This is a genomic window from Nonomuraea sp. NPDC049158 (genome assembly GCF_040648335.1).
Lineage (GTDB): Bacteria > Actinomycetota > Actinomycetes > Streptosporangiales > Streptosporangiaceae > Nonomuraea.
This window is the reverse complement of the sequence record NZ_JBEZDM010000016.1, coordinates 1-112,744: the sequence shown is the minus strand read 5'-3', so window position 1 is coordinate 112,744 and position 112,744 is coordinate 1. Positions and strand designations below refer to the sequence as shown.

106 protein-coding genes and 1 pseudogene (1 of these 107 cut by a window edge) are annotated in these 112,744 nt (G+C 69.6%); 48 read left to right on the top strand and 59 right to left on the bottom strand.

Going from position 1 to position 112,744, the window contains the following annotated elements; all coding sequences use genetic code 11:
* Positions 1-500 carry the 3' portion of a galactonate dehydratase gene (gene dgoD / locus AB0B61_RS31180; protein ID WP_358439280.1) on the top strand. 646 nt of this gene lie to the left of the window's left edge, so the window shows 500 of its 1,146 coding nt (coding positions 647-1,146); its start codon lies off the left edge, out of view; it ends in the stop codon at positions 498-500.
* Between the two features lie 35 nt (positions 501-535).
* Here the strand turns inward: dgoD and AB0B61_RS31175 are convergent, their stop codons facing one another.
* Positions 536-2,584: a SufS family cysteine desulfurase gene (locus AB0B61_RS31175; protein ID WP_358439277.1), complete on the bottom strand. Its 2,049-nt coding sequence runs from the start codon at positions 2,582-2,584 to the stop codon at positions 536-538.
* Positions 2,585-2,780: 196 nt separating this feature from the next.
* Between AB0B61_RS31175 and AB0B61_RS31170 the strand changes: the two genes are divergently transcribed.
* Together AB0B61_RS31170 and AB0B61_RS31165 are read left to right on the top strand one after the other, a co-directional pair.
* Positions 2,781-3,914 (top strand): helix-turn-helix transcriptional regulator, encoded by a 1,134-nt coding sequence (locus AB0B61_RS31170; RefSeq protein WP_358439274.1) that lies wholly within the window; start codon positions 2,781-2,783, stop codon positions 3,912-3,914.
* A 105-nt stretch (positions 3,915-4,019) separates the two neighbouring features.
* Positions 4,020-4,691: an alpha/beta hydrolase gene (locus AB0B61_RS31165; protein WP_358439271.1), complete on the top strand. Its 672-nt coding sequence runs from the start codon at positions 4,020-4,022 to the stop codon at positions 4,689-4,691.
* 16 nt (positions 4,692-4,707) lie between these two features.
* Here the strand turns inward: AB0B61_RS31165 and AB0B61_RS31160 are convergent, their stop codons facing one another.
* Positions 4,708-5,859, bottom strand: coding sequence for an AI-2E family transporter (locus AB0B61_RS31160; RefSeq protein WP_358439268.1), 1,152 nt, complete (start codon positions 5,857-5,859; stop codon positions 4,708-4,710).
* A 210-nt stretch (positions 5,860-6,069) separates the two neighbouring features.
* Here AB0B61_RS31160 and AB0B61_RS31155 point away from each other — a divergent pair, with 210 nt between their 5' ends.
* Both AB0B61_RS31155 and AB0B61_RS31150 read left to right on the top strand, forming a co-directional pair.
* Positions 6,070-6,900, top strand: coding sequence for a YihY/virulence factor BrkB family protein (locus AB0B61_RS31155; RefSeq protein ID WP_358439265.1), 831 nt, complete (start codon positions 6,070-6,072; stop codon positions 6,898-6,900).
* A 105-nt stretch (positions 6,901-7,005) separates the two neighbouring features.
* A complete protein-coding gene (locus AB0B61_RS31150; RefSeq protein WP_357652507.1) occupies positions 7,006-7,182 on the top strand; it encodes a hypothetical protein in 177 nt (58 codons plus the stop codon).
* An 8-nt stretch (positions 7,183-7,190) separates the two neighbouring features.
* Here AB0B61_RS31150 and AB0B61_RS31145 read toward each other — a convergent pair whose 3' ends face one another.
* The gene (locus AB0B61_RS31145) at positions 7,191-7,850 is read right to left on the bottom strand and encodes a response regulator transcription factor (protein ID WP_358439262.1); all 660 of its coding nucleotides are present in this window, start codon (positions 7,848-7,850) and stop codon (positions 7,191-7,193) included.
* Entirely contained in the window at positions 7,838-9,112 is a 1,275-nt protein-coding gene (locus AB0B61_RS31140) for a sensor domain-containing protein (RefSeq protein ID WP_358439259.1), read from the bottom strand. Before AB0B61_RS31140 ends, AB0B61_RS31145 begins: the two co-directional genes overlap by 13 nt.
* 199 nt (positions 9,113-9,311) lie before the next feature.
* On the opposite strand from AB0B61_RS31140, the gene AB0B61_RS31135 reads away from it, so the two are divergent.
* On the top strand, positions 9,312-9,542 hold the full coding sequence (locus AB0B61_RS31135) for a hypothetical protein (protein ID WP_358439256.1): 231 nt from the start codon (positions 9,312-9,314) through the stop codon (positions 9,540-9,542).
* Positions 9,543-9,558: 16 nt separating this feature from the next.
* Here AB0B61_RS31135 and AB0B61_RS31130 read toward each other — a convergent pair whose 3' ends face one another.
* Positions 9,559-10,662, bottom strand: coding sequence for a sigma-70 family RNA polymerase sigma factor (locus AB0B61_RS31130; protein WP_358439253.1), 1,104 nt, complete (start codon positions 10,660-10,662; stop codon positions 9,559-9,561).
* 73 nt (positions 10,663-10,735) lie between these two features.
* Between AB0B61_RS31130 and AB0B61_RS31125 the strand changes: the two genes are divergently transcribed.
* Positions 10,736-11,542, top strand: coding sequence for an alpha/beta hydrolase (locus AB0B61_RS31125; RefSeq protein ID WP_358439250.1), 807 nt, complete (start codon positions 10,736-10,738; stop codon positions 11,540-11,542).
* An 8-nt stretch (positions 11,543-11,550) separates the two neighbouring features.
* Here AB0B61_RS31125 and AB0B61_RS31120 read toward each other — a convergent pair whose 3' ends face one another.
* The 10 genes from AB0B61_RS31120 to AB0B61_RS31075 form a co-directional block, all read right to left on the bottom strand.
* Positions 11,551-12,171, bottom strand: a complete 621-nt coding sequence (locus AB0B61_RS31120) for a YoaK family protein (protein ID WP_358439247.1) — start codon at positions 12,169-12,171, stop codon at positions 11,551-11,553.
* Positions 12,172-12,225: 54 nt separating this feature from the next.
* Positions 12,226-13,743 carry a ricin-type beta-trefoil lectin domain protein gene (locus AB0B61_RS31115; RefSeq protein ID WP_358439245.1) on the bottom strand — a complete coding sequence of 506 codons (1,518 nt, stop codon included), beginning with the start codon at positions 13,741-13,743 and terminating at the stop codon, positions 12,226-12,228.
* Positions 13,744-13,875: 132 nt separating this feature from the next.
* The gene (locus AB0B61_RS31110) at positions 13,876-14,670 is read right to left on the bottom strand and encodes a maleylpyruvate isomerase family mycothiol-dependent enzyme (protein ID WP_358439242.1); all 795 of its coding nucleotides are present in this window, start codon (positions 14,668-14,670) and stop codon (positions 13,876-13,878) included.
* A gap of 163 nt (positions 14,671-14,833) precedes the next feature.
* Complete coding sequence (locus AB0B61_RS31105) at positions 14,834-15,400, bottom strand: carboxymuconolactone decarboxylase family protein (RefSeq protein WP_358439240.1); 567 nt, start codon at positions 15,398-15,400, stop codon at positions 14,834-14,836.
* A gap of 93 nt (positions 15,401-15,493) precedes the next feature.
* Positions 15,494-16,510: a dipeptide ABC transporter ATP-binding protein gene (locus tag AB0B61_RS31100; RefSeq protein ID WP_358439237.1), complete on the bottom strand. Its 1,017-nt coding sequence runs from the start codon at positions 16,508-16,510 to the stop codon at positions 15,494-15,496.
* A complete protein-coding gene (locus AB0B61_RS31095; protein ID WP_358439235.1) occupies positions 16,503-17,507 on the bottom strand; it encodes an ABC transporter ATP-binding protein in 1,005 nt (334 codons plus the stop codon). The genes AB0B61_RS31100 and AB0B61_RS31095 overlap by 8 nt, the downstream gene beginning before the upstream one ends.
* Positions 17,504-18,430, bottom strand: coding sequence for an ABC transporter permease (locus AB0B61_RS31090; RefSeq protein WP_358439232.1), 927 nt, complete (start codon positions 18,428-18,430; stop codon positions 17,504-17,506). The genes AB0B61_RS31095 and AB0B61_RS31090 overlap by 4 nt, the downstream gene beginning before the upstream one ends.
* Positions 18,427-19,353, bottom strand: coding sequence for an ABC transporter permease (locus AB0B61_RS31085; RefSeq protein WP_358439229.1), 927 nt, complete (start codon positions 19,351-19,353; stop codon positions 18,427-18,429). Before AB0B61_RS31085 ends, AB0B61_RS31090 begins: the two co-directional genes overlap by 4 nt.
* Positions 19,354-19,364: 11 nt before the next feature.
* Complete coding sequence (locus tag AB0B61_RS31080; protein ID WP_358439226.1) at positions 19,365-20,927, bottom strand: ABC transporter substrate-binding protein; 1,563 nt, start codon at positions 20,925-20,927, stop codon at positions 19,365-19,367.
* Positions 20,928-20,971: 44 nt separating this feature from the next.
* A complete protein-coding gene (locus AB0B61_RS31075; RefSeq protein WP_358439223.1) occupies positions 20,972-21,904 on the bottom strand; it encodes a 5-dehydro-4-deoxyglucarate dehydratase in 933 nt (310 codons plus the stop codon).
* Positions 21,905-21,997: 93 nt separating this feature from the next.
* Here AB0B61_RS31075 and AB0B61_RS31070 point away from each other — a divergent pair, with 93 nt between their 5' ends.
* On the top strand, positions 21,998-22,783 hold the full coding sequence (locus AB0B61_RS31070) for an IclR family transcriptional regulator (RefSeq protein ID WP_358439220.1): 786 nt from the start codon (positions 21,998-22,000) through the stop codon (positions 22,781-22,783).
* An 8-nt stretch (positions 22,784-22,791) separates the two neighbouring features.
* On the opposite strand, the gene AB0B61_RS31065 is transcribed toward AB0B61_RS31070, so the two are convergent.
* Both AB0B61_RS31065 and AB0B61_RS31060 read right to left on the bottom strand, forming a co-directional pair.
* On the bottom strand, positions 22,792-24,879 hold the full coding sequence (locus AB0B61_RS31065; RefSeq protein WP_358439217.1) for a beta-galactosidase: 2,088 nt from the start codon (positions 24,877-24,879) through the stop codon (positions 22,792-22,794).
* Positions 24,880-25,010: 131 nt separating this feature from the next.
* Complete coding sequence (locus AB0B61_RS31060; RefSeq protein WP_358439214.1) at positions 25,011-26,000, bottom strand: LacI family DNA-binding transcriptional regulator; 990 nt, start codon at positions 25,998-26,000, stop codon at positions 25,011-25,013.
* Positions 26,001-26,410: 410 nt separating this feature from the next.
* On the opposite strand from AB0B61_RS31060, the gene AB0B61_RS31055 reads away from it, so the two are divergent.
* The 3 genes from AB0B61_RS31055 to AB0B61_RS31045 are packed head-to-tail and all read left to right on the top strand — an operon-like array spanning position 26,411 to position 29,672.
* Positions 26,411-27,343 (top strand): sugar ABC transporter permease, encoded by a 933-nt coding sequence (locus AB0B61_RS31055; RefSeq protein WP_358439212.1) that lies wholly within the window; start codon positions 26,411-26,413, stop codon positions 27,341-27,343.
* A complete protein-coding gene (locus AB0B61_RS31050) occupies positions 27,340-28,260 on the top strand; it encodes a carbohydrate ABC transporter permease (RefSeq protein WP_358439209.1) in 921 nt (306 codons plus the stop codon). The genes AB0B61_RS31055 and AB0B61_RS31050 overlap by 4 nt, the downstream gene beginning before the upstream one ends.
* Before the next feature lie 35 nt (positions 28,261-28,295).
* The gene (locus tag AB0B61_RS31045; RefSeq protein WP_358439207.1) at positions 28,296-29,672 is read left to right on the top strand and encodes an extracellular solute-binding protein; all 1,377 of its coding nucleotides are present in this window, start codon (positions 28,296-28,298) and stop codon (positions 29,670-29,672) included.
* A gap of 88 nt (positions 29,673-29,760) precedes the next feature.
* Here the strand turns inward: AB0B61_RS31045 and AB0B61_RS31040 are convergent, their stop codons facing one another.
* From AB0B61_RS31040 to AB0B61_RS31030, 3 genes are all read right to left on the bottom strand, one after another.
* The gene (locus tag AB0B61_RS31040; RefSeq protein ID WP_358439204.1) at positions 29,761-31,383 is read right to left on the bottom strand and encodes a hypothetical protein; all 1,623 of its coding nucleotides are present in this window, start codon (positions 31,381-31,383) and stop codon (positions 29,761-29,763) included.
* Complete coding sequence (locus AB0B61_RS31035; RefSeq protein WP_358439201.1) at positions 31,380-32,273, bottom strand: ABC transporter ATP-binding protein; 894 nt, start codon at positions 32,271-32,273, stop codon at positions 31,380-31,382. The genes AB0B61_RS31040 and AB0B61_RS31035 overlap by 4 nt, the downstream gene beginning before the upstream one ends.
* 113 nt (positions 32,274-32,386) lie before the next feature.
* Entirely contained in the window at positions 32,387-33,211 is an 825-nt protein-coding gene (locus AB0B61_RS31030; protein ID WP_358439199.1) for an oxidoreductase, read from the bottom strand.
* Positions 33,212-33,425: 214 nt separating this feature from the next.
* Between AB0B61_RS31030 and AB0B61_RS31025 the strand changes: the two genes are divergently transcribed.
* Entirely contained in the window at positions 33,426-34,136 is a 711-nt protein-coding gene (locus AB0B61_RS31025; RefSeq protein WP_358439196.1) for a helix-turn-helix domain-containing protein, read from the top strand.
* Between the two features lie 11 nt (positions 34,137-34,147).
* On the opposite strand, the gene AB0B61_RS31020 is transcribed toward AB0B61_RS31025, so the two are convergent.
* Positions 34,148-34,462, bottom strand: coding sequence for a sensory rhodopsin transducer (locus AB0B61_RS31020; protein ID WP_358439193.1), 315 nt, complete (start codon positions 34,460-34,462; stop codon positions 34,148-34,150).
* A 141-nt stretch (positions 34,463-34,603) separates the two neighbouring features.
* Here AB0B61_RS31020 and AB0B61_RS31015 point away from each other — a divergent pair, with 141 nt between their 5' ends.
* Complete coding sequence (locus AB0B61_RS31015; protein WP_358439191.1) at positions 34,604-36,025, top strand: hypothetical protein; 1,422 nt, start codon at positions 34,604-34,606, stop codon at positions 36,023-36,025.
* On the opposite strand, the gene AB0B61_RS31010 is transcribed toward AB0B61_RS31015, so the two are convergent.
* On the bottom strand, positions 36,026-37,372 hold the full coding sequence (locus tag AB0B61_RS31010; RefSeq protein WP_358439189.1) for an NB-ARC domain-containing protein: 1,347 nt from the start codon (positions 37,370-37,372) through the stop codon (positions 36,026-36,028).
* A 251-nt stretch (positions 37,373-37,623) separates the two neighbouring features.
* Between AB0B61_RS31010 and AB0B61_RS31005 the strand changes: the two genes are divergently transcribed.
* The 4 genes from AB0B61_RS31005 to AB0B61_RS30990 all read left to right on the top strand — a co-directional run bounded on the left by AB0B61_RS31005 (position 37,624) and on the right by AB0B61_RS30990 (position 45,197).
* Positions 37,624-41,211, top strand: a complete 3,588-nt coding sequence (locus AB0B61_RS31005) for a WD40 repeat domain-containing protein (protein WP_358439186.1) — start codon at positions 37,624-37,626, stop codon at positions 41,209-41,211.
* Positions 41,212-41,267: 56 nt separating this feature from the next.
* Entirely contained in the window at positions 41,268-41,918 is a 651-nt protein-coding gene (locus AB0B61_RS31000) for a hypothetical protein (RefSeq protein ID WP_358439183.1), read from the top strand.
* On the top strand, positions 41,891-44,578 hold the full coding sequence (locus AB0B61_RS30995; protein ID WP_358439180.1) for an NACHT domain-containing protein: 2,688 nt from the start codon (positions 41,891-41,893) through the stop codon (positions 44,576-44,578). Before AB0B61_RS31000 ends, AB0B61_RS30995 begins: the two co-directional genes overlap by 28 nt.
* Before the next feature lie 151 nt (positions 44,579-44,729).
* Positions 44,730-45,197 carry a hypothetical protein gene (locus tag AB0B61_RS30990; protein WP_358439177.1) on the top strand — a complete coding sequence of 156 codons (468 nt, stop codon included), beginning with the start codon at positions 44,730-44,732 and terminating at the stop codon, positions 45,195-45,197.
* A 5-nt stretch (positions 45,198-45,202) separates the two neighbouring features.
* Here the strand turns inward: AB0B61_RS30990 and AB0B61_RS30985 are convergent, their stop codons facing one another.
* Together AB0B61_RS30985 and AB0B61_RS30980 are read right to left on the bottom strand one after the other, a co-directional pair.
* A complete protein-coding gene (locus AB0B61_RS30985; RefSeq protein WP_358439174.1) occupies positions 45,203-46,588 on the bottom strand; it encodes a serine hydrolase domain-containing protein in 1,386 nt (461 codons plus the stop codon).
* 6 nt (positions 46,589-46,594) lie between these two features.
* Entirely contained in the window at positions 46,595-46,843 is a 249-nt protein-coding gene (locus tag AB0B61_RS30980) for a hypothetical protein (protein ID WP_358439171.1), read from the bottom strand.
* A gap of 155 nt (positions 46,844-46,998) precedes the next feature.
* Here AB0B61_RS30980 and AB0B61_RS30975 point away from each other — a divergent pair.
* The 3 genes and pseudogenes from AB0B61_RS30975 to AB0B61_RS30965 form a co-directional block, all read left to right on the top strand.
* Positions 46,999-47,304, top strand: a pseudogene (locus tag AB0B61_RS30975) (helix-turn-helix domain-containing protein); the annotation flags it as partial.
* An 84-nt stretch (positions 47,305-47,388) separates the two neighbouring features.
* Entirely contained in the window at positions 47,389-48,006 is a 618-nt protein-coding gene (locus tag AB0B61_RS30970) for a MarR family transcriptional regulator (RefSeq protein WP_358439555.1), read from the top strand.
* Between the two features lie 190 nt (positions 48,007-48,196).
* Positions 48,197-48,607 (top strand): hypothetical protein, encoded by a 411-nt coding sequence (locus AB0B61_RS30965; RefSeq protein ID WP_358439168.1) that lies wholly within the window; start codon positions 48,197-48,199, stop codon positions 48,605-48,607.
* Positions 48,608-48,670: 63 nt separating this feature from the next.
* Here AB0B61_RS30965 and AB0B61_RS30960 read toward each other — a convergent pair whose 3' ends face one another.
* Entirely contained in the window at positions 48,671-49,567 is an 897-nt protein-coding gene (locus AB0B61_RS30960; RefSeq protein ID WP_358439165.1) for an RNA polymerase sigma-70 factor, read from the bottom strand.
* 261 nt (positions 49,568-49,828) lie between these two features.
* Between AB0B61_RS30960 and AB0B61_RS30955 the strand changes: the two genes are divergently transcribed.
* The gene (locus tag AB0B61_RS30955; protein ID WP_358439162.1) at positions 49,829-50,584 is read left to right on the top strand and encodes an SDR family oxidoreductase; all 756 of its coding nucleotides are present in this window, start codon (positions 49,829-49,831) and stop codon (positions 50,582-50,584) included.
* A gap of 172 nt (positions 50,585-50,756) precedes the next feature.
* On the opposite strand, the gene AB0B61_RS30950 is transcribed toward AB0B61_RS30955, so the two are convergent.
* From AB0B61_RS30950 to argH, 8 genes are read right to left on the bottom strand one after another with little or no spacing between them, the layout of a single operon-like run.
* Positions 50,757-52,085 carry an MmgE/PrpD family protein gene (locus AB0B61_RS30950; protein ID WP_358439159.1) on the bottom strand — a complete coding sequence of 443 codons (1,329 nt, stop codon included), beginning with the start codon at positions 52,083-52,085 and terminating at the stop codon, positions 50,757-50,759.
* Positions 52,082-52,921, bottom strand: coding sequence for a polysaccharide deacetylase (locus AB0B61_RS30945; protein ID WP_358439157.1), 840 nt, complete (start codon positions 52,919-52,921; stop codon positions 52,082-52,084). The genes AB0B61_RS30950 and AB0B61_RS30945 overlap by 4 nt, the downstream gene beginning before the upstream one ends.
* On the bottom strand, positions 52,905-53,726 hold the full coding sequence (locus AB0B61_RS30940) for a polysaccharide deacetylase (RefSeq protein ID WP_358439154.1): 822 nt from the start codon (positions 53,724-53,726) through the stop codon (positions 52,905-52,907). The genes AB0B61_RS30945 and AB0B61_RS30940 overlap by 17 nt, the downstream gene beginning before the upstream one ends.
* Positions 53,723-54,577, bottom strand: a complete 855-nt coding sequence (locus tag AB0B61_RS30935) for an ABC transporter substrate-binding protein (RefSeq protein WP_358439151.1) — start codon at positions 54,575-54,577, stop codon at positions 53,723-53,725. The genes AB0B61_RS30940 and AB0B61_RS30935 overlap by 4 nt, the downstream gene beginning before the upstream one ends.
* Before the next feature lie 9 nt (positions 54,578-54,586).
* Positions 54,587-55,339 carry an amino acid ABC transporter ATP-binding protein gene (locus AB0B61_RS30930; RefSeq protein WP_358439148.1) on the bottom strand — a complete coding sequence of 251 codons (753 nt, stop codon included), beginning with the start codon at positions 55,337-55,339 and terminating at the stop codon, positions 54,587-54,589.
* Positions 55,336-56,157: an amino acid ABC transporter permease gene (locus tag AB0B61_RS30925; RefSeq protein ID WP_358439145.1), complete on the bottom strand. Its 822-nt coding sequence runs from the start codon at positions 56,155-56,157 to the stop codon at positions 55,336-55,338. The genes AB0B61_RS30930 and AB0B61_RS30925 overlap by 4 nt, the downstream gene beginning before the upstream one ends.
* A gap of 10 nt (positions 56,158-56,167) precedes the next feature.
* A complete protein-coding gene (locus AB0B61_RS30920) occupies positions 56,168-56,734 on the bottom strand; it encodes an XRE family transcriptional regulator (RefSeq protein ID WP_358439142.1) in 567 nt (188 codons plus the stop codon).
* Positions 56,731-58,185, bottom strand: coding sequence for an argininosuccinate lyase (argH, locus tag AB0B61_RS30915; RefSeq protein ID WP_358439139.1), 1,455 nt, complete (start codon positions 58,183-58,185; stop codon positions 56,731-56,733). Before argH ends, AB0B61_RS30920 begins: the two co-directional genes overlap by 4 nt.
* A gap of 71 nt (positions 58,186-58,256) precedes the next feature.
* Between argH and speB the strand changes: the two genes are divergently transcribed.
* Both speB and AB0B61_RS30905 read left to right on the top strand, forming a co-directional pair.
* Positions 58,257-59,189, top strand: coding sequence for an agmatinase (speB, locus tag AB0B61_RS30910; protein ID WP_358439136.1), 933 nt, complete (start codon positions 58,257-58,259; stop codon positions 59,187-59,189).
* The gene (locus AB0B61_RS30905) at positions 59,186-60,760 is read left to right on the top strand and encodes a thiamine pyrophosphate-binding protein (protein WP_358439133.1); all 1,575 of its coding nucleotides are present in this window, start codon (positions 59,186-59,188) and stop codon (positions 60,758-60,760) included. The genes speB and AB0B61_RS30905 overlap by 4 nt, the downstream gene beginning before the upstream one ends.
* Here AB0B61_RS30905 and AB0B61_RS30900 read toward each other — a convergent pair whose 3' ends face one another.
* Positions 60,761-61,606 carry an AraC family transcriptional regulator gene (locus tag AB0B61_RS30900; protein ID WP_358439130.1) on the bottom strand — a complete coding sequence of 282 codons (846 nt, stop codon included), beginning with the start codon at positions 61,604-61,606 and terminating at the stop codon, positions 60,761-60,763. It lies immediately after the preceding gene.
* 138 nt (positions 61,607-61,744) lie between these two features.
* Here AB0B61_RS30900 and AB0B61_RS30895 point away from each other — a divergent pair, with 138 nt between their 5' ends.
* Together AB0B61_RS30895 and AB0B61_RS30890 are read left to right on the top strand one after the other, a co-directional pair.
* Positions 61,745-62,710 carry a DMT family transporter gene (locus AB0B61_RS30895; RefSeq protein WP_358439128.1) on the top strand — a complete coding sequence of 322 codons (966 nt, stop codon included), beginning with the start codon at positions 61,745-61,747 and terminating at the stop codon, positions 62,708-62,710.
* A gap of 225 nt (positions 62,711-62,935) precedes the next feature.
* Complete coding sequence (locus AB0B61_RS30890; RefSeq protein WP_358439125.1) at positions 62,936-63,856, top strand: M23 family metallopeptidase; 921 nt, start codon at positions 62,936-62,938, stop codon at positions 63,854-63,856.
* Positions 63,857-63,894: 38 nt separating this feature from the next.
* On the opposite strand, the gene AB0B61_RS30885 is transcribed toward AB0B61_RS30890, so the two are convergent.
* Positions 63,895-65,175, bottom strand: a complete 1,281-nt coding sequence (locus tag AB0B61_RS30885; protein WP_358439123.1) for a PLP-dependent aminotransferase family protein — start codon at positions 65,173-65,175, stop codon at positions 63,895-63,897.
* Positions 65,176-65,203: 28 nt separating this feature from the next.
* Positions 65,204-66,151, bottom strand: coding sequence for an EamA family transporter (locus AB0B61_RS30880; protein WP_358439120.1), 948 nt, complete (start codon positions 66,149-66,151; stop codon positions 65,204-65,206).
* 185 nt (positions 66,152-66,336) lie between these two features.
* On the opposite strand from AB0B61_RS30880, the gene AB0B61_RS30875 reads away from it, so the two are divergent.
* Positions 66,337-66,624, top strand: a complete 288-nt coding sequence (locus tag AB0B61_RS30875; RefSeq protein ID WP_358439118.1) for a hypothetical protein — start codon at positions 66,337-66,339, stop codon at positions 66,622-66,624.
* A gap of 50 nt (positions 66,625-66,674) precedes the next feature.
* Here AB0B61_RS30875 and AB0B61_RS30870 read toward each other — a convergent pair whose 3' ends face one another.
* The 7 genes from AB0B61_RS30870 to AB0B61_RS30840 form a co-directional block, all read right to left on the bottom strand.
* Positions 66,675-67,472 carry a GNAT family N-acetyltransferase gene (locus tag AB0B61_RS30870; protein ID WP_358439115.1) on the bottom strand — a complete coding sequence of 266 codons (798 nt, stop codon included), beginning with the start codon at positions 67,470-67,472 and terminating at the stop codon, positions 66,675-66,677.
* Positions 67,473-67,547: 75 nt separating this feature from the next.
* Positions 67,548-69,416 carry a hypothetical protein gene (locus AB0B61_RS30865; RefSeq protein ID WP_358439112.1) on the bottom strand — a complete coding sequence of 623 codons (1,869 nt, stop codon included), beginning with the start codon at positions 69,414-69,416 and terminating at the stop codon, positions 67,548-67,550.
* 2 nt (positions 69,417-69,418) lie between these two features.
* Complete coding sequence (locus AB0B61_RS30860) at positions 69,419-70,249, bottom strand: carbohydrate ABC transporter permease (protein WP_358439109.1); 831 nt, start codon at positions 70,247-70,249, stop codon at positions 69,419-69,421.
* Entirely contained in the window at positions 70,239-71,180 is a 942-nt protein-coding gene (locus AB0B61_RS30855) for a sugar ABC transporter permease (RefSeq protein ID WP_358439106.1), read from the bottom strand. The genes AB0B61_RS30860 and AB0B61_RS30855 overlap by 11 nt, the downstream gene beginning before the upstream one ends.
* Position 71,181: 1 nt before the next feature.
* The gene (locus AB0B61_RS30850) at positions 71,182-72,444 is read right to left on the bottom strand and encodes a sugar ABC transporter substrate-binding protein (protein WP_358439104.1); all 1,263 of its coding nucleotides are present in this window, start codon (positions 72,442-72,444) and stop codon (positions 71,182-71,184) included.
* Positions 72,445-72,463: 19 nt separating this feature from the next.
* Entirely contained in the window at positions 72,464-74,068 is a 1,605-nt protein-coding gene (locus AB0B61_RS30845) for an FAD-dependent oxidoreductase (RefSeq protein WP_358439101.1), read from the bottom strand.
* 65 nt (positions 74,069-74,133) lie between these two features.
* Positions 74,134-75,168 carry a LacI family DNA-binding transcriptional regulator gene (locus AB0B61_RS30840; protein WP_358439098.1) on the bottom strand — a complete coding sequence of 345 codons (1,035 nt, stop codon included), beginning with the start codon at positions 75,166-75,168 and terminating at the stop codon, positions 74,134-74,136.
* A gap of 442 nt (positions 75,169-75,610) precedes the next feature.
* On the opposite strand from AB0B61_RS30840, the gene AB0B61_RS30835 reads away from it, so the two are divergent.
* Positions 75,611-75,814, top strand: coding sequence for a hypothetical protein (locus AB0B61_RS30835; protein WP_358439096.1), 204 nt, complete (start codon positions 75,611-75,613; stop codon positions 75,812-75,814).
* A gap of 14 nt (positions 75,815-75,828) precedes the next feature.
* Here the strand turns inward: AB0B61_RS30835 and AB0B61_RS30830 are convergent, their stop codons facing one another.
* The 4 genes from AB0B61_RS30830 to AB0B61_RS30815 all read right to left on the bottom strand — a co-directional run bounded on the left by AB0B61_RS30830 (position 75,829) and on the right by AB0B61_RS30815 (position 77,426).
* Positions 75,829-76,206, bottom strand: coding sequence for a helix-turn-helix domain-containing protein (locus tag AB0B61_RS30830; protein WP_358439094.1), 378 nt, complete (start codon positions 76,204-76,206; stop codon positions 75,829-75,831).
* The gene (locus tag AB0B61_RS30825; RefSeq protein WP_358439091.1) at positions 76,203-76,610 is read right to left on the bottom strand and encodes a hypothetical protein; all 408 of its coding nucleotides are present in this window, start codon (positions 76,608-76,610) and stop codon (positions 76,203-76,205) included. Before AB0B61_RS30825 ends, AB0B61_RS30830 begins: the two co-directional genes overlap by 4 nt.
* Before the next feature lie 67 nt (positions 76,611-76,677).
* Positions 76,678-77,076 (bottom strand): pyridoxal-dependent decarboxylase, encoded by a 399-nt coding sequence (locus tag AB0B61_RS30820; RefSeq protein WP_358439088.1) that lies wholly within the window; start codon positions 77,074-77,076, stop codon positions 76,678-76,680.
* A complete protein-coding gene (locus tag AB0B61_RS30815; RefSeq protein ID WP_358439086.1) occupies positions 77,034-77,426 on the bottom strand; it encodes a helix-turn-helix domain-containing protein in 393 nt (130 codons plus the stop codon). The genes AB0B61_RS30820 and AB0B61_RS30815 overlap by 43 nt, the downstream gene beginning before the upstream one ends.
* Positions 77,427-77,532: 106 nt before the next feature.
* Here AB0B61_RS30815 and AB0B61_RS30810 point away from each other — a divergent pair, with 106 nt between their 5' ends.
* The 7 genes from AB0B61_RS30810 to AB0B61_RS30780 all read left to right on the top strand — a co-directional run bounded on the left by AB0B61_RS30810 (position 77,533) and on the right by AB0B61_RS30780 (position 84,076).
* The gene (locus AB0B61_RS30810) at positions 77,533-78,246 is read left to right on the top strand and encodes an ABC transporter ATP-binding protein (RefSeq protein WP_358439083.1); all 714 of its coding nucleotides are present in this window, start codon (positions 77,533-77,535) and stop codon (positions 78,244-78,246) included.
* Positions 78,243-78,932 (top strand): ABC transporter permease, encoded by a 690-nt coding sequence (locus tag AB0B61_RS30805; RefSeq protein WP_358439080.1) that lies wholly within the window; start codon positions 78,243-78,245, stop codon positions 78,930-78,932. Before AB0B61_RS30810 ends, AB0B61_RS30805 begins: the two co-directional genes overlap by 4 nt.
* 20 nt (positions 78,933-78,952) lie before the next feature.
* Positions 78,953-80,053 (top strand): sensor histidine kinase, encoded by a 1,101-nt coding sequence (locus AB0B61_RS30800; RefSeq protein ID WP_358439077.1) that lies wholly within the window; start codon positions 78,953-78,955, stop codon positions 80,051-80,053.
* Entirely contained in the window at positions 80,053-80,649 is a 597-nt protein-coding gene (locus tag AB0B61_RS30795; protein WP_358439074.1) for a response regulator transcription factor, read from the top strand. The genes AB0B61_RS30800 and AB0B61_RS30795 overlap by 1 nt, the downstream gene beginning before the upstream one ends.
* Before the next feature lie 343 nt (positions 80,650-80,992).
* Entirely contained in the window at positions 80,993-81,658 is a 666-nt protein-coding gene (locus AB0B61_RS30790; RefSeq protein ID WP_358439071.1) for a hypothetical protein, read from the top strand.
* The gene (locus tag AB0B61_RS30785) at positions 81,610-82,521 is read left to right on the top strand and encodes a hypothetical protein (RefSeq protein ID WP_358439068.1); all 912 of its coding nucleotides are present in this window, start codon (positions 81,610-81,612) and stop codon (positions 82,519-82,521) included. Before AB0B61_RS30790 ends, AB0B61_RS30785 begins: the two co-directional genes overlap by 49 nt.
* Positions 82,522-83,404: 883 nt before the next feature.
* Positions 83,405-84,076: an NBR1-Ig-like domain-containing protein gene (locus AB0B61_RS30780; RefSeq protein WP_358439066.1), complete on the top strand. Its 672-nt coding sequence runs from the start codon at positions 83,405-83,407 to the stop codon at positions 84,074-84,076.
* Positions 84,077-84,122: 46 nt separating this feature from the next.
* Here the strand turns inward: AB0B61_RS30780 and AB0B61_RS30775 are convergent, their stop codons facing one another.
* From AB0B61_RS30775 to AB0B61_RS30760, 4 genes are all read right to left on the bottom strand, one after another.
* Entirely contained in the window at positions 84,123-85,064 is a 942-nt protein-coding gene (locus AB0B61_RS30775; protein WP_358439063.1) for a SpoIID/LytB domain-containing protein, read from the bottom strand.
* 35 nt (positions 85,065-85,099) lie between these two features.
* Entirely contained in the window at positions 85,100-85,993 is an 894-nt protein-coding gene (locus tag AB0B61_RS30770) for a peptidase inhibitor family I36 protein (RefSeq protein ID WP_358439061.1), read from the bottom strand.
* A gap of 67 nt (positions 85,994-86,060) precedes the next feature.
* A complete protein-coding gene (locus AB0B61_RS30765) occupies positions 86,061-86,906 on the bottom strand; it encodes a peptidoglycan-binding protein (RefSeq protein ID WP_358439058.1) in 846 nt (281 codons plus the stop codon).
* Positions 86,907-87,194: 288 nt separating this feature from the next.
* Positions 87,195-87,377 carry a hypothetical protein gene (locus tag AB0B61_RS30760; protein ID WP_358439057.1) on the bottom strand — a complete coding sequence of 61 codons (183 nt, stop codon included), beginning with the start codon at positions 87,375-87,377 and terminating at the stop codon, positions 87,195-87,197.
* A gap of 56 nt (positions 87,378-87,433) precedes the next feature.
* Here AB0B61_RS30760 and AB0B61_RS30755 point away from each other — a divergent pair, with 56 nt between their 5' ends.
* The gene (locus tag AB0B61_RS30755) at positions 87,434-87,649 is read left to right on the top strand and encodes a DUF397 domain-containing protein (protein WP_357652365.1); all 216 of its coding nucleotides are present in this window, start codon (positions 87,434-87,436) and stop codon (positions 87,647-87,649) included.
* Between the two features lie 42 nt (positions 87,650-87,691).
* Here the strand turns inward: AB0B61_RS30755 and AB0B61_RS30750 are convergent, their stop codons facing one another.
* Complete coding sequence (locus AB0B61_RS30750; RefSeq protein ID WP_358439054.1) at positions 87,692-88,393, bottom strand: hypothetical protein; 702 nt, start codon at positions 88,391-88,393, stop codon at positions 87,692-87,694.
* A gap of 350 nt (positions 88,394-88,743) precedes the next feature.
* On the opposite strand from AB0B61_RS30750, the gene AB0B61_RS30745 reads away from it, so the two are divergent.
* The 3 genes from AB0B61_RS30745 to mltG all read left to right on the top strand — a co-directional run bounded on the left by AB0B61_RS30745 (position 88,744) and on the right by mltG (position 93,462).
* Positions 88,744-91,863 carry a TIM-barrel domain-containing protein gene (locus tag AB0B61_RS30745; protein WP_358439051.1) on the top strand — a complete coding sequence of 1,040 codons (3,120 nt, stop codon included), beginning with the start codon at positions 88,744-88,746 and terminating at the stop codon, positions 91,861-91,863.
* Positions 91,864-91,993: 130 nt separating this feature from the next.
* Positions 91,994-92,506 (top strand): SigE family RNA polymerase sigma factor, encoded by a 513-nt coding sequence (locus AB0B61_RS30740; protein WP_358439048.1) that lies wholly within the window; start codon positions 91,994-91,996, stop codon positions 92,504-92,506.
* Complete coding sequence (gene mltG, locus AB0B61_RS30735) at positions 92,503-93,462, top strand: endolytic transglycosylase MltG (RefSeq protein ID WP_358439046.1); 960 nt, start codon at positions 92,503-92,505, stop codon at positions 93,460-93,462. The genes AB0B61_RS30740 and mltG overlap by 4 nt, the downstream gene beginning before the upstream one ends.
* On the opposite strand, the gene AB0B61_RS30730 is transcribed toward mltG, so the two are convergent.
* Together AB0B61_RS30730 and AB0B61_RS30725 are read right to left on the bottom strand one after the other, a co-directional pair.
* On the bottom strand, positions 93,449-93,640 hold the full coding sequence (locus AB0B61_RS30730; RefSeq protein ID WP_358439043.1) for a hypothetical protein: 192 nt from the start codon (positions 93,638-93,640) through the stop codon (positions 93,449-93,451). The genes mltG and AB0B61_RS30730 overlap by 14 nt on opposite strands.
* On the bottom strand, positions 93,598-94,374 hold the full coding sequence (locus AB0B61_RS30725) for a serine/threonine-protein kinase (protein WP_358439040.1): 777 nt from the start codon (positions 94,372-94,374) through the stop codon (positions 93,598-93,600). Before AB0B61_RS30725 ends, AB0B61_RS30730 begins: the two co-directional genes overlap by 43 nt.
* Positions 94,375-94,806: 432 nt before the next feature.
* Between AB0B61_RS30725 and AB0B61_RS30720 the strand changes: the two genes are divergently transcribed.
* Positions 94,807-95,130: a hypothetical protein gene (locus tag AB0B61_RS30720; RefSeq protein ID WP_358439037.1), complete on the top strand. Its 324-nt coding sequence runs from the start codon at positions 94,807-94,809 to the stop codon at positions 95,128-95,130.
* Positions 95,131-95,165: 35 nt separating this feature from the next.
* Here the strand turns inward: AB0B61_RS30720 and AB0B61_RS30715 are convergent, their stop codons facing one another.
* Positions 95,166-98,300 (bottom strand): DUF6493 family protein, encoded by a 3,135-nt coding sequence (locus tag AB0B61_RS30715; protein WP_358439035.1) that lies wholly within the window; start codon positions 98,298-98,300, stop codon positions 95,166-95,168.
* Positions 98,297-99,625 carry an SWIM zinc finger family protein gene (locus AB0B61_RS30710; protein ID WP_358439032.1) on the bottom strand — a complete coding sequence of 443 codons (1,329 nt, stop codon included), beginning with the start codon at positions 99,623-99,625 and terminating at the stop codon, positions 98,297-98,299. Before AB0B61_RS30710 ends, AB0B61_RS30715 begins: the two co-directional genes overlap by 4 nt.
* A 157-nt stretch (positions 99,626-99,782) precedes the next feature.
* Between AB0B61_RS30710 and AB0B61_RS30705 the strand changes: the two genes are divergently transcribed.
* Entirely contained in the window at positions 99,783-101,186 is a 1,404-nt protein-coding gene (locus tag AB0B61_RS30705; RefSeq protein WP_358439029.1) for a M1 family metallopeptidase, read from the top strand.
* Positions 101,187-101,373: 187 nt separating this feature from the next.
* Here the strand turns inward: AB0B61_RS30705 and AB0B61_RS30700 are convergent, their stop codons facing one another.
* The gene (locus tag AB0B61_RS30700) at positions 101,374-103,512 is read right to left on the bottom strand and encodes an NACHT domain-containing protein (protein WP_358439027.1); all 2,139 of its coding nucleotides are present in this window, start codon (positions 103,510-103,512) and stop codon (positions 101,374-101,376) included.
* Between the two features lie 84 nt (positions 103,513-103,596).
* On the opposite strand from AB0B61_RS30700, the gene AB0B61_RS30695 reads away from it, so the two are divergent.
* Both AB0B61_RS30695 and AB0B61_RS30690 read left to right on the top strand, forming a co-directional pair.
* Positions 103,597-103,752 carry a hypothetical protein gene (locus tag AB0B61_RS30695; RefSeq protein ID WP_358439024.1) on the top strand — a complete coding sequence of 52 codons (156 nt, stop codon included), beginning with the start codon at positions 103,597-103,599 and terminating at the stop codon, positions 103,750-103,752.
* 151 nt (positions 103,753-103,903) lie between these two features.
* A complete protein-coding gene (locus AB0B61_RS30690; protein ID WP_358439021.1) occupies positions 103,904-104,548 on the top strand; it encodes a DNA alkylation repair protein in 645 nt (214 codons plus the stop codon).
* Between the two features lie 207 nt (positions 104,549-104,755).
* On the opposite strand, the gene AB0B61_RS30685 is transcribed toward AB0B61_RS30690, so the two are convergent.
* Together AB0B61_RS30685 and AB0B61_RS30680 are read right to left on the bottom strand one after the other, a co-directional pair.
* A complete protein-coding gene (locus tag AB0B61_RS30685; RefSeq protein WP_358439018.1) occupies positions 104,756-105,412 on the bottom strand; it encodes a hypothetical protein in 657 nt (218 codons plus the stop codon).
* Between the two features lie 514 nt (positions 105,413-105,926).
* Positions 105,927-106,127 carry a hypothetical protein gene (locus AB0B61_RS30680; RefSeq protein WP_357653769.1) on the bottom strand — a complete coding sequence of 67 codons (201 nt, stop codon included), beginning with the start codon at positions 106,125-106,127 and terminating at the stop codon, positions 105,927-105,929.
* A 140-nt stretch (positions 106,128-106,267) separates the two neighbouring features.
* On the opposite strand from AB0B61_RS30680, the gene AB0B61_RS30675 reads away from it, so the two are divergent.
* The 6 genes from AB0B61_RS30675 to AB0B61_RS30650 all read left to right on the top strand — a co-directional run bounded on the left by AB0B61_RS30675 (position 106,268) and on the right by AB0B61_RS30650 (position 112,666).
* Positions 106,268-106,819 carry a DUF5994 family protein gene (locus AB0B61_RS30675; RefSeq protein WP_358439015.1) on the top strand — a complete coding sequence of 184 codons (552 nt, stop codon included), beginning with the start codon at positions 106,268-106,270 and terminating at the stop codon, positions 106,817-106,819.
* 134 nt (positions 106,820-106,953) lie between these two features.
* Positions 106,954-107,259, top strand: coding sequence for a circadian clock KaiB family protein (locus AB0B61_RS30670; protein ID WP_358439012.1), 306 nt, complete (start codon positions 106,954-106,956; stop codon positions 107,257-107,259).
* Positions 107,256-108,785, top strand: coding sequence for a circadian clock protein KaiC (kaiC, locus tag AB0B61_RS30665; protein WP_358439009.1), 1,530 nt, complete (start codon positions 107,256-107,258; stop codon positions 108,783-108,785). Before AB0B61_RS30670 ends, kaiC begins: the two co-directional genes overlap by 4 nt.
* Positions 108,785-109,840, top strand: a complete 1,056-nt coding sequence (locus AB0B61_RS30660) for an ATP-binding protein (protein ID WP_358439006.1) — start codon at positions 108,785-108,787, stop codon at positions 109,838-109,840. The genes kaiC and AB0B61_RS30660 overlap by 1 nt, the downstream gene beginning before the upstream one ends.
* A gap of 701 nt (positions 109,841-110,541) precedes the next feature.
* Complete coding sequence (proS, locus tag AB0B61_RS30655) at positions 110,542-111,984, top strand: proline--tRNA ligase (RefSeq protein ID WP_358439003.1); 1,443 nt, start codon at positions 110,542-110,544, stop codon at positions 111,982-111,984.
* A gap of 181 nt (positions 111,985-112,165) precedes the next feature.
* On the top strand, positions 112,166-112,666 hold the full coding sequence (locus AB0B61_RS30650) for a tyrosine-type recombinase/integrase (RefSeq protein ID WP_358439552.1): 501 nt from the start codon (positions 112,166-112,168) through the stop codon (positions 112,664-112,666).
* Positions 112,667-112,744: the final 78 nt, after the last annotated feature.

Below are 112,744 nucleotides of genomic sequence, written 5' to 3'. Positions count from 1 at the left end.
ACCTGCACCGGCTGCGCGACCTGACCGCCGCGACGGATGTGCCGATCGCGCTCGGCGAGCGCCTCTACTCCCGCACCGACTTCCTGCCGCCGCTGACCTCCGGCCTGGCCGTGGCCCAGCCCGACCTGTCCCACGCGGGCGGCATCTCGGAGGTCAGGCGGATCGCCGCGCTCGCCGAGACGTTCGACGTGCAACTCGCCCCGCACTGCCCGCTCGGCCCGATCGCGCTGGCCGCCAGCCTGCAGATCGGCTTCGCCACGCCCAACTTCCTCATCCAGGAGCAGAGCGTGGGCATCTACCACAACAGCGGCGCCGAACTCCTCGACTACGTCCTCGACCCCGCCCCGTTCACCTTCACCGACGGCCACGCCCACCGCACCACGCTGCCCGGCCTGGGGGTGACCATCGACGAGCAGGCGGTGCGGCAGGCCGCCCGCCACCCGCACGCCTGGCGCAACCCGGTCTGGCGGCACGACGACGGCTCGATGGCGGAATGGTGAGGCTGCTCACTCCGCCATCGAGCCGTCCCTGACGATCAGGCTCGGGCGGTCACCACGCTCGCTGACGTCTCCGCGTGCACGCCATCCCCGTCCGTGCAGTGGGCCAGATGCGCGCGGACGGCGGCGTGGAGGTCCTGGCGATGGGTAGAGATATGCGGCCCGACCGCCGAGAAGTCGAAGAGGCAGCACAGGGCGTCCGGTCCACCGGGAATGGTGACCGGCACCGTCCACTCGCGCAGTTCGACCTGGCCGAAGCCCGCCTCCGCCACCAGGGCGGCGACCTCCTCCCCGCCCAGCGACCACGGCTCCTCGAACAACGCGGCCGGTCCGGGGCCGAGCACGGCGCCGACCGCGTCGTGCAGGGCACGGAAGAGCGGGTTGCGCCGGAGCGGTGACCAGGTGGCGATGGCGATCCGGGCGCCGGGACGGGCGGCCCTGCGCATCTCGGCCACCGCGGCGCGCCGGTCCGGGACGAACTGGAGCACCTGCTGCACGGTGATCAGGTCGAACGCCTCGTCGGACACGTGCAGGGGGGCCGCGCCGCACTCGACGTACTGGATCGGGGCCCCGCTGACGGGCGGCTGCTCCCGCGCGAGCGCGAGCATGGCCGGGCTCGGGTCGGTGCCGACCACGGCCCCGCCGTCGCCCACGGCCGCCGCCATGACGCGGGCCACCGTGCCCGGCCCGGTGCCGATGTCGAGCGCCCTGGCTCCCTGAGCGGGAGCCAGCTCCTCGACCAGTCGGTACGCCCAAGGCCGGAAGATCCCCGGCACCAGGACCTCCTGGTAGGGGCGGACCTGGCGGGTGTCGGCGGCCTCGTACACCGTGGCCGAGGTCTGTACGCCCCGCCGGGAGCCCCGCGCCTGTTCCAGCGTCGCGGCCAGGACGTCGACCTCGTCGGCCGAGTTGTACAGGTAGAAGGAGGCGCGGATGGCCGCCGGGATGCCGAAGCGGCTGCACGCGAGCTGGGCGCAGTGGTGACCCGAGCGGACCGCGATCCCCGCCTCGTCCAAGGCCGTGCGCACCTGCTGGAGCGGCATGCCGTCCACCACGAAGGAGAGCAGCGGCAGCCGGTCGCGGGTGTCCGACGGCCCGATGAACCGGATGCCGGGCACCTCGCCGAGCCGGTCCAGCGCGTACTCGATCAGCGCCTGGTCGTGGGCGGCGACCGCGTCCATCCCGATCTCTGAGAGGAAGTCGCACGCGGCCCCCAGGCCGACCGCCTGCGCCACCGGCGGCGTCCCGGCCTCGAACTTGAGCGGCGGCGCGGCATAGTGCATGGCGTCCACACTGACCGTCTCGATCATCTCGCCGCCGCCGAGGAAGGGCGGCAGCGCCGCCAGCAGCTCGTGCCGGCCCCACAGCACGCCGATCCCGGTGGGCCCGCACATCTTGTGCCCGGAGAACGTCACGAAGTCGGCCCCGAGCGCGGCGACGTCCACCCCGAGATGCGGCACCGACTGCGCCGCGTCGACGACCAGCAGGGCGCCGACCTCGGCCGCGCGGGCCGCGATCGGCGCTATGGGGTTCACGGTGCCCAGGATGTTCGAGGCGTGCACGACCGCCACGACCTTGGTCCGCTCCGTGACCAGCTCGGCCAGGCGGGACAGGTCCAGGCGGCCGTCGTCGGTGATGCCCAGATAGCTGACCTTCGCCCCCACGCGCTCGGCGAGCAGCCGCCAGGGGATGAGGTTGGAGTGGTGCTCCATCTCGGTCAGGACGATCTCGTCGCCGGGACCGACCCGGAGCCGCCCGTCGCCCCACACCAGCGTGTTGGCCAGGAGATTGGTGGCCTCGGTGGCGTTCTTGGTGAAGACGATCTCCTCGGCGCGCGGCGCGTTGACGAAGGCCGCGACCTTGCGCCGGGCCCCTTCGTACAGCTCGGTCGCCTCCACGGCCAGGCGGTAGACGCCACGGTGCACGTTGGCGTTGGCGCGCGTGTAGTAGTGGCTCAGGGCGTCGAGCACCACGGCCGGCTTCTGCGTGGTGGCGGCGCTGTCGAGGTAGACGGGTGGACGGGAGCCGTCAGCGGCTGTCTCGAAGAACGGGAATGCCTTCCGCGTCGACTCGACGTCGATCGTCATCGTGGTCTCCTCCTGCCGAACGGTGTCGCGGCAGTCTCACCCCGGCCGGCCCGCGCGGATCCAACTGGAGTTGCGCGACGGCATCCCACGATTCTCCGAAATACCATAGCGGCCTTTTCGCCGCCGCCCGGTGGCATGAAAAGGCGGTCATTTATGGCCGTCGATGGCCGTCGAATTCATCGCCTAACCTGGCGGCATGGCCAGCGATTTCTTGGTCGACGGCGGCCGGATCATGGCCATGCGCCGCGCACGTGGCCTGTCCAGGCGGATTCTGGCGAATCTCGTGGGCTGCAGCGAGGAATGGCTTCGGCTGGTCGAAAAAGGCGCCAGGCCGCTGGACCGATTATCCACCATCATGCGAATCGCCGACGTACTCCGCGTGAACGACCTTTCCGAACTCATCGGCTGCCCCATAACACTGCCGACCACGGGCGAACACGGCGAATGCGATGACGTCGGCCGGGCGCTGCTGTTCCCCCGGCTGTGCGCCGACGGGGTGGCCGAGAGCGTGCACCGCGTCCACCGTCACGTGTCGTCGGCGTGGGAGATCTGGCGGCGCTCGCCCAGACGCTACACCGAGCTGCGCCGTCGCCTGCCCGCCCTTCTCCTGATGGCCGACACGTCGGCGGAGCACGCGAAGGCCGAGGATCGGCAGGCGGCCGCCGCCGACCTCACCGACGTCTACCGGCTGTTCGCGACGCTGCTGCGCGACTGCGGCCACCACCCGCTCGCCCTGCTGGCCGCCGACCGCGCCGTGGCCGCCGCGCCCGCCGACCTGCGGGCGCTTACCCAGGCCGAACTGGCCGAGGTCCTCATCCACCTGGGCCGGTACGCCGACGCCCGCCGGTTGTGCCTGGCCGCGACCGAGCTCACGGACGACCCGTCGACCATCGGCACCTGCTACCTGACGGCGGCGCTGGCCACCGCCGAGGAGAACGACCTCCTCCGGACCGAGGAACTGCTGAACCGCGCCCGCAAGCTCGGCGACCGGCTCAGCGTGGACTTCATGGCCGAGGTGGATCTGCACACGGTGGTGGTGGCGGTACGCATGGGCCGGTACCGGCAGGCCATCCGGCTGGCGGCGGACCTCGACGCCGACCGTTTGTACGCCAAGGACCGGCAGGCCCGCTATCTCCTGTCCCTGGCCACGGCCCACGCCATGGACCGCAACCCGGAAGCCGCCACCGCCATGCTCAGGAAGGTGGCGGAGACCTGCCCCGAGGAGCTCAAGTACAGCCCGCAGGCCGGCCGGGTGGTGGACCAGCTCCGGCGGCTGGACTGCGAGACGACCCGCGGCGAGCTGCGGCAGATCGCCCGGCTCACCGCGTGAGCATCCATAACTGTTCCTTCTCGTAAGGAGACGTACTATCTCTTGGACTTCTGGCTTGTTCGGCCGGAAGCTGGGGACGTACGCCACCTACCTGAGGAATCCCAGATGACGACCTTCGTACTTGTCCCCGGCGCCTGCCACGGCGCGTGGTGCTTCGAACCGCTGGCGCGCCGGCTCCGGCAGCACGGCCACGAGGCGTACCCGATCACGCTGACCGGGCTGGGGGCCAGGAAGCACCTGCTCAACGCCACGGTCAACCTCGACACCCACATCGAGGACGTGGTCAATCTCCTGGCGGACGAGCAGATCACCGACGTCGTGCTGGTGGGGCACAGCTACGGCGGAATGGTGATCACCGGCGCCGCCGACCGGGTCCCCGAGCACGTCGACGGTCTGGTCTACGTCGACGCCTTCGTACCCGCGGACGGGGACTCCTGCTGGACCCTGGCCACGGACGACCAGCGAAACTGGTACATCGGTGACGCCCACGCGAACGGCTACACGACCGCGCCGCTGCCCTTCTTCGATCCGCGGGCCACGCCGCACCCGCTGGCCTCCCTCCTCCAGTCGATCCGCCTGCGCGGCGGGCTCGACCGGTTCCGGAGCAAGGACTATGTGTACGCGGCCGAAGGCGAGGGGGAGTCGCCCTTCAAGCCCGCCTACGAGCAGGCGCTCGCCGATCCGTCGTGGCGCGCGCATCCCCTCGCGTCCAGGCACAACGTGATGCGGGACGCGCCCGACGACCTGATGAAGATCCTCCTGGCCACGAGCGCCTAGTCCCTCGTGCCAGGCATCACCCGGTAGGCAGCGTTGATCCGCCGCCGGTCTGGGCGGGTTTGCCGTGGTGCGGCGGTGGTTCCGGCTCCGGCACAGGTGGGAGCGGGAGCGGTTCGTCCCGGAAGAGTTCGGGCACCGACCGGTACAGGATCGCGGCGATCGGCACGGCCACGATCGCGCCCGCGATCCCCGCCAGGATGCCGCCGACGGAGAGCACGAGGATGATCGCCAGCGGGTGGAAGTGCAGCGCCCGGCCGACGATCAGCGGCTGGAGGACGTGGTTCTCCAACTGCTGCTCGACGAGCAGGATGCCGACGAAGATGAGCGCGTAGATCGGGCCCTTCGCACCGAGCGTGACCAGCGTCGCGACGGCTCCGGCGAAGAAGATGCCGACGATCGGGATGAAACTGGCCAGGAAGATCAGCACGGCCAGCGCCGCCCAGAGCGGGACGCCCATGACCGCGAGCACGATGCCCATGAGGATGCCGTGCACCGCCGCCACGGCCACGGTGCCCTGTACGTAGTGCGAGAGCGTGACCCAGGCCGTGCGCCCGGCGCGATCGACCCGCGGCGCGACCGTGCCGAACCCCTTGAGGAACCACGCCCAGATCCGGTCCCCGTCCTTGAGCAGGAAGAACGTCACGAAGAGCAGCAGGACGGTCGCGGCCAGCGCTTCGAGCAGCACGACGGTGCCCGCGAGCACGGTCGTGGTGATCTGCCGCTGCTGTTCGGTGACCAGGTTGGCGATGTCGTCGACCCAGTTGCTGAGCTGGTTCGGCTTCACGTGCAGCGGGCCCGTGTAGAGCCAGCCCTCCATCGTCTTGGCGGTCTGCTGCACCTGTCGCACCAGGCCGGGAAACTCCTCGTTGGCCCGTACGCCGATGACCCAGCCGGTCCCGCCCACCACGGCGAACGCGACGAGCATGGTGACCCACGTGGCGTAGATCGGCCGCAGACCCATCCCGCGCAGCCGCCTGGTGAGGGGGAACAGCAGCGCGGTCAGCAGCAGGGCGACCGCGACCGGCAGGGCGATGAGGTGCATCAGCACCACGATGTTGACTATGTAGTTGGCCACGAAGCCGATGAGGATCAAGCAGGCGCTCCAAGCGGCCAGCTTGGCCAGCGTAGGTGGCACCAGCCCCCAGAGGGGTCCCCGATCCGGCTTCACCTCTTCAGACTCTCACCTCCGCTCCTGATAGGCACGGATCCTGGCCGCCCAGTAAGGTGCGGCCAGGATGATTCGACGCACGCCCGGGTAGAGGCTCAGCCTGAAGATCGAGCGGTTTTGGACGGTACGGTGAGCAAGCTCGGACGGTTGCCGGCGGCTTGGGCTCGGGCGAGAAGCCGTCATGGCTGGCTGGATCATCTCGTCCGGGCCGTGATCCGCTACGACAAGGTGGACGCCGGCCGGCTGTCGGCCGCGCTCACGTACTACTCCTTCTTCGCCACCTTCGCGCTCGCGCTGCTGGGGTTCGCCATTCTCGGCCGGTACCTGGACTATCCGCCGGTGCTGGAGGCGGTGCAGCACTATCTGAGCGAGAACTTCCCGCGGCTGGACGTGCAGGCGCTGATCGACGCGCGGGCGACGGCCGGGGCGGTGGCCTTCGTCGCGCTGCCGTTGACGGGCCTGTTCTGGATGGACGCCCTGCGCTCGGCCAGCAGGGCGATCTGGCGCATCGAGGAATATCCGGGGAGGTTCATCCTGCGCCAGCTCATCGACCTGTGCGTGGTGGCCGGGCTCGGAGTGCTGCTCTTCCTGTCGATCGCCCTCGCCTTCGCCGCCGAATGGCTGCTGAGCTGGCTGGCCGTCCACACGGTGGGGACGGACGCCGACTGGGCCCAGTGGGTGCTGTCCGCGGCCGCGTTCATCATCGGTCTCGGCATCAACACCCTGCTGGCCATGGCGTTGCTGACCGCCCCGCCCCGGCTGCACCTGCCGCTGCGCAGGGTGATCGGCCCGGCGCTCTTCATCATGATCGGCCTGGAGATCCTCAAGACCCTCGGGCAGGTCTATCTCAACCTCACCGCGGCCAACCCCGCCTATCAGGTGGTCGCGGGAGCCGTGGGGATGCTGGTGTTTCTCAAGCTTCTCAATCAGCTCATCCTGTTCGCCGTCGCCCTGGCCGCCACCAGCACCACCGGCCAGGTCAAGGACCTGACCACGGGCGGTCCCCCTCTCAGAAAGTCGCCGAAGGTCCCTCTTCAGTGACGGACCGTGGGAAAACTGCCCGTTTCCTCGGCCTCGCCAGGGGGAGAGACTGGTGACCAAGGCCGGATGATGGAGGTAGAACCGATGCGCTTAGCGTCTGTAGTGGTGATCCTTTGGCTGATCGTCGGCGCCTTCGCGGCGGGCCAGCGTGACTACTACTCAGGACCGGTCGACAACTGCAACAAACTGGCCACCATCGCCGTGACGATCGTGGCCGGTCCGCTCAACTATCTCGGCATGAACCCGAAGATCGCCTGCCAGACACCCCAGCCCAGCAAGTGACACCCGGGTCAGACTCGGCGGTTGGCGTCCTCCAGGTAGTGCAGGACGGCGGTGACGCGCCGGTCCGCCCGGTCGGTGGGCGCCAGGTCGAGCTTGGCGAAGATGCTGCGGATGTGCTTGTGCACGGCGCCGTCGGTGACGAAGAGCCGCTCGGCGATGGCGGCGTTGCCCAGGCCTTCGGCCATCAGGGCCAGCACGTCGCGTTCGCGCGGGCTGAGGCGCTCCAGCCGGGTGTCGGGGCGGGTGCGTACGAGCAGCTGCGCGACGACATCCGGATCGATGGCCGTACCCCCGTCCGCCACCCGATGCAGCGCGGTCAGGAACTCGTCCACCCGCCCGACCCGCTCCTTCAGCAGATACCCGAGGCGGGAGCTGCCATGGGAGAGCAGCTCGGTGGCGAACGCCTGCTCGACATAGGCGGACAGCACGAGCACGGCCAGGTCCGGCTGGCGCCGCCGGGCCTCGACGGCCGCGACGATCCCCTCGTCGGTGTGGGTCGGCGGCATCCGTACGTCGACGATCGCGACATCCGGCTTGTGTACGCCGACGGCGTCCAGGAAGCCGGTGGGGTCGCCGGCGGTGGCCACGACGTCGATCCCCTCAGCGCGTAACAGCAGCGCGAGCCCTTCGCGCAGGAGCGGGTCGTCCTCCGCGATCACGATCCGCATGGCAGGCTCACGGTCACGGTGGTGGGCCCACCGGGCGGGCTGGTCAGCATGAATGTCCCATCGTGTGCTTCGGTACGGCGGCGGATGCCGACGAACCCGGACCCGTTGCGTTCGTCCGCCCCGCCCTGGCCGTCGTCGGTGATCCGCAGGTGGAGCCGGTCGTCCTGGAGACGGACCAGGACGTCGGCGCGCCCGGCACGGCTGTGCTTGGCGATGTTCGTGAGCGTCTCGGCCACCACGAAGTAGGCCGTCGCCTCGACCGAGGAGGCGCACCGGACGGGCAGGTCGGCGTCGATCCGGCAGGGCACCGGGCAGGCCGTGGCCAGACCGGTGAGCGCGTCCGCGAGGCTCCGGTCGGTCAGCACCGGCGGCAGGATGCTGCGGACGACCCCGCGAAGCTCGGCGAGTGCCTGCTCGGCGGCGTCCTGCGCGCGTTCGAGAATGGCCTCGGCGCTGGCCGGGTCGCGCGTCAGAGCCCGGCGCGCCGCGCCGAGCAGGACGTTGACGGCGACGATCCGATTCTGCGTCCCGTCGTGCAGCGACCGCTCGATGCGCCGCAGCTCGGCGGAGTGCGCGTCGAGCGCGGCGGCACGGGTCGCGGTGAGCTGTACGACCCGCAGCGCGAGGTCGGTGCCGGAGACGGGCGCCAGGAGTCGCCGCCCGGGCCAGGCCTGCAGCCGCGCCATGCTCGGGGGGACCATGCCGGTGATGACGATCCAGCTCACGCCCAGCAGGGCGACGGCGAGGGCGCTGGGCCAGCCCTGCACGGTCCAGAGCCCACTGGCCGACGTGGCCGCCACATCCGGTGGCAGCAGCCGCCAGTACAACGGGAAGGTGATGTCACGCACCGCGTAGAGGGGCAGCGAGAGACCGATCGCGCCGATGAGCAGCCCGAAGACGGCATGGATCGCGACCCAGCCCACCTCCCGGCGTACGGCCGAGTCCGCGAGGGCGGCGCGCAGCCCGTGCGGTATCGGCTCCGGGCCGACGACCGCCGGACCCCAGCGGGAGAGCCGCCCGCGTTCCCGGTCGGCGACGACACGCACCACGCGCAGTGTGAGGGGCGCCAGCAGCAGGCCCACGCCGACGAGGCCGGTGAGCGCGGTGGCGATCACCAACGCGAAGGCGACCAACGCCAGGAACGCGGTGCCGAGCCCGCCGACGAGGTGCTCGAGCGCCTCCAGGATGACGCGGGCACGGGCGAGGACGAACGCGTCCCAGCGGGCCGCCCGCCGGTCGGGCGTGGGGTCATCGGTCGACAAGCGGCACCTCCTTGGCCCAGAAGATCGCCCCGCGGCGCCTCCTCAGCCCAGGACAATAGGGCATCACTTGGGCGGTCGGCAGATCATCGGCCGAGGAGTACAGCCTGCTGTACCCCGCTTGTCCCATGGGTGGGATCGTCGTCAGCGGTGATCGTCCGTAGCTTCGATGTGTGACAGCCCATCGAATGAGGAGCACCTCATGTCCGACATCCTGAACGTCTCCGAGGCAGCCCGTCCGGCACAGCCCGCCGACGCTCGGCGCGGGATGCTCCGTCCCGTGCTGTGGCTCCTGCTCGGGATCAGCGCCGTCCTCAACATAGTGACCTCGAACTTCGGCTCCAACATCTTCGTCGGCATCGGATTCGGACTCGCCACCATCGCGTGCGCCGTCGCCCTGGCCGTCCACCACTACCGCCACCGGCGCCCCTGAGCGCCGCCCGTAAGGGTCAGGGCAGTGAGGCGGGCAGCCCGAAGGGCGTGAAGTGCTCGGCGCCGATGAACGAGGTGACCTCGCGGATACGCTCGCCACGCAGGGTCAGTACGTTGATCGACCAGGCGAGGTGCGCGCCGGCGCCGTCGTTCCGGAGGTAGCAGGCCACGGCGGGCTGGCCGTTCGCGGTGACCGGGAGGTGCCGCCAGCTGCCGCAGGCGGTCAGCGGGATCCGCCTGGCGAAGTCGGCGACGGCCGCCAGGCCGTGATACCAGTGCGGCAGCGGCGGCATCGACCAGGTGACGTCCTCGGTCAGGAGCGCGACCAGGGCGTCGGCGTCGCCGCGTTCGAGTGCGGTGGAGTAACCGGCGACGATCTCCCGTACCCGGGCGTCGTCGATCTGACGCAACGTCCGCTGCTGGGTGGGAGCGGGCACCTTCTCCGCGACGATCTTGCGGGCGCGCGCCAGAGCGGAGTTCACCGACGTGGTGGAGGTGTTCATCATGGTGGCGATCTCGGCGGCGGAGAACCCGAGGACCTCGAAGAGCAGCAACGCCGCGCGCTGGTTGCCCGGCAGGTGCTGCAGAGCGGCGACGAAGGCGAGTTCGACGGCCTCGCGCTGCTCGTAGCGCGCGGCCGGTCCGCCCGCGCCGAGACCCGCGTCGGGATAGGGGCCCAGCCAGGCGACGTCGGTCAGCGGGGCGTCGCCGAGTACGGCGCGGTCACTGGACGGCCCGAGATCCATCGGCAGGGCTCGCCTGCCTCTGGATTGGATGGTATCCAGGCAGGTGTGGGTGGCCACGGTGTACAGCCACGAGCGCAGCGAGCCGCGGCCCTCGAAACGCGCGAGCCCCCGCCACGCCCGCAGCAGGGCGTCCTGGAGGGCATCGTCGGCGTCGTGGGTGGAGCCGAGCATGCGGTAGCAGTGGGCGTGCAACTCTCGGCGCAACGGCTCCACGAGCCGGTTGAACGCGGCGTCGTCCCCGGCACGCGCCCGGCCCAGGTCCTCGGCATCGTCCCCGGCACGCGCCTGAACCAGGTCCTCGGCGTCCTCCGCTGCCGTGCCCGCAGACGGGCCCGTGGGCGTGTCCGCGGACGTGGCGGAAAAGACTTCGCTCACAAGCGACGATTCTGCCCCATCACCGGAGTCACCTCTTGGACCGACCACCAACCTCCAGACCAGGAGAACTCCGATGCACAACACCCTTGAGGTCCCTGACGCCCGCCTGTACTACGAGGTACGGGGCGAGGGCCCCCTGGTGGTGCTCGTCGGTGCCCCGATGAACGCCGACTCCTTCGCCCCGGCGGCCGAGCTGCTGGCCACCGACCACACCGTGCTCACCACCGATCCGCGAGGCATCAACCGCAGCCTCCTCCACGACCCCGAGCAGGACTCGACCCCGCAGGCGCGCGCCGACGACCTGTCCCGGCTCCTGACCCACCTCGACGCCGGTCCGGCCGTGGTCTTCGGCTCCAGCGGCGGCGCCGTCACCGCGCTGGCCTTCGCCGAGGCCCACCCCGAGCAGGCCCACACCGTCATCGCCCACGAAGCCCCGGTGGTCGACCCGCTGGAGGACCGCGAGCAGCTCTACGCCGGGACCGACGACCAGATCGCCACCTACCTCGCGGGTGATGTCACAGGGGCCTGGCGGAAGTTCATGGCTCAGGCCGACATCGTCATGCCGGACGGCGCGATCGAGATGATGTTCGGCGGGGAACGCGACCCGCGTCAGGTCGCCGACGAACGCCGCTGGTTCGCCCACGAGATGCGCGACACCATCCGCTGGCGGCCCGATTTCGCCGCTCTGCGCGCGGCGAGCACCCGCGTCGTGATCGGCATCGGCGAGGACTCGGCCGGCCAGCTCTGCGACCGCACCTCGATCGCGCTGGCCGCGGGACTCGGTATCGAGCCGACGATGTTCCCCGGCGGCCACATCGGCTTCGCCGACGACCCGAAGTCCTTCGTCACCCGGCTGCGCGCGGTCCTGTCCGAGAGCTGACCGGCGCGTCAGCTCGTACCGGTGATCAGGGCGAGTGCCACGGCCAGCAGCGCGATCACCGGAGCCGCCGCGGGGAGCAGATACAGGCTCACCGTGGCGGCGGCCGCGCCGAGCGCCAGGGCGAAAAGCACGGCCATCAGCTCGGGAATGCGCGGCCGCCCGTCCTCGGGAGTGAGGAGACGGGAGAACGAGCTGGTCAGCGCACCGGTGATGAACGTCGTCGAGCCGATGAAGGTCCGCAGGCGATGGGTCACCGCGCTCTGGACGCCCATGGCGAGGGCGGCGGTCGCGATCAGCGGGAGATGCGGGCCGGACAGGGCCCAGGCGATGGCCAGCGCGATCAGCAGGCCCAGCTCGGCGGCCAGGGCCAGCCTGATCCGGGCGGCCCAGCCGGTGGCCTCCCCGGTGAACCGGAACGCGGCGACCAGGCCACAGGTGAAGGCGATCAGCGCCACCAGCGAGCCCAGGGCCTCGGAGAGGCGGCCACGACCGGCTGACACGCCGAGCAGGACCAGGTTGCCGGTCATGTTCGAGGTGAAGACCTGGCCCAGGGCGAGGAAGGTGAAGGCGTCCATGGACCCCGAGGCCAGCGCCAGGCTCAGGATGGGCAGGCGATTGGTGGCGGGCACCCCCTCATGGTCGGCCGCCCGCGCGGCCCCCGGCGGGAGGCGCGCTGCGCACGGCTACGGGACGGCGGGGTGGGTGGGCGTGTTGGGTGGGTTCAGCCAGTCGGGAGTGCGCCACTGCTGGACGTTCGCGCGGGTGCACGGGCGCAGTGACAGCGAGGCCCCGTCGGGTTCGAGTTGCAGGCACAGGCCGCTGCCGACGTGCTGGACCTCCCAGTAAAGCCACCGGTTGTACGCCGAGCGGTAATTGAAGCGCCAGAGCTGGCGAGCGGAGTCCGCGCAGGGCTCGCGGGACGGGCGCCGCCCATCAGGTGGGCCGGTGGCGGTCAGGCAGCCCCCCATGCTCGTGATCGCGTACGCGCCCTGGGCGTTGCGCCGGTAGCCGAACGCCTGGTTGACGCCGCCGTGGCAGCCCCACGTGATCAGGTCCGTGGCGCCCGTGGCGTCCAGGCACACGCCGTTCTCCGAGCTGGCCAGCGAGCTGCCGAGATCCGGCGGGCGGGTGGTGATCAGCCAGCGCTGGCCGGGCCGGTCGGCCGCGCAGGCCAGCAGGATCAGCGGGGTGCCGGAGTCGGCGATGCTCTGGTTGGGCTCGGCGCACAGGTTTCCCCTGGAGGAGGCGATAGTGATCGCATGGTCACCGGTCAGTCGCCAGAGCTGGTCGTCGGAGCCATCGCAGTCCGCCTCGGTGAGGAAGATCCCTTCGGTGACGCGCCGGGCCTCCGGGGTCAGGCAGCGCTCGCTCACGCGGTTGCGGATCCGGTGGAAGAACGCGCCGTCGTGCTTGGCCGGTTCGAGGTCCCAGCGCTGGGCTTCGGCGGGGACCGTGTTGATGGCCGAGCCGCCCAGCCTGGCGTGCGGGGGAGCGGTCGTGGAGGTGTTGACGACCAGGGGCTTGCCGGGCGCGTACAGGGACAGGATCAGCACGTTCGAGCGCTTGAGCGACTCGGGGATGTAGGTGTCGACGTACACCACATAGGCCAGGAAGGCCGCGGTCGCGAACACCACCGACACCGCTGTGCCGATGACCAGCCTCCTGCGGCGGGCGGGTGTGGGCGGCTGGGGATCGGCCAGTCTGTGGTAGGACCGCAGCCACTTCTGCACTGTGGTCTCCGGCACGTCGTGCACCAGGAGGAAGGCACGGATGACCGGCTCGGCGCCCTCGACGTCGTTGAGCCAGCCGGTGCGCTGCTTGGTGACCTTCTCCAGGTCTGTCCGGTCGAAGGCGAGCTCCCGCTGGGCGGCACGCGCCTGGAGCTCGGCGAACTTGGGCGTGCGCGCCTCCCTACGCAGGTCCTTGAGCAGCCGCTTGAACGTGGGCAGGTCGTGCGCGGTGAACGGATCGGTCGCGGTCGCCGTGCGGTTGGCCCAGCGTGACTGCAGGAGGCCGCCCAGCGGCGGGAGCGCGGCGGCCAGGCAGGCGAAGACGATCGCGGGCAGGATGTGCGCCGGGTTGAGCTGGGGCTGGCCGTCGGTGGCGAAGTTGACGTAGATGCCGGCCAGCACGGTGAAGACCGCGCTGAGCACGGCCACCGCGCCGATCACGAGGGCGAGCTCGCGTGGGGGATTGCGCATCTGCTCCGTCCGACACTGTGTGTCGGCCTATGTTAACGGAACGTACGCGGGTTTATCGGGCGACGGCCGTGCCTCTCAGAATCAGAAGCCGGGTCAGTAAGCCGGTCAGTAAGAGCCGGATCGGTAGTCGGGTCAGAAGCCGGGGAAGATCCGCCGCAGGTCGTCCAAGGTGAGGCTGTCGCTCGTGAGGGTCACGACGCTCGGCGTGTGCTCGGGAGCGTGGCGGCCGGTGGTGAGGCGCAGCCACCATTCGGCCGGCGCGCTGAGGACGGCGTCGGGCTGAGCCGGCTCGTCGCCGAGGCTGACCGCCTCACCCACGGCGAGCCCGAAGGAGCGCTCGGGCGAGGTGGTCCGGATGGCCACGCCGACCTGGCGCCCGGCGAGGGCGTCGGCCTTGCCGATGAAGTGGATGAGCATGCCCACCTGGTCGAGCAGCAGCCCGGCCGCGGCGGGGGCCAGGGTCGCCGCCGGGTCGAAGGCGACCTCGACGTCCCACGAGTGATGGGCGAACTCGCTGAGCCGCAGCCCCGCCGCGGTCGCGACGTCCACGGGGACCGGCAGGAAGCCGAGTTTGATCCGCAGCTCCTCGCGCGCCTGCGCGTCGAGGCTCTCATAGCGGCTGACCAGCGCCTCGTTGGCGGTCAGGAAGCCCTCGGCCCGCTCGGCCGGGGACATCGCGTCCCAGCGGGCCCAGACCGACTTGTTGAAGTCTCCGTCTGGGCCGGCGGTGCCGCTCAGCGTGGCCTCCAGGCCGGCCAGGTTGATCTCGGCGCCGCTGCCCAGGTGGCTGAGCACCTGCGACACGTCCCACTCCGACGCGCCGGACGGCCGGGTGAGGTCGTCGGCCGAGAGGCCGCGGACAAGGGTGGCCAGGTGATCGTGGCCGCTGCGCAGCGCGTCGATGATCTGGTCGGCACGATCGGTCATGTTCGTCTCCAGAGTGGGGACGCGGAGATGTCTACGGTCCGCCGCGTTGCGAATTTTGTTGACGGGTCAAGTATACGTCCGGCGAGGGAGATGAGTACTTCCCCGCGGCGGCGAGTCCCTGTCGGCGCCCCGGCCACCAGCGATCCGAAGGCGCCGACGAGGCTCATGCGGACGTGTCCCGGGGCTGGAAGGAGTCGAACACGGTCATTCCCGAGGCCGGGTCGAGATCGGTCTGCGTCACCTCGGTCAACCGTGCCATGGTCATGTAGAAGCCGATCACCAGGATCGCCTCGACGATCTCCCGCTCCGAGAAGTGGCGTCGAACCTCCGTGAACACGCTGTCCTCGACCCGGACGGCCTCGATCACCTGCTTCCCGAACGCGAGCAGCGCCCGCTCCGCGTTGTCGAAGGCATTATCGGCGAGGTTCGCCTGTTCGATCGCGTCGATCTGCGCTTGCGGAACGCCGACGCCCAGGGCGATCGGGACGTGCTGTCGCCATTCGTAGGCGCCGTCCTCAACCCGCGCGACGAGCAGGATCAGCAGCTCGCGCCGCCGATGCCCGAGATCAAGGCTGCTGAGGATGGCCGTGCCCAGCCGCACTTGCGGGAGCACACACGACTCCGCATGCGCCAGCATGCGGAAGATGTTGAGCTTGACCGGTAGGGCCGCGAGTACTTTGGCCGCGTCCCCGGTCGCGTCGTCAGGATGGATGAGGGTCAATCTCGCCATCGATACCTCCGGCTGTGTCGCCGTTAGCTGGGTGGACAGGAGCGGTCGTCAGATGACCGAGCGCTTGAGAGTCTCACCCCAGCAACGGCCTCATCAACCGGGTTCCGCGACCTCCTGGAGCGGCAGGTGGCACGCGGCCGAGTGCAGCGGCTCGCCGTCGGACGGCTCCAGCGGCGGCACCACTTGGGCGCAGACGTCCTCGGCCTTCCAGCAGCGCGTACGGAACCGGCATCCCGACGGCGGGTCGAGCGGAGAGGGCACCTCCCCCTGCAGCAGGATCCGCTCACGCCGGGGCCCCGGAGTGACGTCCAGGACCGGCGCCGCGGACATGAGCGCGGCGGTGTACGGATGGCGCGGCTGGTCGAACACCTGCTTCGTCGGCCCCGTCTCGACGATCTTGCCGAGGTACATGACCGAGACCCGGTCGGCGACGTGGCGGACGACGGACAGGTCATGGGAGATGAACACGTACGACACGCCCAGCCGGGCCTGTAGATCGGTGAGCAGGTTGAGCACCTGCGCCTGGACCGACAGGTCGAGCGCCGACACCGGTTCGTCGCACACGATGACGTCCGGTTCGAGGGCGAGCGCGCGGGCGATCCCCAGACGCTGACGCTGCCCGCCGGAGAACTCCTGCGGGTAACGGCGGGCGTCGCTCGCCCGCAGCCCCACCATCTCCAGGAGCTCGGCCACCCGCTTCCCGCGCTCCTTCGCCGGCACCAGGTCACGGTGCGTCCGCCAGGGCTCGCCGACGATGTCCTCGGCGCACAGCCGGGCGTTCAGCGACGCGAACGGGTCCTGGAACACCATCTGCACCCGGCGCCGCCACTTGAGCAACTCCTTGCCCCGCAGCGCGAACGGGTCCGTCCCCTCGAACCTGACGTGGCCCTGGTCCGGGCGCTCCAGCATGAGCAGCACCCGGGCGAGCGTCGACTTGCCGCAGCCGGACTCCCCGACCAGGCCCAGCGTCTCGCCGCGGGCCAGTCGCAGGTCGACTCCGTCCAGCGCGCGCAGCCGGTTGCTGCCCGAGGCACCGCGGGCCACGTGGAAGGTCTTGCTCACCCCTGCCACGTCCAGCAGGGGCGCCTCCATAGCGGATGTGTCAGTCATCGGTCAGCTCCTTCCAGTGATGACACGCGGACAGGCGCCCAGGCCCGGCCTCGACGAGGACGGGGCGCTCCGCCGCGCACACGTCGCTCGCCATCGGGCAGCGCGCGCGGAAGGCGCAGCCCGAGGGCACCGAGTGCAGGTCGGGCGGGCTGCCCGGGATGGAGTTCAGGGTGGCGCCGCGCGCCACCTCGGCCGGCACCGAGTCGAGCAGCCCGCGCGTGTACGGGTGGCGCGGCTCGGCGAACACGTCCGCCACCCGGCCGGTCTCGACGATGTTCCCCGCGTACATGACGGCCACGTGGTCGGCCTGCTCGGCCACCACCGCGAGGTCGTGGGTGATCAGGATCAGCGCCGTTTGCTGCTCGGTGCGCAGCTCGCGCAGCAGCTCCATGATCTGGGCCTGCACGGTGACGTCGAGGGCGGTGGTGGGTTCGTCGGCGAGCAGCACCTTGGGGTGCAGGGCCATCGCCAGCGCGATGAGCAGCCGCTGACGCATGCCGCCGGAGAACTGGTGCGGGTAGGCGCTCACCCGGGCGCCGGCCTCGGGGATGCCGACCCGCTCCATCAGCTCGACGGCCCGCTTGCGCGCCTCGCGGCGCGAAAGACGCTCGTGGATCCTGAACGGCTCGGCCAGCTGGGCGCCGACCGTCTGGACCGGGTTCAGCGCGGTGAGCGCGTCCTGGAACACGATGGCCAGGCCGGGCCCGGCCAGCCGCCTGCGCTGCGCCGGCGACAGGGTGAGGATGTCGGTGCCGTCCAGGCGTACGGCGCCGCCCGCCACGTGCGCGACCGGGTCGAGCAGGCCGACGATGGCCTGCGCCGTCATGCTCTTGCCGCAGCCCGACTCGCCCAGGAGCGCCAAGGTCTCGCCGGAGCGGACGGAGAAGCTGACCTCGCGTACGGCGCGTACCGTCCCGGAAGGGGTGCGGATGTCGACCGCCAGCCGATCCACCTCCAGCACCGGGCGCCCGGACTCCGCGCTGTTCGGCTCGCTCACGCGCGCACCTCCTTGTTCTTGCGGCGAGAGCGGGGCAGGGTGAGCCGCCACCGCTGGCCGGGGTCCATGGCCAGGCGGGCCCAGGACGCGAGGACGGTCGCCGAGACGGTCGTCACCACGATGGCGACTCCGGGGAAGACGGCGATCCACCAGGCGCTCTGCAGTACCTGCCGCCCTTGGGCGACCATCAGGCCCCAGCTCATGTCCGGCGGCTGGATGCCGATGCCCAGGAAGCTGAGCGACGATTCGGTCAGCATCACGAAACAGAAATCCAGGGTCGCGACGGTGAACAGGGTGGGCAGCACGGTCGGCGCCACGTGTCGGCCGATGATCGCCCAGCTCTTGGTGCCGAACGTCCGCGCCGCGTCCACGAACAGCCGGCTCTGCAGCTCGGCCGACTCCGCCCGGGCGGCCCGCAGGTAGACCGGGATGCGGGCGATGGCCAGGACCAGGACGATGTTCCCCGCGCTGGGGGAGAAGACGTACAGCACGACCACGGCCAGCAGCAGCGAGGGGAAGCTGAGGATGACGTCGGCCACGCGCATGGAGACGTTCTCCCGCCAGCCTCGGTGGTAGCCCGCCCACATCCCCCAGACCGACCCGACGACCAGGGAGATCACCACCGCCGGGATGGCGACGGAGAGCGTCGTACGGCTGGCCACGATGAGCCGGGCGAGCAGGCTGCGGCCGAGCGAGTCGCTGCCGAGCACGAACGCGAAGCCGTCGTCGAGGCTGAACGGCGGCCGGTTGACCGCCCGCAGGTTCTGCTTCACGGCCAGGTCGCCGAGCAGGATCGGCCCCACGATGGCGCCGGCGACCACGATCACCAGGATCACCACCGCCAGGCAGGCGAACCGGTCCCGCGCCAGCAGGCGCCACCAGGTGATCCGCCGAGCGGCGGGCGCCTCCACGAGGCTGGTCATGCCGTCACCCCCTGACGGACTCGGGAGTCCAGGAGCGCGTAACAGGCGTCGATGACGATGTTCAGCGCGAAGATGGTGATCGCGGTCACCAGGACCGCGGCCTGCAGCACCGCGAAGTCGCGCTGCAGGATCGAGGTGATCATCAGCTTGCCGATGCCCGGCCAGCCGAAGATGGTCTCGACGACCACGGCCCCGTTGACCAGCCCGACCGCCAGGTCACCGGCCACGGTGAGCGCGGGCGGCGCGGCGTTGCGCAGCGCGTGGCCGAAGACCACCCGCAGCTCGCTCGCGCCCTTGCTCCGGGCCACCTTGATGTACGGCGCCGACAGCGCCGTTACCATCGCCCCGCGCACCACTTGCACCAGCACGCCGAACGGCCGGATCAGCAGGGTGAGCACCGGCAGCACCCAGGCCGACATGCTCTCGGTGCCCGAGGTGGGCAGCCAGCCGAGCGCCACGGAGAAGACCAGGACGCCCATGATGGCGAACCAGAAGTCCGGCATGCTGGCCGCGGTCGTCGAGGTGAAGCTGGCGACCCGGTCGGCCAGGGAGTTCGGGCGGTAGGCCGCCCAGCTCCCGACGACGACCGCGCCGAGGATCGCCAGGATCATCGTGGCGCCCGCCAGCTGCAGCGTCGCGGGGAAGGCCCGCAGCACCGCGTTGGCGGCGGGTTCGGCGGTCCGCAGCGACTCGCCGAAGTCCAGCCGGACGACCTGGGCCAGGTAGTCACCGAACTGGACGAGCAGCGGCTGGTCGAACCCGTGCCGGGCGGCGAACTCCGCCCGCATCTCAGCGGTGGCGCTGAGCGGCAGGTAGAGGTTGGCCGGGTCGCCGGTCAGGCGGGCCAGGTAGAACACGCCGAGGACCACCACGACCAGCGGGATCGCACTGGAGACGACGCGACGCCGCAGGAAGGTCAGCACACCTGCTCCTTTCAGCCGGCCGGGTGCAGCTCGGCGAGGCGCATCTCGTCGTTGGTGGCGGCGTTGGGCTTGTAGGTGACCTTCTTCGACAGGGCGAGGATGCCGGTCATGTGCGCCAGGACGGCGTCGCGTACGACGTCCTTGTTCTGGTAGTCCAGCGCCTTGGCGAAGGCCGTCTGGCGCGCCTCGCCCGAGGCCTGCTCGCCGGCGGTGATGAGGTCGTCCAGTTCGGGGGTGCCGAAGCTGCTCTGCCCGCCCTTGGTGCCGTAGATCTGGCCCATGGTGAAGGCCGCGTCACCGGCCTGGTTGCCGTGCTGGGCCTGCAGCAGGGTGGGGCCGGCGTCCTTGGGGAACGGGCGCAGCAGGTACTCCAGCCAGGCGTTCACGTCGAGCATCTGGATCTTCACCGAGAGCCCGGCCTCGGTGAGCGAGTTCTGCACGACCTCCATCGCCTCGGCGGCCTTGGGGTAGATGCCGTTCCGGCCGATGATCGTGATGGGGGTGTCCGTGGCGACGCCGGCCGCCTTGGCGTCCGCGATCAGCTTCTTGGCCTGCGCCATGTCGTACGGCCAGGGCTGGATGGCCGGGCTGTGACCGGTCACGCCTTCGGGGACGAGCTGGCCCGCCGGCTTGCCGAGCCCGGCGAACACCGAGGCGACGAGCCCGTCCTTGTCGATGGCGTAGTTGATCGCCTGGCGCACGCGAACGTCGTTGAGCGGCGGCTTGGCGGCGTCGATACGCAGGTAGGAGGTCTCGTTGTTGGGGAACTGCACGGCCGAGTCGCCGGCGCCGTCCTCGGGGGCGAGGCCGACGGCGATGTCCGCCTCGTCGCTCTTGATCATGGCCGCGCGGATGCTGCCCTCACCACGCCAGACGTACTCGGCCGCGGCGAAGTCCGGCGCCTTGCCCCAGTACCCGGGGAAGCGCTCCAGACGCAGGCTGCGACCGGCGTCCCACTTGGCGATCTTGTACGGGCCGGTGCCGACGGGCTCCCGGACCTTGCCGGTGGCGTTCGTGGTGGTCGGCACGATCTCGACGAAGGACAAGCGCAGCGGAAGGATCGGGTCCGGCTTGGCCGTCTTCACCTTGAGGGTCACGTCGTCCGTGGCCGTCGCGGTGAGCTTGATGCCGCCGAAGACGTACCCGTTGACGTTGCAGTCGACCTTGGAGCCGAGCGTGCGCTCGATGGAGAAGGCGGCCGCCTTGGCGTCGAAGGCGGTGCCGTCGTGGAACTTCACGCCCTTGCGCAGGGTGAAGGTCCACTCGGTGGGCGAGTCCTGCTTCCACTCCGTGGACAGCGCCGGCTGGAGCTGCCCGGAGCTCGGGTCGCGCTCCGTGAGCGCCTCGGTGATGTTGGCCCGGGTGACGCGTCCGGTCGCGGTGAGGGAGGCGTCGCACGGCTCCAGCGTGGGCGGCTCCTCGGGCAGCACGATGCGGACGGTGCTCGCCGCCGCGCCGCCGCCGGACGACGGCTCCGGGCCGCTGTTCGCGACCGAGCAGGCGCCGACGGACAACAGCGTGCCGAGCGCCAAGAAGGCAGAGGCCGCCTGACGGCGGCGGGGGGTGGTGATCATGATTCCTCCGAATCGCCTGCTCCTGATGCCGGGCAGGCCACGTGCTATGCGACAGGTGCCGCGCTGAGGGCGGAGAGGCCGCGGTCGATGATGCGGGCGAGCTGCTCGCGGTGCTCCGGGGTGACCTGCGCCAGCGGCGCGCGGACGGGCCCGGCGGAGCGGCCGCGGATGTCCAGCCCGGCCTTGACGAGAGAGACGGCGTAGCCGGGCGTCGTGTTGCGCAGTGCGGCGAGCGGGGCGTAGAACTCGCGCAGCAGGAGGTCCTGGGTCGCCTCGTCGCCCTTCTCGAAGGCCTGGAAGAACGCGACGGCGACCTCCGGGAGGAAGGCCAGCACCGCCGAGGAGTAGGCGCGGGCGCCGAGGCCGACGTAGGAGCGGGCGAAGATCTCGGCCGTCGGCATGCCGTTCAGCAGGGGCAGCCGGCCGCCGGTGGCGGTCTGGATGAGCTGGAGCAGCTCCATGTCGCCGTGCCCGTCCTTCAGCGCGGCGATGTTGTCCACCTCGGCGAGCTCGGCCACCGCCTCCGGGGAGAACAGCGCCGTACCGCGCTGGTAGAGGATCACGTCCAGATCCGTGGCGGCGGCCACCTCCCGGTAGTGCGCCACGAGCCCGGCCGGCGGCCCGACCTGCAAGTACGGCGGCAGCGCCAGCAGGGCGTCGGCCCCGGCGGCCTGCGCGGCGCGGGCGAACTCGGCGGCCGTCCGCGTGCCGCCGCCGACCCCGGCGAGCACCGGGACCGTTCCCGCGACGTGCTCCACGGCGGCCTTGACCACCGCCTGGTGCTCCGTGGCCGTCAACGACGCCATCTCCCCGGTCCCGCAGGCGACGAAGATCGCGCTGGGCCGCGCGGCGAGCACGTCGGTGAGATGAGCCTTGAGCCCGGACAGATCCACATCCCCCGACTCCGTGAACGGTGTGACGGGGAAGGCGAGCAAGCCTGAGAGGGAAGCGGCGACTCGCGTGACTGCGGGGGACATCAACAGCAACCTCTTGTCTACATATGGAGACAGCATCTATATTTGTAGCCGAGACATTAAGTGGGTGTTTCGCCACACGTCAAGAGGTGATCGATGACCCAATTCGCCCCGGACTCGTTACCTCAATCCGCCGAGGCCGGGGGAGGTGTCCGCAGCGTCAAATCGGCCGAGCGGACCATCGCGGTGCTCGAACACCTCAGCTCAGCCCCGAAGGCGTGCTCCCTGCGCGAGCTGGCCACCGCGCTTGGCCTGCCGCGGGCCAGCGGCTACGCGCTGCTCACCACGCTGGTGAGCACCGGCTGGGTGGAGGCCGACGGCGGCGGCCGCTATCGGCTGGGCATCCGCGCGCTGCGGGCCGGGATGTCGTACATCGAGCGGGACGACCTCGTCCAGCGGGCCCGTCCGGTGATGAACGACCTGAACGACGAGCTCGGCGAGACCGTCCACCTGGCCCGTCTCGACGGCGTGGAGATCGTCTACCTGGCCACCAACATCTCCAGGCACTCCCTGGCCGTCGTCACCCGCCCCGGCCGGCGCCTGCCGTGCTGGGCCACCGGTCTCGGCAAGGCGATCCTCGCCGGGCGTCCATGGGCGGAGGTCGACGAACTCCTGCCGGAGACCCTGGAGCCCCGCACCGTCCACACCCTCACCGACCGGGTGGCACTGCGCGCCGAACTCGAGGAGATCCGGCGGCGTGGCCATGCCGTCGACGAGCAGGAATCGACCCTCGGGCTGCGCTGCTTCGCCGTCTCCCTGGACCTGGGACGCGTCCCGAACGAGGCGCTCAGCTGCTCCATCCCCCTCGTCCGCCTCGATCCCGAACGCGAGGAGGCGGTCGTGGCCGCACTCCTCCGGGCGCGGGCCCGCATCATCCGCTGAAGGGACCTCTAATCCACCGCACGGAGCACGGCGACGCCCGTAGGCGGCAAGGTGACGGTGGCGACGCCCTCGTCCGACGGGTCAAGGGCGTCGGTCCACCCGCCGCTGAGGGCGATGTCGTGCTTGTCGCCGGTGTGGTTCAGCAGGATCAGGAAGCGGCGACCGGCTCCGGCGCGGACGCTCGCCTGGACCCCTGCGGGCAGCCCCTTGACGACGGGGGTCACTCCCGCTTCGGCGAGCGCGCGGCCGAGGACCGCCCGCATGGTGGCCGCGTCGAGGCGGGTCGAGAGGTAGCGGGCGATCCCCGCGCCGAACTCGTGCCTGGTCACGGCCGGGCGACCGGCCCAGTCGGCGGAGTCGAAGACGAGCTCGGGCTCGGCGCCGGCCAGGTGCAGGTCCTCTCGCCACAGGTCGGCGACCCCTTCGAGGTGCGAAAGCACCCCGTGGCCGCGTACCGGGAACCGCTCGTGCTCGGCCGCCGGGCAGAACTCCTCGACCCGGACCCCGAGGACCTCGCGCAGCGGCGCGGGGTAGCCGCCCAGGTGGACCCGGTCGTGCTCGTCCACGATCCCGCTGAAGAAGGAGACGGCCAGCGCGCCGCCACCGGACACGTACGCCGAGACGCGCCGCGCGTCCTCGCTCGACAGGAGGTACAGGTTCGGCACCACGACGAGCGCGTACCCGGTCAGCTCGGCCGAGGGCGGCACCACGTCCACACCGACCCCGAGATCGAACAGCGGGCCGTAATGGTCCAGCAGGCGCTCCTCCTGTCGCACCCCGTCCGAGGGGTGGGAATCGAGTTCGAGCGCCCACCAGCTGTTCCAGTCGAGCAGGATGGCCACCTGGTTGTGGACCCGCGTGCCGGGCAGGTCGGGCACCGCGGCCAGCTCCCAGCCGAGCGCCGCGATCTCGCGGAAGACCCTGCTGTCGGCCCCCGCGTGCGGCACCATGCCCGAGTGGAACTTCTCGGCGCCGCCGCGTGACTGCCGCCACTGGAAGTACAGGATCGCGTCGGCGCCCTGCGCGACGGCCTGCCAGCTCCACAGCCGCATCTGGCCGGGCTGCTTGATCGCGTTCCGGCCCCGCCAGTTGACCGCGCTCGGCGCCTGCTCCATGAGGATCCACGGCTGCCCGCCCCCGGCGCCGCGCATCGTGTCGTACAACAGGCCCGGGGCCAGGTGCGGCCGCTCGTCGTGGGGGTCGGGGTAGGAGTCGACCGCCACGACGTCCAGCCGCGGCGCCCAGTCGAAGACGTCCACGGCCTTCAGGCCGCCCAGGAAGTTCGTGGTGATCGGCACCTCGGGAGTGACCCGCCGCAGGATGCCCGTCTCCAGGTCGAAGCAGTCGCGCAGCGCCTCGTTGCCGAAGCGCAGGTAGTCGAGCTGCTGGGCCGGATTGGGGTACGTCGGAGCCGCGCGGGGCGGCTGGACGTGGTCGAAGGAGGCGTACCGCTGCGACCAGAAGTCCGTCGACCAGGCGTCGTTCAGCGCCTCCAGGTCGTCGCCGTAGCGCTCGCGCAGCCAGCGGCGGAAATCGGCGGCCGACACCTCGCAGTAGCAGGCGGCGATGTGGCAGCCGTACTCGTTGCCGACGTGCCACAGCCCGAGCGCCGGATGGTCGCGGTAGTGCGTGGCCAGCCGCTCCACCAGGAGCGCCGCCCGTTCCCGGTAGACCGGACCGGAGGGACAGAAGTGCTGCCGCCCGCCGGGGCCCAGCACGGTCCCGTCCGCGGTGATCGGCAAGATCTCCGGGTGCTCGTGGACGAGCCAGGGCGGCGGGGAGGCCGTCATGGTGGCGAGGTCGGCGGTGATCCCGTGCGCGTGCAGGTCATCCAGGACCTGGTCGAACAGGGAGAAGTCGTACGCGCCGCGCGCGGGCTCCACGCGCGCCCAGCCGAACACCCCGACGGTGACGAGGTTGACCTGGGCCTCGGCCATGAGGCGCAGGTCCTCCGCCCTGGTCTCGGCCGGCCACTGCTCGGGGTTGTAGTCGCCGCCGAAGGCCACGCCGCCGAGCCGGCGCCAGAACCGGTCGCCCGGGGACGGGGCGCCGGTGGTCCCGGAGCCCGGCCTGACATCGTGAGGTACGGCGTTCATCGTCGGCGCGGCGGCCTCGGCGGAGCGAGGGCCGCCGCTCCTCCCTTCTTCGGTGGGGACGTTCTTCGGCGGGGCGTGCTGCGGTTGGTCGGACGTTCTTGGCCAGGCGTGGGCTGCTGCGGTTGTGCGGATCAGCCGGCCGGCGGCGGGGCGCCGGTGCTCTCCCTGACGATCAGCTGAGGGGCGACGAAGGCGGTGGCGGCGGGAGCCGTACCGGTCTCGATCTGGTCGATCATGAGCGACACGATCCGCTCGGCCAGCACGTCGAAGTCCTGCCGGACGGTGGTGAGCGAGGGGGACAGGTAGGCCGACTCCTCGATGTCGTCGAACCCGACGATGCTCACGTCATCAGGGATGCGACGCCCCGCCTGGATCATCGCGCGCATCACGCCGAGGGCCATCTGGTCGTTGGCGGCGAAGACGGCCGTCACGCCGGGCCGCCGGGCCAGGACGCGGCCGGCCTCGTAGCCGCTGGCCGCGCTCCAGTCGCCGAACAGCATCTGGGGCACCGCCGCGTCCGCTTCCTTGAGCGTCGCGTGCCAGGACTCCGCCCGGCGCCGCGCGGCATAGGAGTCCTCGGGCCCGGCGACGTGCCAGACCGTCTCGTGACCGAGGCCGAGCAGGTGACGGGTGACGAGCCGGGCGCCGAGGGCCTGGTCGGTGTCGACCATCGGGTGGCGGAGGCTGACGTCGCCGTCGGCCATCACCACCGGCACGTCCGGCGGCAGGCGCAGCGCCGGGGTGTCGAGGATCTGCGCCTCGATGACCACGATGCCGTCGACCGCCTGCACCGTCAGCTGGTCGAACGCCTCGTGCACGGCCCGCTCGGTCTGCGACTCGACGGCGATCATGTTCACGGTGTAGCCGGCCCGCTGCGCCGCCTTGGTGACGGCGTCGACCGTACGGGCGTTGCCGAAGCTGCCGAGACCGAAGCTGATCAGGCCAAGGGTGCGGAACTGGCCGGTGACCAGGGCGCGGGCGGCGGTGTTGGGCCGGTAGCCGAGGACGCGCATGGCCGACAGGACGCGCTGGCGGGTCTCTTCCTCCACATTGCTGCGGTTGTTGACCACCCGGGAGACCGTCTGGCTGGAGACCCCGGCCATCGCGGCGACGTCGGCCATGGACGGCCGCTTGGGCGAGCGCCGTCCCGCCGCGGTTTTCTGGGTCGCCCCGTCCACTGGCACCTCTGGTCATCCGATGGGCTTGCTGTCGTGCAAACTCTCGCACGATGTTTACGTGAACATGACCCATCCGTCAATGGGGGACTGCTCTAGTCGACAAATAGTCACAAACGGTGATAAATCCGGCATCTGTGTTAACTTTTGGTTACCTATTGACATGTTCTGGCGGCGAATGGAGACTACGGGACATCTTCGCCATGTTCACGTAAACACGGAGCCGCACGATCACTGTGCCGAGCGCTCCACGGTGGCGCAGGTAATGGGGCGATCCATGGATCGCCATGCCCCGACAAGGAGAGTTCAGTGCCAGTCTTCGTGGCAGCGCGAACATCCCGCGGCAGGAGCGCGGGATGACCGCGCCCGCCGGTCTCGCCGGGCCGGTGACCGCGCCCCCCGGCCTTGCCCGGCCGGTCCTGCGCCTGCGCGTCGCCGGCTACGCCTTCTTCCTGCCGTTCTTCGTGGTCTTCCTGGTCGCGGTGGTGGCGCCGCTGGCGTACGCGATCTATCTCAGCTTCTTCCAGGAGCGCATGATCGGCGGCACGGTCTTCGCCGGCCTGGCCAACTACACCCGCGCCATCGGCGACGCGCTGTTCGGCGCCGGCCTGCTCCGCGTCGCGCTCTTCCTGGTCGTGCAGGTGCCTGTCATGCTGCTCATCGCCCTGGGCTGCGCGCTGGCCATCGACAGCGGCAGGCTGCGCTGGCCGTCGCTGTTCCGCATCACGATCTTCATGCCGTACGCGGTGCCGGCCGTGGTGTCGGCCCTCATGTGGGGCTACATGTACGGGGACCAGTTCGGCCTGGTGGGACAGATCGGCAAGGCCGTCGGCGTCGCGGTCCCCGACCTGCTCTCGCGCTCCTGGATGCTCTCCTCCATCGGCAACATGGTGACCTGGGAGTTCGTCGGCTACAACATGATCATCCTGTACGCCGCGCTGCGGTCCGTACCGACCGAGCTCTATGAGGCGGCCGAGATGGACGGCGCGGGCGCCATCCGGATCGCCTGGAGCATCAAGCTGCCCGCCCTGCGTCCCGCGCTGCTCGTGGCGACGATCTTCTCGATCATCGGCAGCTTCCAGCTCTTCAACGAGCCGAACATCCTCCAGAAGCTGGCACCCGCGGTGATCGGGACGAGCTACACGCCCAACATGTACGCCTACAACCTCGCGTTCAACGGCCAGCAGATCAACTACTCGGCCACCGTCGCCGTGGTGCTCGGCGTCGTCACCATCGTCGTGGCGTACGCGGTGCAGATCATCACGGCGAGAAGGGAGCAGACACTGTGACGGCCGTCGCCGAGGCGAACCGCACCACGAGCGGGCAGGCCGCGCACCGCTCCACCACGGCGCGGCGCCGGGGGAAGAGCCCCACCCTCACGGTGATCATGCTGGTGATGTTCGCGTACGCGGTTCTGCCGCTGTTCTGGCTGCTGGCCAACGCCAGCAAGAACGGCGGGGATCTGTTCTCGACCTTCGGGCTCTGGTTCGGCGGGGACTTCCACCTGTTCGCCAACATCGGCGAGACCCTGAGCTACAACCACGGCATCTTCGTGCGCTGGTTCGGCAACACCGTGCTCTACTCCGTGGTGGGCGCGGGCGGCGCCGCCCTGCTGGCCACCCTCGGCGGGTACGCGCTGGCGAAGTACGAGTTCCCGGGCCGCAAGCTGCTGTTCGCCGTGGTGCTGGGCGGCATCTCCATTCCGGGCACTGCCCTGGCGGTGCCGACGTACCTGCTGTTCAGCCGGGTCGGGATCGTCGACACCCCGTGGGCGGTGCTCATCCCGGCACTGTGCAGCCCGTTCGGCCTCTACCTGATGCGGGTCTACGCGGCCGACGCGGTGCCCGACTCGATCCTGGAGTCGGCGCGCATCGACGGCGCGGGCGAGTTCAGGATCTTCCGCACCATCGCGCTGCGGCTGCTCGCCCCGGGCTTCGTCACGGTCCTGCTCTTCGCGCTGGTCGCGACGTGGAACAACTACTTCCTGCCGCTGATCGTGCTGAACTCGCCGGACTGGTTCCCGCTCACCGTCGGCCTCAACCAGTGGAACGCCCAGGCCAACAGCGGCACCTCCGGTGCCGGTGACGCCACCTACACGCTCATCCTGACCGGCAGCCTGCTGTCGATCGTGCCGTTGATCATCGCTTTCCTGGGGCTCCAGCGCTTCTGGCAGTCGGGCCTCGCCACCGGAAGCGTCAAGCAGTGATTCCCGACATAGTCCCCCGTGGATAAGGAAACGCCATGAAAAACCTTCCATCGCGGCGCGGTGTCATCCCCGCCGGGATCGCCGCGGCCCTTTCTCTGGCACTCGCCGCGTGCGGCGGCGGCTCCGGTGGGGGTGCCGCCGCACCGTCCGCCGCCGCCCCCAGCGCTACGGCGGCCGTACAGGACGCGCTGTCCAAGCCCGCCGAGCTGACGTTCTGGACGTGGGTCACGGGGATCGAGAAGACCGTCGCCCGCTTTACCACGAAATATCCGAACATCAAGGTCAATGTGGTGAACGCGGGGCAGTCCGCCGACCAGTACACCAAGCTGCAGACCGCGATCAAGGCCGGCTCCGGCGCGCCCGACGTGGCGCAGATCGAGTATTTCGCGCTGCCGCAGTTCGCCCTCGCCAAGCAGGTCGTCAACCTGGCCGACTACGGCGCCGCCTCGTTGAAGGACAAGTTCGCCGACTCGGCGTGGGGCCAGGTGGCGATCAACGGCGGCGTGTACGGCGTCCCGCAGGACACCGGCCCCATGGCGATGTTCTACCGCAAGGACATCTTCGACAAGCTGAAGATCAAGCCGCCGGCCACCTGGGCGGAGTTCGTCGACGCGGCCAAGAAGATCAAGGCCGCCGACTCCGGCTCGTTCATCACCTCCATCGACCCCGGTGACGCCGGTGGGGTGGACAGCCTGATCTGGCAGGCGGGCGGCGCGCCGTTCAAGACCACGGGCGAGAGCTCGGTCAGCGTCAAGCTCGACTCCGACCCGGGCGTCAAGCAGTGGGTCGGCACCATGAGCACGCTGCTCGGCGAGAAGCTGGTCGACCCGCAGCCCGGCTGGACCGACGAGTGGTGGAAGGGCATGGGCTCGGGCAAGTACGCCGTCTGGCTGACCGGAGCCTGGGCGCCGAACGGCATCATCAACTCCATCCCCAAGACGTCGGGCAAGTGGGCGGTCGCCCCGATGCCGCAGTACGACGCGGCCAAGCCGATGAACGCCGAGAACGGCGGCTCCTCGGTGGCGGTCATCCCGCAGAGCAAGAACATCCCGGCCGCCGTCGCCTTCGCGCAGTGGCTCAACTCCGACCCGGAGGCCGTCAAGTCGCTGAACACCGAGGCCGGCTTGTTCCCCGCCACGAAGGTGCTGCTCGACGACCCGGCCTTCCGTGACGCGCCGCAGGCGTTCTTCGGCGGCCAGAAGATCAACCAGGTCCTGGCCGACGCCTCGGCCGCCGTCCGCCCCGACTGGCAGTACCTGCCGTTCCAGGTGTACGCCAACAGCATCTTCAAGGACACCGTGGGCCAGGCCATCGACGGCGGCGGTGACCTGTCCGCCGCGCTGAAGACCTGGCAGGACCGCATCTCCGCCTTCGGCACCGAGCAGGGCTTCACCCTCACCAGCGGCGGCTGACCCCCGGCGCGACCACGACCGGCGGCCCGGTGGAACGCACTCCACCGGGCCGTCATGCCGTCACCGACGGGATGAAGCGGCCGGCGCCCTAGCCCGAGGCGAGATCCCGGCGGCGCAGGCCGTACAGGCCGAGGATCGCGAGCGCCGCGGCGAGCACGGTCAGCACCACCGTGGCCACCGGGGCGAAGGACCCCAGCGGGTGCCAGGGCAGGTGGGACAGCACCGAGGTGTTCACCAGCCACTCCGGCAGGTTCATGTAGGACCCCAGTACCTGCGTGAACCCGCTGTAGACGAGCACCGCCCAGGCCGCGTTCACGGCCCGAGGGGCGAGCCCGAGCAGCGCGGCGGGGATGGCGAGCAGCACCAGCACCTCGGGGGCGCGGATGAGGCTCGCCCAGGTGACCTCACCCACGAGGCCGGGCTCGCCGGTCGACAGGGCGGCGCCGATGCCGAGCGCGGCGCCGTACACCACCGGCAGGACGACCGCGGCGAGCGCGGTGACCAGCAGGGACGACCAGTACCACGTCGATCTGCCGGTCGGCCCGGCCAGGACGGGAGCGATACGCCCGCGCACCTCCTCCACCCGGAGCCGCAGGACCGACAGGACCGCGAAGACACCGGTGTAGAGGGACCCGGTGAACACCATGAGGCTGATCCAGGCCCGCCCGAAGTCCGCACCGGAGAAGATGGGCAGATCGGTCTCCGCCATTCCCCCGGTCATGGCGCCCAGGACGAGGCCGACGGCGAGGAACGCGGCTCCCCACGCGAGGATGGCCGCCTGCTGGAGCCGCAGCGCGAGCGTGAACGGCGAGCGCAGCCACGAAGGCGCCGACGCCCGGCCGAGGCGCGGAGCCACCAAGGAGGCGCCGAGATCCCTGCGGCTCGCCAGCGAGTAGGCGCCCGCGACCAGCAGCCCGGCGAGAAGTACCGAGAGGCCGAGCGGCCACCAGCGCTCGTCGGCCAGCACCCGGGTCTGCTGTGCCCAGCCGATCGGCGACAGCCAGAACAGCGGACCGCCCTCCGGGCTCTGCAGCGCCCCCGCGCCGCGCAGCAGCCACGCCGTGAAGAGCACGATGCCCGCCAGCCCGTTGGCGCCCCGGGGGTGCTCGGTGACCTGGGCGGTGACCGCGGTGACCCCGGCGAACAGCAGCCCGGTCGCGGCCAGGGAGGCGCCGAACAGCAGGGCGCTGCCGGTGGGGAACCCGATGCCGATCGTCGCGGCGGTGGTGAGTGCCGCGAGCGCGGCATTGCTGAGCACGGCGACGACCAGCGCCGCGGTGAGCTGGGCGTGCCGGCCCACGACGGCCGCCCGGATGAGCTCGGCCCGGCCCGTCTGCTCCTCCGCCCGGGTGTGCCGGGTCATGAGCATCATGTTCATGATCGCGGCGGCCAGCAGGAACTCGACCCAGTAGGCGGCGAGGAAGTAGCTCCGCGTGGTGACCTCGCCGAACAGGGGCCCGCCGAGCACCCGCATGAAGGAGGCGCGGATCATCTGCGACGCTTCGGCCAGGGCCGCGGGCGTCGGGACGACCGCGTTGACGGCGGCGTAGTAGAAGCGTGGGACGAGGGCCGTGATGGCGATCAGCCAGAGGGTGAGCTTGATCCGGTCGCGGCGCAGCGCCAGCCGTACCATCGCGCCGGTGCCGGTCAGGTGGCCGCTCGCCGCGCTCGATCCGGTACGGCCGCGCGCCCGCGTAACCGTGGTGGTCATGCCGCCTCCTTGTGCGCGTAGTGCCGGAGCATGAGCTCCTCGAGCGTCGGCGGGTGGCTGACCAGCGAGTCGATGCCGAAGGTGGTCAGGTGCCGGATGGCGGCGTCGAGGTGTTCGGCGTCCACGCCGAACCGCGCGCTCCTGCCCTCGGTCTTCACGTTGTGGACTCCGGGCACCTGGTTGAGACCGGTTACCGGGGTGGCGGTCTCGGCCACGATCGTGGTCCGGGTCAGGTGCCGCATCTGCGCCAGCGTCCCCGACTCCACCGCCCGTCCGTCGCGGATGATGGTGATCCGGTCGGCGAGGGTCTCGACCTGGGCCAGGATGTGGCTGGACAGCAGGATGGTCCGGCCGGCGGCTTTGGCCTCGGCGACGACCTGCTGGAACACCGCCTCCATCAGCGGGTCCAGCCCGCTCGTGGGCTCGTCGAGGATCAGCAGCTCCACGTCGGCGGCGAGGGCGGCGACGAGGGCGACCTTCTGGCGGTTGCCCTTGGAGTAGGTCCGGGTCTTCTTCTTGGGATCGAGCTCGAACCGCTCGATCAACCCGTTCCGGCGCTCGTCGTCGAGTCCGCCGCGCAGCCGGCCGAGCACGTCGATGGCCTCGCCTCCGGTGAGGTTGGGCCACAGCTCCACATCGCCAGGCACGTACGCCAGCCGCCGGTGTAACGCGACGGCGTCGGCCCAGGGGTCGCCGCCCAGCAGCCTGGCGCTGCCGGAGGTGGCTCGGATCAGGCCCAGCAGGATGCGGATGGTGGTGCTCTTCCCCGCCCCGTTCGGGCCGAGAAAGCCATGCACCTCTCCGGTGCCCACGGTGAGGTCGAGCCCGTCGAGGGCCCGTGTGGGCCCGTAGGCCTTGACGAGCCCGGAAATGGCGATAGCAGGGGTCATGGGGTTTCTCCGTTGGCGGGTCTCGTTGGGTGCGGCGAGGAGGCGACCCTCGACCTCCTCGACGGCGAAGGCGGCTGCGGGTGTCAGGTGAGCCGGCCGGTCGTCTGCGGGCGTCAGGTGAGCCGGCCGGTCACCGTCGCGTCGAATTCGCGGTCGGAGAGGGACCTGTTGAGGTTGAGGAGTGCCTCGGCCTGCCAGCCCACGACGTAGCGGGTCTCCGGCCGGTCCGACTCCACGGCCTGTCGGATCGTCGTCGCGACCACCTCGGGGTCCGAGGCCGGGTTGTCCACCTCCGTTCGCGGCTCGGCCGCGTGTGCCATGGCCTCGGCCATCTGCCGGTAGGCGCCGCTCCCGGAGATCTCCCGCAGTTGCCGCGCGGTCCCGGCCTCGAAGCCGGTCTTGATGATGCCCGGCTGGACGACGACGACGTCGATGCCGAACTGTCCGACCTCCATGCGCAGGGTGTCGGAGAAGGCCTCCAGGGCGTGCTTGGAGGCGTAGTACCAGGCGCCGAGCGGCAGGGCGATCTCGCCGCCGACCGAGGAGACGTTGACGATCGTGCCCGAGCCCCGCGCCCGCATGTGCGGGAGGACGAGCTGGGTCAGCCGGGCCGGCCCGAACATGTTGACCTCGAACTCGTCTCGCGCCATCGCCAACGGCGTGTCCTCGACCGCGCCGTGGACGACGGCTCCCGCGTTGTTGACCAGGACGTCGATCCGCTCATGCGCGTCCAGGACGGTACGGACAGCCCGCTGGAGGTCTTCTTCCTTGGTCACGTCCATCGGCAGGGCGTGACCGCCCGCTTCGCGGATCGCCGCCATCTGGTGCACCCGGCGCGCCCCGCCGTACACGATGTGGCCGCCGCGCAGGAGTTCGAGTGCGGTGGCGTGGCCGATGCCGGATGAGGCGCCGGTTACGAGGCATATCTTGGCAGCCATATCGGTCCCCTCCACGTGAACGGTCATCGTTCACATATGAGGAAAGCTACGGATGCGTTTACGGATGCGGCAAGTTGCGAATGGCGTTGTCGCAGGTCGGAACGGCACAATTGGCGAAACGACAGTGCTGGCAAATGCAACAACTCCGTGCTGTGTGTCGCAATCAATCAGGCCCGGCCGCATACTTGGGCGTGCGCGACAAGCGGGAGGGCGTATGCCAGGAGGCCACCTCACGTACGAGGACCGTCGCAAGATCGCTGAGGGGCTGGTGGAAGGGCTCACCTACGCGGAGATCGCCCGTCGCCTGGGACGGCCGAGATCGACCATCGGCCGCGAGATCGCCCGCAACGGCGGCCCGCACGGCTACCGTGCGGCTCGGGCCCAGCAGGCGACCGGGCGGCGGGCCCACCGCCGGCCGCACTCGCCGCTGAGTACGCCGACCACCGCGCATCCCAGCGGGCGTGACCCCCAGGCCGTAGAGGAATTCGAGCGGAAGCTCGCCACGGTGATGTCAGGGATCCCGCCGATGGCGGCCAAGGTGATGGTCTGCCTGTTCACCAGCGACAGCGGCGACATGACCGTCGTCGACCTGGTCGAGCGGCTCCGGGTCAGCCCCGCGTCGATCTCCAAGGGCATCGGCTGGCTAGAGGAAGTGGGGCTGGTCAAACGCGAGCGTGACAACCGGCGTGACCGGTACAGCATCGATGTCGATGTCTGGTATCGGGCCTGGCTGGTGGGCATCCGGTCGATGACGCTGTGGGCCGACACCGTCCAGGAGGGCGTCGGCGTGCTCGGCGCCCAGACCCCGGCCGGCTCCCGGCTCCTGACGGCAAGCCGGTTCTTCCAGGTCCTCAGCAATGACATGGCCCAGGCGGCCGAACATTACCGGCAGATCTTCGCCGGCACCGGGGACGTCACGCACTGAACCGCCCAGCGTCAGGCCGCGGATCGGCGTACGTCGAGGTGCGCGTGCGTGAGTTGCACGATCACCGGCATGTCCGAGACGACCACCACCGAGTAAGGGGTGCTGGGGGACAGGGCCTCGGCAGCCGCCAGGTCGTCCAGGCTCAGGTCGCTGGTGCGCTGCGCGGGCACGGTCGCGCGGTACGGGCCGAGCGGCTCCTCGCCCGTAGCGCAGAACGTGAGCTCGACGTGGGCGTTCTTGGGGCTGACGTTGAACAGGCAGAGCCGGTCGCCCTTGACGCACCCGTCGGTGATGGCCATCTTCCAGTTTCCCACCAATGTGCTCATACGCGACTCCCGTCCTTTCCTACGACAGTCGTCCAGCTACCCCGACAAGAGCGGATATATCGGATTAAAAGCAGGTGACCACCCTCAGGGAGCATCCGTGAGCGTATTGTCGGAGATCACCGGCGGTGTGAAGATCGGGGAATGGCCCCTTCAAAAGCCGTTCTCTCCGCGCTCGCCGTCGCCACTTCCGCCCTGCTGATCAGCGGAAACGCCGAGGCGGCAGCGGATGTGCCATTACCCTCGGCGATCTTCCGCGCCACGCACAACAGCTACTCGGGCAATGTCACCGGCGCCAAGAACTCGATCGCCTACCAACTCGACCACGGCATTCGCTTCCTCGAACTCGACATCCACGACAACGGTTACGCCACCTCGCACGACTACTCCATCGGCCACGACTCTCCCGGCAGCCAGGTCGACCACACCGGAAACCCCGCCTCGAACCTCCTGCGCGACTGGCTCGGCGTGATCAACACCTGGTCCGCGCAGCACCCCACCGCCGCACCGATCGTCGTCGCGCTCGACATCAAGGACGACCTGACCGACAACCCCTCCTACGCCGCCGGCAACCTGGCCGCGCTCAACCAGGAGCTCACCTCTGTCTTCGGCTCGAGGCTGCTCTGGGCCAAGGACTACCCGGCGAGCCCGCCGTCGGTGGACACGCTGCGCGGCCGGGTGCTCCCGGTGATCTCCGGCGACGGCACGACCCGAGCCCAGTACAAGCGCGATGTCGGCTACCACCCGGCCGTCGCGATCAACGGCCGCGGCCAGGTCGTCGAGGTGCACGACTCGGGCGCGGGCGCGCTCTGGTACTGGAGCGGCACGTACGGCGCCGACGGCCGCGTGACCTGGCTACGCCACGGCAAGTACGACAGCGGCGTCACACCGTCCGTCGCCCTGAACGACAACGGCGACCTGGTCGAGGTCCACCAGTCCCAGACCGCGACCACCCTGTGGTACCGCGTCGGCCGCCTCGACGCCGACGGCGAGATCACCTGGTCGGCCAGCCACCAGTACGACAACGGCGTCCTGCCGACGGTCAGGTTCACCGACGCGGCGGGCACCCAGCTACGCGAGATCCACCGCAGCCAGAGCAACAGCCAGAACTGGGACTGGGACGGCGTGCTCAACGCCTCCGCCGCGACGGTCTCCTGGAGCGGCAACGCCAAGACCTCCGACGCCCGCTACGACGCGACCACCTCGACCAGCGGCTCGTCGCGCGTGCACGTGTGGACCGGCGCCGACGGCCCGACCCCGGCCCAGACCCTGCGCCTGGACACCGACAGGGTCGCCGGCGAGCGCATCCGCTACCAGCAGACCGCCTTCGACGAGTTCCAGAAGGGCGACAGCGCGGAGCTCCAGCAGGGCGCGCTGTTCTACGCGGCGACCGCCGGCGAGTCCTCGTTCATCACCGCGGCACGGCAGGCGGGACGGCTCGTACGCGGCTGGGACTTCGACTCCGAAGACGACGCCACCGACCCGCCGGCCAACTATCCGGCGTCCAACCACCCGTACGACACCTGGTACCAGAACCTCCTCACCCGCTCCGGCGCCGTCGAGTAGTCAAGCGGAATTCGCCCGCGCGGCCTCGCACCGCGTTCGGTGAAGCAGGGCCGAGACGTGGTCGCGCACCAGATCATGGAAGCGGTAGCGGCAGGGTGCGGGTTCCTGCAAGAGGTGGACGTCCAGCAGCTGGTCGAGCTGCCGCCTCGCCCGCACCACTGTCGTGTGCTGCACGGCCGCGACCTCGTCGACGCCGAACTCGGTGCCGGCCTGCGACCCCAGCAGCCGGTACACACGTCGCTGGTCCTCGGAGAGCCGCTGATAGGACAGATCCAGGGCGGCGGTGACGCTGTGCCGCCCGGTGGTCAGCTCGGACAGCCGATCATCGTTCAACCGGTCGAGCAGATGCCGTACGCCCCAGGTCGGATGCGCCTGCAGCCGGACGGCGGCGATGCGGATGGCGAGCGGGAGCTGCCCGCACCGCTCCACGGTCTCCGTCAGCACCCCCGCCGGCGCGTCCACGACATGCTCCCGCCCGGCCGTACGGGTGAACAGGGCGACCGCCTCCTCCATCGGCAGGACGTCCAGCGACAAGGTGCGCGTGTCGTCCAGGCCGATCAGCCGGCGGCGGCTGGTGACGATCACCAGGCAGCCCGGTCCGGCGGGCAGCAGCGGGCGGACCTGGTCCTCGTCGGCGGCATTGTCCAGCACGATCAGGACTTCGCGGTCGGCCACGACACTGCGATACAGCGCCGCGCGGTCATCGATATGCCCAGGAACGCGGTCATCAGGGATGCCGAGTGCGCGGAGCATGCGGGCGAGCGCGTCACGCGGATCGACGGGTGTCATTTCCCGGGTATGGCCGTGGAGGTTCACGAACAGCTGGCCGTCGGAAAACCGGGAGCTGAGCAGGTGGGCGGCATGAACGGCCAGCGCCGTCTTTCCGACTCCGGCCATGCCGTCAATGGCGACGACCGTCGCCGTGTTCGTATTCTGGTAATCCGACAAAGCCGTCAGTTCACGCTTTCGGCCAACAAACGCCGCAACATCCGCTGGTAGCTGTCGCGGAACGGTCACCGCTGGACAGGTCTCTTCCAGATCAACGTGTTCGGGGGAAGCCGCCGGGCCGCGAGCGACGGCGGCCAGCATCGCGCGCTCTTCGCCGTCCAGCTCCAGCGCCTCCGCCAGCAGCAGGATCGACGTGATGCGCGGCTGCCGCAGCACGTTGTGCTCCAACCGGCGGACGGTCCGAACGTTGAGGCCGGTACGTTGGGCCAGTTGCTCCTGAGTCAGCAGCGCGCGCCCCCGCCATCCCCGCAGGAGCGCTCCCAAAGACAACTCGGCCTCGTGACACCGTATGACTTCCGTCGGTAGGGAAGTGGTCAACCGAACGTGGTCACCGTTCATTGATTTGTGCTCCTATCCAGGGAGCCGCCCCGTTTTTTATCGCCGTCCCTGGCCGGCGAGATCCCCACGTACATCGAAAGCGCTTTCCCGCTGTTCACGCCACCCTTGGACGAAAGCGAACGGAATCAGACGACCTTGAGACGGACGAGACGATCGCGACCTGCGGTCATCTCTTGGGCTCGGCGCGACCGATGCCTTGGCGGTTTCAATGGAATTGATGAGCATCGCCGGAATTAGCCAGAATGAAGGCCATGAGTGACGGGGACGAGGGCGGCAACCGCCGATCGCAGGCCCAGGCGCCGTCGCCGTCCGACGACGGGGGTGAGGTGTGCCCCTACCAAGGACTTGTGCCGTTCGAGAGGGAGAAGACCGAGTTCTTCTTCGGCCGCGCACGGGCGACCCACAGCCTCGTCGAACGTCTGGGCGCGCGCCTGGCCGGACACGGGACCGTCCTGCTGGTCTCGGGTGCCTCGGGTGTGGGCAAGTCGTCGCTGTTGCGGGCGGGGCTGCTGCCGGCGCTGGCCCAGGAGATGCTGCCGGTCGCCGGCTCCAGGCAGTGGCCGCGCCTGCTCATCACGCCGACCTCGACACCGCTGCGGGCACTCGCCGAAGAGTGGGCGAAGACGTTCGGCGAGCACGTCGAGACGGTGTACGAGCGGCTGCGAGACGATCCAGGACGGATGGCGCCTCTCCCGGCGGACGGCCGTCTCATACTCGTGGTCGATCAGTTCGAGGAACTGTTCACTCTGGTGAGCGACGAGCAGGAGCGCCAGGCGTTCGTCGGGGCGCTGCACGCCCTGGCCGAAGGCCCGCGGGGCGCCGGAGTGATCGTCGGGGTACGCGCGGACTACTGGGACCGCTGCGCGGCCTATCCGCAGTTGGCCGAGGCCATCCAGGACGGCCAGGTCATCGTCGAGCCGATGTCGGAGTCCGACCTCCGGTTGGCCATCACCGGCCCCGCGGCCGCGGTGAGCCTGGAGATCGAGCCCGGTCTGGTGGAGACCATCCTGGGCGAGTTACGCGTCGACCAGGCCACCGGGGGCGGCTACGAGGCCGGCGCCCTCCCCCTGCTTTCGCAGGCTCTGCGCAACACCTGGGAGAGACGTGAGCACGGCCGGCTGACCGTCCGGGGGTACGAGGAGTCCGGCCGGGTCCGCGACTCCGTGCGGCGTACGGCCGACGAGATCCTCGAACGGTTGTCGGCGGAGGACCGCAAGACCGCGCTCAGAGTCTTCCGGCGCATGACCTTGATCACCGCGGGCGGCCGGGTGGCCCGGCGCAGGGCCACGCTGGCCGAGATCCACGCCGCCGCGTCGGCGCTGTCGGCGGATCGGCGCGGCCAGGTGGCGGCGCTGCTGTCCGCGTTCGCCGACCAGCGCCTGGTCACGCTGCACGAGGACGCCGTCGAGATCGCCCATGACGCGCTGCTGATCGCCTGGCCGACCCTGTGCCAATGGCTGGAGCCCGACTTCACCGCACAGACGGTGTACAGCAGCCTCATCGACGACGCCGCCCAATGGGCCGAACACCACCGCGACCCCGCCTTTCTCTACCGGGGCGCCCGGCTGCTGGCGGTTCAGGACAGCCGGCACCGCTGGGACCGCGACCCTGACAGCTTTCCGCCACCCGGCCCGACCGCCGAGCGCTTCGTCGCGGCATCGACGCGGGCGGTGCGACGGACCGGCCGCCGCCGCCGACTGGTCATGGCCGGTCTCGCGGTGCTGTCGGTCCTCGCTGTCATCGCGGCCGGCGCCGCCGTCAACGCCGCGAACGAGGCCGATCGGCAACGCGGGGCGGCGACCTCCCGCCAAGTGGCGGCGCAGAGCGAGATCACCGGCGACGTGCCCCTGTCCTCGCTGCTGGCCGTGGCGGCGTGGCGGATCGCCGATACCGACGAGGCCCGCAACCGCTTGCTGGTCGCGGCGACGCGTACCGGCCGGGGGACCCTCACCGGGCACACGAGAGGGGTTACGGACCTGGCGTTCAGCCCCGACGGCTCGTTCGTCGTGACAGGAAGCGACGACGGCACCGCGCGGGTCTGGGACATAGCGTCGCGGCGGCAGCTCGGCGCCCCGATCACCCGTCCGTTGTACGAGTGCTCAGACGTCAAGCTGGCCCTGAGCCCCGACGGCCGTACGCTGGCCACGTCGTGTCTCGACACCGTCCGGTTCTATGACGTGGCCACCCGTCGCGACCTGGGCGCTCCGCTGGATCACGAGGAGGTCGTGTCGGCGCTCGCGTACAACCCGGACGGGAAGACGCTCGTGACCGGAGACTTCAGAGGCGTCGTCCGGCAGTGGGACGCGACCACGCACCGTCCGTACGGGACTCCCTTGGGCCGCGCCGACCACGGACCGGACCTCTCGTCCATCATCAGGGCGGTGGCGTTCAGCCCGGACGGAAAGACGCTGGCCGTCGCGAGCAAGAAGACCGCGCAGCTCTGGGACACCGCCACGTCCCGCCGGCTCGGCGCGCCGCTCGCCGGGCACACCGACGCCATCACCAATCTCTCCCTCAGCCCGGACGGCACTACCCTCGGGACCGTGAGCTGGGACCACACCGCCCGGCTGTGGAACGTGGCCACGCGGAAGCAGACAGGCCTGCTCAGGGACCGCAATACCGGTTTCAACGCGATCGCCTTCAGCCCGGACGGCACCCGGATCGCCACCGCCGGAGCCACCGGCCGCACCGTCCTGTGGGACACGGTCAGCCGCCAGCAGCTGACCGCGCTCGCCGACAATGGCAGCGGTGTCGAGCGCGTGGCGTTCAGCCCGGACGGGAAGATGCTCGCCGCCGCCAGCGCCGACGGCGTGGTACGGCTGGCCGACCCCCAGATCCATCTGCAGGTCGGGACCTCGATGCCCGCGCAGGCCGCCGTCGCGCTGAGCCCCGACGGACGGATCCTGGCCACCGGCGTGGCCGACGAGATGGACCCCGCGATCCAGCTGTGGGACGTGGCCACCCAGCAGCGCCTCGGCCCGCCGCTGCGTCCCCAGGGCGCGCGCCGTTCCGTGTCCATGGTCGCATTCACCCCCGACGGGCGGACGCTCCTGACGTCCAGCTCGGACGGCCTGCGGCTCTGGGACGTCGCGAGCCGCCGCGAGATCGCCCATGAGGCGACGCTCAAGGGCGTGGCCAAACTCAGCCCCGACGCCAGGTACGTCGCCGTCCAGCAGGACAAGGCCATCGCGTTCTGGGACGTCGCACGCCGCCGGGAGACCGGGCCGCGCATCAGCGTCCCCGGGCACACCGACCTCGTCACGGCGATGGCGATCAGCCCCGACGGCTCGACCCTGGCGATCACGGGCTACGACAACCAAGTGCGGCTCTTCGATGTGGCCACCCGCCGCCCGATCGAGGGCTCTCCGCCCCCGGCCAACGGCGGGTTCATCAACGACCTGGCGTTCAGTCCCGACGGGAAGACGCTGGCACTCACGGCCGCCGACTCCAGCGTCCGGTTCTGGGACGTGGTGCGTCACCGTACGCTCGGCATCGCCCTGATCGCCGAGGACGGCGCGATCAACACCTTCGCTTTCAGCCCGGACGGACAGGTCCTCGCCACCGGCTCCGGCGACTCGGTGCGGCTGTGGGACGTGCGGAGCCACCGGCAGCTCAGCACCCCCTTGATCGGCCACACCCGCGCCGTGACCGCGATCGCCTACGGCCGGGACGGGACGGCCATCGCCACGGTGGCCGGTGACGGGACCGCGCGGCTGTGGAACGTCCGCCTGCCCGCCGACCCGGTGGCCGCGGCATGCGCCAACGCGGGCCGCTCCCTCACCCGCGACGAATGGGAGAGCTACGTACACGGGGAGGCGTACCGGCAGACGTGTCCATGACCCAGGGAATCCCACGGGAATCCCTTACCGGAGTCCACCACGGAGAGAGAGCGAGCATGTTCCTGCGAGGTTTCCGGCGACGGACGGGCAGGCCCGTCCCGGAACTGGCCGCGTTGTTCCGCTCGATCGTCGCGGAAGGCCGGGACTTCCATCCGATGGCGTCCGACTTCCTGGAGCACTTCATGGACGGCGCCGGTGCCTCCAGGACGATGTCCCTGCGCTGGCTGCGCTCGTTCAAAGTGATCAAGAAGGCCGAGCAGAAGAACCAGCACCGGTTCGAGCGGCAGCTGGTACGGGAGGCGAAAGGGTTGCGCGACGGCGCCTCGTCCTGGCTGCACGATTACTGGGACGCCCGGATCAACGCCTTCATCGGCACGGAGCTCTTCTACGTCAGCCGGATGAGCCTGCTGCGCTCGCAGGGCTCGTTCGTGCTGACCCGGGCCGGGGTGGAGGTGCGGATGTCGGGCACGGTACGCCACCACTGGTTCGATCCCTATGACTGGGACCGCGGCCGATGGGTCTACATCCCCCGGCACGGGTTCGTGCCCATCGCGGTCGGCCGGGAGCTGGTGGAGTCCGATGAGGCGCGCGACTTCCTGATGGAGTCACGTCATGTCCAGACGCTGGCGGGCACCTACCTGGACGGCCGATGGCCCCGGCGGGGCAGGACGAGGTTCGCATGGTCGCTGGTGAGGACGAAGCACTGATGGCCGCCGAGCACCCCCGTCCCCCCGATCCCACCGAGGCCGGCAGCGCCGCGGACTTCGTACGGTCGCTGGTCCGGCTCAAACGGTGGGCGGGCGAGCCGTCGCTGAGCAGGCTGCGCACTCTCGGCGGCCAGACGGTGACCTCGGACGGAGCCACGATCGACGCGCTGCCCAAAAGCACGACCTCGTATGTTCTCCGGCAGACCGACCGGCTGCCGCGGTGGGACTTCGTCAAGGCGTTCGTCACCGCCTGCTTCCGTTACCGCGACTATCCGGCCGAGCTGATCCCCGGCGAGCTCGAACGCTGGCGGGTGGCCAGGACCGCCTTGGCCGGGCCGCTCCCTCGCACACCGCCCGCCTCGGACGTCGAGCGGCGGACGTCCTCGACGATCGAACCTTCGGCGGCGGACCAAGCGGCGTCCACGGCGATCGCGGCCGAGATGCTCGCGGCGGAGGCGTTCGCGATGGTCGCGGCGGAGGCGGTCGCGGCGGTCGCGGTGGGCGGCGTGGTCGGGATCGCGGAGACCGACGCGGAGGCCACCGGTCGTCCCGGGCGCGACCCCGCCGCCGAGCTCCTGGCGCGGCGAGTGGCCCGGGAGGAGGACCGGGCACGTAAGGGGCTGCTCGGCGGCTACACCATCGCGCCGGTCTCCTTCGGACCGTACGAGGACCCGATCCGCCTGGAGGACGGCGGCGGCGAGATGAAGGACGGCCCGCAGTCGATCGGCCGCTTCTTCAGCGGCCTGCGGCCGCGGCGGCTGCTGATCGTGGGCGAATCGGGCGCGGGCAAGACGGTGCTCGCCATAGAGCTGGTGCTGCAACTGCTGGAACCCTTCCTGACCGGCGGCGAACAGCCCGGTCACCCCCAGATGGTCCCGGTACGCCTGGACGCCGCCCGATGGACCTTGGGCAGCCCGTTCGAACCCTGGCTGGCCGAACAGCTGGTGCGGGACTTCGGCCTCGCGGCCAAGGACGCGGAGCGGCTGGTACGAGACCGCCAGGTGCTGCCGGTGCTGGACGGGCTCGACGAGCTCGACCCCGAGCCGTCCATGGGGCCGCCCCGCCGGGCGATCGGCCTGCTGACCGAGCTCAACCGCTACAGCGACCTTTCCGGCCGGCGGCCGGGGGCGGTCGTCGTGACCTGCCGGGCCACCCGCCACACCGAGCTGTCCCTGGTCCGCGCCGGGCTCGACAACGCCACCCGGATCCACCTGTACGACCTGACCATCGAGCAGATCAACGCCTACGTGCGCACCCGCTGGCCGGACGGCCATCCCTGCGACATCCACCGCGACGGCCTCCACGCCGCGCTGTCCGGACCATCCGGGACGGCCGTGCACGCCGCCCTGGCCACTCCATGGCGCCTGTTGCTGACCGTGACCGCGGTGGAGTCCGGCGCCGACCCGGACGACCTGCTCCGCGTCGACCAGAACCCCGACTCGCGGGCGGCGGCGGGGCGGATCGCCCGCAGGCTGCTCGGCGCGTACGTCCCGGCGGCGACCGCACTGGCCCCACGCGCCGCCCACGGCACCCCGTACCGTCCTGAACAGGTGCGGTCCTGGCTGGAGAACCTGGCCGCCCACCTGCGGTGGCAGGCTGTCCGGACCACCGAGACGGATCGGCCGCCGCCCGGTCTGACGCCGATCGACATCGTTCCGCACCTGCTGTGGCCGATCGGCGGCCGGCGCCGGGTACGGGCGGTGCACTGCCTGTGCTGTGTGGTCTTCGCCGTCATCGCCATGCTGGCGTTCTGGGCGGGGTCGGCGGTCGAGCGTTCCGGTGACCCGCGCGACTGGCTCGGAGAGGGGCTCACCCTGTCGCTCATGGCGGGCTGGGTGGTCATCGCCACCGGCCTGTCGATGTCGCAGTGGCCGACCGCCGCCGGTGGGCGGGCCAATGTACCCCGTCGGCGACGCGTGATCGGCGGTCTGTTGGGCGCCCTGGCGGGCGGCCCGGTCGGCGCGCTCTGCGGTCTGACCGGGCTCGTGCTGACCGAAGGCAGGGTCTTCGGTCCCGTCTTCGCCATCGCCGCGGGGGCGGCTGGAGGCGCGGTGTTCGGCGCGGTCATCGGACTGACCGCCGCCGCCCGGCAGGGCGAGCGCATGACCATATCCGAGGCGATCCGCGCCGAGCCGGTCACCCTGCTGGGCTTCGGACTGTGCGGCGCGCTGACCGGCCTGCCGCCGCTGCGCCTGGCCGGCGCCGGCCCGGTGGCACTGACCGCGGAGATCATCGGGGCTTTCGCGCTGGCCTTCGCGCTCGGGGTGCTCTTCAAGATCACTACTGGTGGCTGGAGTGAGGACGCGGAGCTGGCCCACCCCCGAGAGGCCCTCCATCGCAACCCGATGATCGGAGTGGCCTTCGGGCTCACCGGCGGCGTCGCGGCCTTCCTCGTGTTCGTCATGAACCAGGGCGTCGTCCAGTCGCTGGCCTGCGCGCTCATCGGCGGGGTGACCTTCGGCCTCGCCTTCGGCGCGGTCGCCTGGTCCCGTACCATGATCGGGTTGATCATCGCGGCCGCGCGCGGGGTGCTTCCGTTGCGGCTGTGGACCTTCCTCGACTGGGCCTGCGAGGCGCGACTGCTGCGCGTCAGCGGCGCCACCTACCAATTCCGGCACCGCGAACTCCAAGACTTCCTGACCCCGCCCGAGCCCGACTGACCCGTCCGAGCCCGACTGACCCGAGCCTGACTGACCCGAGCCTGACTGACCCGAGCCCGACTGACCCGTCCGAGGCCGGCGCGACGTAGGGTCCAGGACAGCAGCCACTTCACGGCCGACCGCGTCGGTCCTGGCGGAGATGGGAGCCTTCATGACCGTCACTCCGGCGCAGCTGCGCGCCCTCGCGAGTCGCGCCGAGGCGCTCACCGCGGAGGTGCGCGCGCTCTGCGGCACCGCCTTGAACGGATCGCCGGAACGCGAGCACCTCGCTGGGGCGTGGCAGGCCGCGGACTGGCTGGCCCGAGGCGCCGAGGATCTCCAGCAGGCGGCCGCGGACCTGGCCAGGCTCGCGGACCAGCCATGCGGCCTGCCGTGGGGCGTCTGCCCCGAGCACGGCAACACCCTGTCCGCCAGTGGCGGTGTCTCCACCTGCCGGGTGTGCCGTCGCGCCTGGACCGGCGACCTGCTCGGCCAGCCGTGCCGGGAGCCGCGGACGTGGAAGGTGATCGACCGGGCCGGGACGGAGACGCGGATGTGCGACGGGCACGTTCTCGGCGCCCGCGCCGCCGCCGCGGGCGCCACCTTCATCCGCCTCGACGAAGCGGGCGCGCAGATGTGACCTCGCTAGTGCCGGGCTCGTGGATTGACCCGGCAATTGGTGTGGAGATACTGGGCGGCTCCATTCTCGAAGTCGTAGATCGCGACTGTCTGGGTGTCTTCGAGGGGATCGGTGGAAGGCATCAAGAAGTGCGTGTCACTTACCGGGAGCAGTTCGTAGGTGATGCGTTCTGGTTTGCCGAGGAAGCCCGCGTGCATGGGGTCCAGGACGAAGGTGAGGGAGAGCTTTCCGTCTTCGGCCGCCACCTCGTAATGGGTGCCGAGCCGCCCGTACGTGCCCTCGTACCTGGACAGGTCGAGGTTCCGAGAAGGGTCGGGTTTCGGCAGGTCCGGGATGGTGACCGCGCCGAGCTCGGCCAGGACGACGTTGAGCACCTTCTTGTAGAAGCCGTCTCGCGGTCCCGCGTTCGCCAGCATCGAGATGGCGATATTCGAATCCGGGAGAATCCGCAGCCGGGCGCTCTGGCCGATGGTGCTGCCGTCGTGGGCGTAGACCGTCTCGCCGTGCCAGTCGCACACGATGAGCCCGAGAGCCCACTCCGGGCCGTACATGTACGGGTCGGGAATGGGGACGCGAGAGTCCATCATCTCGCGGATGATCTCGGGTGCGACGATGCGCGTGCCGTTCGGCGCCTTTCCCTCGTTGAGGAAGACGTGCGCCATCGTGAGCACTTCCCGGGCCGTCGAGTTCACGTTGCCGCCGGGTCCGAAGGAACGCGGCAGACGAGCCACTGGTGAAACGATGGGGCCCTCGTCAACGGACCGGATGATGTGGCCCGTCGCGGCCCGGCTCGGGTCCACCTGCTCGTGCCAGCTGGTCGTGGAGGTCAATCCCAGAGGATCGAAGAGACGGTCCTTCATGATGTCGTCCCACGTCTTCCCGTCGACCACCTCCATGATGCGGGCGAGGATCGCGTAACCCAGGGCCGCGCTGTAGCCATGGGTATATCCGAGGGGATGAACCTGGGGCGCGCCGGCGATGTTCGCGACCATGCGCTCATATACGTCGTCGTCCTCGCCGGGGTCGCCGTAGTCCTCCTCGATGCCGTTCGTGTGGTTCAGGAGGTGGCGGGGCGTGACTTTCGCGCTCACCTCCGGGTCGGCGACCCGGAAATCGCGAAGGTACGTCCGCACCGGCTCGTCCAGGCCGACTTTTCCCTCATCGACGAGCCGCATGAAGGCGAGGGCGGTCCATGTCTTGGACAGGGAGCCGCACTGGTAAATGGTGTCGGTCGTCGCGGGTTCCGGCGTTGACACCTCCTTGACCCCCAGGGCGAAGTCGGTGATCTCCCCGTCCTGGAGGATGCCGATCGCGGCGCTCGGGACCTGGTATTCGGCGAGGAGCTCGGCCGTACGGGCCTTGATCCGCGTTATGTCCAGCCCTTTCGTCATGGGGGCCTACTTCGGGAGGCCGACCGCGTTGGCGGTGTCGGCCTCGAAGTATTCGGTGGTGGCGAAGGGGCCGGCGTACTCCTCGAAGAAGCCCTCAACGCCGTCGATCGAGTCGTGCACGATGACGTTCACCGCCTTGGTCCCGTCGGTGCTCGACACCGCCAGGGTCCACTTCGCCCCCTTGGGCAGCTTGCCGTGCGCCTTCTTCAGTGAGCCCCAGAACCTGTCCTCGTCGGAGATCGTGGAAACCGCCATCACATGCATCCTCATTGTCCTCTCCCTGAACGTTTCCGAATGAGCAAAGGCTACGTTGCATTTGATTTTATGGCAACGACAGATAGGGCTATTAATGCAATTGACCTGCGCATTTATCTAACAATCGTTGCAACAGCCTTGCGGGGAAATGCAATATGGACCCGGCTGGCCGTTGCAATGTCCTGTCGCTGAACGCCACACTGGACCCCTGCGGACCGTTCGCGACAGGAGAGGCGCCGATGCCCGGAGGCAGGCTGACCCATCAGGACCGCCGGCGGATCGCGACCTGGCTGTCCGAAGGGCTGGGCTACGCCGAGATCGCCAGGCGGCTCGGCAGGCCGACCTCCACGATCAGCCGCGAGGTGGCGCGCAACGCCACGTCCGGCGACTACCTGCCGGACCGCGCCCAGCAGGTCGCCGCACGGCGTGCCCGCCGGGCCAGGCCGGCCCAGGCGGCGGAGCCGCCCGAGGGGCTGCCGACCGAGGCGGCGCGCGGCTTCGTGGACCAGTTCGCGTCCCTGCTGGCCGCGACCGGCGTGCCGCGGATGGCCGCCCGGGTGTTCGTCTGCCTGCTCACCTCCGACAGCGGGAGCCTGACGGCCGCCGAGCTCGTACGCCTGCTGCAGGTGAGCCCGGCGTCGGTGTCCAAGGCCATCGGCTACCTGGAGGCCATGGACCTGGTCGGGCGCGCACCGGATCCCGGCGGGCGCCGCGAGCGCTACGTGATCGACGACGACACCTGGCTACGGGCGTGGCGGACCGACACCGGAGCGCACGCCGAGATCGCGCGGACCGCGCAGCGCGGAATCGCGCTCTTCGGCGCCGACTCGCCCGCCGGGACCCGGCTGGGCCAGATGGGGCGGTTCTTCGACTGGCTCAGTGGCGAGATGAGCGGCAGCGGCCTGTCCGACACCGTCATGCGCGACGCGCTGACGGTGCTCGCCGCGCTGGCATACGCCGCTCGGCCGCTCACCGCGGACGAACTGGCCAGGTCGTTGGCCCTGCCCATGGAGCGGGTCGCTGACGCCCTGGCCGCGCTCGAAGAGCACCCGTCCGTCGCCGACCCGCTCGCGCTGCTGCGCACCCGGCCCGGCACGTACGCCATCACCACCAGATCGGACCGCCTGAGCCCAGCGCAACGCGAAGCGCTCGCGACCGGCTGAGCAAGCCCGTCATGCCACGCGCGGACCCGCGGCGGTGAGTGGCCAGGAGATCATCTTTACCGTGTCGCATCATCACTCTCCGTATCGGAAAACTACAGTGAGTGCTGGCTCTGGACCGGAAGATCATCGTCCAGCCTGATGAGAAGCCCTGTGCCCGTTCAGTCAGTCCCTTTCTCGAAAAGAGACCAGCATGCCGCGCATCAAGAAGACCGCTATGGCCGTTGCCGTGACCCTGACCTCCTGCGTCGGCGCGCTCGGCGCCTTCGCCGTCCCGGCACTGGCCGATCTCGGCGGCGCCTCCGGTCCGGGTGTCCGCGCCGCCGCCATCGTCAACGCCAACGGCTCCGTCGTCCGCTCCAAGGGCGTCACCGGGGTCCGCAAGATCGCCACCGGCCAGTACTGCATCCGGCTCGACGCCGACATCAACGCCGCCAACACCGTCCCGGTCGCCACCATCCAGTGGACGGGCTCGCCCTGGGACTCCAGCATCTTCGTCCGCCCCGACGGCACCATCGTCTGCGGGGACTACCGCGACATCTTCGTGGGTACCGGTAGCGCGGCCGGCGCCCGCGACACCGGCTTCCACGTGATCATCCCCTGACCGAAGCCGTCCTTGAGCGGCCGACCGGTTCGCCGCCCGGGCGAACCGGTCCGCGTGGCCTACTTACCGCGGGGCGGACACGGCGGTGATCTTGGCCGGGTTCATCATCCACAGCACCTGGTCGATGCCCTGCTCCGAGGCGTTGACCGTGAGGACCGCGAACACCTCTCCATCGCGGCTCAGCAGCGCGGCGCTCTGCCCGTTCGTGCTCGCGTACGCCACGTCGACCCCGACCCAGAAGCGGGTCGCGAACGCCCTGAGGTACTTCGCCACCCGCGACGCCCCCACCACGGGAAAGCGGGAGGCGCGCACGGCACCGCCGCCGTCGGAGTAGCTGGTCACGTCCAGGGCGAAAAGCTCTTCCAGCGCGGTCAGGTCGCCGGCGCGGGCGGCGGCGACGAAGGCCGTCAGCAGCCGGCGTTGTTCGGCCTTGGCCACCGGTGTACGTCGCTCGACCAGCACGTGCTTGCGCGCCCTGCTGACCAGCTGCCGTACGGCCGGCTCGTTGAGCTGGACGACGTCGGCGATCTGCCGATACGGATAGTCGAAGGCCTCCCGCAGCACGTACGCCGCCCGCTCGGTGGGCGTGAGCCGCTCCAGGAGCAGCAGCACCGCGAACTCCAGGGCCTCACCGCGCTCGGCGCCGAGGTGCGGATCCGCGCCGGTGTCGACGGGTTCGGGCAGCCACGGCCCGACGTAGGTCTCCCGGCGGGCCCGCGCGGACCGAGCGACATTGAGGGACAGCCGCGTGATCATCGTCGCCAGGAACGCGGGCGGATTGTCCACCGTGGCGCGGTCATAGTTCTGCCAGCGCAGCCAGACGTCCTGCACGAGATCCTCGGCTTCGGTGGCGCTGCCCAGCATCCGGTACGCGATCCCGAACAGGCGAGGCCGCACGCCGGCGAAGTCCATCGCGGCCTGCTCGAGATCCTCCGGACCGCCCGATTCGGTATCCGCCACTCCCATCGCCCCCGTTCGCACCGGGATGGCCCACGGTGGTGCTACTCGACCGTATCGTGCGATCCAGCCGTCCCGAGGAACCACCCCAGGCACAGCGTGGTAATCGAGTCCTTTGCCAGCAGGCGTGCGCGAGAAGAGACAGCACGGGGAAGAAGGGCCCTGGGCAAGACTCGCCGGGGCTGTCACAGGCTGAGAGGCTGCCCTGTCTTAGCTGGCGGACCGGCTGGCATAAGGGTGCCCCGGAGGGCAGGAAGGCACATCATGAAGATCGTGGTAATCGGCGGGACCGGCCTGATCGGCTCGAAGCTCGTGACGAAGCTGGGAGAGCACGGTCACGAGGCGGTGGCGGCCTCGCCGAACACCGGCGTCAACACGCTCACCGGCGAAGGGCTGGACGAGGTGCTGACCGACGCGTCCGTGGTGGTCGACGTGTCGAACTCGCCGTCGTTCGAGCGGGCCGCGGTGATGGAGTTCTTCGAGACCTCCACCCGCAACCTGCTCGCCGCGGAGGCGGCGGCCGGGGTCGGCCACCATGTCGCGCTGTCGGTCGTGGGCACCGAGCGGATGCCGGAGAACGGCTACTTCCGGGCGAAGATCGCCCAGGAGCAGCTGATCGAGAAGTCGTCGATCCCGTTCTCGATCGTGCACGCGACGCAGTTCTTCGAGTTCGTCCGCGGCATCGCCGACGAGGCCACGGACGGCGACCAGGTACGGATCGCGCCCGTGCTCTTCCAGCCCATGGCGGGCGAAGACGTGGCCGAGGCGATCGGCCGCGTCGCGGTGGGCTCGCCGCTGAACCGCCGGCTCGAGATCGCCGGGCCGGAGCAGTCGCGGATGGATGAGTTCTTCCGCGACGCCCTGGCCGCCTGGGGCGACCCGCGCACGGTGGTCACCGACCCGCACGCGCACTACTTCGGAACCGAACCGGGCGAGCGCACGCTGGTCCCCGCCGACGGCGCCAGCCTCGGCCGAATCCGCTACCGCGACTGGCTGAGCCAGAACACCTCTGGAAAGTAGCGCCTGCCCCAGATCCTCAGCAACGGGTAAGCCGTGTGCGGGACACACAACAGGAGACAGTCGCGGACCCCTTGCCGTATGTCTGGTAGGCCCGGCGCTCGATTCTGGCCTGGTCAGGCGTTACGGGCTCGATAAAGAGGCCCATTTCGCTATACGGCAATGTATGGGGAAATCATGACAGGAGCGAGAGAAGGCGCCGCGCGTCCGGGTGGGTGTCGAGAGTCATGACCTGATCCACCAGGCGCTCCCGGCCCGGTGCGAGGCCGTGGAACTTGGCGAGCAGTCGCTCGTCGGAGAGCGGGTTGGTGGGGGTACCGAGCGGATCGTTCACCCTGGCCCGCCGGACGGCACCCGAGGTCGTGGTGACGGTCAGGGTCGGCTCGTCGATGCCGCCCATCTCCGGGTCCACCTCCAGGTCGATGAGGTTCATGAGCGCGGCGGCCCGAGGGTCGCCTCGCCGTTCGGGGGCGTAGGCGGCCAGGTCGGCGTCGCCGTACAGGATTCTGGCCGCGATGCCGTACGGCAGGCTCAGCTGTGCGCGGGAGAGGGTGGTGACGTCGCGGCCGCCGCACATGCCGGCCACGAGCGGGCTCAGGCGTACGTTGATGCGGGCGATCTCGCCGGCGTGCAGGTCCAGGCCGCCGATCGCGTCGATGGCGGAGTGGGTGCTGCGGCAGGACGCGTACGGCTTGATGGAGCAGCGCGAGATCCGCCACACCGTGCCGAGGTCGCGGGTCAGCGCGCCGGGGTCGGCGTCGGTGCCCGCGTACGTCCGCAGGAAGCCGCCCCATACGTCGTCGAAGATCCGGCCGGGGCCGCTCGTGCCGGACGCGGCCAGCAGCGCGGCGGTCAGGCCGCCCTCGGCGGCGCGGCCCGCGTGCAGCCGCTTGCTCGCCGCGCCGTCGTGCACGAAGGCCCACAGGCCGCCGGAGAAGCTGGCCGCCAGCCCTAGCGCGTGGGCGGCCCGCTCGCTGTCCAGCTCCAGCAGCCGCGCGCTCGCCGCCGCCGCGCCGAACGTGCCGCAGGTGCCCGTCGAGTGCCAGCCGGCCTCGTTGTGCGCGGCGTAACCGCCACACGCCTCCAGCGCGCGGCGCGCCACGTCGTACCCCAGGACGATCGCCTCCAGCAGCTCGGCGCCGCTGACCGGACGGTCGGCGAGGCTGAGGCAGGCCAGCGCGGCGGGCACCACCACGGCCCCCGAATGATCGCAGCCGCCGGTGTCGTCGAGCTCGAGCGCGTGCGCGGCGACGCCGTTGAGCAGCGCCGCGTCGCGCGGCGCCACGGTCAGCCCGGTCCCCCAGACGGGTGCGGGTCCGGGCCCGGCCAGGCCGGGAGCGGGGGCGGCGGCCCCGGCCAGGGCGGCGCCCAGCGTGTCGAGGAGGTGCCGCTTGGCCCGCTCGACCACCTCGGGTGGCAGCGGCGGGGGCTTGGCGACGAGGTCGGCGAGCGGGAGAGCGGGCGGGAGGACGGGCGGGAGGACGGGCGGGAGGGGTGGTGTCACGAGGTCAGCTCCGCGAAGACGTCGGCGGGGTGGCCGGGTTCGTTGCCCGTACGGGTGGCGCGCCAGTGGTCGGCCACCTGGCTGCCGGTCGCGAACCACACGCCGGGCCGCTCACGCATGGCCGACAGCAGTGAGCGCAGGAGACCGATGCGGCCGGGCGTGCCGATCACCTCGGGCTGCAGGCGCAGCACGTAGCAGAGGCCGAAGCGGTGGTAGGCCTCGAACTCCTGGGTCCAGTTCTCCAGCACGGCGGCGTAGGGGGCGATGCGCGACTGCCCGGTGGGGAAGGGCGGGTCGAGGTTGAACATGAAGTAGGGGTGGTCCTCCAGCTCGTGGTGGAGCGGGATCTCCACCAGGCCGGCGGGGTGGAAGTACGGCAGGTCGTCGCCCCGCCACGAGGACGACCAGTCGATGCCGAGCGCGGGCAGCTCGGCCGCGAGCCCCGGCTTCCATTCGCCGATCGGCGTGCGGAAGCCGCGCGGCAGCGAGCCGGTCACCTCCGCCAGCGCGTCCTGGCCGCGTCTGATCGCGTCGAGCTGCCCGGTGAGGTCGAGCGGGTCGAAGTCCTCGTGCGCGTGGCCGTGGTTGGCGATCTCGTGGCCGGCCTGCCCTACCTCGCGGATCAGCCCCGCGTGCAGGCCGGGCACGAACCACGTCGCCGGCACCCCGTCCAGCGCGCCGAGCAGCCGCTCGACGCCGCGGGTCGCGCCGTACCGGCCGACGGACAGGGTCTTGACGCGGTCGCGGGTGCTCGGGTCGGCGGCCAGGATCGCCAGCTCGGCGTCGAGATCGACGGTGATCAGTACGGCGCAGCGCGCGTCATCCGGCCAGGTCATGCTGTTCCTTCCACCAGGTGGCCACGTCCACGCCGGTGGCGAACCAGACGTCGTCGTGCGCGCGCATGTGCTCGAACAGCCGCTCCAGCAGCAGGATCCGGCCCGGCTTGCCGGACACCTTGGGATGCCACAGCGTGCTCAGGCACAGCCCCTCCGCGTGGTAGCCGTCGAACTCGCGCTTGTAGTTGTCGAGCGTCGAGCCGTAGCCCGCGATGCGATCCAGCCCGGCCGGGTAGTCGGGGCGGCGGGTGTAGGCGAGATAGGCGTAGTCGTCCATGTCCCAGCGGACCGGGATCTCCACCAGCCCGCCCGGGTGCAGGTAGGGGCGGTCGTCGCCGCGCATCGAGCTGGAGTAGCGGAACCCCTCCTCGGCCAGGATCCGCGCGGTCACCGGCGACCAGTCACCCGACGGCGTACGGAAGCCGACCGCCTCGACGCCGAGTACGTCCTTGAATATGGCCTGGCCGCGGGTGAGGATCTCGCGCTGCTCGGCCTCGGTCTTGCCGTAGTACGGCTCGTGCCGGTAGCCGTGGTGCGCCATCTCGTGCCCGCGCTCCACGATCATCCGGCACCGCTCCGGCCAGGTCTCCACCACCCAGGCGGGCGTGTAGAAGGTGGCCGGCAGCTCGAAGGCGTCCAGCAGGTCGAGGATCCTGGGCAGCGCCCGCCACGGCCCGTACGAACCGAGCGTGAAGTATTCGGGCTTGGCCCAAATGCTGCCGTCCAGCATGGCCGCCCCCGTCGGCCCGTCGAGGTCGAAGGCCAGCGACACGCACGACTTCTTCTGGTACGGCCAGCGACTCACGCGGGCGAGCCGTTGAGGGTGACCTGCTTGATGGCGTTGTCCTTGAGACCCCACTTGTCGAGCAGCTGCTCGTAGGTGCCGTCCTTCTGCAGGGCGCCGAGTGCCTTGATGACCGCGTCGCGCAGGCGGGTGTCCTGCTTGCCGAATCCCATGCCCTGGTTGACCTCGGTGAACGGGTCGCCGACGACGTTGAACTTGCCGGGGTCCTGCTTGGCGATGTAGGGCAGGGTCTCGCTGCCCTGCACGGCGGCGTCGAGCCGGCCCTGGGTGAGCTGGGTACGCGCGTCCGCGGAGCCCTCCGTACCGACGACCTTGATCGGCTTACTGGCGCAGTTCTGCTCGCTCCACTTCTTGATCTCGTCAGGGAAGGACGTACGGCGGCTGGCGCCTACGGTCTTGCCGCACAGGTCCTTCGGATCGGCGACCTTGGTCGTGGAGAAGAACTGCGCGCCCGAGCTCATGTAGCCGACGAGGTCGAGCGTCTTGCGGCGCTCGGGCAGGTCGCTCATCCCCGAGAGGATCATGTCGATCCGCCCGGTGGTGACCGCGCTCTGCAACTGCTCGAAGGACGTCTCTTGCCACTTGAAGGTGACGCCGAGCTGCTTGCCGATGGCGTTGCCGAGGTCGATGTCGAAGCCGGTGAGCTGGTTGGTCGAGGGGTCCTTGAACTCCAGCGGCGGGTAGTTGGGCACGTTGCCGACCACCACGGTCTTGGACTCGGCGATCTTCGGCGGGAGCCCGCCGCTCGATTCGGCCTTGAGGTCCTTCGGCGCCTGCGCGGTGCAGGCGGTCGCGGCGACGGCGAGGCAGGCGAGGAGGAGGATGGGACGAGACCGATTGGGATAAGACAAGGTGAACTCCTAGAGAACCGCTGAGAGGAAGGTTTTCGTACGCTCGTGAGTGGGGTTGACCAGGACCTGGTCGGGGCTCCCGGTCTCGATGACGCGGCCGTCGTCCATGAACACGACCTGGTTCGCGACCTCTTTGGCGAACCCCAGCTCGTGGGTGACGACGACCATGGTCATGCCGGAGGCGGCCAGGTCGCGCATGACCGCCAGCACCTCGCCGACCAGCTCCGGGTCGAGTGCCGAGGTGGGCTCGTCGAACAGCATCAGCCGCGGCCGCATGGCCAGCGCGCGGGCGATCGCGACCCGCTGCTGCTGCCCGCCGGACAGGGTCGAGGGGTAGGCGCCGGCCTTGTCCTTCAGCCCCACCCGTTCCAGCAGCTCCAGCGCGCGGGTCCTGGCGGTGTCGCGCGATTCGCGCAGCACCCTGATCGGGCCCTCGACCACGTTCTCCAGCGCGGTCATGTGCGGGAACAGGTTGAAGCGCTGGAACACCATCCCGATCGGCCGCCGCTGCCGGGCGATCTGGGCGTCGCTGAGCTGGTGCAACTTCCCGTCGCGCTCCGTCCACCCGAGCAGCTCGCCATCGACCCAGGCGGCGCCCTCGTCGATCGTCTCCAGCTGGTTGACGCAGCGCAGGAACGTGCTCTTGCCCGAGCCGGACGGCCCGATGACGCACAGCACCTCGCCCGCGGCCACCTCCAGCGAGATGCCCTTGAGCACGTGGTGGGCGCCGAAACGCTTGTGGACGTCGACCGCCTTGATCATTTCCTCACCCCTCGGGAGAAGCGGCGCTCGACGACCAGCTGGCCCAGACTGAGGATGGTGACCACGATCAGGTACCAGAACGTCGCCACGAACAGCAGCTCCATGACGCGGTTGTTGGCGTAGTAGATGTTCTGGGCGCTGTGCAGCACCTCCTGGTACTGGATCGCGCTGGCCAGCGACGTGAGCTTCACCATGCTGATGAACTCGTTGCCGATCGGCGGCAGGATGACCCGCATGGCCTGCGGCAGCACGATCCTGCGCATCGTCTGGAAGCGCGTCATCCCGATCGCCTGCGCGGCCTCGGTCTGCCCCTGGTCGACCGAGAGGATGCCGCCGCGTACCACCTCGGAGGTGTAGGCGCCCTGGCAGATGCCCAGCCCGAGCAGCGCGGCGACGAACGGGGTCATCAGGTCGACCGTGCGCGCCTCGACGATGCCGGGGATGACGAAGTAGGGGAAGACCAGCGCCAGGTTGAACCAGAGGAACAGCTGCAGCAACTGCGGCGTGCCACGGAAGATCCACGTGTAGAGGGCCGAGACGGCGCGGGTGACGGGGTTCTGCGACATCCGCATCACCGCGAACAGCACGCCCAGCGCCACCCCGACGATCATGGCGAGCACGGCCATCACGATGGTGTTGACCACACCGGTCAGGATGGCCTCCGCGGTCAGGTACTGCCCGACCACGCTCCACTCGATCTGCCCGCCGGCGAACGAGACGACGATCGCCACGAGGGCGGCCACCACGAGGATCGCCGCCACATAGCGGCCGTAGTGCTTGCGCGCCACCCGGGGCAGGTGGGCGACATCTGTGGACATGGGGATCTCCTCAGGAGCGAGAGGTCAGAGCGGGTGACAGCACCCACAGGACTCGGGCGACCTCATCGCCGGGGTTGGTGAAGGTGTGGGGGGTGTCGCCGGGGAACAGGAACGAGTCGCCCTCGCACATCTCGACCCGCTCGCCCGCGGCCTCGATCGTGAACAGCCCCTTGAGGACGTGCACGAACTCGATGTCGACGGGAAGCGTGTACGGCTCGCGGCCCGACCCGCCGCCCGGCTCGATCTCGCTGAGCAGGACCAGCAGCCTGCTCTCGTCCTTCGGCGTCAGCTGGTACTCGGTCATGCCGCTGCCGCCGAACTCCAGCCTGGCCCGGCTCTCGAACCTGACCAGCCGCCCCGCCGAGCCGCCGAACAGGTCGCCCACGTCCAGGTCGAGCGCCTCGCACAGGCGCAGTAAGGAGGCGACCGAGATGGACACCTGGCCGCGCTCGAACCTGGACAGGAAGCCCTTGGTGAGCCTGGCCCGCTCGGCCACCTCGGTGAGGCTGAGCCGGCGCCGGCGCCGCAGTTCACGGGCCCGCGGGCCGAGCCCGGGCGAGTCCGGAATCGAGATCACGTCGCGGGGCCCTGGTAGTCGCGGGCCCAGGCGCGCTGCCGCGCCAGCACGTCGGTGAGGCGGTCGATCTGCTCGAGGACCCGGTCGGGGGAGGTGGCGCCGTAGCCGCCGCGCGCGGCGAGGGCCGCCTCGACGGTGAGGTGCGGGCGCACGTCCGGCGTCAGCCGCGCGTCCACCGCGGCCAGCTCCGCGTCCGACAGTTCGTGCAGGTCCAGGCCCTTGTCCTCGCACGTTCGCACGAGCACGCCGGTGATCTCGTGGGCCTCGCTGAACGGCACGCCGCGCCGCGAGAGCCAGTCGGCCGCCTCGGTGGCCAGTGTGAAGCCCTCGGTCGCCTGCCTGCGCAGCTCGTCGACGTTCACCGACAGCGTGCGCACCAGTCCGGCCATGGCGGGCAGCACGATCACCAGGGTGTCCACGGTGTCGAAGACGGCCGCCTTGTCCTCGGCCAGGTCCCGGTTGTAGGCCAGCGGCATCGCCTTCAGCGTGGCCATCAGGCCGTTGAGGTTGCCGAGCAGGCGGCCTGCCTTGCCCCGGGTGAGCTCGGCGATGTCGGGGTTCTTCTTCTGCGGCATGATCGAGCTGCCGGTGGCGAAGGAGTCGTGCAGCTCCACCCAGCGGAACTGGCGCGAGGCCCAGGTGCAGATCTCCTCGGACAGCCGCGACAGGTTCACCCCCAGCATCGAGGCGGCGAACAGGAACTCGGCCACGTGGTCGCGGCTGGCGACGGCGTCGATGGAGTTCTCGCACGGCCCGTCATAGCCCAGCTCCGCGGCCGACAGCTCCGGATGTACGGCTATCGCCGACCCGGCCAGCGCCGCCGAGCCCAGCGGGGAGCGGGCGGTGCGCCGGTCCCAGTCCGCGAGCCGGTCGGCGTCGCGGGCGAACGCCTGCGCGTGGGCCAGCAACTGGTGCCCGAACACGATCGGCTGGGCGGGCTGCAGGTGGGTGAAGCCGGGCGCCGCGGTACGGATGTGCGCGCGTGCCTGCTCCACCAGGCTGTCCTGCAGCTCGGCCAGCGCCAAGACCAGCTTCCTGGCGTGATCGCGCAGGTACAACCGCAGGTCGTTGGCCGTCTGGTCGTTGCGCGAGCGGCCGGCGCGCAGCTTGCCGCCCACCTCGCCCAGCCGCTCGACCAGGACCCGCTCCAGGAAGGTGTGCACGTCCTCGTCGGAGTCGTTCGGGCCGACGCGCCCGGCGCGTACGTCCTCGTCCAGCGTGTCGATCTCCGCCAGCAGCCGCGCCGCCTCGGCCTCGTCGACGATCTCGGCCCTGAGCAGCTCACGGACGTGGGAGCGCGAGCCCGCCAGATCGTAGGCCGACATGCGGAAGTAGCTGTCGGGCGAGCGGGACAGGGCGAGCAGGGACGGGTCGGCGGGCGAGCGGAAGCGTCCACCCCAGAGCTTTTCGGACAACGCGGTTGCCTTCCGGTAAACGAGGTTTTCCGACATAGTGGTCTGCGTCGCCAAGGGTGTCAATAGCTGCTTTTGTCGGGAAACGTGCTGTTCACAGGGGGAGTTTCATGTCTCAGGGACCCGTCGACGCCTCGCAGGTGCCACGCTTCGCGGGGCCCGACACCTATGCCCGGCTGCCCCGCATCGACCAGGTGGAGCGGGCCGATGTCGCGATCGTGGGCGTGCCGTTCGACAGCGGGGTCTCCTACCGTCCCGGCGCCCGTTTCGGCCCGGCCGCGGTGCGTCAGGGCAGCAAGCTGATCAGGCCCTACAACCCGGCGCTGGACGTCTCGCCGTTCGCCGACCTCCAGGTCGCCGACGCCGGGGACATCGCGTGCAACCCGTTCGACATCGGCCAGGCCATCGACACGATCGAGCAGGCCGCCGGGGAGTTCGACGCCAAGCTCGTCACCATCGGCGGCGACCACACCATCGCGCTGCCGCTCCTGCGTGACGTACACCGCAAGCACGGGCCGGTGGCGCTGCTGCACTTCGACGCCCACCTGGACACCTGGGACACCTACTTCGGCGCCGAATACACCCACGGCACGCCGTTCCGCCGCGCGGTGGAGGAGGGCATCCTCGACACCGAGGCGCTCAGCCATGTCGGCATCAGAGGGCCGCTGTACGGCAAGGCCGACCTGGACGAGGACCGCAGGCTCGGCTTCGGCATCGTCACCTCGGCCGACGTCATGCGACGCGGCCCCGACGAGATCGCCGAGGCTCTGCGCCAGCGGATCGGCGACCGCCCGCTCTACATCTCCGTCGACATCGACGCGCTCGACCCCGCCCACGCTCCGGGCACGGGCACCCCGGAGGCGGGCGGCCTGACCAGCCGCGAGCTGCTGGAGATCCTGCGCGGGCTGTCGGGCTGCAACCTGGTCGGCGCCGATGTGGTGGAGGTGGCCCCCGCCTACGACCACGCCGAGATCACCTCGGTCGCGGCGGCGCACGTCGCCTACGACCTGATCAGCCTGTTCGCGCTGGGGAAGCGGGCATGAGGACCGGGGGAGACCTGGTCGCCGAGACCCTGGTCGCGCTCGGCGCCACGACCGTGTTCGGCGAGCCCGGTCAGCACGCGCTCGCCATGTTCGACGCGCTGCGCCGCTCGCCGCTGCGCTACGTCGGCTGCCGCACCGAACTGGGCGTCGCCTTCGCCGCCGACGGCCATGCCCGGGCCACCGGGACCGTGACCCCGTTCATGGTCTCCACCGGCCCCGGCGCGCTGGCGACCCTGCCCGCCCTGATGGAGTCGCGGCTGGCCTGCGCGCCGGTGGTCGGCATCTCCAGCCAGATCCCCTCCGACGGGCTGGGCGGCCGCAGGAAGGGCTACCTCCACGAGCTGCCCGACCAGGCGGCCTCCTTCCGGGGCGTGGCCACCTCGGTGCAGGTCGTACGGGCGGCTTCACAGATCCCCTCCGCCCTGGCCCTGGCCTGGGAGGCGGCGCTCAGCGTGCCACAAGGTCCCGCGTGGGTGGAGATCCCGCAGGACATCCTGCTCGCGCCGACGGACATCCCGGTGGTGACCGACCTGAGCGTGCGTCCGCGCACCCCGCAACCCCGTGCCGAGCTGGTACGGCAGGCCGTACAGGCGCTCGACGCCGCGTCGAACCCCGTCATCCTGGCCGGCGGCGGGGTCGCGCTGTCCGGGGCGGGGCCGGAGCTCCTCGCCTTGGCCGAGCGGCTGCGCGCCCCGGTGGCCACCACGTTCGCCGCGAAGGGCGCCTTCCCCCGCGAGCACCCGCTGTCGCTGCAGTCGTGGCTGGAGGACCGCTTCGTCACCGAGTTCCTCGAAGAGGCGGACGTGCTGCTGGTCGCCGGTTCGGGGCTGGGGGAGCTGTCCAGCAACTACCACACGATGCGCCCGCGGGGCCGCGTCATCCACATCGAGGCCGACCCCGGCAAGCTGGAGGCCAACACGAGCGGTTCGCTCGCCGTACACGCCGACGCCAAGGCGACGCTGGGCGCGCTCGCCGAGGCGGTGCGGCCCAGGGAAGGGGACGGGCGCGCGGAAGCGGCCGTGGCGGACGTGCTGCGGCGGGTGCGCGAGCGGCTCAGCGGCCACGAGCAGGAGTTCGCGCTCCTGGAGTCGATCCCGTCCGACGCGCTGTCGTTCTGGGACATGACCATCCTCACCTACTGGGCGTGGTCGGCCTTCCCCGGCCACATGTGGTCGGCGCAGGGCGCGGGCGGCCTCGGGTACGCACTGCCCGCCGCAGTAGGCGCGGCGGCCTCGGGACAGCGCGCGCTCGCGATCTCGGGCGACGGCGGCGCGATGTACGGCCTGGCGGAACTGGCCACCATGCGCCAGCACGACCTGGACGTCACCTGGCTGATCGTCGACGACGGGGGCTACGGCATCCTGCGCGAGTACATGACCGGCGCGTTCGGCACCCCTACCGGCACCGAACTGGTCAGGCCGGACTTCGCCGCCCTGGCCGCGTCGTTCGGGGTCCCCGCCCGCGTCGCCACCCCCGCGTCCCTGGCTGACGAGCTCGGCGATGCCCTGGCCGAGCCGGGCCCGAACGTCGTGATCCTGCGCGCCGGACCTCGCATGTTCGCCAGTACCTGATCAGGCTCTCGCCAGCCGGTATTGGGCGGGCGTGACGCCGTACGAGCGGGTGAACCAGCGAGTGAGATGGGCCTGGTCGGTGAATCCGACCTCGCTCGCGACCCGGGCGGCGGGCCGTCCCCGGGCGAGCAGGCGGCGGGCGGCACGCAGGCGCAGTTGGCGCTGGTAGTCGCTGGGCGCCAGCCCGTAGGTCGCGCGGAAGGCCCGATAGACGGCGTACCGGCTGGAGCCGGTCCATGCCGCGAGGTCGTCGGCGTTGATCGGCTCGGTGTAGCAGTCGTGGATCAGCTCGCGTGCCTTCGCGGCGAGATATGCGGCAGTGGCCGCGCGGGGGGTGGTGGGTGGTTCGGGGGGTCTACGGGCGGTAAGGCGTACGAGGGCGGCGATCGTGCCGGAGAGCAGTTCGTCGCGCTCGAGCGGGTCGGCGCCGCCCAGCAGCGCGGTGTGCAGGCCGCGTAGCCGCGTCGCGAGCGCGGGAGAGTTGAGGACCGGGCTGGCGAACAGCGGCAGTCCGGCGGGGCGCTGACTCACGTCGGCGAGGACGTCGGTGATCAGCTCCTGACCGATGTGCACGATCCGATAGGTGAACCCCAGCTCATGGGCCGCGTGCCCGTCGTGGACCTCGTCGGGGTTGAACACCATGACCATCCCGGCCGCGCTCGTATGCCCGGCGCCGCGGCAGGTGAAGGTCTGCGCGCCCTGCTCGGTGACACCGAAGGAGTAGGTCTCGTGGCTGTGGCGGTGATAGCGGTGGCTGAGGAAGCGCGCGTACATGGCCTCCAGCGGCATCTCGGCCGAGCGCCAGTAGCTGGTCCACTCCCGGGCCGTATGGCCCCTGCCGGTCATCTCGTCATCACCTCGTTCCGGTCGCGGCGCACGAGCGTACAAGACCTGCCCATCGTCTGGAGCACAGGATGGTCGCTGCTGTCGCGCCCGCCTCCTCGGCCCCAGGGCGCGGAAAGATCGCGTCGCGGAAGGTTCCCCATGGCAGACACGGAAACGAGTGGCGCGGGCCGGACCCGGCCCTACCTGCTGCTGTCCATGACGATGCTGTTGTGGGGAAGCGGCTTCAGCAGCTCCAAGGTGATCGTGGATCACCTGCCCCACTCCGTGGTCGCGACGCTGCGTTTCGGCGGTGGAGCCCTGGCACTCCTGATCGCTCTGCGGTTGACCCGGCAGCGCGGCGATGCCCGCCGGCGCTCGTCGCCGCGGGACTGGGCACGGGCCGCCGGGGCGGGCGTGATCGGGGTCTTCGTCTACAACCTGCTCTTCTTCTGGGGGCTGTCCCTCGCGCCGGCGATCGACGGAAGCATCATCGTCCCGGTCATGAGTCCCGTACTGACCACCACCTTTCTGCTGATCACGCGGAAGGAGAACGCGTCGGTCGCGCGGGTGGCCGGGTTGGCGACCGGAGCGGTCGGCGCGCTGATCTTCTTCGCGGGTTCGGCCGGAGTCGCGGGCGCGGGCCAGGCCCGGCTCATCGGTGATCTGCTGTTCCTGCTCAGCGCCTGCTGCTGGGCGGCGTTCACGCTGTCCGGCCGCCGCGTGCTGGCCGGCATCGAGCCGCTCAAGGCGACGACGTACGCGACGCTGAGCGGGGCGGTGCTGCTGGCGATCTACAGTGCGCCGGCGGCCACCGAGGTCGCCTGGCCCGATGTGCCCGCCTACGTCTGGCTGAACGTGGTCTTCGTGGCGCTCGGCCCGACCGCGGTGGCGAACCTGCTCTACTACCGGGGCATTCACGCCGTGGGTCCCGCGTCGGCGTCGATCATGATGTTCGTCGTGCCCGTCGTCGGAACCGCGTGCTCGGCCGTGTTCCTGGGGGAATCCTTCGATACGGTGCAGGCCACGGGAGCGGCCGTGCTCCTCGTCGGCGCGGTCCTCGCCGTCACGCAGGGCAGGCTCCGGGCGCGGCGACCTGACACCGCCGCTCGGCAGCCCACCTCGTGATCGCATCGGATGGCGACGCCGCGCCGATATGCGTGGCATATGCGAGTGATATGCGGCCCCTCGATTAACTTCTCCTTCGGGTTCGCCCTGTAGGCGGCCTTCCCTTCCGATAGAACGGGATCACCATGTCGCCGACGTAGTCCTGTCCCCACAGGGCTCTCGGCATCAAGGAACTGAGCGCCTAAGCGTCTCCCCCCATACGCACCTGTTCAGAAAGAAGTGAGCATGCTCGCAACCGGCAGGCCCACCTGGCCGAAGACCCTTAGATTCGCCGTCCTTGCCGCGTCGGTCACTTTCGCGGCGGCGACGTTGATTCCCCAGGCCGCCTCGGCACAGAGCACCAGCGCCCTGGCCGTGTCCCACAAGAGCCCGTTCAACTGTGGGAAGACCTTCAACGCCAACAACTGGACCCCCACCCACAACCCCGCGGGCTCCATCGACTGGCAGAACTATGGCAGCGACACCATCAACGGTGAGACCGTACGGGCCACCGCCGCCGGCACCGCGACGTTCTACAACGCGGGAAACACCAGCTACGGCAAGTGGGTGGAGATCCGTCACAGCGACGGCACCAGAACCCGGTACGCCCACCTCGCGACCATGGTGAAGTCCGCCGGCGCCACCATGAGCGTCGGCCAGGGCACCACGATCGGCACCGTCGGCTCGACGGGTGGCTCCAAAGCTCCGCACCTGCACTACGAACAGCGGACCTCCGGCGGCGCGATGGACACCAGCCCGACGGTGGAGGGCGTGACCGTGTCGTTGGGCCAGAAGAAGGCCATCAAGAGCACCAACGGTTGCGGCGGCGGCGGCAACCCCAACCCCAACCCCAACACCCCCGAGAGCGTCTGCGGCAGCGGGTTCACGGTCATCGACTCGGCCGCCCTGACCGGTGGCCGCACCTACCTGCTGTACAACGCGGGCAACTCCAACAACTGCGTCGTGACGATGAAGACGACGAGCCTCGGCACGGCGTCGGCGGTGTCGGCCTTCCTGGAGCCGCAAGGGGTGACCAGGACGACCGACTCGGGCAGCTTCGAGTACTACGCGGGACCGGTCAAGCGCAGCGCGCCCGGGAAGTGCGTCAAGTGGGGCGGCTCGATCGGCAGCAGCACGTACACCAGCGGCTTCGAGCACTGCGACTAACCTGATGGCCGGTCGCTGAAACGTTCTGTCGAGGGCCACTACCCCATCACGGGTAGTGGCCTTTGACGTGCGGTGAGGGTACGCACGGCGGCCGCCAGCGCCGCCACCCCTTCGACGATTCGGCCCTCGGCCAGGCCGCCGTAGCCGAGGATCAGCCCCTGCCGTCCTGGCCCGGCCAGCCGGTACGGCCCGACGCCGGCGACGCGGACGCCGTGACCGGCGGCGGCGGCCACCACGTCGGCCTCGCGCACACCGTCCGGGAGCCAGACCACGACGTGCAGCCCGGCCGCCACCCCGGTGGGCTCGAAGCCGGGCAGGGACTCGGCGAGCCGGGCGAGCAGGACGTCGCGGCGGCGCCGGTAGACGGGGCGCATCCGGCGCAGGTGTCGGTCGAGCTCGCCGCGTACGAGGAAGTCGGCGAAGGCGAGCTGTTCGATGGCCGGCGAGCCGCGATCGGCCAGCAGCTTGGCCTCGGCGTCGTAGTCGTCCTCCACGACGACCGCGCCACGGCCTCGGGCCCACCGGACCACCTCCGTCCTCGCCTGGGCCGGCAGCACGCCACCGAGCGGCCACTGGTGCGAAGGGGTGAGGACGACCAGATCGGCGTCCGCGCGCTCCAGGGCGGCCGGCTCGATGCCCTCGCCGGTCACCGGCAGGGGGACGACGTCCAGCCCGTGCGCCTGCGCGAGCAGCCGTACGTCGTCCGACGACGGGTCCTCCACCGCGACCCGGCGCGCGCCGCGGCCGGCGAGCACACTCGTGATCAGTGCGACCGCCTGCCCGTAGCCGCTGGTGATGAGCACCTGCGCGGGGTCGGCGGAAGTGCTGCGGCCGCGGTTGAGGTAGTCGGCCAGGGCCGTGCGCAGCTCGGGCATCCCGTACCCGTCGGGGTAGTTGAGCCGGCTGTGCGGCGCGTCGGTCAGCACCCGCCTCAGCGAGCGCAACCAGGCCGCGCGGGGGAAGCTGGCCGGGTCGATGCGGCCGTACCCGAAGTCGATCCGCGGGCCGGCGGCCTGCGGCGGCGTGGGCAATTCGGCCGCCTGACCCCGTACGGCGGCCACCCGCGTGTAGGAGCCGGGCGTGCTGGTGAGGTAGCCCTCGGCGAGGAGTTGGTCGTAGGCGTTCACGACGACGCCTCGGGAGACGCCGAGTTCGGTGGCGAGCCGGCGCGAGGCGGGGAGCGAGGCGCCGTGGCGCAGCCGGCCCGCGCGGATGGCGTCGCGCAGGGCTGCCTCGATCTGCCGGTGCAGCGGCGTGGCGCCGGTCCGGTCCAGCTCCACGAGCAGGTCGTGCACCAGGGTCGAGTTCACCGCGCTCACCCGTCGCAGCGTAGCGGGGGCTGGGGCCTCAACCGGCGGCGAAAGCGCCGACGGAGGCCGCGCACAACAGCAGTCCCGCGGCGTGCGCCAGGCTGGTCCGCTCCCGCAGCACCAGGGCGGCCAGGGCGACCGTGAAGGCAGGGTAGAGGGAGGTGATGACGGCCGAGACGGTGAGTGTCGCCTCGCGGGTGGCCAGGAAGTACGAGACGGTCGCGCCCACTCCCAGAACTCCAGTCCAGACCGCCGCCCACGGCACCCGCGCCGCTCCGGCGGTGGGTGTTGCCTCGGTGGCCTGGGCCGCGTCGGCGATCCGCGCCGCGCCGACGGGCTGGGCCGCGCCGACGGGCTGGGCCGCGCCGACGGGTTGGGCCGCCCGCGCGGGCTGGCCCCGACGGCTGGTCAGCGCGAAGACGGCCAGGACGACGACGGCGGACAGCTGGCTCGCGGCCACCGGCCACAACCCCGCTGTGTCCCCCGCCCGGCCGAGGCAGACGAACAGGGCCGCGAAGCCGAGCCCGGCCAGCAGCCCCTCGGCCACCCCGCCACCACCGCCACCAGCGCGCTTGCCCGGCTGCGCGGCGACCAGCCAGATTCCGGGGATGGCCAGACCGACGCCGAGGACCGCGAGCGTCGTGAACTCCCCGCCGGACAGCAGATCGACCGGGATGGGCAGACCGGCCGCGCCGACGGCCGACAGCGGCCCGGCCACGTTCATCCGTCCCCGGGACAGGCCGCGATAGAGGGCCAGCGTCCCGACCGCTCCGCCGAGCCCGGCGCCGATCCCCCAGCTGATCGCGCTCACGCTGAGCTGAGCACTGACGGCGAGGGCGGCGGCCAGGCCGCCGATCGCGGCGGCGGACTGCCCGACGAGCCCGACCAGCGCGTAGTGGGTACGGCGCGACAGCAGCCCACCGAGGAAGTCCGAGGCGCCGTACAGGGCGGCGGCGGCCAGGGCGAGCAGGATGGCCGTCGGCATCAGAGCTCACCACCCAACTGGAGGGTCCGTCCCATGGTCTCGTCCTCTCTCAGGAGTCATAGGGAGTACATGAGCCATGCTCCCGGCGGATTGGACAGCTGGACAGGGCCGATTCCAGTCTGAGACAGAGGTCCGATTTCCACATTCGCTGGGCTGATGATCGACGCGAGCCGCAGGCTGAGGACGTGCCAGAAAACGTCGAAATCGACGAGCAGATCGCCGCCGCAGGTGCCATGGCGCCGGGGCTCGTCGTCATCGAGAGTCTCACCTGTGGCGAACCTGTCAGCCTCACCACCGGCCACACCACCATGGCCGGGCTGAACTGTGGCACCCGGTCCAGCATCGCCTGGCCCTACCTGCGGCGGGGACTGGACGCCGCGGTCGCCATCACTGACGCCGCCGCCGCTCGCGCGGCCGGTGACCTGGTAGAACTCGGTGTTTCAGCGGGCCCGTGCGGGGCCACCGATCACTGAGCAGCAGCGCCCAGACCCTGCCTGCCCGAGCCGGTCCTCGAACGTGCGATTCAGCCGAGGTCCGGATGGGGAACGTAGCGGTCCGGCTGGATCAGTTCGAGGCCCGCGTCGTCGGCCATCAACGTGTCCATGTCCGCGATGCGCCAGCCGGCGCCGAGCAACGTGGGCACGAGAGGATGCGTCCCCGGAACCGCGATCCGGGCGGTGCGCGCCTGGGTGGCGGCGAGGGCGCCGAGCACCGCGTCCGCGCAGTCTTGCGGGGTCGCCCCGCCGCCTGGGCCGATGACGACATCGTGGCCGGTCAGGCAGGCGGCGTAACCTCGGTCCGTCGCGTACATGGTGACGCCCGGCAGAGCGGCGTACCAGGCCAGGGTGGCGCGCCGTACCCCTCCGGAGGCCCGGGCGTCCAGCGCCGCGATGTCGTCCGCGCTCGCTCGCCGCACTGGTGGCGTCGGCAGTCCCGTGGTCGGGCCGGTCAGGTAGAGCAGCGGGGTCCAGGGACGCAGCCCGTACCGGACGTAGAGGGCCATGGCGCGCGGGTCGGACGAGGAGAACGTCACCTTCGGCCCGTTTCCGGAGAGCAACTGCGTGAGCAGGGTCCGGCCCACCCCTGAGGACTGATGCTCGGGCAGCACGAACAGATCGCCCAGGTGGGTGACGGCGCCACGGCGGAGTGTGCCACCGAAGCCGAGCGCTCCACCGGCCTCGTCGGCGGCGAGGAGGAGCGTGCCGAAAGAGCGCTCGGCGTTGAGGAAATCGGGCGTACCAGACCACCCGGCCAGCAGGCCGAACCTCTTGGCGACCTTCCGCACGGCGGGCAGGTCATCGGCTGTCGCGGCCCGAATCACACGTTCTCCATCCGGCTCACTTTAGAACGCCGGTCATTGGCGGACGGGCCGGAGCACCCCGGCCCGTCAGCCGCGTCATCCCACGATGACCGTGAGGTCGAACGTGCCCTGGTGCGGGATGCGGAGGGCGTGGAAGCGGCGGGCGCCGTCGCGGAAGTACCGCACGCTGCCGGCCGCGACGGTCGCCTCCAGCGCGGTGCCCCAGCGGAAACGGATCGTGGTGCGGCCCCGGCGGATGTCGAAGCCGTCGGCGGTGGCCGTGGTCGAGCCGCCGAACGCGGCCTGTGTGCCGTCGGTGAAGGTGAGGACGTCCGTGGGATGGAGGACGAGGGGGACCTGCTCGGTGGCGGCGGCGTTCGCCTTGACCGTGCGCCGGATCGTCCGGCGGGTGACCAGGACGTCCGTGGTGACGTTCGCGTTGGCGTAGCGGATGCCCAAGGCGGCGGGGGGCGGGCCGCCGGTCCACTCCTTGCCACCGGGGGCGCCGTGGAAGTAGGTGGCGGGCAGGGGGCCGTTGGAGTCGGGTGCCTGGCCGGGGAAGACGGTGGCCCAGCAGGCGTAGTTGTTGTCGTTGAGCCCGCAGATGATCGTGCCGGCTTCGGGGTGCCACAGGAAGGTCAGGCCGGTGCGGGCGAGGGAGGCGCGCTCGCCGAAGTAGCCGCCCAGGTACAGGCCGGGCTTGCGGACGTACAGGAAGTCCTGGCCGCGGTCCTTGCGCAGTTCGACGAAGTTGTCGGAGCGCAGGTACGGCAGGTCCGCGATGGCGGCGGCCCGCTGCCGTCTGGTGGGGAACCCCTCGCCGTAGAGGCCGTGGGTGAGGATGCGCGGTGAGGTGTCCTGCTTGGCGAGCGGCGTCACCGGCTCGGTGGACCTGGCCCAGGCGGCGCGGGCCTCGGCGAGGTCCTCGCGGGCGGTCAGGAAGGCCGACAGCAGCGGCACCTGGCGGATGAACGTCCAGTTGAGCGCGGTCCTGTCGGGGTCGGGCCGGACCTCGTCGTACCAGCGGGCGCTGGTGCGGGTGGAGGGGGCGACGTTGACCATGTACCCGGCGCCGTCGGGCTCGCGCAGCAGGTTGTAGGACAGGAAGCCGGTGAAGGCGCGGGCCATGTTCACCAGGTTCGGGTCCGAGGTCTGCTGGTGGGCGTCGGCCATCTCGGGGAGCATGACCTCGAAGTTGTAGTTCATGTCGTGGCCCCCCTTCTCGTGGAAGAAGCCGACGGTGCTCAGACCGGTCGCGGCGAGCCGGGGGAACGCCTCGGTCAGGCCCCTGGCCAGCGCGGGGTCGGGGTCGAGCTTGAGCGCGAGCGCGGCCCCGGCCAGGCCCGAGGTGGTCTGGTTGGCGTAGCCGAGGGGTTCCTGCCAGACGGTGTGGTTGGCGGGGTCCAGGAACCAGGTCATGGCCGTGTGCAACGCGGCGGTGAGCTGGGTCTGCCTCGTGGGCAGCACCTTGGCCGCGCGCAGGATCCGCAGGGTCTTGGCCAGGTAGCCGATGCCGAACCCGGTGGGCGCCAGGCCGTGCTCGTTGCGGCTGTACTCGGGGAAGGAGCCGTCGGGGTGCTGGAGCGACAGGTAGTGGCCGAGCGCCGCGTCGAGCGCGGCCAGCAGGTTCACGTTCCCGGCGTACGGGTTCCACGGGCGGGCGTTGGCGTAGAACCAGGCCAGCGTGAAGACGTGCTCCTGCACGCGGGCGTTGTACGACGCCGCCGGCGAGCGCCACCAGCCGCCGGCGAAGAAGCCGCTGTCGTCCATGTCGTTGACCATGGGCGCGAGGGTGGCCAGGTACGACGCGAAGCGCTGCTCCTGGGGGGCGAACGACGCGCGATTCAGGGCGGACAGCGGCGGCAGGTCGGGAACCGCCGCGAACGAGGTGCCGGGCACGAGCAGGGGGGTGGCGGCCACGGGGAGCAAGGCGGTGGCGCGGAGGAGGGTGCGGCGAGAGAGCATGATCAGCCTTTCAGACCGGTGTGCGCGAGCCCCTCGATGAACTGCCGTTGGGCCAGCACGAAGACGACCAGGATGGGCAGGGCGGTCATCGTGGCGGCGGACAGCTGTACGTTCCACAGGGGCGAGCCGTAGGCGTCGACGAACTGGGTGAGCGCCTGCGGCAGCGTGAACTTCGACGGAGTCGACAGGAACACGATCGGTTCGAGGTACAGATTCCACGAGTGCAGGAACGTGAAGATGGCGACGGCGCCGAGCGCCGGCCTGGCCAGCGGCAACGCCACCCGGCAGAAGGTGCCGAAGCGGCCCAGCCCGTCGACCCTGGCGGCCTCCTCCAGCTCCCCGGGCAGCGTGATGAAGAACTGCCGCATGATGAACGTGGCCAGCACGCTGGGCGCGCCCAGGATCGGCACCAGGATCAGCGGCCAGTGCGTGTCGGTCATCCCCAGCCCGTGGAACATCTGGAACAGCGGGACGATCGTCACCTCGCTGGGGATCAGCAGGCCGACGAGCACGACCAGGAAGAGCACGTTCTGGCCGGGGAAGCGGACGCGGGCGAAGGCGTAGCCGGCCATCGCGGCCACCGCCATCGTGCCGACGGTCACCACCGCGGCGATGTAGAGGCTGTTGAGGTACTGCTGCCCGAACGGCTGCAGCTCGAAGACCCGGCCATAGGTGGAGAAGTCAAACCTGGAGGGCACCAGCGCGGGTGGGAAGGCGAAGATGTCGCTGATCGGCTTCACCGACGAGGTGACCATCCACCAGGTGGGGAAGACGAACGGCACGCACAACACGCACAGCAGCGCGTACAACGCGAGCTTGACCCTACGACTCATGGAAGACCCACTTCCGGCGCAGCCGCCACTGCAGCAACGTCAGCGCCGCGACGATCAGGAACAGCAGGACCGACAGGGTGGCGCCGTAGCCGAGGTGCCGGAACTGGAAGGCCTGCTGGTACAGGTAGTAGACGAGGACGGTGGTGGACATACCTGGCCCGCCCTGGGTGAGCACGGCGATCTGGGCGAAGACCTGCAGCGAGCCGACCACGGTGACGATCGAGGTGAGCAGGATCGTCGGGCTGATCAGGGGCACCGTGATGCGCCGGAACCGGGTCCAGGCGCCGGCGCCGTCGAGCTCCGCCGCCTCGTACAGCTGGCGCGGCACCCCTTGGAGCGCGGCCAGGAACAGGACCATGTTGAGCCCGACGTTCTTGACGACCTGGACGACGACGACCGACAGCAGGGCGGTGGTCTCGCCGCGCAGCCAGTTGGGACCGTCCACGCCCGCCACGCCGAGCACGCCGTTGATGCCGCCGTCCTGCTGGAGCAGGAACTGCCAGACGATGGTCCAGGCGACCAGCGACACCAGCACCGGCGAGAAGAACACCGTCCGGAAGAACGTGGTGCCGCGCAGCCGCTGGTTCAGCAGTATGGCCAGGGCCAGGGCGAGGGCGAGGTTGAGCACGACCAGGCCGACCGAGAACAGCGCGGTGCTGGTCAGCACCTGTCCCATCTTCGGGTCGGCGAGCAGCTTGGCGTAGTTGTCGCCGCCGACGAACTCGAACGTGCCCGCCAGCACGTTCCACTCCTGGAGGCTGTAGTAGACGACCAGGCCGAGCGGCAGCAGGACGAACAGCGCGCTTCCGACGAGCTGCGGCGAGATCATCAGGTAGCCGACGAGGGCGTCGCGCCGGGGGATGGTCCAGAAGCGGCGGGGCCGGGTGGCGGCGCGCTCGGCCACCCGGTTGCCGAGATCTGTCACCGTCACGTCATCCGCCCAGCAACGGCTGGATCTTCGCGCACACGCCGTCCAGCACCGCCTTGACGTCGGCGTCCGGCTTCCACAGCGGGTCGAGCGCGGCTCTGGCGGTCTGCGCCAGCTCGGCCTGCCCCGTGTGGCTGGGCTTGACCACGCCCTTCTCGATGCCGTCGATCACGACTTCCTGGAGCTGGTCGCTGTTCAGCATGGGACTGGTCTTGGCCATGGTGTCGGCGTTCAGCAGGGAGCTACGCGCGGGCGGGAAGTACGCGGCGAGCTTGGCGGAGTTGGCGGCGTTGGCGAAGTAGGCGAGGAAGTCGGTGGCCTGCTCGGCCCTCGGCGACTTCTTCAGCACGCCGATCCCGGCCTGGCCCATGACGGCGTACTTGCCCTTCGGCCCGGCGGGCAGCGGCACCAGGTCCCACTTGAACGTCGCGTCCTTCAGCATGGCGGCGCGGGAGATCTGGGCCACGGCCATCGTGGTGTCGCCCGAGAAGAAGTCGACGGCGGTGCCCGGCCCCGGCATGGACTTGTCGGTGAAGATCGCCTTGTGCACGAACGTCATGGCTTCGACCATCTCGGGAGCGTTGAACTGGCAGGTGGCGCCGTCGTCGCTCCACGCCTTGGCGCCCCAGCCCTGCCAGATGGTGGCGAGGTTGTCCCAGGCCTTGTAGTCGAAGTTGAGGATGGTCAGACCGTTCTTGCCCTTCGCCGCGACGGCCTTGTTGATCTCGTTGGCGTGCTCCCAGTCCCACTGGCCGGCCTTGATCAGCTCGCGCGGCGACTTCTGGCCCGCGGCCTTGACCAGGTCGGTGTTGACGAAGACGCCGAAGGGCGAGGTGGAGAACGGGTAGGCGTACAGCTCGCCGTCGCGCTCCCACAGCCGGGTGGCGGCGGGGACCAGCTCGTCCGCTTTCTCGATCTTGCTCTTGAGCGGGACGAGGGCGCCGGAGCCGACGAAGTCCGGGGCGGAGTTCTCCAGGATCCACGCCAGGTCGGGGGGATTGCCGCCGGCGATCTGCGTGGTCAGCGTGGTGGTGTAGTTCTCGAACGGGATCGGGTCGAAGGTGATCTCGCCGACCTGCGGGTGGGACTTGCGGTACTCGGCGGCGATGTCCTTGAACAGCTTCAGATGGGCCTCGTTGGAGGTCCAGATCGACATGCGCAGCGGCTGGGGGCCCTTCGCGGCCGGCGCGGCGTCACCGCCGCCGCAGGCGGAGACTGTGAGGAGGGCGGTCAGCGTGAGGGCCGCCAGCTTCCCGGGTGCTTTCATGGGGGATTCTCCTTATACGTCAGTAACCGGTGACGTCGGGCCAGCGCAGCTCCACGCCGTCGCCGGCGAGCCGGTGCTGATAGTCGGCCAGGAGCCGCCCGTCCGCGCGCACGGCGTGCGGCGTGGTGGCCTGGTCCAGGCAGAAGGCGGCGAGCGCGCCGGCCGCCTCGCCGACGTTCCACTCCACCGGGTGCAGACGGTAGGCGCCATTGGTGATGTGGGTGGTGCCGATGTTCTTGGAGGCGGGCAGCAGGTTGGTCATCCGCTGCGGGATCAGCGCTCCGAGAGGGATCTCGAACGGGGAGCAGGCGACGTCGATGTAGTTGTCGCCGCCGGTCGAGGGGTGCAGGTCGATGCGGTACATGCCCACGCCCACCGAGTCGTGATAGGAGGCGGCGCCCTTGTCGCCGCGTACCGCCACGGACAGGTCCTGTTCGGTGACGGTGGTCAGGGCCCGGATGCGCCGGGACTCGCGGATGTAGGGGGCCTGGGCGAGCCCGTCGGCGCTGCCGGTGACGTCGCCGCGCAGCCGCAGGCCCGGGTAGCCGGTGCCGCCGTCATGGCGGGGGGCCTCGGTCTGCAGCCAGTACATCACCGACATCGACAGCTCGCGGGCCGCCGCCAGGTGCCGATCGGCGTCCGGCACGTCGATGATCGGCCCTTCCAGGTAGTCGATCATCGGCCAGTTGACCAGCGTGATGTCGCTGTCGTACGTGCCGGGCACGAAGTTGTCACGGGCGGCGATCCTGCGGAACGTCCACAGGTTGCCGTCGCCCGGATTGACCCGCTGGTCGGCCTCCACCAGACGGGGATCGTCACCCGGGTTCGGGGTGAAGGAACGCTCCATGATCTCCAGCGTCCGCGGGCTCGGGCAGCGCCACGACAGCAGCCGGTCACCCCAGAAGGGCGGCTGGTAGGCGCGCCAGAAGTCGTACGAGGCGGGCCTGTCCACGGTGTGGTCGCCGTCCACGTGGTCGATCGCGAAGCACACGGACACGGCCTGCATGTTCATCGGCTGCGCGGTCGCCGGGGCGCTCGGCTCACCGGTCTCGTCCTGCGACTCGAACCCGGTCACGTACTCGGCCCCGGCCAGCGGCAGCAGCTCGCCGGTCTCGGTGGCGTCCAGCACGTACGCCGCCACCGCGGTGATCTCGTCGCCGCTGTCGCGGTGCGCGAGCCGCACGGCCGTGACGCGGTCGCCGTCCACCTCGGCCCCGACCGGCCGGTACGGCTGCAGCACGCGTAACCTGCCCGACCCCCGGTACGGGGCCAGCATCGCCTCGATGACCGCGACGGCGACCCTCGGCTCGTGGCACAACTTGCTGACGTGCCCGGCGCCCGGGTTCAGCTCCCGCCACGCCCGCGCCCGCTCGGTCAGCGGATAGTGGTCGCGGTAGTAGCGCCGGATGCCGTCGCGCAGCGCGCGGTAGCTCGCCGTGACGCCGAACCGCTCCACCCAGGTGTGCTCGTCCGGGGGTACGGCCTGGCTGGTGAGCTGCCCGCCCAGCCAGTCGTACTCCTCGGTGAGCACCACCGAGCGCCCGGCCCGCAGCAGGGCCAGCGCGGCGGCCACGCCGCCCAGGCCGCCACCGACGACGAGCGCGTCTGCCGATATCTCAACCACGTGGGGGTTTACCTCTCCTCAAGTACGGTCTGTGTCAGGTACGGGGGCCAGAAGTACGGTCTGTGTCAGGTACGGGGGCCAGAAGTACGGTCTGTGTCAGGTACGGGGGCCAGGGTGGAGCCTTCGACCAGCTCGCACGCCAGCAGTTCCTGCGGAACACCACCGCGTTCCAGCACCCCGGTAAGCAACTCGACGGCCCTGCGCCCCATCTCCCGCCGGGGAATGCGGAACCCGGTGAAGTCGATGTCGGTCGACACCGGCCTGGTGGAGGCGCCCAGCGCGAGGATGGACAGGTCGCGCGGCACGTCCAGGCCACGGGCCCGGGCCATCTCGACGATGGCCACGCCGTCGGCCAGCTCCTCGGCGAACACCACGGTCGCACCGGAGTCGAACAGCCCGTCCGCGGTGGTCAGATGCAGCCCTTCGACACCGGTCGCGGCCACACCTTCGGTGAAACCACGCAGCCGGTCGGCGAAGGACTCCGCGCCCTTCCCCGCTCCGACATAGGCCATCCGGCGGTGCCCGAGCGCCGCCGCCCGCTCGACCAGCGCACGCACGGTCGGCGGGTAGTCCGCTCCGACGTACGGCACCGGCCCGCCGGCGTCGTCCCGGCGCCCGACCGAGACGAACGGAATGCCGTCGGTCAGCAGCCGAGACAGGTCGTCCGGGTCGATCGTCCGGCCGAGCAGGACGCACCCGTCAGCCAGCCGAATCCGGCTCTCCCCGCTGAAGATCCGCCGCCGCTCACCCTGCTCCACCTTGGCACTGGTGAACAGCAGCAGGTCACAGCCCGCCTCCTCGGCACACTCCTCGATGCCGACCAGGAACGGATGGTAGAAATCAGCACCTTCCGCCGGGAAGACGGCCTCGTAGGTGAACACGCCGTAGATGCGGTTACGCCGCTCGGCCAGCCCGCGCGCCGCCGGGTCGGCCACGTATCCGGTCTCCCTGATCACTTGGAGTACTCGGTCGCGGGTTTCGGGCGAGATCCGCACCTCGCCGTCGGCCCTGCCATTGAGCACCAGGGACACGGTCGTCTGGCTCACTCCAGTCATGCGCGCGATGTCCTGCTGCGTCAGACGCCGCCCTGAACCAGTCACTGTGCGTATCACCCATCGTCCTGCTAATGCGCATTAGTTCGGTCATTGTGAAACCGGACATAAGAGGATGTCAAGGGGTAATAGCTGAAGTAATCCGTATTATCAGCAGCGCTGGGCTTCGCGGGCGTGACGACACCCAGTAACGCCGCCAAAACCCGCCGACGGTATCTGACCAGGCCTTCCGAGCCCGTAAACCTCGACGCCTTTGGCCGCCAGCAGACGGGCGGTCCCAGCTACTGTGCGGCGAACGGACAGATGGACGGACCGAGGAGCGAACGAGTGAGTAGGAAGCCGGCAACCGACCCGGCGGCTCTCCGGAGCGCCGCGAACGATCAACTGGCAAGTACGGAAGGAGCATGGGCCGGGGGAGTCACCTCTGTTGAGGGGTTCCTGCGACGGGTCGTTGCCGATCTCGACCGAATGCCTGTGTTGAGCGTTCACGATGCTGTCGCTGGTCACAGATGCCGCTCCTCCGGGATGGGAGGAGGAGTTTCGGCAGATCGGCCAGGCGCTCGATCGGCATGATGTCGCCCTGCTCGGTTCTCAGGTCCTCAGCTTGCCGTTAGAGGCCGGGCTGCGGGTGGAAACGAACCTCGGCAGCCCGCCGTACAGCGTGTTCGATGCCTGGTTCCACTGGATGGACTGATACATCGTGACGGATCACGCTGATCGCTGGTCGGTGGGGGTGGCGCGCAGTTGAGCCAGGTCCAGTTCGATGCGGCGTCCGTGGACGGTCACGACGATGCTGGCGCCTTCGGCTCCCGTTGCCGTGAGGTAGTCGAACAGAGTGGACAGCAGCATGTCGCTGCGATTCTCCAGCCGGGACACCACAGCCTGTCCCACACCGAGTCTCTTGGCCACTTCGACCTGGGTCATCTGTCCGGCTTTGCGGATCATCGCTAGGTTCATGGCATAGGCGCGGTCCATTTCCTCGGCCGCCTCGTGCGCCTGGGCCACGTCAGCGGCGAGTTCGGGATCGGCGAGCAGTCGGTCCAGGTGTTCGTTGCCGCGGACGAAGGTGTTGTCAGGCTCGGTCATGGCTTCTCCTCAAACGCTGTCTCCCGTTTCCACTGATCGATCAGCCCGTCCGCGCGTGCGGCCACGCTGTCGTAGAATAGATCGCCCAGCTTGGCCTTGTCCCCGGCGAACAAGGCCACGACGACCTTCCCGGTGTTCGGTGGAAACCAGCAGATCAATCGCACCGCCACCTCCGGATGGTAGGCGTGCGACACCCGCCACAGCTGATGACGGCGTGACTGGCGAACCCACCGCAGTGTGGCCGTTTCCGCATCCGGGGTGAGTGGTCCAGTCATATTCCGAAGCTGATCCAGGGCGCGGGCGGTGAACACCAGGAGCAGCCGCGACCGCTGGTCGCCGGCGCGGGCTTCTGCTTCGAGCCGGTCAAGCCACGCACCGAATTCGGCTGGCCAGTCAATGTCCACATACTCCACTATGCCATCGGAGTCATATGCCCTTCAAGTCATATCGTTTCGGAGGTGTCGCCTTAGATCAGCACGCTGATCGGATGATTCCCAGTGCCTCCTCGACGCGGTCCGCGTGGGTGCGGAAGCTGAGCACGCACAGGCGCAGGAAGAACCTGCCGTCGATGGCCGTACTGCTCAGATACACGCGCCGGCTGGAATTGATCTCGGCCAGGAGCCGCCTGTTGTCCTCGTCCGTTCCGCGCAGCCGGAAGAGCACCACTGTCAGGTCCGGTTGCCACGGCACCTCGAAGCGTGGGTCCCGGGCGAGCTGGCTGTGGACATAGGCGGCGAGGTCGAGCTTTTCGTCCAGCTCCCGTTCGAAGGCCCGTACGCCGTGCAAATGCAGGGGCAGCCACAGTCGCAGCCCCCGGAACTCCCGGGTCAGCTCCACCCCGAGGTGGCCGAAGTCGGGCAGGTCGTCCACCGGGCTGAGGTCCTGCAGGTACCTGGCGTCGGCCGCGTGGGCGGCATGCCCTGCCGCAGCAGCTCGCGAGCCTTCGCGACGCGCAGCTGGGTCACGTACGCGTGCGGCGGCATGCCGTACGCCTGCCGGAAAGAGCGCAGCAGGGCGTACGGTGTGACCCCTGCGGTGGCCGCCAGTTCGGTCAGGCCCGGCGGGTCCGGCATCGTCGCGCCGGCCTCCAGCGTTCCCATCGCGTACGTCTCGTGGCTGTGCCGGGCGAACCGGTGCTGGGCGAACTGCGCGCGCATCAGATCCAGGCCACCGAGCCCGTGGTAACGCCAGTAGCGGGCAGATTCCACATATCCCTTCATAGCGCGAAACCGTGTGAGAAACGCCGCTGGCATCACCCGGATGGAGGATGCCGGGGCGGCGTGATGGGCGATGTTGCGCGACCCGCCCCGACGGGAGTCTTGAGGCATGGAAGCCATCGAGGTGACAGACCTGCGCAAGACCTACGGGGACACCACCGCCGTGGACGGCGTCACGTTCACGGTCCACGCCGGGGAGACCTTCGGCATCGCCGGCCACAACGGGGCGGGCAAGACCACCACCGTCGAATGCCTCCTCGGGCTGCGGCGCGCCGATGGAGGCAGCGTGCGCGTCCTGGGCGAGGACCCCGCGCGCCGGCGCCGGGCCCTGGCCCAGCGCGTCGGCGCCCAGCTCCAGGAGGGCGCGCTGCCGGAGCGGATCAAGGTCGCCGAGGCGCTGCACGCCTTCGCCTCCTTCTACCACCGGCCCGCCGACTGGCGGGTGGTCATGGAGCGCTGGGGACTGACCCCCTTGGCGCGCAAGGCGTACGGCGACCTGTCCGGTGGGCAGAAGCAGCGGCTGATGCTCGCCCTGGCCCTGGTCGGCGACCCCGAGGTGGTCGTGCTGGACGAGCTGACCACCGGCCTGGACCCCGTTGCCCGCCGGGAGACCTGGCGGCTGGTACGGGAGCTGAAGACCTCCGGCACCACCGTGGTGCTGGTCAGCCACTACTTCGACGAGACCGAGGCCCTGTGCGACCGCCTGGCCGTCTTCGCCCACGGCCGGATCCGGGCCATGGGCACCCCGGCCGAGATCATCGCCCGGACCGGCACCTCCTCTTTGGAAGAGGCGTACTTCGCCCTGGAAGGAGCGGACAAATGAAGGCGTTCACCGCGCTCACCACGACCGAGCTGAGGCTGCTGCTGCGCGATCCCGCCTCGGTGTTCTTCATGATGGCCTTCCCGCTGATGCTGCTGGTGCTCAAGCGCGGTGACAGCGGCGCGGTCCCCGGCTACATGGCGATGATCGCGGCCATCGGCGGGATGGGTGCCATGCCCGGCATCGTGGCCGCCTACCGCGAGCGCAAGGTGCTCAAGCGGCTGGCGACCACGCCGATCTCCCCGGTTCTGCTGCTCGGCGCCCAGTTGGTGGCGCAGGTCGCCGCGGCTCTGGTCGGCTCGGCGCTGCTGGTGGTCGCCGCGATCGTGGGGTTCGGCGCGCAGCCGCCCACGAACGTACCCCTGCTGGCCGTCGCCTTCGTGCTGTGCTCGGTGACGGTCTGCGCGCTCGGCTTCGTGATCGCCGCGATCGTCCGCAACACCAGGGGCGCGAGCCTGATCGGCATGATGGTCATGTTCCCGATGGTCTTCCTGGCGGGCGCGGCCGTGCCCCGCAAGGCCCTGCCCGACTCGCTGCGCGCGATCGGCGACTTCCTGCCGCTGACCCCGGGCGTCGACCTGCTGAACGCCGCCTGGACCGGCGCCACTGCCCTCTTCCCGATGATGATCCTCGCCGGGATAATCGTGGCGGGCACGGCGGTGGCCGCGGCGCTGTTCCGATGGGAGTGACGGAGCGGGGGAGTGACGGGGTGAACGTCTGGGAGGCGCGCTGGGTGCGCGCCTTCCACCTGTTGTTCTACGCCTGCCTGGCGCTGGGGCTGATCCTGTCGATCGGCGAGAACAAGAGCCCGGCCCCCGTCACTCTGGTGGTGCTCGCGTCGCTGGCCGTCTGGCACTGGTTCTTCGTCGTCCGTCGGCCGCACCTGCTCGGTCGGCTCCGCCCCATGGCGTTCCACCTGGCCGTGCTCTGCGCCCTCTACGTCGCGCTGGTGCTCACCGACCGTTCCTTCGATATGGTGATCTTCGGGTTGATGCCCCAGCCGTACGTGCTGCTGACCACCCCCTGGTCGTACGCGGGGGCCGTGACGACCATTCTGTGCACGTTCGCGGCGAGGGGCTACCTCGACGACCCCGACGCCCTGTGGCAGCTGGCCGGGAGTTGCGGCCTGGTGGTGGCGATCGGCATGTTCTTGACCTACGTCCTGCGCCAGAGCGAGCAGACCAAGACGCTCGGGGTGCTGGAGGAACGGGCCAGACTGGCCAGGGAGATTCACGACACCATCGCCCAAGGGCTGAGCGGGATCATCACCCAGCTTGAGGCGGCCGAGCAGGCCATGCCCGGATCGGGCACACCCGACCTGCCCGCCATACGCAGGAGGATCGCGCTGGCCAAGGAGCTGGCCCGCGACAACCTCCAAGAGGCCCGCCGCTCGGTGGACGCGTTGCGGCCGGGGCCGCTGCGGGACGCGCGCCTCGACGCCGCCCTGGCGCAGGTCGCCGAGCGATGGTCACGTACGTCCGAGGTGAGCGCCACCGTGACGGTGGAGGGCCCGCCCCGGCCGCTGCCCGGCGAGGTGGGCGCCACGCTGCTGCGCGCGGCGCAGGAAGGGCTGTCCAACGCGGCCAAGCATGCGCGGGCCGGCCGGGTGGCGATCACGCTGACGTACATGGACGACGAGGTGACGCTGGACGTGTTCGACGACGGTAAGGGCTTCGACCCGGACGCGCGCGGCTCCGGTTACGGACTGGCGGCCATGCGCGAGCGCGCCCGCGGCGTGGGCGGAACGCTGACGGTGGAGACGGCGCCGGGAGAGGGGACGGCACTGTGCCTGCGTATCCCCTCAAGCTGATGATCGTGGATGACCATCCGGTGGTCCGCGACGGGCTGCGCGGCATGTTCGACCACGTGGACGACATCGAGGTGGTGGCCGAGGCGGGCGACGGGTACGAAGCGCTGGCCATGGCCAGGCAGGCGCGGCCGCACGTCATCCTCATGGACCTGCGCATGCCCGGCCTGGACGGCGTGGGCGCGATCGAGCGGCTGCGCGTGGACCACCCGGAGATCAAGGTGATCGTGCTGACCACGTACGACACCGACGCCGACGTGACCCGGGCCATGGCCGCCGGGGTGGCGGGCTACCTGCTGAAGGACGCGCCGCGCGAGGAACTGCACCGGGCGGTCCGTACGGCCGCCGCGGGCGGCGCGGTCCTGGCGCCGTCGATCGCCTCCGCGCTCATCCGCGGGCCCGCGGCGCAGCGGCCGAGCCCGCGCGAGCTGGAGGTGCTGCGCCTGGTGGCACGGGGCGCGGCCAACAAGGAGATCGCGAGAACCCTGCTGATCAGCGAGACCACGGTCAAGACGCACATGAAGCACGTCTTCGCCAAGCTCGGCGTCGAGACCAGGGCGGCGGCGGTCGTGGTGGCCATGGAGCGGGGGCTCCTCTGACACGATCTGTCATTCAGCGGTCACATCGTAGGGAATCGGGAATCTCCCCGGTTAACGTTCAAGGGAGCGTTCCACTGGAGGGAGCCGTCCGTGGATGCAGCGGTGACGCCCACGCGCAAGGTGCTCATCAAACTTGACGAGATCAGGGCGTCGTATAGCGAAACGGACGGTCGTCTCATTGATCGCCCGACGCGGACAGGCCGACTCACGGACGTCGCCAAACTCCTCGCCGCCGGGCGCTCCGCCTACGAGCAGGACAAGGACGCCGTCGGCTTCGCCGTCTTCCTGGCCAAGTGGCCGGAGACCTGTCCTGTCACGTCGGCTCAGCTCTCAGCTGGCCGGGGTGGCTCTGGCCGCCGAGGACGGTGCGGCCCTGGGGGATGTCTGGGAGCGCGTCTTCGGCGCGTACCTGCGCCTGCTGGAGCAGAAGTGGGCCGAGCTGAAGGTCACTGACCTGCGGGTCCGTGACCGCATCCTGGCCGGCCTGCGCCGCTGCGCCGTCACGGTACGCCCCGGCACCGACGGCGTCGTACGGTTACGCGCGCTCACCCGCCAGGATCCGCAGCAGAACGAGTCCTTCCTCCTCCTGCTGCGCCGGGTGGTGAACCTGCTGCTCGACAACGGTAACGGTCCGGCACCGACCATGCTCAGGCTCGTCCCCCCAGCCGAACCGCTGCCCCGGGACTTCGGGGACACCGGCGCCGCCATCCGCGATGCCAAGTACACCACCAACCTCACCTTCGTGCCCGTGCACGAACGCGATGCCGTCCAGTACATGATCATGCGGGTCACCACCCACCTCACCCGGCCCGACGGTCAGCCGCTGGAGCTGACGGGAACCGTCTGGCCGCTGACGATCCCCCTCCGGAACGGGTCCGCCCGCTACGAGCTGATCATCGACGACAACCGCGTGGTGCGTGCCGAACGGCTGGGCGACGTGGTGGACCGGCCGCTACCGGCGTGGTACCCACGGCCGGGGACCTCGAGGCGCTCAAGGGCACCTCACTGATCCGCGACATGCCCGTGGATCCCATAGTGGCCGGCCGGCACGGCGGCGAGGCCCACGTGAGCACGGGTGGTCTGGACCTGATCGGTCCGAAGCCCGCCGAACCGACGCCGCACGTCCACTACTTCGACCTCGCCTTCGACGACATGACCCGCGCGGCGTGCGGCCCGCCGGGCGACTGCGGGCCGGGCGGCGACTGGACCCTGCTGCACGAGATCGGCCACGTGGTCACCATGTGCCCCCACGAGCAGGCCTCACTGGCGCTGGCTCGGCTCAGGGACAAGCCGCGGCAGGCGTACGACCTGCTCGACCAGCGGCTGCGCGCCTCCTTGGCGAACGCCGACAATCGGCTCATCCAAGCCTTCAACACCTGGACCACCGCGTACCGGGCCTACACCGACGCGAACGACGACTTCGTCCCCGTGGCGAACCAGACCTGGGCGGCACTCCGGGAGACCGTGCCCCCCAACGTCAAAGAGGTCGTAGCGACCTTCGCCAGGGCACAGGCGGCGGCCGTCGCTCAGGCGGATCCCACGCTGGCCGCCGCCCGGGCGCTGGACGCGTTGCTTCCTGAGGGGCAGCGCGATGTCGTCAAGGTGACTACGGTGCTGCTGCTGCGGCATACGTATATCGCGGGGTTGGCGGCGCCTGGGCTGCTGTTGGCGAGGTTCGCCGCCTATGCCGCACAGGCCGGATACCAGCCGTGCACGCCGTACGGGCGGACGTCGACCAAGGAGTTCTTCGCCGAGACCTACGCGCTGTTCACGTCGGATCGGGAGCGGCTGTGGGAGGCCAACTGGCGGATGTGCGCTTGGCTGGAGGACGGCTATCCGCCTGTGGAGAGATACATGCCGCAGGTCCGCTGATGGCGCGGACGGTCTGGAGATCGCAGCCGGCAGTGACTCTCCGTGCTCGCCGGCTTTGATGAGCCGGCCGATTGACTCGAGGGATTACCCGCCGGATGAGAAATTGCCGACTGTCGACTGTGTGGTTACAGCAGATGTCAAGTCGGCGCGGCTTTGCGGTGTCCGAATAGGTGAATCGAAGGATTACGGAGTGTCCGCCTCTCGTCACTTGAATCTCACTCGTGCCAGTTCAGGGGTGGCCTGGATCACCCACGAACCAGGCCTCTGGGCGTGAAGGCACGGGCTATGGCTTCATTGACTCGGATTCTGCTAAAGACGGGAAAGCTGGTTCAGACTTTCCAAACGTCTGACCGGGCCATTGACGGCCGCTTCATCCGAGGAGCCCGTCGGGGGCGCCCTAGCCGCAGTGAGCCCGGACGGCGGGCCATGCACCTTGGGTGGTGATGATGCTGCGCACCGTATTCGAGCAGAACAGCGAATGGGGCGAAAAGCCGCCGGGTTATCGGTGGCCTTCTCAAGCCCCATCTCACTGGGCTTGTCCGTTTCGGTTGATGAACACCATGGGTGCTGTTAACTTCACACGGTGGACGACACGCGGGTACGGACGGAGGCAATCGAGGACTTCGCGGTGACCCTGCGGGAACTGCGCACCTCGGTTGGCAACCCGTCTTTTCGAGAAATGTCCGGCCGGTCAGGGGCGATTTCTCACACAACGCTGCACGAGGCTACGAAGGGTAACCGGCTCCCGAGCTGGGAGACCACCGTTGAGTTCCTCAAGGCGTGCGGCGCGGACCCGGCCGCGTACCGCGAACGGTGGGAGCGAGCGAACCTGGCGGTCAGATCGCCGAGCGCCGGGGAGCTTTCGATTCGCACGGACACCTCAGTGGATCATCTGCCTGGCGGAGTCGCGGAACCCCGTACCGTGCGGCTCGCCAGCGGATGGTCGGCCGGCGAGATCGTGGGCGAGGTCCCCGCACCGGCGAGACGAGGGCGATCGCGGTGGATCCGCCCGGTCGCGTTCGCGGCCGTGGCCGTCACCGTGGGGTCGGTGGCCGTCATCGTGGCCGTCGTCAACAGCGGCTCCACGCCCGACGAACAACACAGCCCGGCCCTGTCCGGCGCCTCATCGATCGCCGTGCTGTCCCCAGCCGAGTGCCCGGTGCGTTCGACCAACCCGCCCTTGGCCCCGCCGCTGCACAAGGGCGACGCGGTCGTGTTCATCGAGGACGTCACGCTCCCCGACTGCACACGCGTCCGCACCGGCAAGACCGTGACCAAGATATGGCGGCTCAAGAACGCCGGGACCGTGCCGTGGAAGGGCTATTCGCTGCGCCGCCTCGACGTCACGCAGCAAGCCGATCAGTGCCAGACCATTGCCCACGTGCCGATCAAGGACACGCCACCCGGCGAGATGGTCGACATCGAGACCGTCGTCACCACGCCGAGCAAGCCGGGCCTGTGCTACGTGCGATTCAAGATGGTGGACGCTTCGGGAACGGTCCTTTTCCCCGGAAGCCGTCCGGTCAACTTTCAGATCATCGTCGACACACTCTAATTCCCCGCCGCGCAGGATGCGGCGGGGAATTAGAGCCTCGGGGTGGTCAGGAGCCGATAACGATCCCGGTGTAGTAGTTCTTGAGGATCCTGGAGTAGCTCCAGCCCGCTCTGGCCTTGTCGCGGGAGCCGTACTGCGACATCCAGTCGCCGTTGACCCAGTTGCCGCACGCCGTCGTCGTGGAGCAGTACTGGGCCCGGAAGATCTTCCCGCTGCGCGTCAGCCGGGTGCCCCACGTCGCGTCCACCGCGGCGTTCGTCACCGCCTTCGCGGAGCCGGGCTTGTACACCTGGCTCGAGGTGTGGTCATAGACGTCGAAGCACTGTCCGCTCGGCGTCTTGCTGGCGGAGTGCAGCGCCCAGTACCAGCCGAAGTTCTTCACGGCCATCGCGCCGGCCTTGAGGGACTCGCTCGGCCAGCTCGTCACCCACTCGTTGGGCAGGACGTTCTTGACGTAGGTCTTGAAGTCCACCCGCTCCACGCGTTTGAGGGACTCGCGGTACACGAGGATCGTCGTGGGCAGCTTGCTGTCCGTGCCGTCGGTCTTGCATTGGGTCGGCGGTAGGGAGCTACCCAGGAAATCGTGCGAGGCGTTCTGGTTCTTGAGAGTGGAGTTGAGGTTGGCCTTGGCGCCTGGAGCGAAGTCCTGGTAGCTGCCGGTGAGGCCGGTGTTGAAGTAGACGCGGACCTTCTTGCTGCTGCGGTTCCAGGCGGAGGCGGCGGCGTTCTTGATGCACTTGCCCTTGCCCGCGCCGGGGCCCTTGAAGTCATAGCAGCTGGGCTGCGTGGTGGAGTAGTCGGGGATCGAAGTGGTGAAGTCGGAGACCGATCCCTGGTTGTTGCTGTTGAAGTAGTAGCAGAACTCGCCGGTGTCGCAGACTCCGTCGCGGCTGGCCGCCGAGGCGGGCGTCGCGGTGGTCAGCATGGTTCCGCCGAGCGCCATCGCCGTGGTGAGCCCCGAGATCAGCCGTACAGTTCGTGAAGGCACAGGTGTCTTCCTCTCGTGTCAGCGGTCGGGATTCGTTATCGGACGTTGTAGCCCTGGGAGTTCCAGAACGAGGTCGGGTTCGGGTTGTCCAGGGTCGAGTCGCCGACGCTCTTGGACGCCCGCGTCTGCCGTCCGGGGCGCATCTCGACGTGGGTGTGCGCGGACGAACTGCTCGAAACCCCGTGCCACGACTCGTCGGCGATGATCTGGCCGCGGCTGACCGTCTGGCCCACACGCAGGGAGGACCGCGGAGCGGAGTGCAGGTAGATCACCGTCTTGTTCGCCGCGGAGTTGTAGACGGCGATCGTGGACAGTCCGGCCCTGCCGGTGGAACCGAACTGGACATTGATGATCGTGCCCGCCACCAGGTTGTGAACATCCGAGCCGATGCCGCGGGCGATGTCGATGCCCTCATGCCGCCCGGAGGTGGAGGTGTAACCGTCGAAGCCGCAGCTGATCCCGCCGCCGGAGCTCGCGTACAGCGCGAACGACATGTTGGTGCGCGTCGTCGACGACGGGTTGAACTCGTGCGAGGCGTTCTGGTTCTTGAGGCTGGCGTTCAGGTTGCCCTTGGCGCCTGCGGCGAAGTCCTGATAAGTGCCGGTATTGCCGGTGTTGAAGTAGACGCGGACCTTCTTGCTGCTGCGGTTCCAGACGGAGGCGGCGGCGTTCTTGATGCACTTGCCCTTGCCCTCGCCGGCGCCCTTGAAGTCGTAGCAAGTGGGCTGCGTCGTGGAGTAGTCAGAGACCGATCCGGTGAAGTCGGAGACCGAGCCCTGCTGGTTGCTGTTGAAGTAGTAGCAGAACTCGCCGGTGTCGCAGACTCCGTCGCGGTTGGCCGCCGAGGCGGGCGTCGCGGTGGCCAGCACCGTCCCACTGAGCGCCATCGCGGCGGTCGTCGCGGTGAGGATCCTGGTGAAAGTTCTCATGCTGTTTCTCCTTTGTCTGCGGTGCTTCTAGGTCTCGGATGGTCAGCGGAGCTTGGTTTCAGAGGAGTCAGCGACGCTGGTACTCCTCCCAGGTGCGGATGGTCACCTTCGGGCCGTCGTCCGGCCCGCGGTTGGCGAGCCCGTTCTGGCCCAGGTAGTAGTCACCGATCTGGTGCTGGGCCTGGCTGGAGAGGCTGGTGTCGTTGATGGCGGCGGCGTGGATGTGCCACGGCCAGTCGCCTTGCTGGGGGCTGCGCACCCATGCCGCGAAGCCGACACGGCGCAACGCGCGGCAGACCGCCGTGCGGGTGGCGGCGGTCATCCCCTTCACCGTGACGTCGATGACGCCGCCGCCATCGTGGGTGCCCACGGACGTCGGGTCGCCGCCGGGGTTGTACGAGCCCTGATCCAGCGCGAGATCGCGGCCGAGCAGGCGCTTCGCCTCGGCCAGCATGTTCCGGGTGCGGGTGTTGATGACGGCGGTGCCGACGGACACCCGGGCGCCCGGGTCGATGCTGCTGGTGACGGTGAACTTGCCGGCGCCGAGCTTGGCGAGCGACCCCTTGCCCGGCAGGCCGTTGGCGTCGAGACCGGTGAGGCCGAGCGACTTCTGGTACTTCGCATAGGCGGTGACCGTCGTGGAGCCGAAGTAACCGTCCACCCACTTCGCGTCGAGCAGGCCCCGGTCGCGCAACGTCTGCTCAACGAGGAGCACACTGGCCTTGGCGCCCGGGGTCAGCGTGTTGTCAGGCCGCCTCGGGTCGATCTGGGCCGCCTTGACGGTGGCTTCCATGTTCACGCTCGGAAGGGCGCTCATGCCGGCCGCCTCTGCCGCCGACATCACGGACGCCTCGGCTGGGGAAGCGAGCAGGGCGGCCGATATGACGGCAGCGGCGCATGAGGCCAACTTCATCGTTACTCCTGGGGTGGGATTGCTGGGCGGCGGGATCAATTTCGCCGGTTACCCAACGTGTCCACAAGGAGATCGGTGTTGTCAGCCTGTCCGCATGCGATCTGACAGCCCTCGCGGTACGCCGTCTGACAGGTGTTCCGGTGCTGCTGACAGGGCCTGACCAGGCATGACATGCACCATGACGTTGGCTAGGAGCTGCCCGCGGAACGGCCCGCTCCGCGGGCGCGGCAACATCGGCGGCGGTTACACGCAGCGACCGATGACGCGCAGCGAGTGGAAGTCGGAGCGCTAGTGCCAGTTGTGTGGCGCGCGTTTGAGGGTGTAGGCCGCTTCCGGCAGATCGTCCCGGACGCGGATCATCCAGTGGGCGAGATCGGTGGTGAGATCGGCCCGGATGGTGGCGAGCGCGGGATCGTCGTACCGGTTGTCCAGCGAGTCCGCGAGATCAAGTCGAGGTACGAGATGTTGCACAACGAGGCCCTGCCTCGGCGGGCTTCACTCCAGTTGATTGGGGAGATGGCAGAGCAATGGACGACGTGACCGCAGAACTGCTGGAGAGCGCCGCGTGGCGTAAGGCGACTCGCTCCGGGGAAGCCGGCGACTGCATCGAAGTGGCTCCCTTGGGCGACGGCCAAGTGGGCTTGCGCGACTCAGAGCATCCGGAGAAGGCCCCTTACGTCTTTTCGCCTTCGGTCTGGGCGGCGTTCATCGACGGCGTCAAGAAGGGGGAATTCAACTTCTGAAATGTCCATGGCGGCGTCCCTGTCTCGCTCACCAGATCCGCGTCAGTCGTCGCTGCGCTTTTTGGGGGCGTAGATCTGGCCGGCGGGCGGGGGAGTCACGCGTACCTTGCTTCCCCAGCCGGTGAAGCGGGTTTCAATGGTGAACACATCGTCTCCCGCCAGAGTCACTCCCAAGATCTCCGTCGCCGGAAAGGACGTGAGCAGTCGCTGCGGCAGGTTGTTCGGGCCGAGGGTGAGTTCGTAGTCCAGCGCGCCGTCGTTGTCCTTGAGCAAGGTGGCGGCCCGATACCACGGGGACACCTCCCAGAGCCGGGCCTTGCTGATGCTGCCCTTGTAGGTTCGGCCCGTCTTCTTGCCGCCCTTGATGAGGGCCTGGAGGGTCGCGGGCTCGGCCGGGTTCGGCAGCTGGCAGTCGATCGAGCTGGAGCCGCCGGGCATGGGCGCCCTGACCTTGAGCCAGCTCTTGCCCTTGGGGAGGGGCTCCGGCATGTCGCCCTTGACATAGCTGATCTTGCCGATGCTGATCGTATGTTCGTCGGCCAGCGAGATGCCGATGGTCTTGAAGACCGGGCCGTCGTGTTGGGTGTAATCGGCATTGATGTCCGCGGCCAGGATGTCGCCCATTCCGCCCTTGACCGGCTTGCCGTACTGCAGGACGCCCGTACGCCGTAGAAAAGCGGTCTTGCCGGCCAGTTCCACGAACGACATGACGTCAGTGAACTTCACCCCCTTGCCTGCGGCCATCTGGCTCTTCAGGGCCTTGACCGGGTCGGCGGGAGCGGCGGCCTGAGCCGGGGCCGCGGCGGCACCGGCCAGGACGACGGCGCCGATGAGGGCGGCGATGGAGCGCTTTAACGGGTTCCTCCTCGACAGGATGGACGGGAGGAGCCTTCCATGCCTTGATCACGGCAGGACGTACGGCTGGGCACAAGATCGTCTCTGGCCACCGTATTGACCGATTTACCTACCACATTGACCGGATCCGATCAATATGATGCTCCGATCTTGTCAGGTCGATCGGTCTGGTCAATAGTTGCGGCAAAGCAGTCAAATTCGATCCGCTGCCCGATCGAACGTGACTAAGGAGCCGCCCAGTGCGACCAAGCCCCTCCCTGCGTCTCGTAGCCGTCGCGATCACCACGCTGGCCATGTCAGGCATCGCCCCCGTTCCGGCGGAGGCGGCCCACAACAACCGGATCAAGGCGGTGACCTCCGGAAACGCCCGCTTCGAAGTGCTGTCCCCAACCCTGATAAGAACCGAGTACGCGGGCGACGCCAAATTCCTCGACACCCCGACCTTCAACGCCGTCGGGCGCGGCGCCTTTCCGGCGACGCCCTTCACCTCCAGTACGTCGAACGGCTGGCTCACCATCAGGACGAGCGCTCTCACCCTGCGCTACCAGGTCGGTTCGGGCCCGTTCACCCCGCAGAACCTCTCGGTCAGCCTGAAGACCACGACCGCCGCCCCATGGCAACAACTGACCTGCCCCGCCGGAGCCCTGTGCGAGGCCGAGGACCTCTCGTACGGCGGGCTGGCTGTCGCCACCAACCACACTGGCTTCACCGGCGCGGGCTTCCTGGCGGGCTTCGAGGGCACCGGCAACTCGCTGTCCGCGGACGTGAACGCGACCACGCCAGGGCAGTACCAGTTCGCCATCCGCTACGCCAACGCCGTCGGCGGCGACGGCCAGCACACGCCGCGCACGCTCACCCTGTCGGTGGACGGGGGCACCGGCCAGACCGTGACCCTGCCGGTGACCGCGAACTGGGACACCTGGGCCATCGCCACATCCGGAGTGCAGCTCGCCGCGGGTCGGCACATGATCACGCTGACCCGCACGCCCGCCGACTCCGGCAACGTCAACGTCGACAGCCTCGCGCTGCTGCCACCGGGCGCCGGATATCCGCCGCCGTCGGCCAGGGCCACCGTGCCCTGCGCGTACGGCACGAGCTGCGAGGCCGAGGCGGGCGGGCTCACCGGTACGGCCAAGGTGGTGCAGGACCACGCCGGCTACGCGGGCAGAGGTTTCGTCGCCGAACTCAACCAGGGCGCCGGCCTGGCCACCCGCCTGGTGGGCGTGCCCGCCGACGGCACGTACACGCTGCACATCCGCTACGCCAACGGCATCGGCGGCGACGGCCTGCACCAGACGCGAACGGCCACCGTCACAGCAGGCGGCGCCACGCAGCAGATGACCTTCCCGATCACGGCCGACTGGGACACCTGGGCGACGGCCGCCACCACGGTCGCGCTCAAGTCCGGCACGAACGACATCATCCTCACCTGCCCCGGCGCCTCCGGCTGCCGCGTCAACGCGGACACGCTCGCGGTGACCCCCACCGGCACGGCCGCCCCGCCGCCCCACCTCGCGCTCGGTGGCTACCGCCGCAGCCTCGACAACGTGAACGGCGACAACGGCACCCCGCCGACCACTCCGGGCCTGCCGCACAAGGACGGCTGGTACCTGCTCGACGACACACCCTCGGCCCTGTACGACCCCGCCACCGGGAAGGTCGCCCAGCGGCCCGGCGGCAGGGTGTACCAGGACGGTTACTTCTTCGGTTACGGCCACGACTACAAGCGCGCCCTGTCGGACCTGTCCACCCTGACCGGGCCGCCGGCGCTGCTCCCTCGCTGGGCGTACGGCGTGTGGTACTCCGAGTACATCGACCGCACCGCGGCCGACTACCAGAACACGATCCTGCCCAGGTTCCGCTCCGAGGGCGTCCCGCTGGACGTCCTGGTCACCGACACCGACTTCAAATCGCCCAACACCTGGAGCGGCTGGCAGATCGACCGCGCGAAGTTCCCCGACCCGAAGGTGTTCTTCGACTGGTCGGCCGCCCAGGGCCTGCACAACACGCTCAACGTCCATCCCAGCATCGTCGGCGACGACCCCCAGTTCGCCCAGGCGCAGGCCACGGCCAAGGGCAAGCTGCGGAGAGGCGGGTGCGCGGGGGCCGCGGGCGCGAACTGCTACACCTTCGACTGGGGCGACCCCGACCAGCTCAAGGCGTACATGGATCTGCACAAGACCATGGATCAGCAGGGCAACGACTTCTGGTGGCTCGACTGGTGCTGCGACGCCTCGCAGTCCTCGCTGCCCGGCGTGACCCCTGACGCCTGGATCCACCAGCAGTACGCCGCGGCCCACGGCGGCTTCGTGCTCTCCCGTGCCTTCGGCTCCCTCCAGACCGGCTCGTACGCCGGCCGCTCGGGCCTGCCCACCGGCCCGTGGGCCGACAAGCGCACCACTGTCCACTTCTCCGGCGACACATCCTCGACCTGGGGAACCCTCCGGGCGGAGGTCGGCTACACACCCGGCGAATCCGCCGCCACCGGCATGTCGTCCATCAGCCACGACATCGGCGGACACAACGACACCACGGGCCTGCAGGGCTCGGAGACCTACCTCGACAACGGGCAGACCAGGCGGACCAGCAAGCTGCCCGACGACCTGTACGCCCGGTGGGTCCAGTTCGGCACCTTCCAGCCCATCGACCGCCTGCACAGCAACCACGGCGACCGGCTGCCCTGGCAGTACGGGACGGCGGCCAAGGACTCGGCGAAGAAGTTCCTCAATCTGAGGGAGAACCTGGTCCCCTACACCTACACGCTGGCCCAGGAGGCCAACGCCACCGGCGTCCCGATCGTCCGCCCGACATACCTGGAATATCCCGAAGAGGAGGCCGCGTACGCCACCGCCGCCAGCCAGTACTTCTACGGCCCCGACCTCCTGGTCGCGCCCGTGACCACACCCGGCGCCACGGCCACGACCTCGGTGTGGTTCCCGCCCGGGCAGTGGACCGACTACTTCACCGGCCAGACCTACACCGGCGGCACCACCCGGACCATCACCACCGGCCTCGACACGATGCCCGTGTTCGTCAAGGCCGGGGCCATCCTGCCGACCAGGACCGCTGACGTCGCCAACGACGTCAAGAACCCCCTGAACAAGGTCACCCTGAGCATCGCCTCGGGGGCCTCCGGCTCGTACACGCTGTACGACAAGACCTCGATCCGATACTCGGAGTCAGGAGGGCGGCGGACCGTGAGGATCAGCGGCAAGGCGCGCCAATGGACGCTCACCTTCCTGAACGTCGCACCTCCCACGGACTTGCCCGCAGACGCGTACCGCTATGACGGCGCCACCCGTACCCTGACCGTCAAGCTCCCCGAACACGCCACTCGGCTCAGCTTCACCTCCGACTGACACCCGAGGCCGACTGACACCCGAGGCCCCGTCGGGGCGGGGCCTCACACCACGCAGATCGGTTCGGTCACGCCGGCATAGATCGATGCCCTGTCCGCGTCCTTGCTTGGCGACATCGCGAGGAGGACGGGTGGATCCAGGATTTGAGGCGGACTTCCGGGAGTTCGTCATCGATCGATCAGGGGCGCTGTTCCGTACCGCGTACCTGCTGACCGGCGACCGGCACGCCGCCGAGGACCTGGTGCAGTCGGCGCTGGCGAAGACCGCCGCGAAGTGGCGCGGCCTGCGCGACACCGGGGCCATCGAGGGCTATGTCCGCCGCGCCATGTACCACGAGCAGGTGAGCTGGTGGCGGCGCCGTTCCCGCGTCGCGGAAGTGTCCACCGGATGGCTGCCCGAACAGATCGCTGATGGGCACGCCGAGATAGCGGATCTTCGCCTGGTCATGCGCGCGGCTCTTGCCCGGCTGACACCCCGGCAGCGGACCATGCTCGTGCTGCGCTACTTCGAAGACCTGTCCGAGACCGAGATCGCGCGACTGCTCGGGGTCAGGGTGGGGTCGGTGCGCAGCCAGATTTACCGGTCGTTGGAGCGCCTGAAGAAGGCCGCACCTGAACTGAGCACTGTGAGGGAGTTCAGATGAACATCGAGGATCTGCTGCGCGAGGCCCTTTCCGACATGGCTCACGAGGAGCAGCCACCCCCACCGGGCCGGTTCCTCCAGGTCAACCGGGGTCGATCCCGTCGGCGCGGCCTCGCCCTGGCAGCGGCGGCGGCCGTAACCGTGATGGCGGTCGGATCCACGCTCGTGATCCAGGGGCTGTCCTCTCAAGCGGTGGTCTCCAAGGACGTCGCCGAGCAGGGCACCGGCGAGGCGCTCGTGCCGACCAAACAGGGACAGACCACCCTGACCGTGCGAGAAGGCCTGCGGCTCTCCCAGATCGTGGAGCAGCTGGCGACCGCCACCGGCAGACCGCTGGCGGAGTTCAAGCGGGCCGCCAAGGACGGCAGGGCGCTGGGCCTTCCGGCCTACGCCAAGGGCGCGCTGGAAGGATTCGCCTTTCCCGGCACCTACGAGGTCTCGCCCACGTCGAGCCCCGGCGAGATCCTCGCCGCGATGGTGGCACGCTTCAATCGCGCCGCCGAGGACAGCGACCTGGTGGACGGTGCCAGGCGTGTCGGCCGTACGCCACGGGAGATCCTGATCATCGCCAGCATCGTCCAGGCCGAGTCGATCAACAAGCGCGACATGCCCAAGATCGCGCGGGTGATCTACAACCGGCTGAACCACACGCCCGAGATGAGCCTGAAGGTGAACAGCACACTCCTGTACGGCCTGGACAAGTCCGGCACCAGGGCCTCGAACGAGGACCTCAAGAGCCGGTCGCCGTACAACACCTATACGCGCCTCGGCCTGCCGCCCGGTCCCATCTGTAGCCCGGGCGCCGACGCCATCAAGGCCGCACTGAAGCCGGCCGCCGGGCCTTGGCTGTACTTCGTGACGATCGATCCGAAGAACGGCGTCACGAAGTTCGCCGACTCCCCACCCGCTCTCGACAAGCTGCTCGAGGAATACCGCAAGAACCTCAGGACCGGGTGATGGAATCGGCCTTGACCAGCCGGTAGACATACTTCGCCATGCTCCGGCCACGTGGTCTCGCCACCGCGGGCGCGGGCGAACCCTCGGTCAGCATCTCGTAGAAGACCTGTACGAGCAGGTTGTCGACGCGGAACATCACGTCCGCGTACCCGTAGTCCTTGCCGGTCGGGTTGAACACGCAAAGCTCATCCGCGTAGTCATGAAGCCGCATGGCGTCCTTGAAGAAGCCGGTGCGCTCCTTTTCGAAGGCCGCCGACGGTCGGCGGCGTACGCCGGCCGGCCCTCGACGGCGAAGTAGAGCGTGGCACCCAGAGACCACAGATCGGCCGCTGGACCCGGCTCGGAACCGGCCAGCCGTTCCGGGGCGATATAGCCGACGGTGCCGACCAGGGACGCCGACTGGGTCGCGGTGGCGTCGGCGACCGACGCGATCCCGAAGTCGGTGAGCACCGCCCGGCCATGGTCGTCGAGTAGCACGTTCTGTGGCTTGACGTCCAGGTGCAGCACGCCCTCGTCATGCGCCGCCGACAGCGCGTCGAGTACCTGTGCGCCGATTTCGGCCGCCCGCCGCGGATCCAGCGGCCCGTTGGCCTTGACCTCTTGGTCGAGCGGACGTCCGGAGATGAAACGCATGACGATCCACGGCTGGCCGTCCTCCTCGAGGACGTCGTACACCCCCACGATGCCCGGGTGCTCGAGGCGAGCGATCGCCCTGGCTTCGTGCATCGCGCGCGCCCGCAGCCTGGCCTGCTCCTCGGCGCTGAGTCCGGCCGGCAGGTGGAGCGCCTTCACCGCGACCGTACGACGTAACTTCTGGTCGTATCCCCGCCAGACGGTGCCCATCCCGCCCGAGCCGATCGGCTCGCTCTCCAGCACGTATCGACCGTCGGCGAGGCTCCGCCGTTCACTCACGACCACACCTCCTGCACCCGGGCGTCGTCATCTTCGCATCGACCCCTTCTGACCGCCGAAGCCGCTTCACTCTTACAAGCGAGTTCAAGAAGATCGGCAGGAAGCATTCTGGACCAAGCTCGGCGGCTCGGCCACGATGAGGAGATGACGGGGAGTGGATCAGCGCGACCGCCGACGGCGGGCGGGGAAGCAGGCTCGCGCCTGAACTGGACGGCGGTGAGCGCTCTGGCGGGTGCGGTCGCCGCCGTGATCGCGCTGGTCGCGTACCTGTCGCCGCCATCCCCGCCGCCTGCGCAGCCTCAGCCCGACGCGGTAGTCCCCACCACGGCCCCGCAGTCATCGTCACCAGATCCGGTCACCACTCGGCCCGCACCGCCGACCCTGAGCCCATCGCCCGAGTCCAGGACGCCCGAACCACCAAGCCCTACGCGAGTGGTCTCGGCTTCCTCTTCACCGCTGCCGCCGGTCCGGCCCGGCGGCTGCGACGATGCGGCGGCGGCGCTGGCCGCCTACCGCCGGAACGCCGGGACCGTCCGCAGCAGCCAGGCGGCCGCGGCTCAGCAGACGTACCGCGACCTGATGAGCACGGTCCTCGACGCGGAAGGAGTGGTGGGGGCGAAGATCAGCCGGCTGGCACAAGAATTCCAGGAACTGAACTTCCGCTTGACCGGCATGACCGGCGGCGACCCCAACCAGGTGATCGCGGACATCAATACAGACACCGCGGAGCTCAACAGGCTGTGCGGACCCCCCTGACCTGACGACACGTCACAGCCCCTGAGCACGAGAGGTCATGACGTGGCTCCGGTGAGCTGGGCGTGAAGGCGCTTGCACTCGTGGACGAAGCGGATCGTCCGGCGGCTGCGCGCGTACGCGACGACGACCGGGATCTCCTCGCGCGCGCCGGTCCAGCGGGCCACGTCGGTGGCGAAGGCGACGAGTTCGGCGTGGGTCACGGTGATGCGCTGCCCCTCGCCCGGAAGCATCTCGGGCAGCAGGGCGCGCAGGATGCGCCACACCTCGTGGTGGCCGCCGGCGTCGGCCAGCTCGGCCAGGCCCGCGATGGCGGGGCGGGTCTCCCGCCAGGTGCGGCGCAGCACCAGCGCGAGCTGGCGGCCGATCGCCTCAGCGGGCAGCTCGCCCCTGGCGGCCATGCTCAGGACCAGCGGGATGACGCCGGGCACGCTGTCGGTCAGGAGAAAGGCGAGGATCACCGCCGTGGACTCGCCCAACGGGCCCTGGGCGATCTCCAGGCCGGTGATCTCCGCGGGCATCAGCCCCGCGCCCCAGCGGCCGCGCAGCAGGAAGGGCAGGAAGTTGACGGCCACGACCTCGCGGTGCGAGGGCAGCATGGCGGGCCACGCCTGGATCGTGCCGCCGGACTCGTCGACCGTCCAGTCGAACGGCTGACGCAGCAGCACCTCGTCGATCAGCCGATGGCCGGTCGGGGCCGTCACCCGCAGCACGGGCTGCAGCCTGACCTCGGTGAAGTGTTCCGGTTCGCCGTCGCCGAACTCGACCATGGACCCGTTCACCATGTGGCGCCACACGTGGCCGCACTCGGGGTCGGCCATGCCGTCACCGGCGAGCCAGCGGGCGGCCGAGCGCGCCGCCGCCGAGTCGACCTTGGCGGCCCGGTCGGCCGCGGCCTGGTGACTGCCCCGGGGCAACCGCAGCAGCGCCAGCGCCAGGTCGGCCGGGGGCGGCTCCACTCCGGCGGCGGCGCAGGTCTCCAGCCGGTCGACCAGCACGTCAGGGTCGAGGTGGCCGCTCATCCAGGTCGGCGTGGCCAGGAGTACGGGCGGCAGGGTGCCGTGACGGAGGGCCTCGGCGAGTTCCGCGTAGCGATGCAGCAGGAAATCGTGGGGCGGGGAGACGCGATTGGGGTGGGGCAGCTGGTTGCGCCGCCGCCACTCGTCGTGCTCGGGCAACTCCTTGGGCATGAAGGAACGCAGCCGGGGCGGGACGAAGACGACGGTCACCTCCACGAGCGGCTCGCTCGGGCCTGGCGGTGGCACCTGCTCCTCCGCCCGCATCGCCGCGATCCGGGCGGGGTCCACGCCGAGCTCGGCCATGCGCTCGTAGGCATGGTCGAGGATGAAGGACGGGATGGCCTCCACGGAGTCGTCGTACAAGTCGCCAGGCAGCCTGTCGTTGTCAGTGGGGGAGCCGTACAGGTGGATCCGGCCTCTGACGAAGGGGATCCGCCGGTCGCCTTCGCGGGCCACCGCCCCGTCCGGGCCGTCGTCGCTGGTCCAGGTGATGAAGAAGACGCGCAGCGGGGTGTCGTCGTCGAGGTAGCGGCCAGGCCGGTAGGCGCCGCCCATCATGATCCCCCGGCGCCTCGGCTCCGGGCCGGGCTCCTCGCCACGGGTGAGTTCGCGTACTCCCACGGAGTGGCTCGCGTCGTCCCAGAACTTCTCCGGTTCGATCGGCGGCAGTTCCCGCACACTCCCGGGAGTGACGAGCTCGGCGGACAGCGCCCACTGCCAGTCGTCGGGGTCGAGGCGCACCTCCTTGGACCGCCAGTAACCCCGTTCCTGCTCGACGTGGGGCTTGAGCGTGCGGCGTAGTTCCGCCCGGTCCTCGGCGATCCCGGCGACGAAGGCCGCCAGCCAGCGCTCCTGACCGATCCAACGCTCGTGGTAGGGGTGGTTGGGGAAGATCGACGGCTCGGGGAACCGGCCCGCCTCCGGCAGCTCGGGCAGCGGCGGGAACTCCTTCTGCTCCAGCAGTTCCTCGACCGGGGTCTCCCCGCCGAACCGCTCGGCCAGCTTCGCGCCCAGGCCGGCGGGGAGGTGGCGAGCGCCGTCGAGGATCGCCTCGGTGCGGTCGGCGAACAGGTCGGCGTGTTTCAGGGTCAGCTCGGCCGCGCGGTTGCGTACGTCGAAGGACTTGTGCGCGTACGCCGTGGTCAGCGCGGTCACGAAATCGGCGGCCCCCTCGGGCGTGGCCCGGATCGCCTGGTCGAGCCAGCGCAGGCCGGTGGCGGCGAACTTGGCCTCCTCCCGGAAGGTGAGCGCGTCGACCGCCTCGACCAGGTCGGCGTGGTCGAGCGGCATCGCCCCGCGCACCTGCCCGGCGGCCAGCTCGGCGACCGGGCCCGGAGCCGACGGCAACAGCCGCAGGTAGTCGCGCAGGCGGGGCGCGGACTCCGCGGGGGTGGGGTCGAGGAGCATGTGCAGCCGTACGAAGAACCGCAGGTCCTGCGCCTCGCCGCCGCGCAGGAAACGGCTCACGCAGCCGTCGAGCACCTGCTCCCTGGGCAGCTCGCGGGCGGCGGCGGCCAGCCAGCGGGTTGGCCGGGGCTCCAGCCGCTCGTCACGGAGGGCGCGGCCCGCGCCGTCGGCGTCGAAGACGCGAGGCAGCAGTACGGGGGTCAGCGGGTCATCGGTCACGTTCGGCGCGGCCAGCCAGGCGGTCACCAGCGGGTCGTGGTCGGGCGGCACGGCACCGGACGCGCGCAGCAGCGCCACGGCCAGCGGCGCGATGCGGTCGGCGGGACGGCGCACCCGCTGGGCCAGCCGGACCGCGACATCACGACGCCACTCCGGGGGGCGGGTGGCCGCCACCCGGCACACCAGGGCGACGTCGGGGTCCCCGGCCCAGCGGCGATTGACGTCGCGGCTGGTCATCCACGTCACAGCGGCCGCCGGGCCGGTGATGACGCCTACACCGGTCAGCAGCAGCGCGTCGGCCAGCTCGTCGAGCACGTCGCCGACCTCCCAGGAGGCCATCTCCTCGAAGTCGTCGGGATGCTGGGCGCGCACCTGCTCGGTGAGGGTGCGGCGCAGCTCCTTGACGAGGCCGGGCAACCGTCCGCCCAGCTCGGCGCGCTCCTCCTCGGTGAGCGTGACCAGCCGGTCGGCCAGGCGACTGACCTGGTTGCCGGTGACCAGATCGCGGATCTCCGTCCAGAGCGTCATCGGGAGACCTCCACGGCGGCGCGCGCGACGATCCGGGCGGCCAGCACGTGTTTGCACGGCCCACGGGAGCCGCGATGGTCCCACCACCACTCGCAGGTACAGGACCCGTCGGTCAGCGAGACTCGGCGCGCGCCACCCGAGGTATGGACGGTGGCCAGCTCGCCTTCGAGGTGCACGGCGCCCGCGTCGACGAGCTTGCGCGCCTTGGCCAGCCGCGGGTTGAGCAGGATCACGTTGTCCTTGTCATAGGGCAGCTCACGGTGGAAGTGGGCGGCCTCCGACAGGTCGTAGCCGACCCGCCCGGCGACACCGAGCTGCGTCAGCGCGGCCCGTACCCGGTCGGCGGGCATACCCGCGCGGTCGGCCAGCAGGCCGATCTCGACCTCGGGCTCGAAGTTGAGCAGCATGCCCACCACGTCGGCGTCGTTCTCGGCCTCGTCGGTGGCCAGGTCGTCGAGCACCGCGCCCTCACCGGAGAAGCCGCGCCAGCGCTCGGGCGAGAGGGTGAGCGTATAGCGCATGCCGGGAAGCTCCAGCTCCCACGCGCTGGAGGCGGCGTCGGCCGGGCCGTACACCCGGAGGGACTTCGCGAAGCGCAGCAGCGGCAGGAGGGTGCCGAGCCGGTTGGGGCCGGCGAGCTGGACCGAGCCCGGAACCTGACGGTCGGAGACCTTCAGCTCCCGCCCCGCCTGCGCCACCCACGCCGTGCCCTTCTTGGGCAGCCCGCGCAGGAACCGCACCGCCGCCATGCCGGCCAGCTCACCGCGCTGGTCCATACCCGAGGCGATGACCTGCACCTCGGCGAAGCCGCGTAGCCAGCGCTCGGGCAGCGGCACCTTCTTCTCCACCACCGCGCCATCCAGCGTGGTCACGACCAGCTCGTCGAGCCCGACCCCCAGGTGCAACGGGTCACGCGCGCCGATGCGCGCCAGCGCCTCCCGGAGCGGCGCGTTCACGTCGACGTTGGTGGTGCCCCGGTCGAACACCTCGCCGTCGAGCGCGCCGCTCAGCAGATCGAGCCGGGCGTACACGCCGCCACAGGCCGAGAACGACTCGAACCGCAACCGGTCCCCATTGCACGTCACCACCGGGTCGCGCACCCAGCCGGGCCGCGCCTGCGGCTGGTGGTAGCGGGCCAGCGCCACATCGGCGACACCGAGCAGGGCCGCCGCGGCGGGGGCCGCCTGGGTCACCACGCCGCTGAAGAACCGGGGGGCGACGGCCGGGCCGGACAGGGCCCGCCCGCCGGAGGTCGCCAATCCGAGACGACCGTCGACAAGGGAGGAGGGCGCGGCGTACGTGTACGCCTGCGTCGCTGAAGTCATGGCCGGGACGTTAGATCACCCCACCGACAAACCAGCGCGACAGATGCCGAGAATGATTTAGTTGTGGTGGGCGACGCGGGCGCCGAATTTTGGGTCCGGACAAGTCCGGTTTTTTCCTTCACTCTCGGGCTAATGACCTACCCCACGGAGGCTTGCGATGGTGCTTGCCCAGATCGCTCGCTGGACCGCCGCTCTCAGCATGGCGGCGGCCATGACCTTCGCAGCCGCCCCGTCCGCTGCCGCGGCCGCGTCGCCCGACTTCCGGCCGGGAGCGCCCGGTCTCGGTGACCCCTACTTCCCCCTGGAGGGAAACGGCGGGTACGACGCCCAGCACTACTCCCTCAACCTTGGCTACGACCCTGCCACCAAGGTGCTCAAGGGGACGGTGCACATGCTGGCTCGCGCCACCCAGGACCTGTCCCGCTTCGATCTGGACTTCCAGCAGCTCACCGTGAGATCGGTCACGGTCAACGGCCGCCCGGCCGCCTACGTGCGCGACGGCCAAGAGCTGATCGTCACCCCCAAGTCGGGCCTGCGGCTTCATAGCGTGTTCGACGTAGGCGTCACCTACGACGGCATCCCGCAGCCGCTCGGCGGCCCGATCGTGTTCGGCCTGCCGTACGGGTGGATCGCCACGGACGACGGCGTGCTCGTCGCCTGCGAGCCGAACGCGGCCAGCACCTGGTTCCCCTCCAACGACCACCCGAGCGACAAGGCGACCTACTCCATCTCGGTGACCGTCCCGAAGGGGCTCACCGCCGCGTCCAACGGCGTGCTGGCGGCGCAGGTCACTCACCATGACACGACGACCTTCCTGTGGAACGAGCTGCGCCCGATGGCGTCGTACCTGGTCACGGCCACGATCGGCCGGTTCGACGTGCAGCAGGGCAGGACGCCGGACGGGCTGCGCGAATGGGTCGCCACCGATCCGACCGTGCCTGGCACCGAGGTCGTCTTCCAGCAGACCGCCGACATCACCGACTACTGGAGCGAGCTGTTCGGGCGCTACCCGTTCGAGGAGACGGGCGCGATCGTGGACAACGTCCCCATCGTCGGCTTCTCGCTGGAGAATCAGACCAAGCCGCTGTACTCCGCCGTCCGCAGCGAGACCACGGTCGCGCACGAGCTGTCCCATCAGTGGTTCGGCGACAGCGTTTCGGTGCGGACCTGGCAGCACATCTGGCTCAACGAGGGCTTTGCCACCTTCGCCCAGCACTACTGGACCGAGCACACCGGCGGCGAGACCGTCCAGACGTGGTTCGACCGGCAGTACGCCACCAGGCCCGAGTCGTTCTGGCTGTCGAAGGTGGCCGACCCGCAGCGCGACACCATGTTCGACACGGCCGTCTACAACCGCGGCGGCATGACGCTCCAGGCGCTGCGCGTGAAGATCGGCGACGAATCCTTCTTCCGGCTGCTGCGGACGTGGGCGGCCGATCATCGCTACGGCCTGGCCGACACCGATGAGTTCATCACGCTCGCGGAGAAGATCTCCGGCCGGGACCTGACCGAGTTCTTCAACGTCTGGCTGTACACCCCGAGCAAGCCCGCGACGTGGTGACGACGTTCTGCTGAGCTGGGGGTTCGCGGGGCGATCAGGCCGCTCTGCGGCCCTGACGCGGGCGATGATGGTAGGTCCAGCGTCGGGCGGCCAGCCGACGGTGCCAGGACAACAAAGTGCCCGGCGCCACGATTCGATGGAGCCGAAGCCGCGTGGGCAGCGCCATGGCCGAAAGCCATGTCGAGCTCTAGGTCGCCTTGCCAGCGAGATGATCTTGCAGTTGGGCGTGGCGGAACTGGTAGAAGGGCCCCACGCTCCGCAGGACGCCCAGGTGGTGCAGATCGTGCAGGAAGGGCATCAAGCGGAACGGTAGCCGGCCCGATGGCCCAAGATGTACCAGGGCGATGGTGGACATCAGCCACATGTGCTGGCGTTTGGTCACCAGACCGAACGCCACGCCGAAGATGATGCCCATTCCCGCGTCCACGGCCGCGGACGGGTGAGGTTGCACGATGGACGCCTCGTTCATGAAATCGACGGCGAAGCCGACTATCGCCCCCAGGAGCAGTGCGTTCATCAATTGCAAGCCCACAAGATTTCGGTTGACCTGCCAGGTGGATTGCGGGGTGACGGCGGCGGTGAACGGGGGGAGCCGATTCTCGTCTGGCTCGGCGGGCTTCGTGTCCTGCCGCGAGACCCGCAGGCTCACCCAGCCGATGCCGAGCGCTGAGATCAAAGTGGCCACGCCCATCTTCCAGCCGTGCACCCACGTGCTGTAGCCCACCGCCGGCAGGCCGAGGCCGGCCGGCAGGATAAGGAAGATCATTGGTACGTCGGACAACAGGCCGCGGGTGAAGTCCCGCAGCCGTTGCCGTACGCGCAGCGGAGCGAAGTCGGGGGTACGGGCGGCCTGCACCGCGGACAGGCCGAAGCAGATGCCGAAGGCCAAGCCGAAGACCTGCCCATAGGACAGGATGGCGCTCAACGCGGCCGGGAGCGCGAACACCAGACCGCTCAACAAGCCGATCCAGGTACGGGTGAGCGCGCGCCGTGTCCGGGAGGCGGGCAGCGCCTGGTCGGTCAGCCGCCACCAGGCCAGGTCATGACCGCCGGATTCGGCCTGCAGGCGTGCCAGCCGCCCCGTCCATTCGGTGATGCTGTCCGGGTCCCATGTCGTGGGCCGGATTCTTCTGCGTGCGTTCAGCAGCGCACCGAGGAGATTGTCGAGCAGGTGGACGCGCAGGGCCCGCGCGTCGTCGGCGTACCGGGTCGCCAACAGAGCCGGGTCGGCGTCGCGCTGGTCGATGTAGACGGCCCGGACCAGCCATAGGCCCATGGCGGTGGAGGTGACATCGGCCAGGGCCGGCGCGGCGCCCTGCCTGAGGGCGCGCAGGACTGTGGTCCATGCTGAAGACGAAGAAAGCGGCGGCAAACAGTCGCTCAGGTAGTTCGCCACGATGCCGGGATGCAGCGCCTCGGGCGTGACGACGGCGGCGGCCTTGAGCGGGCGCCGTGCGGCGGTGACCGCCTTGCCGTACTCGGTGGTACGCGACGTGATGATCACCTGATCGCGTTCCATGAGCGTGTCGGACAGTTTCTCGATCACCTTGGCGCGAGCGTTCTCGGGCAGTTCGTCGAGGCCGTCGAGAATGGCCAGAATTGAGCCACGGGCAGCCAAAATGTCGGCGCCGTCCTGCCGGTTGCCCGGCGTACGCAAGGCGGCGTAGTCGGTACGCACGCGCTCGGCCACCCAGTCCTGAAACCGAGGGCAGGCTTTGATGTCCCAGTCGGCGACGGGCAGGAGCACCGGGACCGGCTCGTCGTCGGCACGCGTGCGGATCAGTTCCAGCATCAATTGGACGGCCAGAGTGGTCTTGCCTGTGCCCGCCCCTCCGGTGATGACCAGGCGGCGTCGGCGCAGCGTGCGGAAGGCGGCGGCGAGCGCGGCGATGTCGTCCGATCGGCCCGAGATCGCCGGCTCACGGTCGGCGATCAGATGCGGGTGATCCATGAGCCTGGTTCGGCGGGTCATGTGCCAGGAGACCGGGATGGGCGGATCGCCCAGGGCACGCGTCACCACCTCATCGCTCCAATGATCGTGGACCAGCTGGGCGAGCTCCCGCATGGTCTCGGTGACGGTCCCGGAGGCGGGGGCGAGCACGCGCGCGGCCCGTTCGGCGATCAGCCCGGCCACCACCGCCGCCACGATGGTGCCGGCGAGCCAAGGGCCGCTCCACACGCCGTCGTTGAGCACTTGGTTGGCGGCCACCGACACCACGACCGGGGCGAGCACCATGGACAGCCATAACAGCCGGGCCCGCCACCTCCGCTCGCCCACCATGGCGGCCATCATAGTGATCGCGACCTGTAGCCGGCGGCCTTCCATCGCGTAGCACCTTCCACTACGCGACGAGGACGAAAGCCTCGGTTCGCGGCGGCCGGCCGCCGCGGCTGGGCCGCCTTCAGTACGGTGACCGGCACGCTCTTCCTGGCAGCCTGGATCTCGCTCTTCGCGTCGCAGGGCTCACGGGTGGCCAATGTCGCCTTCGCCCTCGCCTTCGCGGTCGTCCTGGCATGGACATCGCTCCTGGCGGCGCAACGGCTGGCTACCGGCTGCTCGGAGTGAAGGCAAGGGTCAGGGCGCGAAGATGCGGGATCCCGTGTCGGTGGCTGCCGCCGAACCAGCATGTACGGTACGAAGCCGCCTCCCGTCTAGGCTGAATCTCGCACGTGACGGACAGGAGGCTGAGGTGGCCGAGACATCGCTGGGCCAGGTGATGGCCGAGCTGGCCGGGTTGGAGGACCCGAAGGCACGCGAGGTGAACGAGAGGCACGGTGACGATCACGGTGTGAACCTCGGCAAGCTGCGCGCGCTCGCCAAGCGGCTGAAGACGCAGCAGGAACTCGCGTGCCGGCTCTGGGAGACGGATGACACCGCGGCGAAACTGCTGGCGGTCCTGATCTGCCGCCCGAAAGCATTCGAGCGTGACGAACTGGACGGCATGCTGCGCAAGGCGCGCACACCCAAGGTGCACGACTGGCTCGTGAACTACGTGGTGAAGAAGAACCCGCACGCCGAAGAGCTGCGCCTGGCCTGGTTCGCCGATCCGGACCCGGTGGCCGCGAGCGCCGGCTGGGCGCTGACCGCCGAACGCGTGACGAAGCAACCCGAGGGACTCGACCTCGCGGGACTGCTCGATGTCATTGAGGCGGAGATGAAAGACGCTCCGGATCGCCTGCAGTGGGCGATGAACGACTGCCTGGCTCAGATCGGGATCGAGCACGCTGAGCACCGCGCTCGTGCAATCGACATCGGGGAGCGCCTGGAGGTGCTCAAGGACTACCCCACCTCCCCAGGCTGCACGTCTCCGTTCGCGCCCATCTGGATCAACGAGATGGTGCGCCGGCAGCACGACAAGTAGGGAGGGCTTGCACGCCTCGTTCACACGCAGCCCGCGTGGCCCGCTCGTGGGCTCTTCGTAACCGCTCGCGACCTACAAGATCGAGTGCGACCGCCAGCCCGGCGAGAAACTGGAGCAGCTTTCCCGACTCGGCCATTGAAGCGCGCGGCAGAGGCGCCCGGCCAGGGGCAGCGGATGTCGCGCTGTCCCTTGCCGGGTTTGCCCAGGTCAGAGGCGGGCCGCGGTCCAGCAGTCCGGGGCGCCGGCCGCCACGTGCCACTCGTCCCAGCCTGTCGGCACGTGGTAGTCGGTGCCCGTCACCGGGTACTCGTTGATGTACTTGCCGAGATAGCCGGTACGGTATCCGGCCTTTTCCAGGGAAGCGGCATACGTCCTGGGCTCGTGCGGCGCGAACGCCTTGTAGCCACCGCGGGTCAGCGCCCAGCATCGTGCCAGCCGCTGGTCGGTGCCGAGGTAGGCGAAGGACAGTCCGGGGTCCGCGGCGATTCCCAGCTCCGTCACGCGTAGCGCCTCGACCGGGTCGCCGGCCAGCGCCGCGATCCGTGCGGCGAAGGTGGCCCAGATCGTGCGTACGTACGGGTCGTCGCCGGCCGATCTCTCGAGCATGTCGAGCATCTCGCGCGCCGCGTCGAGGCCACCGTGCAGCGCGGTGACCTCCGCGAGCAACCCGACCATGATGAGCAGGAGGTCGTGGCGGACCGGATCCTCATCACGTCGCGCGAGATCGAGGACGACGGCCTTGGATCGGCTGAGGTACCGATACGCCTCCCCGATGTCGCCGAGGTGCCACTGGTAGATGCCCCAGGCCTGCAGACCGCTGGTCGACACGAACGGTTCGGCGGACGCCTCGCCCACCTCCAGCAACCGGCGCGCCTCGCGAAGGGGAAGCGGGCCAGGGGCCCGTGGCCCTGGTCTGCTCGGCTTGTCCCGGGTCGATGGCGGGCGGGATGATCAGGCTTCCACCTCGGCCATCTACGGCCATCCGGTCTACGCGGCGATCATCCCGGAGCCGGAGCGCCCCCGCCGGAGGCGGGCCCTTTACGCTGCTCCTGGTAGAACTCAGTCGACTACGGCGATGTCCGCGCGGCGCCCGCGCCGTGACCGGCCTCCAGGCCGCAGCGCGGCGTGGCGCATCACGGGCCTGGACCGCGTTGCCGTGCCGACCGGCGTCACGGTGAACATGGGCTCGCTGGACGCGAAAACGACCCCGGCGTGTTCGCGCCGGGGCCGCCCCTTCCAGGCCGTTGCACATGAGAGTGCACGACCTTCATACAACACTACAGCCGACCGAACCCGATTCCTCGTCAATCGAGTTGCCGATTCCAGGACGGCCGCAAAGGTGCCAGGAGTGGTGTCAATCGCGGGGCCGGCTTCCCCGCTACAGGTACTGCCCCGCCTCAGCGCTGTCTGTCTTCGACACCCGCACCAAAACCACGTTGGCCAGGTTGATGACCACGCCGTTCGTCTCGGTCTCCCGGTCGTACCTAGCGCGGGTCAAAACCAGGCTGCGCTGCTCGTCAAGAGCGCGAGCGATCACCTCGAGCGCTCCCTGCTCTCCGTCGAAATCTCTACTGATCATGGAGATATCTTCACCGCTTAGTGAGTGAAATCGAATGATCAGTACGCAGTTGTCAGGCACTGTTGGCCCCTTTCACCAGAACCGGATTCAGGCAGCGGCTCAAGCCTGGGCTCTGTGCGGTCCTGCGGGCGATCTCCCCAGTGGGACAATGCCCGTCCAAGGGGCCCTCCTGGCCGCGCGCAGGTCCGAGGCTCAGCCGTAGGGCTCGCGTCCCTCCCAGACCTCCGGTTCAAGCATCCGCCGTACGGCTGACCCTCGCAACTGCGCGTGGCCACGTTGGGCCAGTGGACAGGACATCGTGGCTCCGCTCGACCGACGCGGCGGCCGAGGTCCCGGCCCTCATCGCAGCCGTCGACCAGCGCCTCGGGGAGATGACCCTCCGAGTCGGGCTCCACGTGGACGCCTGGGACGACATCCCGCACCGGATCGCGGCTCCCGGCCGGGCGGTCAGGGTGGGATGGTTCCGATCCATGGACGGCCGACTGGTCACCCTGAGCCTCAAGGGAAAGCCGGAGGTGATACCGCCACAGGCCACGGCGGCGAGGGCCGCGTTCGCAGCGACCGGCGCGAGCATGAACGGCGGGTGCTCCAAGCCGCCGGTCGACATCGACGGGCAGATAGCCGGCGGTCAGCGGGGTATACCGGGGTTGATGGGGGGCAACTGGCGCCGGTGGGGGCGACCGGCCGCATAGGCACCAGGCGCAAGCGGCCAGGGCCGTGATGAGCGTGTCGGCCGTCACGGGTCGGCGCGGCGAGGGGGCGTCATGAATGGGAGTCCGGCCGGGTCGGAACACGAGTTCCTGACGGCACGGCGGTGTTGACGCCGATGGCGACCTACTCGTTCAGGTTGTACGTGGTAGGGCAGACACCGCGGTCGCTGGCCGCGGTGGCGAATCTGCGGGCCCTGTGTGACACCTATCTTCCCGGCTGCCATGAGATCGAGGTCATCGATGCCGCCGAACAACCGGATCTCGCGGAGGAGGAGCGGATTCTGGCCAGCCCAATCGTGATCAGGACCAAGCCGCTCCCACGTTTCCGGGTTATCGGAGATCTGTCCGATCAGGCTCGGGCTGCAGCTTTGCTCGGCCTTCCTGAGGTGGGCAGATCGTCCCCAGAAGGGCAGGCGCAATGATGGGCAGTGCCACGGTCGGGCGGACACCGACCGGTATCAATGGCTTCGACGACATCGCCATCGGGGGGCTTCCTGCCGGTCGGTCCACCCTCGTGGCCGGCACGACCGGCACCGGGAAGACGCTGTTCTGCCTGGAGTTCCTCGCCCGGGGCATCGCCGGTTTCGGTGACCCCGGCGTGTTCGTCGCCTTCGACGAGACACCTGAGAACCTCCGCCGCAACGTCGGCTCCCTGGGCTTCGACATCGCACGCTGGGAGGCCGAGGGAAAGTGGACGTTCGTCGACGCCTCGCCGGAGGCCGGTGAGCAGACGCCCACCGTGGGGACGTACGACCTGGGCGCGCTGATGGCCCGCGTCGATCGCGCCGTGCGTCAGATCGGCGCCAAACGTGTCTCCTTGGATTCGCTCGGCGCGGTCTTCATGCGTTTCGACGATCGGGAACTCATTCGCCGTGAGTTGTATCGGCTCGCCCGGGTCTTGGAGTCGCTCGAGGTCACATCGGTCCTGACCGCCGAACGCGACGCAGAATACAACCACATTACCCGGCAAGGCATAGAGGAGTTCGTATTCGATAACGTCATGATCATGCGGAACGTCATGCGGGACGAAAGACGACACCGGACGATCGAGATTGTCAAGTTCCGCGGCACCACTCACCGCACCGGGGAGTGGTTGTTCACCATCGACCCGAAAGACGGGCTGGTCATCATCCCGGTCGCGTTCCTCGTGCCACGTGACCGGGCATCGCAGGAGCGGGTCTCTACCGGGAACATCGAGCTGGACGCCATGGTGGGCGGTGGTGTCTTCCGGGACGCGGTCGTCCTGCTCATCGGGTCGTACGGCGGCGGAAAGACCCTGGCGGCTCTGCAGTTCGCCGATGCCGCGTTCCGGGCGGGCGAACGCTGCCTTTTCCATGCCTTCGACGAGACTCGCGGGCAACTCGGCCGCAACGCCGCTGGCTGGGGTCTGGACTTGGACGTCATGGAGGCGTCGGGACTGCTCCGAGTAACTGCCACGTACCCGGAAGTGGCCTCAGTGGAGGATCATTTCCTGCGTATCAGGAGGGACACCGCGGACTTTGCCCCGGCTCGGCTCATCATCGACGGTCTCTCCGCCCTTGAGCGGAGAGCGGCGCCGCGGACACTGCTGGATTTCGTCATCGCACTGGGCGGGGTCGTGCGGCAGCACGAGATCACGACCCTGTTCACCTCCGCACCGACCGGCGGGGGAACGTCGATGTTCACAGCGCCGATCATGGACGTCGCCAGCATCGCCGACGTGACGATCCTGCTGCCCTACATCGAAGGAGCGGGTGTGGTCCGGCGTGCCATCGCCGTCCTGCAGACGCGCGGGTCGGCACATGACCACACCATCCGGCAGGTCGCCATCGACGGTGCCGGTATGCACATCGGTGACCGCTATACCGAAGCCTTCCACATGCTCTCCGACGCCGTCGTACTGCCACGCCACCCGGAGTGGCCGACCGACCCAGACCGCGCAACGGCCGGGGACCAGGATGAGAGCTGATGGGTGAGCCCCGCGACAGCACGGAGAGGCCGAACGCCGAACCGATGCGCCTCTCCGATCCCGGGCGCGACGCCGGACGTATGGTCATGGCGGCGCTGGCGGACGGGATTGTCGGGGTCGACGAGGACGGTGTGATCCGGATCTGCAACCCCGCCGCCGAGGAACTGCTCGGCCGGCCCTCGGACGAACTCATCGGCACCCCGTTCGGTTACCCGGTCGTCAACGGCGAATCGACCGAGATCGACCTGATGCTGCCCGGCGGCCAGACGCGAGTGGTCGAGATGCGCGCCACCACCGCGACGGTGGCAGGACAACACCTGTACGTCGCCGCGTTGCGCGACGTCACTCTCCGGCGCGAGGCCGAACAGCAGCTCGAAGCAGAACTCGAACGCCACAGCAGGGTGATCGCCGTGGTCGCCCATGAAGTCCGCAACCCGCTGGCGGGGATCGGCCTGCTGGTGGACATGCTGCGTGAGCCCGAGGAGAGCTTTTCCGACGAGGAGCGTGCCGACGTCCTCGACCGCATCGCGGTTCGCACGGCGAATCTCCAGGCACTGGTCAAGAAGCTGCTCACCGTGGCGAAGATCGATGCGAACGCCGTGCGGGTCTCTGTGGAGCCGGTGCCGGTGCTGGAGGTGATCCTCGAACGGCTGGCCGAGTTCGCCGATCGGCCCAAGGACGTGTACGTGTCGTGCGATCCCCAAGTCCGGGCTCTGGTGGATCGTAGCGAGTTGTCAGAGATGTTGATCAACTATCTGGAGAACGCCTTCCGATACGGAGCCCCGCCGTTCGAGGTACGGGTAGCCGAGCAGCCCGACGGCGTGGAGATCCGGGTGTGCGACAACGGGCCCGGCGTGTCCGAAGAGTTCCGGCCGAGCCTGTTCGAGCGGTTCAGCCGTGAATCGCGCACCCAGCGGGAGACCGAGGGCTCGGGGCTGGGTCTGTGGATCGTCCAAAGCCTGGCCCAGGCCAACGGTGGCGACACCTACTTCGAACCAGGCGAACAAGGAGGCGCTTGCTTTTGCCTGCGTCTACCCCAGGCACCGCCGTTCTGAGCGTTCGCCTGTGGGTGCCAAGAACTCGGCCACCCTATGCAACCTGCGCGTATTCGTGGATCAGCCCACCAAGGCGGACACGTCGGATGACCTTGATATCGTCCTCGTTCCCGGCCCTCATGGAGCAGATCCTCACCGACGCCCGATATCCACTTACGGCATGCTCAGCTGCATGGATGGCGTTTTCGGCAGGCGCACAGCTCCCTGGCCGCGAGGAGTTCGATACGTCGGCCGCCCGTGTAATGCTGGTATCTGCGGGGAAAGCGGCTTGATCAAGTCTTGATGTGATAGCAGGCGAAACCCGGATCGGGCTGCCCGGCAGGGCTTCCGGCTTGGTGTTCTCTTGGCCTTCCTGTAGGTCTGGCCTGAAAAACGGGCCCCATCCAGGGGCCGGGATGCCCGATGATGTGCCGGAACCGTGCCGAAGATCAACCAGCGAGCAACCGACGGAGTATCTCGGTCTCCCCGCGAAGCCCCGAGAATCGAGAAATCGCAGGTCGGATGGGGTGTGGAGTTGCAGGGCGCCCGGGGCTCGAACCCGGAACCTACGGATTAAAAGATCCACTTCAGGCATGAGGCAGGTTGATGTATTGGGCGTCACAGAGCCTATGACTGCCATCCGCTCTCGTCCCCGTAGGGCACTGTCGCGAGGCCGTCCTTGACGGGCCACGAGGACATGCCATGAGCGATATTCTCCGTGCATGGGACGTGATGAACGTGGTGTGACTCCTCAGAATGAGGACTTCTCGGCCTGGTACAACGAGCTGGTTGCCAAGGCGCAGCTCGTTGACAGGGGACCCGCCAAGGGCACCATGGTCATCCGACCGTACGGCTACCGCCTGTGGGAGCTCATCCAGGAGGAACTTGATCGCCGGATCAAGGACACCGGTCATGAGAACGCTTACTTCCCTCTGCTGATCCCAGAGAGTTACCTCCGGCGAGAGGCCGATCACGTCGAGGGATTCTCGCCTGAGCTCGCCGTTGTCACTCACGCTGGCGGTAAGGAGCTCGAAGAGCCGCTGGTCGTTCGGCCCACCTCAGAGACGATCATCGGTGAGATGATGGCCAAGTGGGTCTCATCCCATCGAGACCTTCCGCTCCTGCTGAATCAGTGGGCCAACGTCGTGCGCTGGGAATTGCGGCCCCGCATGTTCCTGCGCACGACGGAATTCCTCTGGCAAGAGGGTCACACAGCACACGCCGACGAGGCGGACGCCATGCGCGAGACGATGCTGGCGCTCGATCTCTACACGGAGGTTGCGCGGGACATCGCGGCGATCCCGGTAATACCTGGCGAGAAGACACCTGGGGAGCGGTTCGCCGGCGCAGTGCGTACCTTCACCATCGAGGGCATGATGAGGGACGGCAAGGCGCTCCAAGCTGGAACCTCCCACTACATGGGCACGAATTTCGCCAAAGCCTTCGACATCCAGTACACCTCCGAAGCTGGTCGTCTCGAACTATGTCACACCACCTCATGGGGCATGTCGACGAGAATGATCGGCGGCGTCATCATGACCCACGGCGACGACAAGGGCCTGGTCCTCCCACCCAGACTTGCCCCCTATCAAGTGGTAATCGTGCCGATTGGACGTGGCGATCAGGGCGCGCAGACCTCGGCCGCGGCGCTGGAGCTTGCAGGGCGGCTTAAGGCGGCCGGTATACGTACCCATGTCGATGATCGCGCACAGCTTTCACCTGGTTTCCGGTTCAATGAATGGGAGCTGCGCGGCGCTCCTATCCGGCTGGAACTCGGTCCGCGTGATCTTGAGTCTGGCACTGTAGTGATGGCCAAGAGGCTTGGCGACGAAGGCAAACGAAGCATCTCGCTGTCTTCTGCACCGGAGCTCATTCCTGGCGTACTGGAGGAGTTCCAAGCCTTCCTTCTTCAGCGGGCTACCGAATACCGCGACAGTCACACCATGAGAGTGGACAGCTGGGACGCCTTCACGAAGGCCGTAGCATCGGGATGGGCGTTGGCGTTGCACTGCGGCAGACCCGCCTGTGAGGACGACATCAAGGCCAAGGTCGCAGCAACTCCGCGCTGTATTCCGCTCGACGGTACTCCGGAGACCGGATGGTGCGTGCATTGCGGTGAAGCATCCGCATATGGCAAGCGTGTCATTTTTGGGCGGGCTTACTGATCACGGTTACCACGATGCTCCGTGAGCCGGGGCTGAGGAACGAAGTCCCGGATCGTCGATCGGCCCCCAGGCATGTACGGCGTCCAGCCATGCAGTGGCGATCGTAGGGCTGCATCTGTGCGGCGGCGCGGCAACCCCGGTCGGGGCGTTCGGTTGGTACGGCGCGCCGCGCCGCCGCTTGATGTGGCCAACCACCAGAGGAACGGAACCCGTTGGTCCGTGGCGCTCGCTCTCGGCCTTCGGCAATGTGAGGCGTTGGGCCTGCGCTGGAAGTACGTGGACCTCAAGCGAGGCATCATCCGCGTCTTCTGGCAGATCAAGCACCAGCGCTACCGCCATGGCTGCAAGGACCCGCACACCTGCGGCGGACGACTTCACCGCTACCCGTGCCCCAAGGACTGCCCCACGACCAAGCGCACCTCCGGCCGTAAGCACGTGTGCAACAAGGAAGGAATGGGACGAATGGAAGGAACTCCTCCGCTTGGCCGAAGTCGAGAAAGACGCCCGTGTCCACGACGCCCGTCACACCGCCGCGACGCTCCTCATCGAACAAGGCGTGGACATCAGCGTCGTTCAGGAAATCCTCGGCCACTCACAACTGACCACGACCAAGCGCTACACCCACATCACAGCGACGCTCTCCACCGAGGCAGCCGCTCGCATGGGGGCTCTTCGATCTTGAGGGGGAAGGGCGTCGGCGTGGCCTGACACGCGAGAGCTCGTGACCCCGTAACACTGGCTGTTGATCAAGGACAGTTAG

Coding starts and splice junctions, on each gene's coding strand:
- AB0B61_RS31070 (WP_358439220.1), top strand. CDS start 21,998: ATGACCCAATTCGCCCCGGACTCGTTACCTCAATCCGCCGAGGCCGGG.
- AB0B61_RS30945 (WP_358439157.1), bottom strand. CDS start 52,921: ATGACCTGGCCGGATGACGCGCGCTGCGCCGTACTGATCACCGTCGAT.
- AB0B61_RS31075 (WP_358439223.1), bottom strand. CDS start 21,904: ATGTCCCCCGCAGTCACGCGAGTCGCCGCTTCCCTCTCAGGCTTGCTC.
- AB0B61_RS31165 (WP_358439271.1), top strand. CDS start 4,020: ATGACGACCTTCGTACTTGTCCCCGGCGCCTGCCACGGCGCGTGGTGC.
- AB0B61_RS30805 (WP_358439080.1), top strand. CDS start 78,243: ATGAAGGCGTTCACCGCGCTCACCACGACCGAGCTGAGGCTGCTGCTG.
- AB0B61_RS30990 (WP_358439177.1), top strand. CDS start 44,730: ATGACCGTCACTCCGGCGCAGCTGCGCGCCCTCGCGAGTCGCGCCGAG.
- AB0B61_RS30710 (WP_358439032.1), bottom strand. CDS start 99,625: ATGACTTCAGCGACGCAGGCGTACACGTACGCCGCGCCCTCCTCCCTT.
- AB0B61_RS30850 (WP_358439104.1), bottom strand. CDS start 72,444: ATGAAAGCACCCGGGAAGCTGGCGGCCCTCACGCTGACCGCCCTCCTC.
- AB0B61_RS30895 (WP_358439128.1), top strand. CDS start 61,745: ATGGCAGACACGGAAACGAGTGGCGCGGGCCGGACCCGGCCCTACCTG.
- AB0B61_RS30930 (WP_358439148.1), bottom strand. CDS start 55,339: ATGATCAAGGCGGTCGACGTCCACAAGCGTTTCGGCGCCCACCACGTG.
- AB0B61_RS31055 (WP_358439212.1), top strand. CDS start 26,411: ATGACCGCGCCCGCCGGTCTCGCCGGGCCGGTGACCGCGCCCCCCGGC.
- AB0B61_RS30900 (WP_358439130.1), bottom strand. CDS start 61,606: ATGACCGGCAGGGGCCATACGGCCCGGGAGTGGACCAGCTACTGGCGC.
- AB0B61_RS30985 (WP_358439174.1), bottom strand. CDS start 46,588: ATGACGAAAGGGCTGGACATAACGCGGATCAAGGCCCGTACGGCCGAG.
- AB0B61_RS30965 (WP_358439168.1), top strand. CDS start 48,197: ATGCCGCGCATCAAGAAGACCGCTATGGCCGTTGCCGTGACCCTGACC.
- AB0B61_RS30995 (WP_358439180.1), top strand. CDS start 41,891: ATGGTCGCTGGTGAGGACGAAGCACTGATGGCCGCCGAGCACCCCCGT.
- AB0B61_RS31060 (WP_358439214.1), bottom strand. CDS start 26,000: ATGGCCGACGTCGCCGCGATGGCCGGGGTCTCCAGCCAGACGGTCTCC.
- AB0B61_RS31145 (WP_358439262.1), bottom strand. CDS start 7,850: ATGCGGATCGTGATCGCGGAGGACGACCCGCTCCTGCGCGAAGGGCTC.
- AB0B61_RS30700 (WP_358439027.1), bottom strand. CDS start 103,512: ATGGAAGGCCGCCGGCTACAGGTCGCGATCACTATGATGGCCGCCATG.
- speB (WP_358439136.1), top strand. CDS start 58,257: ATGTCTCAGGGACCCGTCGACGCCTCGCAGGTGCCACGCTTCGCGGGG.
- AB0B61_RS30905 (WP_358439133.1), top strand. CDS start 59,186: ATGAGGACCGGGGGAGACCTGGTCGCCGAGACCCTGGTCGCGCTCGGC.
- mltG (WP_358439046.1), top strand. CDS start 92,503: ATGAACATCGAGGATCTGCTGCGCGAGGCCCTTTCCGACATGGCTCAC.
- AB0B61_RS30835 (WP_358439096.1), top strand. CDS start 75,611: ATGCTGTCGCTGGTCACAGATGCCGCTCCTCCGGGATGGGAGGAGGAG.
- proS (WP_358439003.1), top strand. CDS start 110,542: ATGGGACGTGATGAACGTGGTGTGACTCCTCAGAATGAGGACTTCTCG.
- AB0B61_RS31010 (WP_358439189.1), bottom strand. CDS start 37,372: ATGAACGGTGACCACGTTCGGTTGACCACTTCCCTACCGACGGAAGTC.
- AB0B61_RS30865 (WP_358439112.1), bottom strand. CDS start 69,416: ATGCTCTCTCGCCGCACCCTCCTCCGCGCCACCGCCTTGCTCCCCGTG.
- AB0B61_RS30795 (WP_358439074.1), top strand. CDS start 80,053: ATGATCGTGGATGACCATCCGGTGGTCCGCGACGGGCTGCGCGGCATG.
- AB0B61_RS30705 (WP_358439029.1), top strand. CDS start 99,783: ATGGTGCTTGCCCAGATCGCTCGCTGGACCGCCGCTCTCAGCATGGCG.
- AB0B61_RS31080 (WP_358439226.1), bottom strand. CDS start 20,927: ATGATCACCACCCCCCGCCGCCGTCAGGCGGCCTCTGCCTTCTTGGCG.
- AB0B61_RS30830 (WP_358439094.1), bottom strand. CDS start 76,206: ATGACCGAGCCTGACAACACCTTCGTCCGCGGCAACGAACACCTGGAC.
- AB0B61_RS30860 (WP_358439109.1), bottom strand. CDS start 70,249: ATGAGTCGTAGGGTCAAGCTCGCGTTGTACGCGCTGCTGTGCGTGTTG.
- argH (WP_358439139.1), bottom strand. CDS start 58,185: ATGTCGGAAAACCTCGTTTACCGGAAGGCAACCGCGTTGTCCGAAAAG.
- AB0B61_RS31030 (WP_358439199.1), bottom strand. CDS start 33,211: ATGGCTGCCAAGATATGCCTCGTAACCGGCGCCTCATCCGGCATCGGC.
- AB0B61_RS30660 (WP_358439006.1), top strand. CDS start 108,785: ATGGGTGAGCCCCGCGACAGCACGGAGAGGCCGAACGCCGAACCGATG.
- AB0B61_RS31065 (WP_358439217.1), bottom strand. CDS start 24,879: ATGAACGCCGTACCTCACGATGTCAGGCCGGGCTCCGGGACCACCGGC.
- AB0B61_RS31020 (WP_358439193.1), bottom strand. CDS start 34,462: ATGAGCACATTGGTGGGAAACTGGAAGATGGCCATCACCGACGGGTGC.
- AB0B61_RS30715 (WP_358439035.1), bottom strand. CDS start 98,300: ATGACGCTCTGGACGGAGATCCGCGATCTGGTCACCGGCAACCAGGTC.
- AB0B61_RS31090 (WP_358439232.1), bottom strand. CDS start 18,430: ATGACCAGCCTCGTGGAGGCGCCCGCCGCTCGGCGGATCACCTGGTGG.
- AB0B61_RS31170 (WP_358439274.1), top strand. CDS start 2,781: ATGGCCAGCGATTTCTTGGTCGACGGCGGCCGGATCATGGCCATGCGC.
- AB0B61_RS30970 (WP_358439555.1), top strand. CDS start 47,389: ATGGCCGCCCGGGTGTTCGTCTGCCTGCTCACCTCCGACAGCGGGAGC.
- AB0B61_RS31005 (WP_358439186.1), top strand. CDS start 37,624: ATGAGTGACGGGGACGAGGGCGGCAACCGCCGATCGCAGGCCCAGGCG.
- AB0B61_RS30880 (WP_358439120.1), bottom strand. CDS start 66,151: ATGCCGACGGCCATCCTGCTCGCCCTGGCCGCCGCCGCCCTGTACGGC.
- AB0B61_RS31045 (WP_358439207.1), top strand. CDS start 28,296: ATGAAAAACCTTCCATCGCGGCGCGGTGTCATCCCCGCCGGGATCGCC.
- AB0B61_RS30890 (WP_358439125.1), top strand. CDS start 62,936: ATGCTCGCAACCGGCAGGCCCACCTGGCCGAAGACCCTTAGATTCGCC.
- AB0B61_RS31040 (WP_358439204.1), bottom strand. CDS start 31,383: ATGACCACCACGGTTACGCGGGCGCGCGGCCGTACCGGATCGAGCGCG.
- AB0B61_RS30810 (WP_358439083.1), top strand. CDS start 77,533: ATGGAAGCCATCGAGGTGACAGACCTGCGCAAGACCTACGGGGACACC.
- kaiC (WP_358439009.1), top strand. CDS start 107,256: ATGATGGGCAGTGCCACGGTCGGGCGGACACCGACCGGTATCAATGGC.
- AB0B61_RS30690 (WP_358439021.1), top strand. CDS start 103,904: ATGGCCGAGCTGGCCGGGTTGGAGGACCCGAAGGCACGCGAGGTGAAC.
- AB0B61_RS30980 (WP_358439171.1), bottom strand. CDS start 46,843: ATGGCGGTTTCCACGATCTCCGACGAGGACAGGTTCTGGGGCTCACTG.
- AB0B61_RS31105 (WP_358439240.1), bottom strand. CDS start 15,400: ATGGCGAGATTGACCCTCATCCATCCTGACGACGCGACCGGGGACGCG.
- AB0B61_RS31175 (WP_358439277.1), bottom strand. CDS start 2,584: ATGACGATCGACGTCGAGTCGACGCGGAAGGCATTCCCGTTCTTCGAG.
- AB0B61_RS30770 (WP_358439061.1), bottom strand. CDS start 85,993: ATGAGAACTTTCACCAGGATCCTCACCGCGACGACCGCCGCGATGGCG.
- AB0B61_RS31025 (WP_358439196.1), top strand. CDS start 33,426: ATGCCAGGAGGCCACCTCACGTACGAGGACCGTCGCAAGATCGCTGAG.
- AB0B61_RS31125 (WP_358439250.1), top strand. CDS start 10,736: ATGCACAACACCCTTGAGGTCCCTGACGCCCGCCTGTACTACGAGGTA.
- AB0B61_RS31110 (WP_358439242.1), bottom strand. CDS start 14,670: ATGACCGATCGTGCCGACCAGATCATCGACGCGCTGCGCAGCGGCCAC.
- AB0B61_RS31100 (WP_358439237.1), bottom strand. CDS start 16,510: ATGACTGACACATCCGCTATGGAGGCGCCCCTGCTGGACGTGGCAGGG.
- AB0B61_RS30650 (WP_358439552.1), top strand. CDS start 112,166: ATGTGGCCAACCACCAGAGGAACGGAACCCGTTGGTCCGTGGCGCTCG.
- AB0B61_RS30925 (WP_358439145.1), bottom strand. CDS start 56,157: ATGTCCACAGATGTCGCCCACCTGCCCCGGGTGGCGCGCAAGCACTAC.
- AB0B61_RS30815 (WP_358439086.1), bottom strand. CDS start 77,426: ATGAAGGGATATGTGGAATCTGCCCGCTACTGGCGTTACCACGGGCTC.
- AB0B61_RS30765 (WP_358439058.1), bottom strand. CDS start 86,906: ATGAAGTTGGCCTCATGCGCCGCTGCCGTCATATCGGCCGCCCTGCTC.
- AB0B61_RS31115 (WP_358439245.1), bottom strand. CDS start 13,743: ATGCGCAATCCCCCACGCGAGCTCGCCCTCGTGATCGGCGCGGTGGCC.
- AB0B61_RS30955 (WP_358439162.1), top strand. CDS start 49,829: ATGAAGATCGTGGTAATCGGCGGGACCGGCCTGATCGGCTCGAAGCTC.
- AB0B61_RS31135 (WP_358439256.1), top strand. CDS start 9,312: ATGTCCGACATCCTGAACGTCTCCGAGGCAGCCCGTCCGGCACAGCCC.
- AB0B61_RS30670 (WP_358439012.1), top strand. CDS start 106,954: ATGGCGACCTACTCGTTCAGGTTGTACGTGGTAGGGCAGACACCGCGG.
- AB0B61_RS31000 (WP_358439183.1), top strand. CDS start 41,268: ATGTTCCTGCGAGGTTTCCGGCGACGGACGGGCAGGCCCGTCCCGGAA.
- AB0B61_RS30680 (WP_357653769.1), bottom strand. CDS start 106,127: ATGATCAGTAGAGATTTCGACGGAGAGCAGGGAGCGCTCGAGGTGATC.
- AB0B61_RS30750 (WP_358439054.1), bottom strand. CDS start 88,393: ATGGCCGCAGGCAAGGGGGTGAAGTTCACTGACGTCATGTCGTTCGTG.
- AB0B61_RS31035 (WP_358439201.1), bottom strand. CDS start 32,273: ATGACCCCTGCTATCGCCATTTCCGGGCTCGTCAAGGCCTACGGGCCC.
- AB0B61_RS31015 (WP_358439191.1), top strand. CDS start 34,604: ATGGCCCCTTCAAAAGCCGTTCTCTCCGCGCTCGCCGTCGCCACTTCC.
- AB0B61_RS30755 (WP_357652365.1), top strand. CDS start 87,434: ATGGACGACGTGACCGCAGAACTGCTGGAGAGCGCCGCGTGGCGTAAG.